Origin of the sequence: Thermus altitudinis, assembly GCF_022760835.1 — a bacterium.
Taxonomy (GTDB): Bacteria; Deinococcota; Deinococci; order Deinococcales; family Thermaceae; genus Thermus; species Thermus altitudinis.
Genome location: NZ_JAKTNQ010000001.1, coordinates 566 through 111,110, shown reverse-complemented (window position 1 = coordinate 111,110; position 110,545 = coordinate 566). Strand labels below are relative to the sequence as shown.

The following is a 110,545-nucleotide window of genomic DNA, read 5'->3' as shown; positions in this document are numbered from 1 at the left end:
CCGTGCGCACCTACACCCTTCTCCCCCCCAGCTTCTACCGGGCCTTTCACCACCACAACCGGCTCCACCCGGAACGGCCCCTGTACCTGTTCCAGGGAGTATGGACGGAGCTTCCCGAGGAAGAAGGATACGGGGACTGGGAGGGGCCTTTCCTGGAAAAGTTTCTCCTGGAGGGGCGGGAGGTCCTGGATGCCCTCCACGGTAACCTAAGCCGCCCACCTCGCCCGGGCCACGCCCACGGGGAGTACACCGCCGACGTCTCCCCTTGGGTGCTGGGGCTCCTGGTGGGGCGGGAGTTTGAGCCCTACTCCGTGGAGGCCTACCACGGACGCCATCCCGGGCGCACGTACCGGGGAAGGTTCCTGGAGGCCGCGGCAAACGCCAGCCCCTTTGAGGCCTACTTGGCCGAGGTGCTGGACCGCCTGGCCACCTACGAGTGGGAGGCCTACGGCACCCTGAGGCCCCTGGGCTTCGTCAACTGGCCCACCCTGGACCCCCTGCGCTGGGAAAGCGAGGCCAGCCACCAGGAGGAATACGCCATCCGGCGCGCCCGGGGCGAGAAGGTGGAGCCTCCCAAACCGGGCTTCCTCCATGAGGAGGATACCGTCACCCTGGACCCCACCCACCTAAGGCCCACCCCCGGTAGCCCCGTAAGCCTTTTTGCCGCCTACCACGTCTACCCCTACTACCCCGATTTCCTGGTGAACGAACGGGACCTGGCCCCCAACCGCTACCGCAACTACCTGGCCCGCCTGAAAGCCCACCACGGGGAAATGCCCCTCCTCATCGCCGAGTTCGGCCTGCCCAGCAGCCGGGGCATCGCCCACTTCCACCCCGAGGGCCTCCACCACGGAGGGTTTTCCGAAGAAGGCCAAGGGGAAAAGGTGGCGGGCCTCTGGCAGGAGATCGCTGCCCTGGACCTGGCTGGGGGGATGGTCTTCGCCCTCATGGACGAGTGGTTTAAGCGAAACTGGCTCTTCATGGAGTGGGAAACCCCTAGCCGCAACCCCTTCTGGCACAACATCCTGGACCCCGAGGAAAACTATGGCCTCCTGGCGGCCACCGCCAAAGGGGCCTTCCGGTTGGACGGCAAGGCGGAGGAATGGGAGGGCGTGCCCTTCCTCCTTAGGGAAGAGGGGCGGTTTCTCAAAGCCTATGCTGATCCCGAGTATCTCTGGCTCCTCTACCGGGGGCCTTGGCCCCTGAGGCTCTACCTGGACACCGTGCCCGGCGGGGTCCCAAGGGCGGAGGGGTTTGGGGCGGAGTTCCTTCTGGAGGTCAGCGCCCAAGGGGGAAGGCTCCTTGTGGAACAGGGCTACTATCCCTTTCAGGAGCTGGACCGCGGCCTACCGGGGACGGAATACCTCCACTTCCGGGGCACCACGCGGCCGGGGAACGGACCTTTTGTGCCCTTTATCCTCGAGCCCAACCGCCGCCGCACCGGCCGGGACGGCACCGACTACCCCCGTATCCTTTACGAGCTGGGCAGCCTGAAGCCCGGCCAAGACCCGGAAGGGGCCCGGGACCCCACGGCGGACTACGCCCTGGGGGAGGGGGGCCTTTTGGAAATCCGCATCCCCTGGGGCCTGCTCCTCATTGCCGACCCCAGCAGGCGCCTGGCCTGGTACGCCCCCGAACCCATCCCCATAGAGGGCCTTCGCTTCCTCCTTCCCGGGGCCCCACCCCTCACCTTCACATGGCCCACCTGGGAGGAGCCCGCTTTCGCCCTGAGGCTCAAACCCCTCTATTTCCGCTTGCGGGAAGTCTGGCGAGGAGCTCCCTAAGGGGCAGGCGCAGGGCCCAGGCCGCCAAGAGGAAAAGCGCCAGGCCCAGCCCTCCGCCCAGGATAAGGGGGAGTAAGGCCTCCATGGCCCTCTGCACGGGAAGCATCTTAGCCAGCACCACCCCTGGCAAGGCGGCCACGCTTCCCGCCAGCAGGGCCTTATAGAGGAAGGGAGGGAAGGCCTCCAACCCCACCCCTTCCCGTTGCAAAAGGCGGAGGTAGAGGAAGAGCCCTAGATACCCCGCCAGGGCCGTGGCCAGGTTGAGGGCGAAGAGGCCCGCATCCTTAAGGAGCCAGTACCCCAAGGTATTGGCCAAGAAAACCAGGGCGCTGGCAAAAACCGCTTCCCTGACCCGCCCCAGGGCGTAAAGGCCCCTCAGGAGAAGGGTGTTCACCCCCCACGGGAGAACCGCAAACCCCAAGGCGGCCAGGACCGAGGCGCTATAGGCGCGGTTTTCCGGGGTAAGGGGGCCGAAGAGCCCGAAAAGGAAGACCACCACAAAAAGCGCCTGGCCGCTCAGGAACCCCCCAAGGAGGGCCAGGAGGAGGGTTAACCTCCGCAAAGGACCCAGGAGAAACCGGGCCAGGGCCTCCCCTTTTAGGGCGCTCATCCGGGGAAAAAGGGCGATGGCCGGCGAGGTGGCGAAAAGCCCCAGCACCATCTGGAACACCACCTCGGCATTGTAAAAGCCCGTGACCGCGGCCGGGGGGTAGCGGGTGAGGATATGGGTCAGGACCAGGTTTAAAAACTGGCGCAAGGAGGTGGTAAAGGCAAAGGGGCCCATGCGCATAAGCGCGGGAGCAAAGGCCTTATGCCAGCGCCACTCCAGCGCATAGCCCCTAAGAAAGGGAAGCTGCACCAAGGCCTGGACCAGACCCCCCAGGGCCACGGAAAGCCCTAAGAAGGTGGGGTCTCCCGGGAAAAGGGCCATCAGGCCGATGGCCACCAGGTTGAAGGCCACGGGACCTAAGGCGTAGGGCAGAAAGCGCTCCTCCGCCTGGAGGAGGGCGGAGAAGAGGGCCGCCATGGAGATGCCCAGGAGAAAGGGCAAAAGGAGCCGGGTGAGGTAGACCACCTGCGCCAGGCCCTGGTCCTCCCGCAGATGGCTCTCCCCGGCCACCAAAAGCTCCACCACCCAGGGAGCCACCAGGTACCCAAGGCCCAAGACCAGGAGGTTTACCCCCAAAAGGAACGCCCCAAAGCGACGGGCAAAGGCCTTGGCCTCCTCCGGGGGCAAGCCCTTCAGGAGGGGGATGAGGGCGTTCTGCACCGCCCCTTCCGCCAAAAGTTCCCGCAGGAGGTTGGGCACCCGGTAGGCCACGTTGAAGGCGTCCTTAAGGGCATCGGGGTAAAGGGCGTTGAACACCGCCTGGCGCACCAGGCCCAGGACCCTCGAGGCCAGGGTACCCCCCATGACCAGGAGGACCTTACGCAGCATTGCTCTCCAAAACCTCCTGGAAAATATCTAGGAAGTTCGCCTGGTTGACCACCGTAAGCCCGTGGAGGGCGGAAAGCTCCTTGGCCCGGGCCTTATCCATACCCAAGAGCACCAGGAAGCTCTCCTTGGCCGAAAGCCCCAGGACCTTTTTCAGGCCCCCATACTTGGCGATATGGGCTTGGAAGTCCCCGGTCTTGGCCTCAAACCAGTACACCCGCTCCCCTACCCTTAGCAACACGTCCAGCTCCATGGCCTCCCCATTGGGCAGGACCACCTGGTAGCCCATGGCCACCTCATGGGGAAGGTTTTTGGAGCGCAAAAACTTGCGCAGTTTTTCCGCCACATACCGTTCCAACCAGCCCCCGGTGAGAAAGTTTTGCACCCAGCCCTCCGTGCTGGCCTTGGCCCGGATGCGGCGGTCCTCGCTTTTGTAGTGGTAGGAGGTGAGAAGGGCATACTGCTTGAGCATGGTGCAGAACTGGGTGGAGTTGGCAATCTCCTCCTGGGTGGCCTCGGAGAGGGAGAGCTCAAACTGGCGCTTCGTGGAAAGGCTCTGTTTTAGGCGCTCGTACAGCTTATCCAAACTGGCGTACCGGTCCCCCAAGAAAAGGGCCAGGCGGGTCAGGACCTTCTCCTTCTCCTCGTCCTCCTGGGGTTTTTTCACCACCTGGATGCCCAGGCCCTTAAGCCAATCCTCCAAGGAGGCCTTGGCCGGGGCTGGCCTTGGGGGCTCCTTGGCCTTTTGCCCCTCCGCCATGCGCCCCGAGGCCCTTCCCCCAGCGTCTGCCGCCTGAGAACCCTCCTGCACAAGGCGCCACATCTCCCCGGCCAAGGAGAAGAAGCGGGCCCGCAGAGGGTCCTCCCCCTCGAGGCCCGGGGGAGTAATACCGGCCCGCAAGGCATCCAAAAGCCAAGCCTCCAAGGCCTCCTGAAGCCCCTTACGGGCCGCTTCCAGATGCTCCGCCTCCACCTTTAGCCCAAGCTCGGGCAACTCCGCCACAAACCTTCCCGGGCCCACGAGATCATAGCGGGCCTGGGCCATGGCCTTTTCCAAGTAGCGGGTAAGAATCCCCACGGGACTTAGCATAACAAGGGGAAAAAACCAGGCCCCGGAAAATCCGGGGCTTCCTGGTGCCGGGGACGGGACTCGAACCCGTACGGGGGTAACCCCCCAGCGGATTTTAAGTCCGCAGCGTCTACCGTTCCGCCACCCCGGCAGACGCCTTTTATCCTACAAAAAGGGCGCCTCCTCGCCAAGGCGCAAGGTGAGGTCCGCCCCCAAGACCGCCTCCCCCGAGATGCGGTACGGGACCCCCAGCGCCTCCCCTAGGCTCCTGGCCAAGACCCCAGGGCCGTTTTCCAGCACCTCGGTGCGCCCGGGCTTCAGGTCCACAGGGTGCAGGATGACCCGAAGGCCCAGGGCACGGAGCCTTTCCCTGGCCCTTTCCGCCAAGGCCTCCTGGCCTGGGCCGTAAACCAAGGCCACCAACTTCCCGGAGACTTCCGCGGCCTGCGCCAACCCTTCCCCGGCGAAATACACGGCGAGAAGGGTATCCAAGGCCTGGCGGTCCACCGTCCAGCCCCCCCCGCCAAAGCCCCCGGGAAGAAGCAGGCTCACCAGTTCCGGCCCCTTCAGGGCGAACCCCAAGATGGCCCCCCTTTCCTCACGGGTGAGGTCGGTTTGGAAGTAGGGCTCCACCGCCGCCACCGCCCTAGGCAGGCGAAGAAGCCCGGAAGGGGAAAGCACCTGTTCCTTAAGGGCATGGAAGAAAGCCTGCTGGCGCTGGATGCGGCCGATGTCCCCTAGGGCGTCCTTACGGAAGCGCAGGTACCCTTCCGCCTTCTCCCCGTCCAGCACCTGGCAGCCGGGTTCCAGGTTGATCTCTAGCCCGGCGGCGGTATCCCGGTAGCGCATGGGCTTTTCCACGCACACCCTAACCCCCCCTAGGGCATCCACCCCGCGCCGCAAGGCCTCTGTGCTCACCACCACATACCGGTCCGGTCGCACCCCGGTGATGCGGGCCACCGCCTCCTTCATGAGCTGTGGGCCCCCCAAGGGGCTGGCCGCATTCACCTTGTGCCAACCGTAGCCGGGAAGGTTTACCCAAACATCCCGGGGTATGGAAAGCACCACCACCCGCTTGGCCGCAGGGTCTAGGCGCACCAGGAGGATGGTGTCCGCCAGGCCCCGGAAGCGTTCGGGGGCCCGTTTGTGATAGCCCGCATACTCTGGGCTAGAACCATAGACCAGCACCGTCAAGGGGGCCTTAAGCCCCTCCGGGGCCGGAAGGGCCCCCTGCCGTAACAAAGGACCCAAAAGGGGATAGGCCCAAAGGCCTAGCCCCACCAGAAGGAGGGCAAGGAAGAGGGGGAAAAACCGCCGCACAAAAGCCCAGTTTACGCCTTAGGAGGTGAGGCGGATTAGGGGAAGCAGTAGGTGGTGTCGGTCATGACCCGGTCGGCGCGCACCAGGCCGAAGCCGTATTGGTCGTCGTGGCCCGGGGCTCCGAGGTCCTCCGCGGTCCCGGTTAGGCACTGGTAGACCTGGTCCGGGGTTGGCCAGTCTCGGCGTTCGCTGGCGTACTTGCTCATGTACAGGGCCACCACCCCAGCCACCACCGGGCTGGCCAAGGAGGTTCCACTACCCAGGTCATAACCTCCAACTAGATTGGCCACCAGTACATCCTTTCCTGGGGCCACCAGGTCCAGCTCGGGACCATAGGTGGAAAAACTGGCCCGATTTTTGTTGGAATCCACCGCTCCTACGGCAATGACCGTGGGTAAGTTCCCTGGGAAAAGCACCCCAGAGCCGCCATCGTTCCCCGAGGCCGCCACCAGCACAGCCCCGCTGGCTCGCGCTTGGGCGATTGCGTTTTCTAGGGTTTGGTCCACAACGCCCCTGGCACCTAAGGATAGATTGATCACCCTGGCCCCCCACCTCCTGGCCAGGTCTACCCCTTTCGCAATGTCTGCCGTGGAGGCAGTATCCACCCCATCTTTGAATACTTTTATGGGGACCAGATACCCGCCCCACGTAACCCCAGCCATGCCTTTGCCGTTATGGGTAGCCGCACCCAGGACGCTGGCTACCATGAGGCCATGCCCACGCCTATCCGTTCGGTCCGTGGGGTCTGGGTCATCATCGGCTACGTCTAGCTTCACCCCTTGGGGAAGGTAGAGGCTAGCCTGAACATCCCCATGGGAGGAAATGCCTGTGTCCAAGACCGCAATCAGGGGTGGGCAACCTCGGCCCGTGCCCTGATTCCAGGCCGCCTCGAGGTGCACCAAACCGTTCAGGTAGGCTTCCTGATAAACCGGATACAAAGGATCGTTAGGCGCCCGCAAGGCATGATAGACAAAGTTCGGTTGCACATACTGGGCTCCCGCCCGAAGGAGGGCCACCGCCCGAGCTTTCTCCTGGCCAGGAGGCACTTTTACCCGTAGAAGCCCCCAAGGCAAGGCATCCTGGGGCTCCACCCCCTGGTCCCTGAGCATCTGGACGCTAAGCCCCGCTCTTGGCAAGACCAATAGTTCTCCTGGGACATACTCCCCCTCAAAACGACCCAAACCCTGAAGCCTTAGGGGCTCCTCCGCTTGCACCTCAAGAGGGCCTACAGGGCACTCCTTAGGGTTCACCGGAGGCGCTGGCGTCTGGGGACAGGCGGTGAGGAGTAGGGCCGTGGCAAAAAGTAGCGGAAAAAAGAAAGCCCGGTTCATGCTCCCTACTTTACCCGGAAAAAACCAGGCCCTTCTTAACCTTCGCCTAAGGTTTGCCCCACCCGCTCCGCCAGCTTCTCCAAGAAACCAAAGAACAGGGGTCCATAGTGGGCCAGCTCGTCCCCGTCCGTGGCCACCACGGGAAGGTGCCACCCCCTTTCCGCAGCCAGTGCCCGGGCCTTTTCCTGGGGGTTCCGGCCCCAGGGCTTGGGCTCGTAGAGGAAAAGGTCGGGCTTGCGGCGCTCCACCTCCCTTAGGTCCGGCGGGAAATAGGCCTGGGGCACGTCCAGGAAGATGGGCTTAAGCCCCAGGTGCAACAGGGCCTGGGCGATATAACTCCCCCGGCCCACGGTGATGGGCCCGCCCAGGTCCATCTCAAAGTAAACCCTGAGGTCAAACCGCCCCTTAAGGCGGCCATAGCGCTCGGCAAGCCCGTGGGCCAGGGCGGTAGCCCTTTCCTCCAGGTCCAAAAGGTGCCCCAAGGTGGAGAGGTTTTCCAGGATGCCGTAGGGGCTCAAGGGCAAGGGCAGGGCGTAGACGGGAAACCCCTCCTCCTTTAGCCTGAAGGCCTGCTCCCGTTGCACCCCGGTGGAGAGGAGCACCAGGTCGGGCTTTAGGCTACGGAGAAGCTCCGTGCGGGTTTTGGTGTAGGAGGCCAAGACCGGCAGGGAAAGCACCTCCGCTGGCCGGTGGCAGAAGGCGCTTCGCCCCACGAGCCGCTCCCCCACCCCCAGGGCGAAGAGGGCATCGGTCACGTTGGGGGCCAGGCTTACGATGCGTTCCAGGCGATCGGGCAGCTCTAAAGGGCCAAGAAGCTCGTGAAAAAGCCTCATTTCCTAAGGTCCAGGGAACGGGCATGGGCCTCCAAGCCCTCGGCCCGGGCCAAAAGGGCCCCCTTGACGGAGAGCTCCTTCACCGCCCCCTCGGCAAGCCCCATCACCGGGATCACCTTCAAGAAGTCCCGCACCGCCAAGCCCCCTTGGAAACGGGCGGTGCCCGAGGTGGGCATCACGTGGCTGGGCCCGGCGATATAGTCCCCCAGGGCCTCGGGGCTACCCTCCCCCAGGAAGACACCCCCGGCGTTTTGCACCTTCCCCAGCCAGGGCAAGGGGTCGGCCAGGGCCAGGCAGAGGTGCTCGGGAGCGTAGAGGTTGGCCAGGGTGAAGGCCTCCTCGAGGTCCTGGGTGAGCACCAGCCCCCCCCGCTCCAGGGCCTTTTTGGCGATCTCCGCCCGAGGGAGGTCCTGAACCTGCCGGAAAAGCTCCGCCTCCACCCGTTCCAAAAGGGCCCGGTCCGGGGAGAGGAGCCAGGGTTCGGAGTCGGGGCCGTGCTCCGCCTGGGCCAGAAGGTCGGCGGCCAGAAGCCTGGGCGAGGCGGAACCATCGGCGATGATGAGGGTTTCCGTGGGACCCGCCAGGCCATCTATGCCCACGGTGCCATAGACCTGCCGCTTAGCCGCCACCACGTAGGCGTTCCCCGGGCCCACGACCTTATCCACCCGGGGCACCCGCTCCGTCCCGTAGGCCAAAGCGCCCACAGCCTGGGCCCCGCCCATGGCGAAAAGCCGGTCGGCCCCCGCCACCCAGGCCGCGGCCAGCACACCGGGGTGAACCCTAGGGGGACTGGCCACGATGACCTCCTCCACCCCGGCCACCTTGGCCGGCACCACGCTCATGAGCAGGCTGGAAAGGAGGGGCGCACTCCCCCCAGGGACATACACCCCCACCCGGGCCAGGGGCCGGACCAGCTGGCCTAACACCCCGCTCCCATCCGCCTTTAAAAAGCCTCCCCGGGCCTCCTCCCGGTAAAAGGCCTCTATACGCTCCTTGGCGGTTTCCAGGGCATCCCTGAGCTCCTCGTCCAGGTCCTCGTAGGCCTGGCGCCAGGCCTTTTTGGGGATCTCCTCCACCGGATGACCGTCCAGGTCCAGGCTGAAGCGGTCCAAGGCCGCATCCCCTTCCTCCCGCACCGCGGCCAGGATGCCCCGCACGATCTCCTCCACCGTGGGATCAAAGGCCAGGCCCCGGCGGGCAAAGCGCTCCTTAACCTCCTCCGCGCGGTAGATCATGCCTCCACTATACCCAGCGCCGGCGCCTTCTGGGCTCCTCCACCCCCTCCAGGACTCCCTCAAACACGTGGTCGCCCACCTGCTGGGCTATCCTCACGGGAAGCCCCTCCTCCAGCTGGACCAGGGTGAGGCCCGGGCGCAGGCGGTAGTGGCGGCGCCGGCGTCCTTCCACCTCGAGGTCCGAAAGCCTTTCCACATATACCCTCCCCCCGGGCATGGGAAACCGCGCCACGTCCCCGGGCTCTAGGGCCAAACCGGGCAGGGCCAGGAGGAGGGAAAGGGGGTCATGGTAGGGGGCCACAAAGGGGAAGGCCAGGCTCTCCTTGCCCTGGCTGACCAACACCACCCCGTCCTCCTCCAACCTCTCCACGGTGAAGACCCGGCTCTCCCGTCCTTCCACCCGCTCGGCAAAGTACCGGGAAAAGCCTTCCGCATCGGTTTCCGTTTGCCAGCGCTGGCGGGTCTTGGGCAAGGGCAGGTTCACCTCGGCGGTGAGGGTGGCCTTCACGCCCCCTTCCAGAGGGCGCACCTCCAGCCTGCCCTCCCCCGCCTCCTCCCCGGCGAAGAAGTACCGGTACACGTAGATGGCGGGGCGCTCGGTCATGGCCTTAGCGTACCTTGATGACCAGGGGTGGCCCCGGCACCTCCAAGAGGTAGTCCACGGGATCGCGGCCCGCCACCCGGATACGCAACCGGTACACGCCCTTCTGGTCAAACTCCGCCCGTCCCGGGGCGGTGAGGAGGAGCTGGCCGGGAGCCATCCGGGAACCCTCCGGCACCTCGAGGAGGAACACCTCCGCCCGCTCCGTAGGGGGATCGGTGCGGAACTCCATCACGTAGCCCCCCGGGGAAGAGGAAGGGGGACGAAGGAAGAATAGGGCCAGGCCCAGAAGAAACAGCAAACCGAGAAGCCCCAAAAGCAGGGGGCGCCTTCTCGGGCGCGGCGGCTCCACCACGGCAAAGGAAGGCTCCTCAGGCTCCTCTATGCGGACGACCCGGGGGCGGCTTGGGGTTATGCCCTCGGATAGCGAGGCCTCCGAGGTCTTGGGGGAAACCCCGTGGTCATCCGCCATCCCGGGCACGGGATCCACGCTCAGCACCTTCCGCCCGGAAGAAGGAGGCCTGATGGGTTCCTCCTCAGGCCTGGCCGAGGGTTCCTCGAGGGGGCGGGCATCCTGCGCCGTGTCCCCCGGCCCTGGGCTACCCGGAACCTGGGGCGAGGCCTCAGAAAAAAGGACCTCCAGAGGCTCCTTCCCGGCCTCTATCCCCTCCAAAAGCTCCTTAAGGCCAAACTCGGGGTAGCGCTCCCCAGCCAGGGCCCGGGCCAGGGCCACCAGGGCCTTTTCCGGCTCTCCGGAAAGCTCCTTCAGCCCCACCCCAGCCAGCCACACCCGCTTGCCCTTCACCAGGCAGAGTTCCGGGATGGGCGCATGGGACACCCCCTGGGCTTTTAAGGCCGCCAAGATCCGGGCCATCCCCCTCAGCCACTGCTCCAGCCGCTCCAGGTCCGCTACCCCCAGGTACTGGCTCAAGGGCACCGCCCCGATGGGCCACTCCAGTACCCAGGCCTCCGGGGTCTCTTCCAAAAGGGGAAGCACCCCCTCCGCCGCCACCGGTACCCCTTGGGCACCCTTTAGCACCATCACCGGCATCCCGGTGCGGGTGTCCTGACCCTCAAAGGCAATGGTGGAAGCAATACGGGCAAGAATGCGCCGCAACCAATAGTTACCCAAAACCTCCATCCCCCCAAGTATAGCCACCTGAACCCCCCAACTGGCTGGCCCCGGAACCAAACCCCCTCTATTCTGATGTGTGTACCGCATCGGCCAGCTGGCTAGGCATGTTGGGGCGAGCCCCGACACGTTGCGCTTCTATGAGCGCAAAGGCTTGGTCCACCCCGTGGCCCGTAGCGAGGGAGGCCACCGCCTTTACGGGGAGGAGGCCCTCCGCCGCCTCAACTTCATCAATCAGGCCCAGGCCTTGGGCCTGACCTTGGAGGAGATCCGTGCGATGCTGAGGGTCATGGAGGAAGGTCGCCCTCCTTGCGCCGACGTGCGCCGGGTGTTGCGCCAAAAGGTGTCCCTGCTGGAAAGGCGCATCGCCGAGCTTACCGCTTTGCGCGCTGCCTTGACCGAGCGGCTAAGGTGGGCCGAGGCCCACCCCGACCCTCTCTGCGAAGGCCACGACCACTGCGTTTACCTGGACTCTACCCCCACGTGACCATGTTTAGGCTGGCCCAGCGTTCGAGAAGGTAACGAGGATATACCCTTCTTGCAGGAGGATTCTCAGGCTGGGGTGATCCCTGTACGGTATTCGCCAAGAAAGGGAATCCCGAGGGCCTTTAGGGCCTCCTTCATCCCAAAGGCTTGAGCGCAGTAGGCGCAGGCACCTTGGATACAGCTCCGCACCGATAGAAAGAGGGCGTGGGCCTTATGACTAGGACTAGCCAAGGCGGCAAGCTCTTGGGTACCCGCCCCGTCAAAGAGGAGGCGCACCTCATCCCCGGCTTACTTAAGCTCCTGGGCCAGCATGAGGGTGTTCACAAGTCGCCCCAGGCCCTCGTGGGTTTCCGTGCCTGCCAGAACCAGGATGGCTACCTTGCGCATACCCATCACCTGTAGGTTAGCCTGAGCTAGGAGCAGCGCACTGGCTGTAAAAGGTTTTACAAGCCGGATTTCAGGCTATACTGACCGTAAGCGGATGGACTGGCTACGAGCCCTTTTCCGCCCCAGGGGAGGCCCTCCCCAACACTTCTTTCTTCCCGAAGCCTCCTGGCACCGGCGTATATCACCGGAAGCCATGGCCGAGATGGAGGCTATATGCCCTCCCAGACGCTATCGCAAGGGGGAGGCTATTTTCCTCCTAGGGGACCCTGCCCAGGGCTTTTTCATCCTGATGGAGGGGCGGGTGCGCCTCATCCTGCCCACGACCAAAGGAGAACGAACCTTGGCTCTGCTCGGCGAGGGGGATATCTTCGGTGAATCCTTTCTAACCGGAAAGCCCGCACAGACCACCACCGCCCTGGTCCAGAGCCCCCAGGCGGTGGTCTGTCCTGTTTCCCGGGAGCAGTTTCTGGAAATCGCCCGCACCCTGCCTGAGGTGGCCTTGGCCTTTGCCTCCCTTCTTGCGGAAAGGATCGGACAGCTCACGGAGGAAATAGCTCGAGGGGCCCTGCCTGCCCCCGTACGGGTGGGCAGGCTTCTCCTGAACCTGGGGCGCCGCTTTGGCCACTTGGGGAAAAACGGGAGCATCCTGCTGGATCTGGACCTTTCCCAGGAGGAGCTGGGCACCTTCTGCGGAGTCACCCGGGTCACCGTAGCCCAGGCCTTCCGCCTCTTTCGCGCGGAAGGCGTTTTGGAAAGACAGGGGTCTGGGTACGTGCTGTACCCAGACCGCCTAGAAAGCCTTCTGGAAACGTGGGAGGGCCTTTAGCGAATGGCTGTGCTGAACACGTAATCCTGGCCTCGGGCCCGGGCATGGCAGGAGGAGCACATCGGAACTTTTCCTGCCACTTCCACCTCCCCTTTGGGAGTGTACTTGGCCCAGAACCAGTCCCCGTGATCGGGATCGTACCCTTTGCCCCGCTTGACCATAACGGTAATCCCATCCAATGTCCCATCCGGCATGTGGTTGTCCTTGACGATGACCGAGCCTACCGGGTACTGCCCAACCTTGGCTTTTATGGCATCGAAGGCGATGCTGTTCACGAAGGTGCGGAGTAAGGCTCCATGGGGCTCAGTGCCCTGGTAGAAGCCCATGGGCTTCCCCGGGATGTAGTGCCAGCTAAGCCGGTAATCCTCCCCAGAAGCCCCGGCCAGAAGCCGCCAAAGCCTTTGGGCAAAGGCTGCATCCTGGTCTACAGCCTGGGACAGGGCTAGGATGGACCAGCCGATCGCCATTATCCCCAGTATGGCCTTGTACCTTTTCCTCATTGGCCACCTCCAGGCCTCCAACCTAGGCCAGGGGAAGAACAACCGCTATAAACTCCTTTACACCCCTTAACTTCCTTTGGGGCTTGACTTTGGAGCTAACTCCAAGGTTTACCCTGGCAGTATGAAGGTCGTGCGCCGTTACCCGCTCAAGGTTTCCCAGATGCAGGGCGCCCATTGTCACCGAGCGGTGGAGGGTGCCCTCATAGGGGCTGGCCCAAGGCCTGCCAAGTATGTGTCCGGAAGGGAAGAAGTAAGGGTGACCTACCTGCGCAAGGAGGCTAAAGGGGTGAAGGAAGCCTTCCCCGAGGGAAGGCTAAAGGCCCTGGGGGTTGTGGGTTACCCCGCACGGGTCCTTGGGGAGGAGAAGCTATGAAGTACGATCTAATCATCGTCGGCTCGGGCTCGGCCGGGGTGGCCGCAGCCTTGGAGGCTGCCGCGAGGGGGGCCAAGGCGGCGGTGGTTGAGGGCGGGACCCTGGGCGGGACCTGCGTCAACGTGGGATGCGTGCCCTCCAAAGCCCTGTTGCGTGCCGCCGAGGCCTTCCACAAGGCCAAGCATCATCCCTTCCAGGGCATCCACACCCAGGCGGTGCGGGCGGAGCTCCCCGCGATTATCCGACAAAAGGATCGGCTTGTGGAGGAGCTTCGCCAGGAAAAGTATGCGGACGTTTTGCAGGCCGCAGGGGTATCCCTGATCCAGGGCCAGGCCAGGTTCCAAGATGAGGAAACCCTGGAGGTGAACGGCGGGGCCTACAAGGCCGAGGGCTATGTGTTGGCCACCGGCGCGAGTCCAACCCTACCTCCCATCCCCGGCCTGGCCGAAAGCCAACCCTGGACGTACCTGGAAGCCCTCTTCCCAGATATCCATCCCGAAAGCCTGGTGGTCATCGGTGGAGGCCCTATCGGGCTAGAGATCGCCCAGATCTACGCCCGGCTTTGTACCCGGGTAACGGTGCTGGAGGCCACCCCCTACCTCCTCCCCGCCGAGGATCCCGAGCTCAGCCGCCTGCTCCGGGGCTATCTGGAGGACGAGGGGATGGAAATCCAAACCGGGATCAAGGTGCTGGGGGTAGAACGCCAGGGCGATGGGTTCTCAGTCCACACCCAGGGGCGAACATACCAGGCCCAGCGCCTCTTGGCGGCCACTGGGCGCAAGCCCCGCACCCAGGGGCTCAACCTCGAGGCCGCCGGGGTGGGGCTAGGCTCCCGGGGAGAGGTCCTGGTGGACGAGTACCTTAGAAGCACCAACCCCCGCATCTTTGCCGCCGGCGACGTGGCGGGCCTACCCCAGTTCGTCTACGTGGCGGCCCAGTACGGGCGCGTGGCCGCACGGAATGCCCTTGGGGGAAGGGAGGCCCTCGAGCTTAAGGCCGTGCCCCGGGTCACCTTCACGGACCCTGCCCTGGCCACTGTGGGGCTCACTGAGATGGAGGCCCGCCACCTCCACGGCCAGGACGTCCGAGTATCCCGGCTTCCCCTGGACCTCCTTCCCAAAGCCCTGGTACAGCACGATCCCCGCGGTCTCTTCAAGCTGGTGGTGGACGCCGAGGGGACGGTGCTGGGGCTTTCCGTCCTGGCTCCCGAGGCTGGCGATGCCCTGCAGGAAGCGGTACTGGCGGTCAGGTTCGGCCTCCACTACCGCGACTTGATCGACACCTTCCACCCCTACCTGACCCTGGCGGAAGGCATCCGCCTGGTAGCCCAGGCCCTGGACACCGAGGTGGGGATGCTTTCCTGCTGTGCCTAATGCCATGACCCCAGCCTCGGTTAAAACCCACCCCCCTTCCCTGCGCTGCGCCCTTTGCGGAGCAAAGACCCAGGGCCCTTCCCTCTGGGTGACCATCGAAAGCGAGCCCTATCCGGTGGAGGATGCCACCTGCGCCCGCCTCCTGGAAGAGAACCCTGTGGCCGCCGTAGGCCCCCGGGCTGAACTCTCCTATCGGCCTGGCTGCCCGCGCTGCCTAGCCAAGGTAGCCCTGTGGCGGGAAGTCCAGCAACGACGTCCCCTGAGGCTTAACCTAAGGCCTACATCCACGGATGCGCCTTGCCCCCGCCTTTTCCTAGAGGGCCAGGAGGACCATATTACCTTGGCAATAGACGATTTGGAGGAGCTTCTCCTTTGGCTTTGGATCCGCTACCCCGGCTTTGCGGGGTGCTGCTAGGAGGTAGATCATGGCCCAGTTTGTGAGGGATCCCGTATGCGGCCGTACCATCAACGCTGAACGCTCGCAGGTATACACTGAGTACCAAGGAAAAACCTACCACTTCTGCTGCAAGCAATATCGGGAAAGTTTCCTAAAGGAGCCCGAGCGGTATGCCAAGGAGGAGCGGCGTGAACCCCCTGAGCGCTAAGTGGGCTACTTTAGGCATTTTAGCTTCCCTGGCACTAGCCTTTGTTTTCCCCGCCGCTTCGCCTCTCCAAGCGGATCGCACCTGCTGCCCCCCATCCGGCGGAGGGGCGACCCTAGCTCCAGGTATCCAGGGCATGGCCAGCGCCTTTGATCCCGCTCAGTACAGAGGTAAGGTCTTAATCGTGAACTTCATGGCAGAGTGGTGCCCGGGTTGCTGGTCCGAGCTACCGGGCCTCGTACGGCTGTCCTGGAAATACAAGGACCGAGGGCTGGCCGTCGTGGGCATCTCGGTGGGGTCCTTGAGGGAGGGAACCCTTAAGCTTATCCAGCAGTTCGGCATTGCCTACCCCGTCTACCTGGACCCTGAAGGCCGCGTCGCTGTAGAACGCTTCCGTCTTACCGGAATGCCCTCAACCTTCATCTACGACAAAAACGGCAAGCTGGTGAGGAGCCTGCGCGGAGGGGTATCCGAGCCGGTGCTGAAGACCATCGTGGCGGCGCTCCTATGAGCCTGTGGCTCTACGCGTTTGTCGCTGGGGCCTTGGCCACGCTTAACCCCTGTGGCTTCGCCCTGTTGCCCGCGGTACTAGGGCGCTTCATGGCCCAAAATCGGGGGGGAGCCAAGGCCGGGTTAAGGCTGGGGCTATCCCTCGCGCTAGGGACCCTAACCGCGTTCGGTACCCTAGGCCTAGCCTTCACATGGGTGGGCGGACTCGTGGGGCGCTACCTTCCCTACCTGAACCTCGGGCTAGGCCTAGGGCTACTGGCAATGGGGTTTCTGGCGCTCCTCGGCAAGGGAGCTCGGCCAAGCCTGGCGCTGCGAGCCTCTAAGGGGGAAAGGTTCGTGCAGTTCTATGGCTTTGGATTGGCCTATGGCTTGGCCAGCCTGGGATGCGCTTTGCCAGTGTTTCTTTCCGTGGTGGGTTTCGCCCTTACCCAAGGTCCGGTGGACGGAGCCCTGGCCTTGCTGGCCTACGGACTGGGGATGGGTGCGGTGCTCACCACGGCAAGCCTGCTGGTAGGGCTAGGCCAAGAGAGGGTGCTCCGGCACCTAGGTCAAGGAGGCAGGTACCTAGGGACCTTAGGGACTTTGCTCCTGCTCCTGGCCGGGGGTTATTTGGTCGGCTATCAGCTGGCCTTCCTCTCCCAGGCCCCTACCGGGGCCCGCTGGATGGGTATCGGGCTAGGACTACTGGCGGCAGCCACAGGCTACGGGTTTTACAGACAAATCCTAATCCGCACCCGCTAGGTGCTCCGCCTATGCCTTCGCCACCCAAAACCCCCAGGACTAGGGTTTCACGTTGGCAACCCCAGCGGCCATCCTCAGGGTTATTCTTTTCCGGTTCTTACCCCTTCCTCCGGCTATATAATCTGCCAAAGGTAGGGCCCTTGGGCCGGAAAGGAGCGGGGATGGAGTTCAAGATCACGCTGACCACGGAGGAGATCGTTCGGGGCTTGAAGCATTACCGCCGCATCGCCAAACAGGACGTTCTCCGGGCGCCGGAGACGCCGAACCCGGAGGTCTTCCGCCGCCATGCGGAGGCCCGGCGCGAGGTCTACGCCAAGCTGGCGGAGGTGGCGGAGGCCGAGGGGCCGGAGGCCGTGGTGCAGTACGCCTTGGAGCTCTACAAGTCCCTGCCCTTCGTCACCGGCACCCCGGAGGACCAGTACCCAGAGATCAAAGGCCAGGAGAACGCCCTGGAGAACTTCTTCCTCATGATCGGCCTGGATCCCAAAACCCGACGGGAAGCCCGCAAGGCCCGGAAACCCTTGCAATGACCCTGGAACTTCTACACGCTCAGGCCAAGGCCTGTACCGCCTGCCGCCTGGCGGAAGGCCGCACCCAGGTGGTCTTCGGGGAAGGGGACCCCGACGCCCAGCTCATGATCGTGGGGGAAGGCCCCGGGGAGGAGGAGGACAAGCAGGGCCGCCCCTTCGTGGGGAAGGCCGGGCAGCTGCTTAACCGGATCCTCGAGGCCGCCGGCATCCCCCGGGAATCGGTCTACATCACCAACATCGTCAAGTGCCGTCCCCCAAATAACCGCGCCCCCTTGCCCGATGAGGCCAAGATCTGCACCGACAAATGGCTCTTGAAGCAGATTGAGCTCATCGCCCCCCAGATCATCATCCCCTTGGGGGCAGTGGCGGCGGAGTTTTTCCTGGGGGAGAAGGTCTCCATCACCAAGGTGCGGGGGCAGTGGTTCAGCTGGCACGGCATCCGGGTCTTCCCCATGTTCCACCCCGCCTACCTCCTCCGCAACCCCAGCCGGGCCCCGGGAAGCCCCAAGCACCTCACCTGGCTGGACATCCAGGAGGTGAAGCGGGCTTTGGACGCCCTACCCCCCAAGGAGCGCCGACAGGTGAAGGCGGTGAGCCAAGAACCCCTCTTTTAGGCCCGGCTCCAAGGGGTGTAGAGGACGGGCAAGGGGCTTACGAAAGGCTCCGCATAGTCCACGCCCAGGTAGTTGCCGAAGTAGCGGCGCATGGCCTTACGGGCTTCCAGGCCCTTAGGGCCCACGGTTTCGCTCACCGCCTCCCCGGAAAACTGGCTCCTGTAGGCCAGCACCGCCTGCTCCCACTGGTCTATGAAGGCGGATATCTTCACCAGGAAGCTGGGGGTGAAGGGATGGTTCCCCGGGTAGAAGAAAAGCCGTTCCACCCGGTGCGGCTCGCCTTCTACCGGGGCCTTCCCCAAGCCCGCCAGGTGCACCGCCGCCACCGCCAAGCGGCTTGCCGCCGTGTGGTCGGGGTGGCGGTCGGCCTCGAAGGGGGCCAACACAATGCGGGGCCTAAGCCGCCTCAGGGCCTCGGCCAGCGTAAGGCGCTGCTCGGGTACGTCCAGAAGCCCCCCGTCGGGCAACCCCAGGTTGCCCCTAAAGTCCAAGCCCAGGATGCGGCTGGCCTCCGCCACCTCTTTCGCCCTTTCCTCCGGGGTGCCTTTGGAGCCCATCTCCCCGCGGGTGAGGTCCAGAATCCCGGTGCTCAGTCCCTCCGCCTTGGCCCGGGCCAGGGTGCCGCCACACCCCAGCTCCCCATCGTCGGGATGAGGAGCCAGGACCAGAAGGTCAAGCACGGCCTCCCTCCTTCTCCCCAAGGCGCCTTTCCGTACCCGCCTGCAGGCGCTTTAGATTCTCCCGGTGGGTCCAGAAGATGAGAAGGGCCATGAGGGCCACGGTGGCCACCTCCCAAAAGGGGCGGGCCAAGGCCAGGGCCAGGACCGTGGCCGCCACCCCCCCGGTCATGCTCCCCGCCGACACGTAACGGGTAAGGAGCATCACCGTGATCCCTATGGGAAACGTCCAAAACGCCAAGACAGGGTCCAGAAAGAGCAGGGTGCCAAAGCTGGTGGCCACCCCCTTCCCTCCCTTAAACCCCAGGAAGAGGGAGTAGTTGTGGCCCAACACCGCCGCCAAGGCCACCCCGCCCAAAAGCGGGCCCTCTATTCCCACCGCCCGGGCGATGAGCACGGCAAGCCCCCCCTTGAAGACGTCAAAAAGGGCCACCACCAAGGCCGGCCCCGGGCCCAAAGCCCTAAGGACATTGGTGGCCCCTATGTTCCCCGAGCCCACCTTGCGGATATCCACCCGGTAGGTGCGGGCCACCAAAACCCCTGCGGGGATGGACCCAAAGAGATAGGCCAGCAAAAGGACCAAAAGCCCCGACACCATAGGGAAGATTCTAACTGCTAGCCGAGGTGTAGCTCCTTAAGGCCACACGAAAGAAAGCCCGGGACAAGAGGAACAAAAAGAAGGCCAGACCCCAAGCCCAGAGGGAAACCGCCCCCCGCCCCAAAGCCACCTCCGCCGGCACGGTGGTGAGGAAGGCCACCGGCACCACGAAGGTAAAAAAGACCCGGTATAAAGCCGGGTAGGCCCCCACGGGGAAACGTCCCGCCTCCAGAAGCCCCCGCAAAACCTCGGTGACGTTGTAGATCTTCACGAACCAGATGCTGGTGGTGGCCAGCAAGAACCACAGGCTATAGAGCATCACGGCCCCCAGAAACCAGTACCCGGCGAAGGCCAGGTAGCCCAAGCCCCCTAGCCCCAGGCGCACCCCCGCATATACCAGAAGGCCCATCCCCAGGAGGAAATCCCCCAAGCCCCAAGGGGAAAACACCCGGAAGGAAAGCCAAAACTGGGGGTCTAGGGGCTTTAGGAGCACGAAGTCCAAGGTGCCTTGTTGTACATGTTCCACGATCTTGTTGAGGTTGGGGGCCAAGAGGGTGCTCCCTAGGCCCTGAAGGAGGGTAAAGGCCGCCAGGACCAAAAGGGCCTCCTCCCAGGACCAGCCCCCGGGCCGGTACCCCCCTTGGTAGAGGAGAAAGAGGCCGAAAAGGGCCCCAAGAAGGGTGAGGGCTGAGGAAAGGAGGCCCAGGAGGAAGTTCAGGCGGTACTCCATCTCCGCCGCCAGGCTCAGGCGCAGGAAGAGGAGGAAAACCCTCAGGTAACGCACTTCCCCATTACACCACGGGTAGACTTAAAGGGTGTCAAGGACGCCTGTGGTTCTAGCCCAGGACCTCACCAAGCACTACCGGGTGGCCCTGAAGGAGGACAGCCTTCTCGCCACCTGGCGCCACTTCCTTTTCCGCCAGTACCGCACGGTGCAGGCGGTGGAAGGGGTGAGCTTCCGCATAGAACGAGGGGAGGTGGTGGGCTTCCTGGGGCCCAATGGCGCCGGCAAGACCACCACCTTGAAGATGCTCACCGGGCTCATCCACCCCACCCGGGGCCAGGCCGTGGTGGCGGGGCACGTACCCTGGCGGCGGGAAAAGGCCTTCCTGAAGAAGATCACCTTGGTGATGGGCAACAAGCAACAGCTCATCTGGGACCTCCCCGCCTGGGACACCTTCCGCCTCAACGCCGCCATCTACGAGATCCCCGAGGAGGAGTTCAAAAAGAGGGTCCGGGAGCTTTCCGATATGCTTTCCCTCACCGAAAAGCTACACCAGCCGGTGCGCAAGCTCTCCTTGGGGGAAAGGATGAAGGCCGAGCTCCTGGCGGCCCTTCTCCACCGCCCGGAGGTCCTCTTCCTGGACGAGCCCACCTTGGGCCTGGACATCAACGCCCAGGTGGCGGTGCGGGAGTTCATCCGGGAGTACAACCGGCGCTACGGGGCCACGGTGCTCCTCACCAGCCACTACATGGCGGATATCGCCGCTTTGGCGGAAAGGGTCTTGGTGATCCATCAAGGAAAGCTCCTCTACGATGGCGCCCTGGAAGGGCTCTTGGAGCGCTTTGCCCCCTACCGGGAGGTGGGGCTCGTCCTGGCCCAACCCTTGCCTAAGGAGGCCCTCCTTCCCTTCGGGGAGGTGAGGGTTCTCGAGGGCCTAAAAGCCCGCCTTTTGGTTCCCCGGGAACGGCTCACGGAAAGGGTGGCCGAGATCCTCAAAAGGCTTCCCGTGGAGGACCTGGAGGTGCGGGAGCCCCCGCTGGAGGAGGTCATCGCCCGGGTCTACAAGATAGCCCCTTTGGCGCACACCCTGGAGGAGGTATGAGGAAGGCCCGGGTTTTGCTCTCCGTTTACCTGGCCTACATGCTGGAGTACCGGGCCGAGCTCTTCCTCTGGGCCTTGGCGGGAGCCCTTCCCCTCATCCTCCTTGGGGTGTGGACGGAGGCGGCCAGGGGCGGGGACTTCCCCTTAAGCCCCGGTGAGTTTGCCCGCTACTTCCTAATGGTGTTCCTGGTTCGCCAGGCCACGGTGGTCTGGGTGGTGTGGGAGTTTGAGCGGGATGTGGTGGAGGGCCGGCTCTCCTTCCGGCTCCTTAGACCCCTGGACCCCTTTTGGGAACACCTGGCCGCCCACGTGGCCGAACGGTTGGCCCGGTTCCCCTTTGTGGTGCTCCTCGTCCTTCTCTTCTTTTGGATCTTCCCCGAGGCCCGCTTTGTGCCTGAACCCCTTCCCCTTTTGCTGGGGCTTCTCTTCACCTTTTTGGCCTTCTTGCTGCGCTACCTGATGCAGTACACCATTGCCATGCTCACCTTCTTCAGCGAGCGGGCGGTTTCCGTGGAGGAGGTCTTCTTCCTCCTCTACCTGTTCCTTTCCGGGACCATCGCGCCCCTCGAGGTCTTCCCCGAACCCCTAAGGACCCTGGCCCTCCTCACCCCCTTTCCCTACCTGGTCTACCTGCCCGCCGCCCTCCTGGCTGGGCAGGAAGTGGACCTCCTCCCGGGGATCTGGATCATGCTCTTCTGGGGTGGAGCCCTCCTTCTCCTTTGGCGGCTCCTTTGGCGGCTTGGGCTTAGGCACTACTCCGGCCAGGGAGCCTAATAGGGGCATGGCCACCCGCTACCGCCTCCGCGGGTGGAGCTCCTTCGGGGAAAGGGATAGAGCCCCATGGGACCCAAACAGGCCTTCATGGTGGCCCGGCTGGACAACCCCTTGCATGAGGCCCCACGGGGTGAGGCTGGGGTCATGGGGCCAAACCCCTGGCGTCTTCCTCCCGACTCGGAACCCGAACCCGACCCGCCCGTCCTTGCCCCACCCTTGGACCGCCCTCGGGACCGCCACCCAGAGGTCCTTCTCCCTATAGAGGTGGCGGACCTCTCCTTGGAGTTGGACCGGGAGGCGGAGCTTCCCCCTTCCGCAGAGGCCGGCATCCCCCAGGTGTGGCCGGTGAAGCTAAAGGAGGGACGCTACCGCCCGAGCCGCCTTCTCTCCCCTTCCGAGCCTGCAAGCCCCTTGGCCTTCCCCGAGGTCAGCCTGGCGTGGGCGCGGTCACCTTGAGGCTGGGGTGGAGGAGGGCGTAGGCGTAGCCGTCGGTGAGGGCCTTAAGGGAGGCCTCGAGGATGTTCTCGCTGGCCCCCACGGTGCTAAAGCGCTCCTCTCCCCGCTTCATCTCAATCATCACCCGCACCCCGGAGTTGGTGCCCGACTCCTGGCCGGCGAGGATGCGCACCTTGTAGTCGGTTAGCTCCACGTCGGAAAGCTCCGGGTAAAACTGGAGCACGGCCTTGCGGAAGGCCCTATCCAGGGCGGAAACCGGCCCCGAGGGGCTTTCCGCGGCGGTGTGCTGGAGGCTTTCCCCCACCCTCACCCGCACCGTGGCCTCGGCCCAAGCGGTGTCCAGGCCGCTTCCGTGCACGAAGACGGAAAACCCCTCCACGCTGAAGGGCAGGCTCCCGCCCTTCAGGCGGTGGGCCAGGAGGTAAAAGCTGGCCTCCGCCCCCTCAAAGGCATAGCCCTCGTACTCCAGGGCCTTGACCTCGTCCAGTAGGCGCTTGGCCTCCTCCTTGGAAAGGTCCACCCCCAGCTCCTGGAGCTTGGCCAGCAGGTTGGACCGGCCCGAGACGTCGGAGACCAAGAACCGGCGGCTATTCCCCACCCACTCGGGAGGAATGTGCTCGTAGGTGCGGGGGTTCTTCAAGACGGCAGAAACGTGCACCCCCGCCTTATGGGCGAAGGCCGACTCCCCCACGTAGGGGGCGCGGCGGTTGGGGGATTGGTTGGCCCTCTCGTCCACGAAGTGGGAGAGCTCCTTCAGGCCCTTAAGCCTTTCTTGGGGGATGGCGGGAATGCCGTACTTAAAGACCAGGGTGGGGAGGAAGCTGGTCAGGTTCAGGTTGCCGCACCGCTCCCCGTAGCCGTTGATGGTGCCCTGGGCGTGGGTGGCCCCGGCCCGCACCGCCGCCAAGGCGTTGGCCACCGCCAGCTCGGCGTCGTTGTGGGGATGGATGCCGATCCTCAGGCCGGGAAAGCGCTCCACCACCACCTTGGTGATGGCGTAGACCTCCTCCGGCAAGGTCCCCCCGTTGGTGTCGCAAAGGACCAGGGTGTCCGCACCCCCTTGGGCCGCGGCCTCCAGGGTGGCCAGGGCATAGCCCGGGTCCTCCTTGTACCCGTCAAAGAAGTGCTCGGCGTCGTAGACCACCCGCCTTCCCCGCCCGGCCAGGTAGGCCACGGTGTCCTGGATCATGCGCAGGTTCTCCTCCAGGGTGGTCTCCAAGGCCTCCAAAACGTGCAGGGTCCAGCTCTTGCCAAAGAGGACCACCACCGGGGTTTCCGCCTGCAAAAGGGCCAGGACCGAAGGGTCCTCCTCCGGCAAAAGCCCTTTTCGCCTGGTGGCCCCAAAGGCGGCCAGCCTGGCCTCCCCCAGGTCCACCCCCTTCATGCGGGCAAAGAACTCGGCGTCCTTGGGATTGGACCCGGGCCAGCCCCCCTCAATCAGGTGCACCCCGAAGGCGGAAAGGCGCTTGGCGATGGCCACCTTGTCGTCCACGGAAAGGCTGATGCCCTCCCCTTGCGTTCCATCCCGTAGGGTGGTGTCTAGGATCTCCACCATCTCCTCACCCCTGGAAGCCCCCCTTGGCCAAGCCCGGCAAGGGTGGCCCTACACACCCCGCTGGACCTCCTCAATGGAGGGCGGGTGCCGGGTGGCCCGGCCGCTGGCCAGCTTGCCGGCGGCATCCAGGAAGGCCAAGGCGCTGGCCTCAATGATGTCCGGGGATACCCCCACCCCCACCGCCTGAAGCTCCCCCAGGCGCAGGCGTACCGTCACCTGGCCCAAGGCCTCGGTGGAGCCGGTGATGGCCTCCACCCGGTAAAGCTCCAGCTCAGGCCTAAGGCCGATGGCCTCCTGGATGGCCTTGTACACGGCATCCACCGGCCCATCCCCGGTGTGGGTGGCCAGGCGTTCCCCGTCTGGGGTTTTCACCTTGACCGTGGCCGTGGGCAGGAGGCCGGAGCCGGAGAAGAACTGGACATGTTCCAGGGTGAAGAACTGGGATGCCGGCTCCCGTTCGCTTTCCACCAGGGCCTGAAGCTCCTCGGCCGACAAGGGCCCCTTCTTCTCGGCGATCTCCTTGAAGCGGGAGAAGAGCACCTTGAGCTGCTCCTCGGGGAGGTCCTTGTAGCCCAGGTCCTCGAGGGCCTTCTTGAAGGCCGCCCGCCCAGAGTGCTTGCCCAAGACGATCACCGCAGGCCGCCTGCCGATGAGCTCGGCGTCCATGATCTCGTAGGTGGAGCGGTGCTTCAACACCCCATCCTGGTGGATCCCCGACTCGTGGGCAAAAGCATTGTCCCCCACGATGGCCTTGTTGGGGGGCACGGGCATGCCAGTGTAGCGCTCCACCAGGCGGGAAACCCGGTAGATCTCCCGGGTGTTGATCTGGGTCTTGGCCTTGTACCAGTCCCGGCGCACATAAAGGGCCATGACCACCTCCTCCAAGGCGGTGTTGCCCGCCCGCTCGCCAATGCCGTTAATGGTGCACTCCACCTGGCCCGCCCCGTTCTCTATGCCCGCCAGGGCGTTGGCGGTGGCCAGGCCCAGGTCGTCGTGGGTATGGGTGGAGATGATCACGTCCCGGCCCCGCACCACCTCGTCCCGGATGCGGCGGATCAGGGCCCCGTACTCATTGGGTGTACCGTAGCCGGTGGTGTCGGGAATGTTGATGGTGGTGGCCCCAGCCTCAATGGCCACCTCGTAGAGGCGCTTCACGAACTCCCACTCCGCCCGCATCACATCCTGGGCGGAAAACTCCACGTCGTCCACGTACCCTCGGGCATAGCGGACCATCTGGTCCGCCATCTCCAGGACCTCCTCCTCGGTTTTCTTCAGCATGTACTGGAGATGGACCTTGGAGGCCGAGGTGAAGACGTGGATCCGAGGCTTTTCCGCCTTCTCCAAGGCCTTGGCCGCCTGGTCAATGTCCAGGGTGTGGGTGCGGGCCAAGGCGGCGATGATGGGCCCCTTTACCTCGGCGGCGATCCGCCTTACCGCCTCAAACTCCAAAGGCCCGGATACGGGAAAGCCCGCCTCAATGATGTCCACGTTGAGCCGGGCCAAGGCGTGGGCGATCTCCAGCTTCTGGTCCAGGGAAAGGGCCACCCCTGGGCTCTGCTCCCCATCCCGCAGCGTGGTGTCAAAGATCCGGATGTGCCGTTCCATCTTCTCCCTCCCCAAAAACGCACCAGGCCCCCCAGGTGGGGGGCCTTTGGAACCCACCTAGCCTACCTCTTCCAATACCCTTGCCCGCAGGAAGGGCATCATGGCCCTGAGCCTTGCCCCCACCTCCTCAATGGGGTGCTCCTTCCAGCGCTTGCGGTTGGCCTCCAGGACCGGCTGGCCCACCTGGTTCTCCAGCATCCACTCCCGGGCAAACTCCCCGGCCTGGATCTGGCGGAGGATCTCCCGCATGCGCCTTTTGGTCTCCTCCACCGGAACCGCCACCTCCCCCCGGGTGTAGTCCCCGTATTCGGCGGTGTTGGAGATGGAGTAGCGCATGCCGGCGAAACCCGCCTCGTAGATGAGGTCCACGATGAGCTTGACCTCGTGCACGGTCTCAAAGTAGGCCATCTCCGGCGGATACCCGGCCTCCACCAGGGTTTCAAACCCCGCCTGGATCAGCCGGGTAAGCCCCCCGCAGAGCACCGCCTGCTCCCCAAAGAGGTCGGTTTCCGTTTCGTCCTTGAAGGTGGTGGGAATGACCCCGGCCCGCGCCGACCCGATGGCCTTGGCGTAGGCCAAGGCGGTGGGAAAGGCCGAGCCCGAGGCGTCCTGGTGCACGGCCACCAGGGCTGGCACCCCGCTTCCCTTGGTGTACTCGCTCCGCACCAGGTGGCCGGGACCCTTGGGGGCCACCATCCAGACGTCCAGGTCCCGCCTGGGCTTGATCTGGCCAAAGTGGATGTTGAACCCGTGGGCAAAGGCCAGACTAGCCCCCTCCTTCAAGTTAGGCTCAATCTCCTCCCGGTAGACCCGGCCCTGGGTTTCGTCGGGTAGGAGCACCATCACGACATCCGCCTCCCGCACCGCCTCGGCCACCGGGAGGACCCTAAGCCCCATGGCCTCCGCCTTGGCGGCGCTACGGGACCCGGGCCTAAGCCCCACCCGCACGTCCACCCCCGAGTCCTTGAGGTTCAGGGCATGGGCGTGCCCCTGGGAGCCGAAGCCCAGTACCGCCACCTTCTTGCCTTGGATGAAACCTAGGTCTGCGTCGTGTTCGTAGTAGATCTTCATACCGCCTCCCGTCTTTCCTTGACCTTAAGGGTGCGCTCCCCTCGGCTCATGGCCACCGCCCCGGTGCGCATGACCTCGAGGATCCCATAAGGCCTAAGGGCCTCAAGGAAAGAGTCTATCTTCTTGGAGTCCCCGGTGAGCTCCAGGATCAGGCTCTTCTGGGCCACGTCCACCACCCGGGCCCGGAAGGCCTCCTGGATGTCCTTCACCGCCAAGCGCTCCTCCACCCCCGCCACGTGCACCTTGACCAAGGCCAGCTCCCGCTCCACGTGGGGCTCGGAGTGGTCGGTAACCTTCAGCACCTCAATCAGCCGGTTAAGTTGCTTTTCCACCTGTTCCAGGGTGCGGTCGTCCCCCGAGACCACCAGGCTGATGCGGGATAGGCCGGGCACATGGGTGGTACCCACCGCCAGGCTTTCCAGGTTGAAGCCCCGGCGGGCGAAAAGCCCGGTGATGCGGTTTAGCACCCGGGGGTGGTCCTGCACCAAGACCGAGATCACGTGCCTCACGCCTCCACCTCCTGCCTTTCCTCGGGGTGCTCCAGGATCATGTCCTCCGCCGCCCCCCCTGCGGGAATCATGGGGAAGACCCCTTCCTCGTGGTAGACCTTAAACTCCGCCACCACGGGGCCATCGGCGGAAAGGACCGCCTCCACCCCCTTCATGAGGTCCTCCTTGCGCTCCACCCTCACCCCCTTGATGCCGTAGGCCTCCGCCAGGCGGGCGAAGTCGGGGTTGGAGTCCGCCAGGTACACCTCCGAGTAGCGCTTGGCGTGGAAGAGGTCCTGCCATTGCCGCACCATGCCCAAGTAGCCGTTATTGAGGATCACCACCTTCACGTCCAGACCGTACTTCACCACCGTGGCCAGCTCCTGCAGGGTCATCTGGAAGGAACCGTCCCCGTCAAAGTCAATGACCAGCTCGTCCGGGCGGGCCACCTTGGCCCCAATGGCAAAGGGCAAACCCACCCCCATGGTGCCCAGGCCCCCGCTGGTGATAAAGCTTCTGGGCCGGGTAACGGGGAAGTACTGGGCGGCGAACATCTGGTGCTGCCCCACCCCCGTGGTCACAATGGCGTGCCCCCCCGTGGCCTCGGCAAAGGCCCGGATCACCTCCGGGGCCTGCAGATGGGGCCGCGGCTTCCAGCGCAAAGGGTAGCGGGTGCGCCAATCCTCCAGCTCCCGCCACCAGGAGGCCAGCCTAAGGGGCTTGGCCCCTTTCAGCATCTCCCTAAGGACCAGGCGGGCATCCCCCACGATGGGCACGTGGGTGCGCACCAGCTTGCCGATCTCTGCGGGGTCAATGTCCACGTGGATGATGGTGTGGGCGTGGGGGGCGAAGCGGGAAACCTTCCCCGTGACCCGGTCGTCAAAGCGCAGGCCGATGGCCAGGATGAGGTCGGCGTGGTGGATGGCCCGGTTGGCGGCCACCGTGCCGTGCATCCCGGGCATGCCCAGCCAAAGGGGGTGATGGCCAGGGAAGGCCCCCAGGCCCATGAGGGTGGTGATCACCGGGATTCCCGTTTTCTCCGCAAAGGCCAGAAGCTCCCCGTGGGCGTGCTGCGCCCCACCCCCCACCATGAGGATGGGCTTCTCCGCTTTCTCCAGGGCCTCCAAGGCCCGCTCTATCTGCTTGGGGTGGCCCTTGGTGGTGGGCTTGTAGCCGGGAAGGTCCAGTTCCACGTCAAAGGTGCCGGTGAACTCCGCAAGCTGCACGTCCTTGGGCAGGTCAATGAGGACCGGCCCGGGCCTCCCCGTGGAGGCGATGTGGAAGGCTTCCCGCACCACCCGGGGGATGTCGTTCACCTCCTGCACCAGGTAGTTGTGCTTGGTGATGGGCATGGTGACCCCGGTGACGTCCGCCTCCTGGAAGGCGTCGCTGCCGATCAGGGCCCGGGGCACGTTCCCGGTGATGGCCACCACCGGGGTGGAGTCCATATAGGCATCCGCCAGACCCGTGACCAGGTTCAAGGCCCCGGGGCCGCTGGTGGCCATCACCACCCCCACCCGGCCCGAAGCCCGGGCATAGGCGGTGGCGGCATGCACACCCCCTTGCTCGTGCCGCACCAGGATGTGGCGGATGGGACTGTCATAGAGGGCATCGTAGACCGGCATGATGGCCCCACCTGGGTGGCCGAAGATGACCTCCACCCCCTCCCGCTCCAGCGCCTTTAGAAGTGCCTCCGATCCCTTCATCTCCCCCTCCTAAACCAAAACCCCCCGGTTCTCCGGGGGGTTTTGGATGCGCCCTACACTGCTACACCCTACCCCCCACCGGTCCTACGATTAGGACCAGGCCTAGGGATAGGGCGAGGCCGAAGCGCATCTTGTGGCCCATGCTAGCCTAGCCCCCCCAGGATGTCAAGGGTCCTTTTCGCAAGAGGAACCTGGCTCAAGCAGGCGAAGGGCCACGGGGATGGCCTCAGACACCGCCTCGAGGCAGGTGCGGATGGCCTTGGGGCTGCCCGGTAGGCTCACGATCAGGGCCTCCCCCCGCACCCCGGCCACCTGGCGGGAGAGGATGGCCAAGGGCGTCTCCCGTAAGGAGGCCAAGCGCATGGCCTCGCCGAAGCCGGGGAGGGGCTTCTCCAAAAGGGGCAAGAGGGCCTCCGGGGTCACATCCCGGGGGGCAGGACCGGTGCCCCCCGTGGTGAGCACCAGCCGGCACCCCATGCCTAAAAGCTCCAGCACCGCTTCCCGTATGGCCTCCACCTCGTCGGGCACCAGCCGGGGCACCACCTCCGCCTCCGGCCAGCGCTCCCGGACAAAGGCCGCCACCGCCGGGCCGGAGCGGTCCTCGTAAACCCCCTGGCTTGCCCGGTCGGAAACCGTAAGCACCCCTACCCGCACCCTCATGCCCCCAGCTTAAGGCAAGGCCCCTGGCCACCGCCAAGGCACTGCCCAAACCGGCAAGAAACGGCATCCGCTCTAAAGGCCATGTGGGTTGGTTTGGTATTAAGATTGATTACCATTTGTATCTTAAGTAATCCGATCGGAATACTTGACTTTTCACGCCATGCCTGCTAGCCTCATCCCGGAAAGGAGGTGCCCAGATGTACGTGACCATGAACCGCATACCCGTCAAACCCGAGTTCGCCCACAGGTTTGAAGAGGCCTTCCGCACGCGTGCCAGGCTGGTGGACCGGATGCCAGGATTTATCCGCAACCTGGTTCTACGCCCCCAGAACCCTGAGGACCCCTACATCGTCATGACCTTTTGGGAGAGTGAGGCCGCCTTCCGGGCCTGGACGGAAAGCCCTGAGTTCCGGGAGGGGCATGCCCGCAGCGGCACCCTGCCCAAGGAAGCCTTCCGGGGTCCTAACCGCCTGGAAAGCTTCGTGGCCTTCCTGGACTCGGAATCCCCCGGCCAGGACCCTACCCCTTAGGAGGAGAGGAGGATGAGGACCGCCATAACCCTATTCTGCACGGGCGCCTTGACCCTTGCCGGCCTAGCCTGGGCCCAGCCCTTTAGGGCAGGGGATACCCCCGCCAAGGGCAGGCAGGGTACCGCCTCGGCGGAGCGCATAGTGAGCCTGGACGGGATCAGCACCGAGATCCTCTTTGCCCTCGGGATGGGGGATAGGCTAGTGGGCCGGGATGACTCCAGCCTCTACCCGCCCCAGGCCCTGAGGCTTCCCAGCGTGGGCTATCAGTTTCGCCTGTCCGCGGAAGGCATCCTCTCCCTAAGACCCACCCTAGTGGTAGGCCGGGACGACGTCCGCCCACCCCAGGTGCTGGAGCAGCTTAAAGCCGCGGGGGTGAAGGTCATCCTCTACCAAAACGAACCCACCGCGGAAGGAGCCAAGCGCAAGATCCGCCTCATAGCCCAGGCCGTGGGGCGTACCCAGGAGGGGGAGTTCCTGGTCCGGGCACTGGAACGGGACCTACTAGCCCTTAAAGCCTTTAAAGCCCAAAACGCCCCCAAAGGGAAGCTGCGAGGTCTCTTCATCTACGCAAGGGGCACCCAAACCACCTTCGTGTGTGGCGAAGGAGCCACCCCCGTGGGCATGATGGAACTGGCGGGGCTGGAAAACGCGGCCCAGGGTATCCAGGAGTGTAAGCCCATGACCGCTGAAAGCGTGGTGGCGGCCAGGCCCGACGTAATCGTCGTGTTCAAGAGGGGACTAGACAGCCTGGGCGGGCTAGAGGGCCTTCTCCGCCTCCCCGGGGTGGCCCAGACCCCCGCGGGGCAACGGAGAAAGGTGGTGGCCATGGACGACAATTATCTGGGCTCCTTTGGTCCCCGGGCAGGTCGAGCTGCCCTGGACCTCTTCCGCGCCGCCTATCTTCAGGAAGGGTTTGTGGAGGTGGCGCCCCGATGAAGCACCCAAGCCCTTGGTGGGCCCTTGGGAAAACCCTTTCCCTACTGGCTGGGCCACGCTTGCCTTTGGGCGAAGGGAAGAGGTTCTGCATCGGGGGTGAACCATGGTGAACCAGCCCCAGTTTTCCTTCCCCTGGACCCGACGCTACCGCCTAGCTCTTCTAGTTCTGGCGATCCTATTGCCCACCACCCTCCTACTGGGAGCAGGGATCGGGGCCTATAAGATAGCTCCCCTGGAGATTCCCGCGATTCTCCTAAAGGGCGAGGGGGTAGAATACCAGGTCCTCACCGCCTTGCGTTTTCCCCGGGTGCTGGGTGCGGCCTTGGTGGGCGCCCTGCTGGCCATGGCGGGTGCCGTCCTTCAAGGGCTTTTCCGCAATCCCTTGGTGGACCCCGGCCTCATTGGGGTTTCCTCAGGAGCAGCCCTAGGGGCCGCCCTTTTCATCGTATTGGTGCCCGGTTCAGCCTCCTTAGAGGCCTATGCCCTACCCGTATGGGCCTTTCTAGGTGGTCTCCTGGCCACCCAGGCCCTGTGGTGGATCGCCCGCACCCCTTTCGGCACCCAGGTGGCCATACTTCTGCTTGCGGGCATTGCGCTCAACTCCCTGGTGGGAGCGGCCATCGGCCTCCTCATCTCCGCGTCCACAGACCAGCAGCTCCGCAGCCTCACCTTCTGGACCTTGGGCGGTTTTTCCGGAGTCACCTGGAGGCTGCTCCTAGCCGGGCTGCCCTTCGCCCTCTTGGCCCTTTGCCTCCTCCTCCCCCTGGCCCGCGGGCTTAATGCCCTCACCTTAGGGGAACGGGAAGCCTTCCACCTGGGAGTGGATGCGAACGCCCTCAAGCGCCAAGCGGTCCTCGGCTCGGCTTTAGGTGTGGGAACCGCGGTGGCCATGGCAGGAGGAGTGGGCTTTATCGGCCTGGTGGCCCCGCATCTGTTCCGCCTGGTGGCGGGGCCAGACCACCGGTACCTCCTGCCCGGCTCTGCCCTCCTGGGGAGTGTTTTGGCCGTGCTGGCCGACCTCCTGGCCCGTACCCTTGTGGCCCCTGCCGAACTTCCCGTTGGGATACTCACAGCCCTTTTGGGAGGCCCCTTTTTTCTGTACTTGGTGATGCGCTTTAAGAAGGAGGTGTACCGTGCTTGAGGCCCACAACCTGGGCTACCGGGTAGGTGGACGCTGGCTTCTTAAAGGCCTTCACCTCTCCATTGCTCCTGGCGAGGTCTTAGGCATCCTGGGTCCCAACGGCAGCGGAAAGACCACCCTCCTGCGCCTTCTTGCTGGAGAAATCCCCCTCAGCGAGGGGGAGATCCTCCTGGAGGGCAGGCCCTTGGCAGTTTATAGGCCTTCGGCCCTGGCCCGGACGCGGGCGGTCCTCTCCCAGCTGCAGGAGATGGGCTTTCCCTTTACCGCCTACGAGGTGGCCTTCCTCGGCCGGCTCCCCCACCTGGAGGGGCGGCGAGAAAAGACCGAAGACCACGCCAAAACCCTACGTTACTTGGAACGAGTACAAGCACTGCCCCTCAAGGAGCGCCTTCTCCCCACCCTTTCCGGAGGGGAAAGGATGCGGGTAGAAATGGCGCGCCTTCTTAACCAGGAAGCGAAGCTATACCTCCTGGACGAACCCACCAACCACCTGGATCCCCGCTATGCTATGGACTTACTCCAGCTTTTTCGCTCCCTGGCCCAAGAGGGGGCTGGGGTGGTGGCCGTACTCCATGACCTAAACCTGGCATGCCGGTTTGCGGATCGGCTCCTTCTCCTAAAGGGGGGCCGTATGGTGGCCCAGGGCAGGCCTGAGGAGGTGCTCCAACCTAACCTCTTACAAGAGGCGTATGAAGTTGCCTTCCAGGCCTGGGAAGACCCCAGCGGGACCCGGGTCATCCTACCCCTAACCGCCACTCGGGGGTAGAGGACACCCTCACATAGACCCCAGGCGGCCTGCCACGGCCAAAAGGGCCACCTCCGCGTGCCTGCGGCCATTTTCAATGAAGACCGAGCGGGTATCGGGGCCAAAGGCCGCAGAGCCGATGGCGAAAAGCCCCTTACGGGAGGTTTCCCACTCCGGGGAAACCCAGGGCTTCCCCCCTTCGTAGCGCACCCCCGCTTCCCGCAAAAGCCGGTCCTCCGCCCGGTAGCCGATCTGGACCAGGACAAAATCCGCTGCCAAAAACCCCTCCCCTTGGGGCCCTTCCAGGTGGAGGCCCTCCGGGGTGATGGCCTTGACCCGGGTTGCCATCACCGCCCTTATGCTTCCCTCCTTCACCCGGTTCTCAAAATCAGGGAGGAGCCAGTACTTCACGCTGGGGCGCACCCACTTCCCCCGGTGGACCAAGGCCACCTCCGCCCCACCCCGAAAGAGGTCCAGGGCCACCTCCACCGCGGAGTTGCTTCCCCCCACCACCGCCACCCGCCGCCGGAAAAAGGGCGCCGCCTCCTCGTAGCGGTGGAGGACGTGGGGCAGGTCCTCCCCCGGCACCCCCAGGCGGTTGGGGTTGCCGAAGTACCCCGTGGCCACCACCACATAGCGGCTTTGCCAAACCCTCTCCCCCAGCCGGTCCCGGGCCCGGACGCGGAAGGCCCCCTCCTCCCCCTCAATGGCCGTGGCCTCCGTGTAGGTGAGAACGTTCAGCCCTTCCCTTTCCGCCACCTTCTGGTAGTAGAGGAGGGCCTCGAGGCGGGTAGGCTTGGGCCCTTGGGAGACCAGGGGGTGGCCGCCGATCTCCAGGTTCTTGGCCTCGGAAAAGAAAACCATCTGCCGGGGAAACCGGTAGATGGTGTCGGCCACGGTCCCCCTTTCCAGGACCAGGTGGGATAGACCCAGGCGCTTGGCCATGAGGGCCGCCGCCAAGCCCACCGGACCGGCACCCACAATGAGGACGTCCACCATGCCCCCTAGTCTACGCCCCCCTGTAAACTCCTTCCCATGGACTGGCTCACCAACCCTGAGGTCTGGATCGCCCTCGTAACCCTCACCGTGCTGGAAGTGGTCCTGGGCATAGACAACGTGATCTTCATCAGCATCCTGGCCTCCAAACTGCCCAAAGAACAGCAGGACCGGGCCCGGGTCATGGGCCTTTCCCTGGCCGCCCTCACCCGCATCCTGTTCCTCCTTTCCATCGCCTGGATCATGGCCTTAAAGGAGCCCCTCTTCGCCCTCCTGGGCCACGAGGTCACGGGCAAGGACCTGGTCCTGATTGCGGGAGGGCTCTTCCTCATCTACAAAGCCGTGAAGGAGATCCACGAAAAGCTCGAGGGCGAGCCCGGCGAGGCCATAAAAAGGGTGGCCCCCTCCTTGGCCTCGGTCATGGGCCAAGTGCTCCTCCTGGACATCGTGTTTTCCATAGACTCCGTCATCACCGCCGTGGGCCTCACCCGCTTCGTGCCGGTGATGGTGGCGGCCATCCTGCTTTCCGTGGCCATCATGCTCCTGGCTTCCAAGGGCATCTACGCCTTCGTCAACCGGCACCCCACGGTGAAGATGCTGGCCCTCTCCTTCCTCCTTTTGGTGGGCTTCACCCTGGTGGCCGAGGGCACGGGCGTGCACATCCCCAAGGGCTACGTCTACTTCGCCATGGGCTTCGCCGTGCTGGTGGAGTGGCTGAACCTCCGGGCCGGGCTCCGGGGCCAACCCGTGAGGCTACGCCAGCCCTATGAGGAGGAATAGAATCGGGCTGGAGGTGGCGTATGGAATACCGGCTTGAACAGGACACCATGGGCGAGGTAAGGGTACCAGCGGACCGTTACTGGGGGGCACAAACCCAACGCTCCCTGGAGCACTTCCGTATAGGAGCCTGGCGCTTCCCCATGCCCCTGGAGGTCATCCGCGCCTACGGCATGCTGAAGAAAGCCGCGGCCAGAGCCAACCTGGAGCTGGGAGAGCTTCCCGAGGAAATCGCCAAGGCCATCATCCAGGCGGCGGAAGAGGTCATCGCCGGAAAGCTGGACGACCACTTTCCCCTGGTGGTCTTCCAAACGGGTAGCGGCACCCAGACCAACATGAACGTGAACGAGGTCATCGCCAACCGGGCCTCGGAGCTTTTGGGGAAGCCCCTGGGTTCCAAGTACGTGCACCCCAACGACCACGTAAACCGGGGCCAAAGCAGCAACGACACCTTCCCCACCGCCATGTACGTGGCCACGGCCCTAGCCCTCCACCAGAGGCTGTACCCGGCGGCGGAAGCCCTGATCCAGACCTTTGCGGAGAAGGCCCGGGCCTTTGACGGCATCGTGAAGATAGGGCGCACCCACCTCATGGACGCGGTCCCCATCACCCTGGGGCAGGAGGTGGGAAGCTGGGCGGCCCAGCTCAGGAACACCCTGGCCATGGTGAAGGAAGCAGAAAAAGGCCTCTACAACCTGGCCATCGGGGGCACGGCGGTGGGTACGGGTCTAAACGCCCATCCCCAGTTTGGGCAACGGGTGGCCCAGTACCTGGCCGAGGAAACCGGGCTTCCCTTTAGGGTGGCGGAAAACCGCTTCAGCGCCCTGGCCGCCCACGACGAGCTGGTGCAGGTGATGGGGTCCTTGCGCACCCTGGCCGGGGCCCTGATGAAAATCGGCAACGATATCCGCTGGCTGGCCTCGGGGCCTTACGGGGGTATTGGGGAGATCTTCATCCCCGCCAACGAGCCCGGGTCCTCCATCATGCCTGGCAAGGTGAACCCCACCCAGGTGGAGGCCCTCACCATGGTGGTGGTGCGGGTCTTTGGCAACGACCACGCCGTGGCCTTCGCTGGGAGCCAAGGGAACTTCCAGCTCAACGTCTACAAACCCGTGATGGTGGACGCCACCCTCGAGTCCATCAAGCTCCTGGCGGACGCCATGGAATCCTTCAACGAGCACCTGGCCAAGGGCATAGAGCCCAACCGGGAGCGGATAGAAGAGCACCTGCAGAAAAACCCCATGCTGGCCACCGCCCTGAACAAGGCCATCGGCTACGACAAGGCGGCGGAGATCGTGAAGAAGGCCATCAAGGAGAAGAAGACCCTGAAGCAAGCCGCCCTGGAGCTGGGCTACCTCACGGAGGAGGAGTTTGACCGCATCGTGGTGCCCATAAGGCTGGCCAAGCCCCATGAGGCCTGAGGGCCATTTGTGAGAACGCCCACCCCCAAGCGGGGTGGGCACTACTATAGTAACGGTCGCTGCGCACCACGGAACTGGCCGCACCATGGGTTCGCCACCGGGCGCCGCTTGCCTTCCCGGGTCGCGGCGCGCACCAGCGGTTCGGCGCCCTCGCTCACGCCTGCGCGACGGCGAGCAGCCGCCGGCTGTCGAGCGTGAGTGGTCCGCCCTCGTCGCCCAGCAGCTCGACGCGGGCGAACCCGGCCCGCAGCAGCTCGTCCCGCAGCTCCACCGGCGTATACAGCCGCAGCCCGTACGCGAACCGGCGCACACGCCCGTCCCGGACGATGGTGCGGTCGGTCTGCACGCGCCCGGTGAGCGGTTCGTACCCGGTGCGGTCGATCATCAGGTCGTCGCCCCGGCGGACCACGTCGAAGCGCACCGGCTCGCCGGGCGGCAGGCTGCGCAGGATCCGGTCGCGGTGGACCGTCTCGATCAGCAGCCGGCCGCCGGGCCGCAGCACGCGCCGGAACTCCGCCAGCACGCGGCGGTTCTCCTCGTCGTCGAAGTAGCCGAAGGAGGTGAACCAGTTGACCACGGCGTCGAAGTCTCGCCCGAACGGCAGGGCCCGCATGTCGCCGTGGACCCACTCGACGCCGACGCCCGCGGCCGCCGCGGCCTGGCGGGCCCGCTCCAGGAACAGCGGGCTGGCGTCGAGGCCGGTCACGCGGCAGCCTCGGCGCGCCAGGCGCACGGCGATGCGGCCGTGCCCGCAAGGCACATCCAGCACATCCGCCCCCGGACCGAGGTCGAGGAGCCGGGCGATGAGCTCGGCCTCCTTCTCGTTGCGCTCGTCGTGCAAGAAGGTCTCGTAGAAGTACAGGTAATCCTCGTCGAACACGGCGTCCCAGTGTGCACCCGTCATCGGCCATCCCCCCGCGGCGCGGCACCGGCCCCGGTGCCGGAGCTTTGGCCAAATTATAGTGCACCGCCCGCCGTCCGGGAAGGACCGCCAGATGGATCGCTGGACAGCGGGCGCCCGCCGTGCTATGTTAACCCAAGTTGCTACCTATCCCGAGGCCTGAAAAAATAGTGGCCGCTATGCTGTCGCGCATCATAGCGGCCTTTTGCATTATAGACGATGCCCTCCAGGCCCTGGGCTACAAGGACGACCCCCAAGCCAAGACCCCAGCCTCCGCCATCCTGACCCTCGCCATCCTGGCCGCCATGGAACTGGGCGGCAAGCACAACAAGGCCCTGGCCCTCGCCAAAGACCTGCGCCTCTTTACCTACGTCCCCTCCCCAAGTCGCTTCAACCGCAGACTCCACGCCCTATACCCCTTCTTCCTCCCCCTTCTCCACCTCCTAGCCCAGGCCTGGAAAAACCTCCACCAGGCCCAGGCCTACGCCTTGGACACCTTCCCCCTCCCCGCCTGCGAGAATATCCGCGCCCCCCGCTCCCGCCTTTTCCCAGACAAGGCCTACCGCGGCTTCATCCCCAGCAAACGGGTCTACTTCCACGGCCCCAAGCTCCACCTCCTGGTGGACGACGGGAAGTTTATCCATGAAGTGAGCCTGACCCCGGGAAGCCTACATGATCTGAGCTCTTTGCTCCTTCTTCCCCTGGACCTTCCCGAGGGGGCGGAGCTCTACCTGGACCGGGGGTACGAAAGCCACTTCTATGAAGACCTCCTCCGGGAGGCGGGGGGGATTGTGCCCATGGTCATCCGTAGAAGGAACAGCCGGCGGTATGTGCCTTGGTTGCAGTACCTGGCCATTGTGGGGCGGCTGCTTTCCCGTGAGGGAAACACCTAGGGGGTGGTGGAGACGGTGGGCAGTATGCTCCATGCCCTCTTCCCGCGGCGCATCCATGCGGTGACCCAGGAGGGTTTTGTGATCAAGGTGCTCTCCTTCATCTTGGCCCACAACCTAAATCTCTTGGCTCAACAAATGCTTGGGTAGCAACTTGGGTTATAGTAAGGTTTGGGAGGTGAGGTATGCCGTATCCGTTTACGCTACCGGAACTGGGTTACCCGTACGAGGCCCTCGAGCCCCACATCGACGCCAAGACCATGGAGATCCACCACCAGAAGCACCACGGGGCCTACGTGAACAACCTGAACGCCGCCCTGGAGAAGTACCCCTACCTGCACGGGGCGGAGGTGGAGGTGCTCCTGCGCCACCTGGCCGCCCTGCCCGCGGACATCCAGACCGCGGTGCGCAACAACGGGGGTGGGCACCTGAACCATAGCCTCTTCTGGGAGCTCCTAACCCCCGGGGGAGCCAAGGAGCCGGTGGGGGAACTTAAGAAGGCCATCGACGAGCAGCTTGGGGGCTTCGCCGCCCTGAAGGAGAAGCTCACCCAGGCGGCCATGGCCCGCTTCGGCTCCGGCTGGGCTTGGCTGGTCAAGGATCCCTTCGGCAAGCTCCACGTCATCTCCACCCCCAACCAGGACAACCCCGTCATGGAGGGGTTCACCCCCATCGTGGGCATCGACGTGTGGGAGCACGCCTACTACCTCAAGTACCAAAACCGCCGGGCCGACTACCTCCAGGCCATCTGGAACGTGCTGAACTGGGACAAGGCGGAGGCCTTCTTCCAGAAGGGCTAAACCCACCCCCATGCCCCCCACCCCGGCGGCCGGGGTGGGGGGTTACCCTGGGGGCCTAGGCCGAAAGGTTCCCCCAAGGAGGGCGGCCAGGGTCCGCTCCAGGGCCTCTAGGGCCAGGGGGATCCTCCACGCCCCCTTGCCCCGCACCCCTGCGGGGTTGGAGATGGCCCGCATCTCCACCCCCGGGATGCCCAAGGCCAGGCAGACCCGGGCAAAGGCGGCTCCCTCCATGCTTTCCACCTGGGCTCCCCAACGCGCGGCAAGGGCCTTCGCCTCCACCAGGCTTTCGGAAACCCGGTCCTGGGTGAGGCCCACCACCACCTCCAGGCCCAGGGCCCGGGCCAGGCCCTCCGTAAGCCCTCTATCCAGGGGAAAACGGTTGTAGTAGGCCTCCTCCCCCACCTCCAGGGCGGGAAACCCCAGGGGTTCCAAGCCCTCCCGGGTGCCCAGGTCCGCCTCCACCTCCTCCCCCACCAGGACCAGATCCCCAGGGAGAAGCCCCGAGCCCGGATAGGCCCCCGCGATGCCAAAGAGCAGGGCCTTCTCCACGGGGTTACGGCTGGCCCAGGAGGCCAGGGTCAGGGCGGTGTTCACCTTGCCGATGCCGGTTTCCAGGTGGACAAACCCTTCCCCTTTTAACCCCCTTCTTCCCAAAAAGGTGAAGGGCTCTCCCCGGAGAAAGGAGGCCTCGAGGGCCGTGGGGGAAAGGAGAAGCCACATCACTCCACCACCTTGAACCCCAAAGCCTCCGCCCGCTCCACGAAGAACTGGATGTTCTCCGCCTTCACCTCTCCCCCGAGGCTTTTCCGGTCAAAGGCCTCCTCCGCCGCCAGGATCATGGTCTCCGCCAAGCAGGCGGGCACCTGGTCGGGGGCACCGAAGTGCAGGTCCAAGGTGGCCCGGGCCCGCCCCGGAAGCCGCACCACCCCCCCGGGGATGACCCGTACCCCCGGCACCTCCCTCACCGAGGGGTGCACGTCGGGGGGCACCCCCTCGTCGTAGATCCAAGCTCCCGGCTTCACGTGCTGGGGATAGATGACGGGATTGGGGTCGCTGGTGGCGGTGAAGACCAGGTCCGCTTCCCTTATGGCCGCCACCTGGGTGGTCACCTCTATCTCGGGGGCCTGCCCTTTGCGCTCTAGGTTCTTGCGCAGGCTTTCCGCCGCCTTCTCCAGCCTTTCCTTGTCCCTGCCCACCAGGATGAGCCGCCCCACCAGGGGAGCGATCTGCCGGGCGATGCCGAAGGCCACCACCCCGTTGGCCCCCACCACCGCCGCCGTGGTCTCCTTTAGGTTCCTTCCGCTTTGGGCAAAGTGGGCCAGGATATTGGGGATGGCGACCTTCACGGTGCCGGCGGTGAAGGCCCCGCCGTTGGTCACCTCTATATCCGGGACCGCCTCCTGCACCTCCCTCCCCTTATCCCCCACCACGCTCCAGAAGGCCCCCAGGCCCACCACCGTGGCCCCAAGCTCCTTGGCCAGCCTGGCCCCTTGGATGGCCCGCTTCACCGCCAGTTCCGGCCGGGCCTTGATCTGGTGGGGCAAAAGGGGAGCGGAGATGAGGTGGCAAAGGACCTCCCTCCCGTCCGCGGTCCTTACCCCCCGGACCTCCCCCACCTTCATGGGCCGGAAAAGCTCGGCCAGGCGCTCAATCCAGGCCTGCTTTAGGAGCCCCAGGCGCACCAGGGGCCGGGCCCAGCGGAAACGGGGGCTTTGCCAAAAATCCTCCACCGTGAGGGGGTGGATGAGGAAGGCGCAGACCACTTGCCTTTGCGAAGGCAGGGGCAAGGGGCTACCCAGCCTGGGCTCGGTTCCCTCCAGGATACGGCCCAGGTTCTCCTTGTAGCGCCAAAGGGCCAGGAGGAAAAGGAGGCCGGAAAGAGCCTTAGCCCAAGGGCCAAATCCCGCCCAAAAGGCCACCCCCAAAAGCCCCAGGGGAATCCCCAAAGCCCCCAAGGAGGCGTAGCCCGTGAGGGCATAGAGGGCCAGGCCTAAGGCCACGGGAACCATGCCCCAGGCGGGCTCCAGGGGAAGCCCCGCCAAGACCCCCAGGAGCACCCCCGCCCCCTTGGCCCGAAGGGGCCAGGGGTCGCGGAAGAAAAGGGGGTAAAGGTGGCCCAGGTAGACGGCCAGCCCTAGGGTAAGAAGGCCCTCGAGGCCAAGCCCCAAGGCCCTCCCGAAGGCCAGGGGCAGGTAGCCCTTGGCAAAGTCCAGAAGGAAGGTCCAAAGGACGAAGCCCAGCCCAAGCCGCCTCAGGGCGGTTTCCAGCCCCAGGGTGTAGGGGCTTGCCGTGCGCAGGTCCACCCCCCGCCGCCGGGCCAGCCAGTGGCCTAGGGGCAAAGCGCCCACCGCATAGGCCAGGGGCACGAGAAGGAGCATCATCGCAGGTAGTTTAGCCCGGCCACGGCCCCACCGGTGAGGAGGAGGACGATGAGCCCCGCGGCCAGTACCCCTAAGGAGATGGCCAGAAGGGCGTAGCGCCGCTTAAGGCCCAAGACCACCGCCAGCACGGCCCCACTCCAGGCCCCGGTTCCCGGCAAGGGTACCGCCACGAAGAGGAAAAGGCCCAAGGCTCCCAGGCGCTGCACCTGCTCCTCCCCCTTTAGGCGCACCCGGGCCTCGAGGGCCGCCCACACCCGGGCCGGAAGGGGCAGGCGGGTTACGAGATCCACCGCCCAAGGCAGGAGGAGAAGGGCCACCGGGGCCACCAGGAGATTGCCCAGGAGGGCCAGGAAAAAGGCTTCTCCCGGGGAAAGCCCCAAGGCCACCCCCAGGGGAATAGCCCCCCGAAGCTCCACCACCGGCAAGGCGGCCACCAGGACCACGTAAAGCTCAGGCGGCATAGGCTACGCGGAAAAGCCGGCCCGCCGCCAGACCTGGAGGGGATCCGGACGGCGGGCCACGGAAAGCAAGGGGCTAGGCGCGGGCCGCCTTGGCCTTGGCCACCAGCTCGGCGAAGGCCTGGGGCTCCCGCACCGCCAAATCGGCCAGAACCTTGCGGTCCAGCTCCACCCCCGCCTTCTTCAGGCCGTGGATAAAGCTGGAGTAGTTTAGGCCATGCTGGCGGCAGGCCGCGTTGATGCGCACGATCCAGAGCTTGCGGAAGTCCCGCTTCTTGCGCTTACGGTGAGCATAGGCATAGTTGCCTGCGGCAAAGAGGGTTTCCCGGGCCTTGCGCACGCTCTTGGAACGGAGGCCCCAATACCCCTTGGCCAGCTTGAGGATCTTCTTGTGCTTCCTACGGCGAACCACACCGGTCTTGGCGCGCGGCATCCTCTACCTCCTACTCGTAGGGCAACAGGAGCTTGATCCGCTCCGCCTCGGCCTGGGCCAGGGTGAACTTCCGCCCCTTCTGGCGGATGGTCTTGCCCGACTTGTGCCAGTTGAGGTGCCGCTTACCGGTCTTCATGGCCACCACCTTGCCCGAAGCGGTCACCTTCACCCGCTTCTTGGCGCCCTTGTGGGTCTTCATCTTCGGCATGCTTTCCTCCCCTTTGGGAAGCGCCCCGTACCGGGGACTTGCAGGCTCCCCAAAGCCCTCACACTATACCAGAGGCGGGCCAAAAGGTCCAGACAGGGGGCTTCTAGGCGGAGACCTTGGCTGGGGCCAGGAGCATGTTCATGTCCCGGCCTAGGAGCTCGGGCTTCATCTCCACCACCGCCAGGCCCTTTAGGTCCTCGGCCACCCGTTCCAGAAGCCTTTCGCCCAGTTCGGGATGGCTCATCTCCCGCCCGCGGAACATGATGGTGACCTTGACCTTGTGGCCTTCGGCCAGGAAACGCTTGATATGGTTCAGCTTGGTCTGATAATCGTGGTCGTCGATCTTGACCCGGAACTTGATGGACTTGACCTCGGTGCGCTTGGCCTTTTTCCGGGCCTCCTTCTCCGCCACCTGCTGCTCGTAGCGCCACTTGGAGTAGTCCATGATGCGGGCCACGGGAGGGTCGGCGGTGGGACCCACCAGCACCAGGTCCAGGTCCTGCTCCTGGGCCAGGCGCAAGGCCTCCCGGGTGTCCATGATGCCCAACTGCTGCCCATCGGCTCCGATCACCCGCACCTGCCGTGCACGGATACGTTCGTTAACCAAGTACTCCTTTATCTACACCACCTCCTAGCCCGCGAGGCTTTTCCTTCGGCTTGCGGGCTAAGGGGAGTGTAGCAGGAAAACCACCGCCACTACAATGGGGGCATGGTCCAGGTGGAGCGAGACCCCATCTTCCAGGTCTTTCTCAACGACCCCGAGCGCCGCAACCCCCTTTCCCCGGGGATGGTGGAAGGCCTTTTGCAGGCCCTCGAGGAGGCGGAAAACGACCCCACCGTCCGGGTCCTGGTCCTTTCCGGCCGGGGAAGCGCCTTCAGCGCCGGGGCCGACCTGGCCTTTCTGGAGAAGGTAACGGAGCTTGGCGCCGAGGAAAACTACCGCCACTCCCTCTCCCTCATGCGCCTCTTCCACCGCCTCTACACCTTCCCCAAGCCCACGGTGGCGGCGGTGAACGGCCCGGCGGTGGCGGGTGGGGCCGGGTTGGCCACCGCCTGTGACCTTGTGGTCATGGACCAGGAGGCCAAACTGGGCTACACCGAGGTGAAAATCGGGTTTGTGGCCGCTTTGGTCTCGGTGATCCTGGTGCGGGCCGTGGGGGAGAAGGTGGCCAAGGACCTCCTCCTCACGGGCCGGATGGTGGGGGCGGAGGAGGCCAGGGCCCTGGGCCTGGCGAACCGCATCGCCAAACCGGGCAAGGCCCTGGAGGAGGCCCTAAACCTGGCCCAAGGGCTTGCCCAAAACGCCCCCACCTCCTTGCGCCTCACCAAGGAGCTTCTCCTGGCCTTGCCGGGAATGGGCCTCGAGGACGGCTTCCGCCTGGCGGCCCTGGCCAACGCCTGGATCCGGGAAACCGGGGACCTGAAGGAAGGCATCCGCGCCTTCTTTGAGAAGCGCCCCCCCAGGTTCTGAAGGGGCCCGACGGGGGCAGGGGGGAGGGGTTAGGCACCCGGCAAAGGCTATACTCCCCTTATGGGCCTCGTTCCCCCCTGCTTTATCACCGAGATTGTGGAAAGGGACCTGCGGGAAGGCCACTACCCTAGGCTGCTCACCCGTTTTCCCCCCGAGCCCAACGGCTACCTCCACATCGGCCATGCCCGGAGCATCGTGCTGAACTTCGGCCTGGCCCTGGACTATGGCGGGGAGTGCAACCTGCGCTACGACGACACCAACCCGGAAACGGAAAAGGAGGAGTATGCCCGGGCCATTGAGGAGGATGTGCGTTGGCTGGGCTTCACTCCGGACAGGGTCCTCTACGCCTCCGACTACTTTGAAACCATGTACCGGTGCGCCTTGGTCCTCATCCAGGAGGGCAAGGCCTACGTGGACGACCTTTCGGAAGAGGAAATGAGCGAGCTTAGGGCCCAGGGAAAGCCCAGTCCCTACCGGGACCGCAGCGTGGAGGAAAACCTGGAGCTTTTTGAAAGGATGCGCCAAGGGGAGTTCCCCACGGGTAGCCGGGTGCTAAGGGCCAAGATCCAGCCCGACCACCCCAACTTCAAACTCCGGGACCCCGTGCTTTACCGCATCGTCCACGCCCCCCACTACCACGCAGGGAACCGCTGGGTCATCTACCCCATGTACGACTATGCCCATCCCCTCGAGGACTTCATTGAGGGGGTGACCCACTCCCTTTGCACCCTGGAGTTTGAGAACAACCGGGCCGTCTACGACTGGGTGATCGAAAACCTCAAGGGGAAGTGCGGCCTACCCCTCTCCCCCAGGCCCTACCAGTACGAGTTCGCCCGCCTGGACCTCACCTACACGGTGCTTTCCAAGCGGAAGCTCATCAGGCTGGTGGAGGGGGGCTACGTTTCGGGCTGGGACGACCCCCGGCTTCCCACCCTCAGGGCCCTGAGGCGCCGGGGGGTGCGGCCCGAGGCCATAAGGGAGTTCGTGCGGCGCACGGGGATCTCCCGCCACGAGGCCCGCATAGAGATGGAGCTCTTTGAGGAGGTGGTGCGGGACGACCTGAACCCCATCGCCCCCAGGGTCTTGGGGGTTTTGGAACCCTTAAGGGTGGTCCTCACCAACTACCAGGGGGAGGAGTGGTTAGAAGCCCCCTACTGGCCCCGGGACATCGGCAAGGAAGGGGCCAGACCCCTGCCCTTTTCCCAGGAACTCTACATTGAGCGCTCCGACTTCAGCCTCAACCCCCCCAAGGGCTGGAAGCGCTTGGCCCCGGGGCAACGGGTGCGCCTAAGGCACGCGTACGTCATTGAGCTGGAGGACGTGGTGGAGGAGGGAGGCGAGGTGAAGCTCCTCAAGGCCCGCATGGTCCCCGGCACCCTGGGGGCCAACCCCGAAGACGGCATCAAACCCAAGGGGGTCATCCACTGGGTTTCCGCCCGGCACGCCCTGCCCGTGGAGTACCGGCTTTACAACCGGCTTTTCCTCACCCAAGACCCGGAGGAAGGAGGGGATTTCCTCAAGAACCTAAACCCCTTGGCCCTGGAGGTCAAGAAGGGCTTCGTTGAGCCCAGCGTGGCCCAGGACCCCCCGGAAACCCGCTACCAGCTGGAACGCCTGGGCTACTTCTGGCAGGACCCCGGGGACTCCAGGCCCGGAAGGCTGGTGATGAACCGCATCGTGCCCCTCAAGGAGGGCTACCGGCCTCAGTAGAGGGGCCTAAAGCCCCACGCTCACCCCCACCGCTCCCCCGATCCCGAAGCCCGTGTTTGGCGTCAGGAAAAGGGTGGGGTGCACCTCCACATACACCCCAACGAGGGGCAAGGGCAGGTTGAGCCAGGTGCCCAAAACCCCCCTCAAGCCCCCCTGGCCCCGGGCGTCCTGGGGCAGGGTGAGGGCCGGGCCCGTCCCGTAGAACCCCCCTAGGCCCAGGTAAAGGTCGGTGAGGGGCACCTTCAGGAGGAGGTCCACCCCACCCCCCAGGGCCTCCAGGCCCACCCCTCCGTACACCCTCCCCTCCAGGAGAAGGGGCACCAGGGGGAAACGCAAACCCCCCTGCACGCCAAAGGGGCTACCCACGCTCACCTCGGCCCGCTGGGCCAGGCCCAGGGCCAAGGCCACCGCCAAAACCGCCCATACCTTACGCATGCTCCACCTCCTGCCATAGGGTTGCCAACCCGGCCATCCTGGCCCGGTGGGCCCCCGGCTCATAGTCCACCAGCACCCCCTCCACCCCCAGCATCCCCAAGGCCCTTAGGAAGGCTTCCTTCAGGGCCCGGCTGGCCAAAGGGCTCACCCGCATGCCCAGGTGCGGGTGCCGCTCCAAGAAGGCCTGGGCCAGGGCCTCGGAGGTCCAGATGCCGGAAAGCCGTTTTCCCAAAGCCTCCAGCACCAGGTGCTCCCCCGGTTCCCCTTCCAGGACGTACCAGGTGCCGGATAGCTCCATCCCCGGAGGCATAATACCCCTCGTGAGGCTGGACCGCTACCTGGTGGAACGGGGCCTGGCGGAAACCCGGGAAAAGGCCCAAAGGCTCATCCGCTCCGGCCAGGTGCGGGTGGAAGGGGTGGTGGTGACCAAACCCGCCCACCAGGTGGCCGAAGGAGCCCAGGTGGAGGTCCTGGCCCCCGAGCGGTACGTGAGCCGGGGCGCCTACAAGCTCCTTGGGGCTCTGGAGGCCTTCCCCATAGAGGTGAGGGACCGGGTGGCCGCCGACATCGGGGCCAGCACCGGGGGGTTTACCCAGGTCCTCCTGGAAAGAGGAGCCCGGCGGGTCTACGCGGTGGACGTGGGCAAGGGCCAGCTGCACCCCCGCCTCCGGGAAGACCCCAGGGTGGTGGGCCTCGAGGAGCAGGACGCCCGCACCCTAACCCTGCCGGAGCCCGTGGACCTGGTGGTGATGGACGTCTCCTTCATCTCCTCCACCCTCCTCCTGCCAAAGGTGAAGGAAATCCTAAAGCCGGGAGGGGAGGCCCTCATCCTGGTGAAGCCCCAGTTTGAACTGGGCCCCGGGGTGCACAAGGGGGTGGTGCGGGAGGAGGGTTTGCGGCAAAAGGCCTTGGCCCGGGTGCGGGAAAGAGCCCTGGAGCTGGGCTTCCATGTGCTGGGGGAAGGGGAAAGCCCCCTGCCCGGCAAGGAGGGCAACCGGGAGTTTTGGCTTTGGCTTATAATGTACCCAGAAACGGACGGGGTTGAAAGCTCGGATGGAGGATGTGGTCGCTAACGGTGAGGAGGAGGTGTTTCCGCTGCAACAACTCAAGTCAAGGCGCTCCTTCGGGAAGCAGAAGGAAGCCGAGCCGATGCTGGGAGAACCTTGGCCGTGATTTTGAGCCTTCTCAGGCTAAGACAGCGGTCTTTATGGGGTCCATATGATGTAACCATGGCTTTGCCGGATTATCAAACCTTGATGAAACCCATCCTCGAGGCCCTAGCAGACGGCAACCCGCTCACAAGGCGCGAACTGCTTGGCAAACTGGAGAGTCGTTTCCAACTAACGGATGAGGAAAAGGCCCGTTTGACTCCTAGCGGGAGGGCTCCTCTTTTTACCACCCGGGTAAGTTGGGCAGTGGCCTATCTGAAAAAGGCCGGGCTCATTGCCGCGCCGCAAAGAGGTTCTTACCAGATTACCCAGAGGGGCAAGGAGGTTTTAAAGCAAAACCCCGAGCCCCTTGATGTGAATTTTCTCATGCAGTTTGAAGAGTTCAAGGTGTTTATAGAGCAGAGCCGGGCAGGCAGCACCTCTGCCTTGCCGGAAAGAGAAACCCCAATCGCAAAGGCCACTCCCAGCGAGACCCTCGAGCAGGCCTACCAAGAGCTTCGCGCGGCCGTAATATCCGAACTCGTTGAAAAAATTCGGGAGGTTCCCCCCAAAGCTTTTGAGCGTTTGGTGGTAGACGTCTTAGTAAAGATTGGCTACGGGGGAATGAACGAGAACGCAGGGATGGTAGTGGGTGGTCCCGGAGACGAAGGGATTGACGGGATCATCCGGCTTGACCCGTTGGGTTTGGAACAGATCTACCTTCAGGTCAAGCAGCGGACCGACAAAGTGGGCAGGCCGCAAGTGAGCGAGTTCGTAGGAGCATTGCAAGGCAAAGGAGCCAGCAAGGGTATCTTTGTCACCTCGTCGGAGTTCACCAAAGAAGCACAGGAATACGCGGCCCGCTTGAACGTCAAGGTTGTTCTTATTGACGGAAGGAAACTTGCAGAGCTCATGTTTGACTATGGGATAGGTATGGCTGTGGTGGCTCAGTATCAGGTCAAACGGATTGACAGCGACTACTTTGCTGAGCTTATAGGCGAACTAGGACCGTGACCACGGAAACCTACCTGCTTCCCGAAGGTTACCGCGTCACCGAACTGGGCCCCCTTCCAGAAGAGAAGCAGTTGGAGAAGTTTGCCAATACGGTCTTTGGTCTCGTGTGTGTACCTTAGCTAAAGTAGTCTGCTTGCCTTCCAATAGATCTGATACCACCTCACGTTATATCCTGCACTCTAGGCCACCAGTGGAAGAGGGTGTGGCCTCAGGTTTTATGGCTCATTTGGCCAGACCCGGCACCGCCGAGCCACGGTCTCCCTCAGAGCCTCCAGGGAAGGGGACCAGCCATTGGCCACCGCCTCGCTCGCCAAGGGCCAGGCCCGTAGCTGGGGCCCCGTCCACAGGCCCCCGTCGGGTAGGGGGCCTTGAGCAGAACCTGGCTCTCTTCCGGGCTCAGCTTGGGCTTCCGCCCGGAGTTAGGGTGCCGCCTATCCGGCAACGCCCCCGGGTCTTCCCGTTGGTGCCGGGCCAACACCAGGTGAACCCAAGGGATGCGGCGAGGGAGCTTCCGGGCAATCCCCTTGGCCTTGCTTCCTTTCGGCGCATGATGGACCGCCAGCCGGCAGAAGGCCTTCCATGGCCTCCCGGGCCTTGCGGTGGCGCTCCAGGGCCTCCTTGGGTTTGGGGTGGGGGGCTACAGGGGGCATGGGTGAAGGGGACCACAAAAAGGGTAGTAGCCCCCTACGGTCCCCTAAGCCACTCCTCCGCAATCTGCACCGCGTTCAGGGCCGCCCCCTTCAGGAGCTGGTCCCCCACCACGAAGAAGTCCAGGCCGTGGTCAAAGGCCAGGCTTTTGCGGATTCGGCCCACCTCCACATCCCACTTGCCGCTGGCGGTGAGGGGCATGGGGTAGCGCTTGGCAAGGGGCTCGTCCACCACCTCCACCCCGGGAGCCTGGGCCAGGACCTCCCGGGCGGCCTCCGGGGAGACGGGCCCGGCAAACTCCACGCTCACCGCCTCGGCATGGGCCCTAAGGGTGGGCACCCGCACCGCGGTGGCGCTGATCCTTAGGGAATCGTCCCCAAAGATCTTGTGGGTTTCCCAGACCACCTTCATCTCCTCCCGGGTGTAGCCGTTTTCCTGGAAAGCATCTATGTGGGGGATCACGTTAAAGGGCAAGGGGTGGGCGAAGACCTCGGCCACCGGGGTTTCCCCGTGAAGGTAGCGGTGGGTTTCCCGCAAAAGCTCCTCCATCCCCTTGGCCCCGGCCCCGCTGGCCGCCTGATAGGTGGCCACAATCACCCGCTTGGCCCTGAAGGCCCGGTGCAAGGGCCAAAGGGCCATAGCCAGGATGGCGGTGGTGCAGTTGGGGTTGGCGATGATGCCCTGGTGCTGGAAAATCTTTTCCCGATTCACCTCCGGCACCACCAGGGGCACCTGGGGCTCGTAGCGCCAGGCGCTGGAGTTATCGATCACCAAGGCCCCACCTTGGGCCCACAGGGGGGCCAGGGCCTTGGAAAGGGAACCCCCGGCGCTGGCCAAGACCAGGTCCACGGGCAAAGGCCCCTGGGGAAGGGGCTCCACCGGGATGGCCTCCCCCCTAAACACCAGGGTCTTGCCGGCGGAGCGGGGGGAGGCGTAAAGGCGAAGTTCATCCAAGGGGAAGTTTCGGGCCTCGAGGACCTTCAGGATCTCCTGCCCCACGGCCCCCGTGGCCCCCACCACGGCCACCCTCATCTCCGGTCCTCCTTAACCCTCATGGCTTTCCCGTCCTCCATACCCTACCCCCTTAGGGAAACACCTTGGCCCCAGGCCAGGCCTCCTGGCAGGACCTCCTCCCCCGGGCCCTTTGGGGCCCGGGCCTGCCTGGTGAGGATCCGCCAAGGCCACCATGTACCCCCAGGATAGCCCAAGGCCCCATCCCTGCCGCCCCACCCGCCTACCACTTCAGCTTCTCCCGCAAAAACCCCTCCAGCTCGTCCACGTGAAGCCTTATTTGCTCCATGGTGTCCCGGTCCCGCACCGTGACCGTGTCCTTGAGCTTGGTGGTCCCGTCCTTGCTCTGGCCGATGGTGTCGTAGTCCACGGTAATGGCGAAGGGGGTGCCCACCTCGTCGTGGCGGCGGTAGGCCTTGCCAATGTTGCCGGTGTCCTCGTAGAGGATGCGCCCGAGGCCCAGGGCCTGCAAGCGGGCCTTCAGGGCCTTGGCGTAGCCGGTGATCTCGGGCCGGTTCTTGGCCAGGGGGATCACCGCCGCCTTGATGGGGGCAAGCTGGGGCTTAAGTTTCAGCACGATGCGCTCTTCCCCACTGGGAAGCTCCTCCCGGGTGAAGGCCTCCGCCAAGAGGGCCAAAACCCCCCGGTCCACCCCGGCGGAGGGCTCAATCACGTAGGGCACGAACCACTTGCCGCTTTCGGGGTCCCGGTAGGCCAGGCGGGCGGTGGAGTGTTCGTTTTTCAGCACCCGGGCGGTGATGGAAAGCTCCTCCTGCTCCCGGGTATGGCTTCCCAGGTCAAAATCCGTACGGTTGGCGATGCCCTCCAGCTCCTCGAGGCCATGGGGGAAGCGGTAGAGGATGTCCACCGTGGCCTTGGCGTAGTGGGCCAGCTCCTCGGGAGGTTGCTCGTAGGGCACCAGGTTCTCCCGGCTTAGGCCCATCTCCTGCCACCACTTAAGCCTTTCCTCCACCCAGTAGCGGTGCCAGTACTCGTCCTCCCCTGGGCGGACGAAGTACTCGATCTCCATCTGCTCAAACTCCCGCACCCGGAAGATGAAGTTCCTGGGGGTGATCTCGTTGCGGAAGGCCTTGCCGATCTGGGCGATGCCAAAGGGGAGCTTGCGGCTGGTGCTGTCCAGGACGTTTTTGAAGTTGATGAAAATGCCCTGGGCGGTCTCCGGGCGCAGGTAGGCCAAGGAGGCCTCATCCTCCACCGGGCCCACGTGGGTCTTGAACATCATGTTGAAGTACCGGGGCGGGGTCCAGTCCCCCGGCTCAGCGGTGGCGGGGTCCAAGACCCCAGCCGCGGTCATGGCCCCCCCGGCCCGCTCGGGGGCTTGCATCATGGCCTGGACCAGGGCGTGGAGGTTACCCTCCTCCACCTCCATGGCCCGGGAAAGCCTCTTGAGCACCTCCTCGGGCTGGTCCTTGAGAAGGTGGTCCAGGCGGTAGCGCTTCTTGCTGATGCGGTTGTCCACCATGGGATCGGCGAAGGTGGCCTCGTGCCCCGAGTAGTGGAGGACCAGGCGGTGGGTGAGGATGCTGGCGTCCAGGCCCTCCATGTCGTCCCGCTCGTAGACGTTCCGCCGCCACCAGGCCTGCTTCAGGTTGTTCTTGAGCTCCACTCCCAAAGGGCCGTAGTCGTAGGTGCCCTGGAGGCCCCCGTAGATCTCCGAGCCTTGGAAGATAAACCCACGCCGCTTACAAAGCGCCACCAGTTCGTCAAGGCTTGTTGCCGGCATCGTTCCTCCCCAAGGGGGACCAAGCCCCCGGTTACAGGGCATCTTACCGGAAGGGGGTGCCAGGGCACCACCGGGGCCCATGGTGAGCCTGGGCGCAAACCCCTGCCCACGCCCGGCTTACGCTAGAATAGGTGACGAGGGGAGCATGAACAGGTACGACGATCGCGCCAGGCTGGTTTTCCACTACGCAAGGGAGGAGGGGAGCCGCTTAGGCCACTCCATGATCGGCCCAGAGCACCTCCTCCTGGGCCTGATGCGCGAGGGGGGTACGGCGGCCCGCATCCTCCAGGAGTACGGGGCGAGCCTCGAGGCCATGCGCCGCATGGTGGAGGAGCTGGTGGGCCGCGGCGAGGGGAGCCGCACCGGGGAACCCCCTGCCATTACGCCCAGGGCTAGGCGGGTCATGGAGCTGGCCAGCGCCGAGGCCCGCAACATGGGGGCCTCGGTGATCGGCACCGAGCACATCCTCCTGGGCATCATCCGTGAGGGCGACGGGATCGCCTACCGCATCCTCTCCCACTTCGCCAAGGACGTGGACGCCATCCGCTGGCGCATCCTCTCCATGGCCGAGGGCCGGGAGCGGGAGAAGCCGGTGAACACCCCCTTCCTGGACGAGTACGGCCGCGACCTCACCAAGGAGGCCCGGGAGGGCAAGCTGGACCCCGTCATCGGCCGGCAGGAGGAGATCAACCGGGTGATCCAGATCCTGGCCCGGCGCACCAAGAATAACCCCGTCCTCATAGGGGACCCGGGGGTGGGCAAGACGGCCATCGTGGAGGGGCTGGCCCAGGCCATCGTGGAGGGCCGGGTGCCCCCCATCCTCAAAGGGGCCCGGGTGGTGGCCCTGGACCTGGCGGGGGTGGTGGCGGGCACCAAGTACCGGGGCGAGTTTGAGGAGCGCCTGCGCCAGATCATAGAGGAGCTCAAAAACGCCAAGGTCATCGCCTTCATAGACGAGCTCCACACCCTGATCGGGGCCGGGGGAGCCGAGGGCACCTTGGATGCCGCCAACATCCTGAAGCCCGCCTTGGCCCGCGGCGAGATCCAGGTGATCGGGGCCACCACCACCGGGGAGTACCACCGCTACATAGAGAAGGACGCCGCCCTAGAAAGGCGCTTCCAGCCGGTGATCGTCCTGGAACCCTCCCCAGAGGAGACCCTGGAGATCCTCAAGGGCCTGCGTCCCCGGTACGAGGCCCACCACGGGGTCATCATCCCCGATGAGGTCCTGGAGCTTTCCGTGAAGATCGGCATCCGCTCCCTCCCGGGGCGCAACTTCCCCGATAAGGCCATTGACCTGATTGACGAGGCGGCAAGCCGGGTGCGGCTCAATGCCTCCTTGGGCCTGCCCGTGGCCGAGGAGGAGGACGGCACCCCCATGGTGACCCGGGAGGACATTGAGGCGGTGGTGGACTCCTGGGGCGGGGTCTACGTGGACGACAAGGACGACCAGAAGCTCATGCACCTCGAGGAGGAGCTAAGGAAGCGGGTGGTGGGCCAGGAGGAGGCCATCCGCGCCCTGGCCAGCGCCCTGAGGAGGGCCCGGGTGGGCCTGGGAGGCCGCACCCGGGTGGCCGCCAGCTTCCTCTTCGTGGGGCAAAGCGGCGTGGGCAAGACCCAGCTGGCCAAGGCCCTGGCGGAGGTGCTCTTCGGTTCGGAGCGGGCCCTCATCCGCTTTGACATGTCCGAGTTCCAGGAGCCCCATTCCATCTCCAAACTGATCGGGGCTCCTCCCGGCTACGTGGGCTACGAGCAGGGGGGTCGGCTCACGGAGGCAGTGCGCCGCCAACCCTTCAGCGTGGTCCTCCTGGACGAGATTGAAAAGGCCCACCCGGATGTGTACAACACCTTCCTGCAGGTGCTGGACGAGGGCCGCCTCACCGACGGCATGGGGCGCACCGTGGACTTCCGCCGGGTGATCCTCATCATGACCTCCAACACCGGCTACAACGTGGGCCCGGCCATCGGCTTCACCAGCAAGGAGGTGGACACCGAGTCCCCCCTCAAGGCCCTCTTCACCCCGGAGTTCCTGGACCGGCTGGACGAGGTGATCCGCTTCCGCCCCCTCACGGAGGAGGAGCTGGTGCAGGTGGCCCGGATGATGCTGGAAGAGATCCAAAAAGAGCTCCAGTCCCGGGACATCGCCGTGCGCTTCGCCCCCGAGGTGGCCCGCTTCGTGGTGGAACAGGCCCCCAAGACGGGAAGCGCCCGGGCCATCCGGGGCATCATCCGCGAACGCATTGAGGACCCCCTTTCCCTAGCCCTCCTCAAAAAGCCCACCGGCCACCTCTACGTGAACGTGGAGGACGGCCACCTGGCCTTCCACGAGGTGGAGGGCGAGGAGCTTTTGGTCTAGATGCCCCCGGGAACCGTTGGGCCCAGCCTCCTCCTTCCGAGGGGGCGGCTTTTTCTTGGGTGCCTCGAGGCCTAAACCCATGGCCAAGACCTCCTACACCTGCGTGGAATGCGGTTACCGTACCCCCAAACCCTTGGGGCGGTGCCCGGCCTGCGGTTCCTGGGAAAGTTTCCGCGAAGGGACCGCCTCCCCTTCCCCAAAAGGCCAGGGGGCCGAACCGGCAACCCCCAGCCCGGTGGCCCTTTCCCAGGTGGACGAGGCCCAGGAAAGCCGCTTTTCCTCAGGGCTTGCCGAGGTGGACCGGGTCCTGGGGGGAGGGTTCGTACCGGGGGAGGTGGTCCTCCTGGGGGGCGAACCGGGGGTGGGCAAGAGCACCCTCCTCCTGGAACTGGCCAAGCGCCTGGAAAGGCGGGTGTACTACCTGGCGGGGGAGGAATCCCCCGCCCAGATCAAGCTGCGGGCCAGAAGGCTGGGGGTAAAGGAGCTGCTTCTCCTCAAGGAAACCCACCTGGAGCCCCTGGTAACCCTTTTGGAGAGGGAGCCCCCCGAGGTGCTCTTTGTGGATTCCATCCAGACCATTGAGGCCGGGGGAAGTCCGGGTAGCCTGGTGGCGGTGCGGGAGGCCACCCACGCCTTCGTACGCCTGGCCAAGGAGGAAGGCATCACCACCGTTTTGGTGGGCCACGTGACCAAGGAGGGGGTGGTGGCGGGGCCCAAGAGCATGGAGCATGCGGTGGACGCCACCCTGTACCTGGAAACCGCCGGGGTTTACCGGGTCCTAAGGAGCGCCAAGAACCGTTTTGGCCCGGTGGGGGAACTGGGGGTTTTCCGCATGGAGGAGGAAGGCCTTAAGGAGGTGCCCAACCCCTCCGAGGCCTTCCTGTGGGAAAGGCCCTTGGGGGTTCCGGGAAGCGCCGTGGCCCTGGCCCTGGCCGGAGAAAGGGCCTTGGCCCTGGAGGTCCAGGCCCTGGCCGCCAAAACCCCCTTCCCCGCCCCCAGGCGGGTGGTCCAGGGGTTGGACCCCAGGCGGGTGGACATGGTGCTGGCGGTTCTGGAAAGGCGGCTTGGCCTGCCCCTTGGGGCCCTGGACGTCTACGTGAACCTGGCCGGGGGCTTAAGGGTGCTGGACCCCGGTCTGGACCTGGCGGTGGCCCTGGCGGTGTATTCTGCGGTGGTGGGCAAGGCCCTGCCCCCGGACCTGGCGGTGGTGGGGGAGGTGGGCCTTCTGGGCGAGGTGCGGAGCGTGATGGGATTGGAACGGCGGCTTAGGGAAGGGGAACGGGCGGGGTTTTCCCGCATCCTGCACCCGGGCAACACCAAGGCCCTCAAGGAGGCGGTGGAGCGGTATTTGGGATGAGTTTCCCCCTTCTCCTTTACCTGTTCTTCGCCCTTTTGGGCTACCAGCTGGCGGTGGGCCTGGAGAACCTGGGGCTTCTTCCCCGGTCGGCGGGCCTGCTTTCCCTGAACCGCCTTTACCTGACCCTGGCGGGCTTCCTCACCGGGATTCTTTTGGCACCCCGCCTCGAGGCCCTTCTGCAAAAACGCCTGCAACGGTTGCGGGAGCTTCCCCCGGAGGTGCCCGTGGCCCTGACCCTGGGGGCCACGCTGGGCCTCCTCCTCACCGTCCTGCTCACCACCTTGCTTTCGCAAATCCCCGGGTTTTCCCCTTACCATAGCCTCTTCTTAGCCCTTTTCCTGGTGGGGCTTTTCGCCTACCTGGCCTTGGGCTACAAGGAGTATTTGCGCCTTCCCCAACCCCCCCACCGCCCCCAAGGGGGCAAGGTGCTGGACACCAGCGTCCTGGTGGACGGAAGGGTGGCCGAGGTGGCGGCCACGGGTTTCCTGGAAGGCCCGCTTTACGTGCCCCACTTTGTGCTGAAGGAGCTCCAGCACTTCGCCGATAGCCCCGATCCCCTCAAGCGGGCCAAGGGGAGGCGGGGTCTGGAAACCCTGGAAAGGCTGAAGGAGCTGGTATCCCTGGAGGTGCTGGAAGAGGCCCCCAGAGGGGAAAGCGTGGACGAAAAGCTCCTCTTCCTGGCCCGGGACCTTAAAGCCGCCCTGGTCAGCAACGACCTGGCCCTCCTGCAGATGGCCAGGATCTACGGGGTCAGGGCCCTTTCCGTCCAGGCCCTGGCCCAGGCCCTCCGCCCCCAGCTCAAGGTGGGGGATACCCTGAGGCTCCTCATCCTCAAGGAAGGCAAGGAGCCCCACCAGGGGGTGGGCTACCTGGAGGATGGCTCCATGGTGGTGGTGGACGGGGGGATCCGGTACCGGGGCCAGGAGGTGGAGGTGGTCATCACCCAGGCCATCCAGACCCAGGTGGGCCGCCTCTTCTTCGCCCAGCCGGCCGCCGAGGCCCAAAGCTAATGGCTGAAGGCCCAGGGGCTTATAATGCCTAACGGCCTTGGCCGGCCAAGGAGGTGGAGCTTGAACCTGCACGAGTATCAAGCCAAGGAGATTCTGGCCCGCTACGGGGTACCGGTGCCGCCGGGAAAGGTGGCCTACACCCCGGACGAGGCGAAGCGCATCGCCGAGGAGCTGGGCAAACGGGTGGTGATCAAGGCCCAGGTGCACGTGGGCGGCAGAGGCAAGGCCGGGGGCGTAAAGCTGGCGGACACCCCCCAGGAGGCCTATGAGAAAGCCCAGGCCATCCTGGGGATGAACATCAAGGGCCTCACGGTGAAGAAGGTCCTGGTGGCCGAGGCGGTGGACATCGCCAAGGAGTACTACGCCGGGCTTATCCTGGACCGTTCCCAAAAGAAGGTGGTCCTCATGCTCTCCAAGGAGGGGGGCGTGGACATTGAGGAGGTGGCGGCGGAACGCCCCGAGGCCATCCACAAGTTTTGGATTGACCCCCATAAGGGCTTCCGGGCCTTTGAGGCCCGGGAGATGGTGAAGCGGGCGGGCCTCGAGGGCCACCTCAACAAGCTGGCCCAGGTCCTGGTGGCCCTGTGGCGGGCCTACGAGGGGGTGGATGCCTCCATCGCTGAGATCAACCCCCTGGTGGTCACCACCGAGGGCCAGGTGGTGGCCGCCGATGCCAAGATCGTCCTGGACGACAACGCCCTCTTCCGGCACCCGGATCTAGCCGAGCTAAGGGAGATTGAGGCCGAGCATCCCCTGGAGGTGGAGGCCAGCAACTACGGCTTCGCCTACGTAAAGTTGCAAGGGAACATTGGCGTCATCGGGAACGGGGCCGGGTTGGTCATGTACACCCTGGACCTGGTGAACCGGGTGGGGGGCAGGCCCGCCAACTTCCTGGACATCGGGGGCGGGGCCAAGGCGGAGGTGGTCTATAACGCCCTCAAGGTGGTCCTCAAGGACCCCGAGGTCAAGGGGGTGTTCATCAACATCTTCGGCGGCATTACCCGTGCGGATGAGGTGGCCAAGGGGGTGATCCGGGCCCTGGAGGAAGGGCTTCTCAGCAAACCCGTGGTCATGCGGGTGGCGGGGACCGCCGAGGAGGAGGCCAAGAGGCTACTGGAGGGCAAGCCCATCTACATGTACCCCACGTCCATGGAGGCGGCCAAGGCCATCGTGGCCATGGTGGGAGGTGCGGCGTGATCCTGATCCATCGCGAAACCCGCGTCCTGGTCCAGGGCATCACCGGCCGGGAGGGGCAGTTTCACACCCAGCAGATGTTGGACTACGGCACCCGGGTGGTGGCCGGGGTCACCCCAGGGAAAGGGGGAACCGAGGTCCTAGGCCTTCCCGTCTACGACACGGTCAGAGAGGCCGTGGCCCAGCACCCCGTTGACGCCTCCATCATCTTCGTGCCGGCCCCGGCGGCGGCGGATGCGGCCCTCGAGGCGGCCCATGCCGGTATTCCCCTCATCGTCCTCATCACCGAGGGCATCCCCACCCTGGATATGGTGAAGGCGGTGGCGGAGATCAAGGCCTTGGGTAGCCGCCTCATCGGGGGCAACTGCCCCGGGATCATCAGCGCCGAGGAGAGCAAGATCGGCATCATGCCGGGCCACGTGTTTAAGCGGGGCAAGGTGGGGCTCATAAGCCGCTCCGGCACCCTCACCTACGAGGCCGCCGCCGCCCTCTCCCAGGCGGGCCTGGGCACCACCACCACCGTGGGCATTGGGGGCGACCCGGTGATCGGCACCACCTTCAAGGACCTCCTCCCCCTCTTCAATGAGGACCCCGAGACCGAGGCCGTGGTCCTCATTGGGGAGATCGGGGGCTCCGACGAGGAGGAGGCGGCAGCCTGGATCCGGGAGAACATGAAGAAGCCGGTGGTGGGCTTCATCGGTGGCCGAAGCGCCCCCAAGGGCAAGCGCATGGGCCATGCAGGGGCCATCATCATGGGGAACGTGGGCACCCCGGAGTCCAAGCTGAAGGCCTTCGCCGAGGCGGGGATCCCCGTGGCGGACACCATTGACGAGATCGTGGAGCTGGTGAAAAAAGCCTTGGGCTAAAGGCCTTGGGCCGTCCCCCACCCTGGCTTGGCCAGGGTGGGCGGCTCCTACACCCTATCCGTGGCCTTCGCCATCCAAAGAAGCCGCTCCCCGTGCTCCGGCCTCAGCTCCCCCGGGCGAAGCCGCCAGGCCCAGTTGCCGAAGGGCCTTCCAGGGTAGTTCATGCGGGCCTCGCTTCCCAGGGCCAAGACATCCTGCACCGGGTAGACGGCAAGCTGGGCCACCGATTTCATCCCCAGGTGCATGAGGGCCCAGGGCACCTCCTCCTCCCCATGGAAGCCGATCCCCCACTCCGCCAGATACCGTTCCAGGAAGGCCTTTTCGTGGGGGGTGGCGGTGCGGTACCAGCCTAAGGTGGTGTCGTTGTCGTGGGTACCGGTATAGACCACCACCCGGCCATGGGGGGGATAGTTGTGGGGGAGGAAAGGGTTTTCCCTCCCCCCGTCAAAGGCGAACTGCAAGACCTTCATCCCGGGCAGGCCAAACCGCTCCCTTAAGGCCACCACCTCCTCGGTGATAACCCCTAGGTCCTCCGCCAGGATGGGCACCTGCCCAAAGGTTTCCTGAATCTTCTGGAAAAGCTTCTCCCCCGGGGCCTTCACCCAGCGCCCCTCCACCGCCGTGGGGCAGGAGGCGGGGATCTCCCAGTAGGCCTCAAACCCCCGGAAGTGGTCAATGCGCACCAGGTGGAAGAGCTCCAGGGCCTTCCTTAGGCGCGCCATCCAGAAGGAGAACCCCTCCTTTTCCAGCACCTCCCAGCGGTACAGGGGATTCCCCCAGCGCTGGCCCGTTTCCGAAAAGTAATCCGGGGGCACCCCGGCCACCACCGTGGGCCTTCCCTCCTCATCCAGATGGAACCACTCGGGATGGGCCCAGACCTCCGCGGAGTCCTCGGCCACGAAGATGGGCATGTCCCCGATGAAGGCTAAGCCCAAGGCCTCTGCCTCCTCCCTTAGGGCGCCCCACTGCTGGAAAAAGAGCCACTGGGTCCAAGCGTGAAAGGCCACCGCCTGGGAAAGTTGGCCCTCGGCTTCCTTTAGCGCCTTATCCTCCCTTAGGCGAAGGGGCATGGGCCAGCGGTTCCAGGGAAGCCCCCCATGGGCCTCCTTAAGGGCCATGAAGAGGGCGTAGTCCCGAAGCCAAAAGGCCTCCTTTTCCCAAAACTCCTGGAAAGCCTCCCGTTCCCCTTGGGGAGCCCGCTCCTGAAAACCCTGGAAGGCCGCCCGGAGCACCGGCCACTTCCAGGCGTAAAGCCCGCCGTAGTCCACCCGCCCTTGGGGGAAGCCAGGGTCTTTTAGGGCCATATACCCCGCTTCCGCCAAGGGGCGGAGGTCAATGAGGTAGGGATTCCCGGCAAAGGCGCTAAAGGCCTGGTAGGGGGAGTCCCCATAGCCCGTGGGGCCTAGGGGCAAAACCTGCCAGTACCGCCCGCCAAAATCCTGGAGAAAGCGAAGAAAGCCCCGGGCCTCCTCCCCTAAAACCCCGATGCCATAAGGTCCGGGGAGGCTGGTGGGGTGCAGAAGCAAGCCATAGGCACGCGGAAGCTCCATGGGCCCAGTGTATTCCCTAGAGGAAGCCTTTCCAAGGCGTACTGCTGGCCTTACCCCTCACCGGCCCCCTTTCCCTGGAAAGGGATCAAGACCCCTTGGGGGCGGTTCCTTTCCCGGGAAGCCATGACCCATCCGCTTCCTCAGCCCACCCTGTTCCCCTGCTCGTCGTAGGTGTAAAACCCCCTTCCCGTTTTCCGGCCCAAAAGCCCCGCCTGCACCATGCGCCGAAGCAGGGGGGAGGGCCGGTACTTATCGTCGCCAAAGCCCCGGTGCAGAACCTCCATGATGGCCAAGCAGGTGTCCAGGCCGATGAGGTCGGCCAGCTCCAAAGGCCCCATGGGGTGGTTCATCCCCAGGCGCATGACCCCATCTATGGCCTCCTTGCTGGCCACCCCTTCCCTTAGGGCCTCAATGGCCTCGTTGATCATGGGCATCAGGAGGCGGTTGGAGACGAAGCCGGGGTAGTCTTGGACCTCGAGGGGGGTCTTCCCCATCCTTTTGGCCACCGCCATCACCACATCCCGCGTTTCCTCCGCGGTAAGCTCCCCCCGGATCACCTCCACCAACTGCATGAGGGGCACGGGGTTGAAGAAGTGCATGCCGATAAAGCGCTCGGGCCTTCCCGAGTAGCGGGCTAGGGCGGTGATGGGGATGGAGGAGGTGTTGCTGGCCAGAATGGCCTCGGGCTTCACCAGGCTTCCCAGGCGCTCAAAGAGGCGGCGCTTTTCCCCTTCGTCCTCCACGATGGCCTCCACCACCAGGTCGGCCTCCGCCAGGTCCCCCAGGACCACGGTGGTGCGGATCCGCCCCAAGGTGGCCTCCAGGTCCTGGGGAGCGATCCGCCCCTTCTCCAGAAACTTGCTTAGGGACCGCTGGATGGCCTTCAGGCCCCTTTCCAGGAAGCCCTCCGCCACGTCCACCAGCACCACCTCAAACCCCGCCTGGGCCGCCACCTGGGCGATGCCGCTGCCCATCTGTCCTGCGCCCACCACGCCAATCCGCTTTACCTCCATACCGGCACCTCTCGGGCTATTTTACGCCCCTGAGGTTCACCAAAAGGACGCCCACCAGCGCCAAGGCCCCGCCCAGGAGGGAAAAGGGGGAAGGGATCTCACCCAGCCACCCGTAGGCGATCAGGATGGCCAGGACCGGCGACAGGTAAAGAAAACTGGAAAGGCGGGAGGCCGGGGTGCGGGAAAGGGCATAGGTCCAGGTGAGGTAGGCCAGGGCCCCGGGGAACACGCCCAGGTACAGGGCGCTGTAAAGGGCCGGGCGGGGCGCCCGGAGCAGGGCTTCCCCCAGGCCAGGCAGAAAGACGAGAAGGGGAAGCGTGCCCAAAACCATGGTGTAAACCGTCATCTCCCGGCTGCCGTAACGGGCAAAAAGGGGCTTTTGCCAAACGAAGTACAAGGAGGTGGAAAGGGCGGAAAGCAGGATCAAGAAAGCCCCCGGGCTCAAGGACACCCCGCCTCCCTCCCCGAAGGCGATCAACAAGGAGCCCAGAAAGGCCAGGGCAAACCCCAGCACCCCTACGGGCCTAAGCCGCTCCCCCAGGAAGAAGAAGGAGAGGAGGGCGGTAAACACCGGCCCGGTAGCGATGAGCAGGCTCGCGGCCCCTGCGCTCACCGTGAGCTCCCCGTAGACCAAGGCGGTGTGGTAAACGGTGATGCCCAAAAACCCCAGGAGAAAAAGGCGGGGAAGGTCCTCCTTCCTGGGTGGGCGAAGACCGTGCAGGCGGGCGTAAAGGAGAAGCAGGGCGCTGGCCACCAGAAAACGCAGGAGGACCAGGTGCCCAGGGCTTAGGCCCTGGAGCCCCGCCCGGATGCCGGCAAAGGCGCTGGCCCAGAAGAGGATGGTGAGGAGGGCCGCCCCTAGGGCCTTAGGCTCCATGGGGTAACACCAGGTAGTAGAGGCCCCTTGGCAAAAGGCCCTTCTCCAGAAGGGCGTTTACCTCGTTAGCCCCCACCTGGAGCACCCTTTCCTTCACCTGGGCCAGGGAGAGGTACCGGCCCGTGTACAGGTACTCCATCCCCAGGTGGAAAAGCCTCCCCATGGGGGTTTCCCCGGCGAAGACCAGGCCTGTGGCCAAGGGGGTTTTGGCCTTTTCCACCTCCTCCTCCCCCACGCCCTCGAGGGTGATCCGGTCAAGCTCCTCCTTAAGGACGGCCAACACCGCTTCCTTGTTGGCCGGGTCCGCCTGGACGTAGGCGTGGAAGAAACCGGCCCTATCCGCCTCCTCGTGGCCAAAGGAGGCCGCCTCGGCGAGGCCCGTATCCACCAGGGCGAAGTGGAGCCGCCCCGAGCCCTCCTCACCTAGGAGGTGGGCCAACACCTGGGCGGCAAAACGCTCCTCTTCCTGGTAGCCCACCCCGGGGAAAAGGCCCACCAGGTAGAGGGCCCGGGCCTTCTCGTAGGGGTGCTCCTCTACCCCCTGGGCAGGGCTTAAGGGTGGATAGGTCCTTCCCGCCTCTCCTAGAGGCCAATCCTCCGTGAGCCGTTCCGCCTCGGCCACCAGGGCCTCAAAGTCCACCTTTCCCGTGGCGGCCAGCACCATGTTCCCCGGCAGGTAACGCCTCCCGTGGTAGGCGGCCATGGCCTCCCGCGTGAGCGCGGTGATGCTCTCCACCGTGCCCAGGACGCTATTCCCCAGGGGGTGTCCCTGGAAGAAGCGGGCCCGGGCCCAATCGTAGGCCATGAAGCCCGGGCGGTCCTGGTAGCGGGCGATCTCCTCCAGGATGACCTTTTTTTCGGTGGCAAAGTCCTCCGGGCGCAAGGCAGGGCGCATGAGCCGGGAGAAAAGCTCCAGCAGGGGGAAGGCGAACTCCGGCAAAACCGCCCCGTAGTAGACCGTGGCCTCCTCGGAGGTGAAGGCGTTGTACTGGGCTCCCAGGCGGTCAAAGGCCAGGTTCACCTCCCAGGCGCTCATCCCTTCCGGACCCTTGAAGACCATATGCTCCAGGAAATGGCTCACCCCGCTCTCCTCGGGGGCCTCGTCCCGGGCCCCCGTCCGGACAAAGTAGCCCAAGGCCACGCTCCGCGCCTCCGGAAGCACCTCAGCAATGACCCTCAGGCCATTTTTCAGTTCCGCCTCACGAAACATCGTCCACCTCGCCCAAAAGCCCCACCCAGGGGTTGCGGTAGGGGTGTTCCCGCAAGAAGGCGTTCACCGCCGCAAGGCCCGTACCTTCTATGGCCTCCTCGATCTCGGAAAGGGGCCGGACCCGCCCCAGCATGAAGAGGTCCCGCACCATGGAGGCGGCCCGGCTTCGGATGGACTCATCCGCCATCACCAAGGCGGTCTTGAGCCCCACCTTGGCCCGGGAAAGCTCCTCCTCCGTGACCCCTTCCGCCAGGCGCTCCACCTCCGCCAGCATGACCTCCAACGTCTCCCTGGCCCGCTCCTTGGTGGTACCCCCATAGGCCATGAGGAGGCCCTGGCCCTTGACCCCGGCGGGGAAGGCGCTCACCGCATAGACCAGGCCCCTTTTCTCCCGTACCTCGGTGAAGAGGCGGCTGCTCATGCCCCCCGAGAGCACCTCCAGGGCCAGCCGGGCCGCATAGAACCGGGGGTCCTCCGGGCCCACATCCGGGTAGGCCAGGCCGATCTGCACCTGGGCCGTGGCGCGCTTGAGGAGGAAGCGCTGGGGCTCGGAAAGCCTGGGCTTTGGGTAAAAGGCCTCCTCCCCCTCCCAGGCCATAAGGGGCTCCAGGGCCCTGAGAAGCCTTTCCCAGGAAACCCCTCCCGCCACCGCCAAGATGGCCCCTTTCGGGGTGTAGCGCCTGGCAAAGTCCTCCCGCACCGCCTTAGGTGTGGCCCTCTTCAGGCTCTCCTCCTCCCCCAGGGGATCCCTGCCATGGGGGGAGAGGAAGACCCTTTTTCGCAGCTCGGAGAAGAGCTTCCGGGCCGGCTGGTCCTCCTGGGAAAGAAGGGCCTGCAGGGCCACGCTTCTCACCGCCTCAAAGCCCTCCTCGGGAAGCTTGGGCCTAAGGAGGAGGAGGGCATAGAGCCGGAAGACCTCCTCCAAGGCTTCCGGCAAGAAGGCGGCGGAGAAGAGGGTGTACTCCAGCCCCGCCCCGCTTTGCCGCCTAACGCCCAGGGCGTCCAGGGCCTGGGCCAGCCCCCAAGCGTCCAGTTCCCCAGCCCCCTTCCAAAGCCACCCCTCCAGAAGGGTGCTGGCCCCCAGAAGCCCCTCGGGCTCGTTCACCGCCCCGGCAGGCACCAGAAGCCCGAAGGCCACCCCGGGGTAGTCCCGCTCCTCGAGGGCCAGAAGAAGCCCATTCGGTAGTCGCTCCACACGGCTCACAGGCCTAAGGGTATCATGGAGAACGTGAGGGAAGGGGAACTTCGCCAAAGGCTCCTCAGGCCCCTCCTTAGGGAGCTAAAGGACGGGGCCCGGGACCAGGTGGTGGTGGGGGGCTTGGAATCCCTCATCCAGAACCTGGCCAAGCCCTTTCCCCACCTGCAAAGGCTTTTCCTGGGGTACGGTGGGAAAACCCCGGAGGAGCGCAAGGCGGTCCTGGAGGAGGCCATCCGCTTCCTGGAGAATGGCCAAGAACCGCTGGCCGCAAGCAGGGGGGAACCCCCCGCCCGGCCCCAGCCCCCCCGCCTCACCCCCCAGGACCCCGCCCACCTCCTGGTCCCGCCCCAAAGCCGCAAGAGGCTGGCCGAGCTCTCCTTGCACACGGTGCGGGATATCCTCCACTACTACCCCCGCCGCTATGAGGACCGGCGAGCCCTTCCCGGGGTGCGCTTCCTGGAGGACGGGCAGAAGGCCACCCTCGCCGTGAGGGTCCTGGCCAAGGAGCTGGTGAAAACCCCCAAGAAGGGGATGCAGCTGGTGCAGGTGCGGGCCCAGGATGCTTGGGGCTTTCGCTTAACCTTGGTCTGGTTCAACCAAACCTGGGTTCTCTCCCAGATCCAGGAGGGGGATACCCTGATCGTCACGGGCCGGGTGCAGCGGCGCCACGGGGTGCAGCTTTACGTGGAGCACTTTGAGAACGAGGGCACCGAGTCCCTCTCCACGGGGAGGATCGTGCCCATCTACCCCGCCAAGGAGGGGATCGGGCAGGCGTTCCTGCGCCGCACCGTCCACCGGGCCCTGGAGATGGCCCTCCCCCTCCCCGACCCCCTGGAAGCCTACCGGGAGGAGCACCGTCTTCTCCCGTACGCCGAGGCCCTGCGCCAGATCCACTTCCCCGAGGATGAGGAGGCCTTGAAAAAGGCCCTCCTTCGCCTCAAGTTTGACGAGTACCTCCTCTTGGAGCTCAAGGCCCTTCTGGACGCCGGGGGCCTGGTCCTAGGCCGGAGCTTCCGGGTGGAGGAGGCTTGGACGGAAACCTTCAAGAAAGCCCTGCCCTTTCCCCTCACCCGGGCCCAGGAGCGGGTCATGGGGGAGATCGCCCAGGACATGCAAAGCCCCCGGCAGATGGCCCGCCTCCTCCAGGGGGATGTGGGCTCGGGTAAGACGGTGGTGGCCGCCTATGCCCTCTTTCTGGCGGCCATGAACGGGGCCCAAGGGGCCCTCATGGCCCCCACGGAGATCCTGGCCAAGCAGCACTACGGGAACCTGACCCAGTACCTTTTCCCCCTGGGGGTGCGGGTGGAGCTCCTTTTGGGGTCCATGACCCCCAAGGAGAAGGAAGGGGCCATCCAGAGGCTTCTTTCCGGGGAAGCCCAGGTGGCGGTGGGCACCCATGCCCTCATCCAGGAGGGGGTGGGGTTTAAGGACCTGGGGCTTGCGGTGGTGGACGAGGAGCACCGCTTTGGCGTCTTGCAGCGGCGGGCCCTCCTCAAGATGGCCCGGGTTCCTCCCGATGTCCTGGTGATGTCCGCCACCCCCATCCCCCGTTCCCTAGCCCTAACCCTCTATGGGGACCTCGAGGTCAGCCTCCTGGACGAGATGCCCCCCGGGCGAAAGCCCGTGAGGACCAAGGTCCTCCCCCACCGGCTGCGCCTGCAGGCCTACGCCTTCGCCCGGGAGGAGGTGAGGAAGGGGCACCAGGTCTTCGTGGTGGCCCCGGCCATTGAGGAGTCGGAGGAACTGGACCTGAAGGCGGCCACCGCCCTCTACCAGGAGCTGCAAGGCCTTCTCCCTGGGGTGCGCATGGCCCTCCTTCACGGAAAGATGCCCGCCCGGGAAAAGGATAGCGTCATGGAGGCCTTCCGCCAGGGCGCCTTTGACCTTTTGGTATCCACCACCGTGGTGGAGGTGGGGGTAGACATCCCCAAGGCGAGCCTCATCATCGTGGAAAACGCCGAGCGCTTCGGCCTGGCCCAGCTCCACCAGCTAAGGGGCCGGGTGGGGCGGGGGGGGCTGGAAGGCTATGCCATCCTGATCGCCGGGGAAGCCAGCCAGAAAACCCTAAGGCGCCTAAAGGTCCTCGAGGAGTCCAACGACGGCTTCTACATCGCGGAGATGGACCTGAAGCTAAGGGGACCAGGGGAGCTCAGGGGCACCCGGCAGTCGGGGTACCCGGAACTGAAGCTGGGGGATCTGGCCGAGGACACGGAGGTTATTGAAAAGGCCCGGGCCCTGGCCAAGCGCATCCTGGAAATGGACCCCGACCTCTCCTGGCCCCAGCACCAGGCCCTTAAGGAGGAGCTCCGGGCCCAAGCAGAGCGCCTGGGCTTCCGGGAGGTCATCTAGGGGATGTGGGGGCCTGGGGAAATCCGGGCAAGGGGGTGAAGGGGATGGGGATGAAGGCCCTGCCCCATCCCCATATCCCCGTCTTCGCCTCCGAGGGAGGGGTGCTGAGGGCCGAAAGCCTCCGGGACTACCTTCTGGAGCTACGGGAGGCCTATACCCCCTACGCCCCGGTGCCCCCCGTGACCCTCTACGTCCTTTCCGAGAGGGACTGGCAGACCCTGGTCCCCTACCCTTACGGCCTGGCCTTTCAGCGCAGCGAAGGGGGCAGGCTGTCCCTCTTTGCCCCCCTCACCTACCCCGAAAGGCTCCTCCACCGCTTCCGCGAAACCCTGCTTCCCCTGGGGCCCCCTCCCATGGAGATCCCCGCCTTCTTGGATCTGAACCTGGGCCACGAGTACGCCCACGCCCTTCAGGCGGCCTGGCGCCTGAGGACGGGGGCAAGGTGGTTGGACGAGTTCTTGGCCAACTACCTTTTCCTCCTGGGCCTAGCCCGCGCCAGGCCCGACCTTGCGGCATCCCTCTTGGCCTTCTGCCGCTACCTGAGCCGCCTCGAGCCGGAAAGGCGAAGCCTCTCCGCCTACGAGAGGAGGCGGGGAGACCTAAAAAGCGCCCTATGGTTCCAGGCCCAGTTCACCCTCAAGGCCCAGGAGCTTTTGGAAACGAAGGGGGACAGCCTGTTGAAGGCCTGCCTGGAGGCCGCCCCCCTGGACCGGAAAAAGGGGCACGGGCTCCTTTTGGCGCTTGACCCAGAGCTCAAGGCCTGGTTCGCCGCCTTCGGCCTTAAGGGCGCACCCTAGGAGCCCCCTTACCCTCCGCCAAGGCCCTAAGCCAATCCAGGAAGGAAACCTCCCCCACCTTCAAGGTGTACAGCTCGGGCCTCGGCAGGATGCAGTGCTGGCTCCCCGGGGCTAAAAAGAAGGTGTAGTTTTCCGCCTGGGCCGGGGCCAGGACGGCCTTCATGGCCCCTTCGGCCCACTCCCGGGCCGTGGCCTCGGAAGGGCTCCTCTCCCCTTTCATGAGGCCATAGAAGAAGATCTGGGTGCCGTCCAAAAGGGTGGTGTACTGGGCGATGCGGGCCTTGGGGAAGGCCTTCGCCAGGGCCAGGTAGATCTCCGCCACCTCCGGGTTCTGGGAAAGGCCCGAAAGCTCGGGCAGGCGCGGGTTCCAGACGCTGAAGCCCGGGAAGCCCGGGGTGCGCACCCCTACCCCAGCATCCCCGCAGACCGCCACCTGGGCGTTTTTGTAGGTGGAAAGCACCTTGTCCGCAAAGAAGACTGCCCCATAGGCTCCGGCGGAGCAACCGGTCACGAAGACCCTTTCCGGGTCCGTGTGGTTGCGGAACACGTACTCCAAGGCCGCCAGGGCGTTCCTGGCCCCCTGGTGGTGCACCCTAAAGCCCCCGTAGTCCACCGTAGCCCGGCCCACATGGAGATCCCCGGTGCAGTAGGGCACAAAGACGTGGGTCCAGCCGTGGAAGGGGTTGGCCACGCTGATGCGGTTATAGATACCTTGGGCCAGGAGAAGCTCCTGAATATCCACCCGCTTGCGGTAGGTCGGGCTTCGGGGGCCGCAGGTGGCGGCGTCCCAGCAGGCCCCGCCTCCCTGGAAATCAATGACCACCTTTTTGGGGTCCCCCGGGCTCACGTAAAACCGATAGTGGGACCCATCCGAGCAGACCCCTCCCGGCACCTCCACCGGCTTCCAGAGGGCCTCGAGGCCCTGGGCCACGGCCAAACCCAACAGCAAAAGCAGGGCTAGTAAACGCCGCATTCTGCACCTCCACCAGGAGCCTACCCAAACCCTTAGACCAAGTCAAGAAAAGGAAGCCCCCCCAAGGGGGGCCTCCTTCCCCCTTTTGCCCTCAGAAGACCGCCTTGCGCAGGATGTCCGTCACGGATACGATGCCGATCACCTCCCCCTGGATGACCGGTGCCCGGCGGATCCCGGTGTTGGCGAAGAGCCGGGCCACGTACTCCACACCCAGGTCAGGGTTTACGGTGATCACCGGCTTGGTCATGATCTCGTGCACCTGCACCGTGGCGGGATCCTTACCGTAGGCGATCACCTTGTAGACGATGTCGGTTTCCGTGACGATGCCGTAGGCGTCCTCCTCGTTGCGCCGGTCCACGATGAGGGCCCTAAGGCCGGTCTCCTTCATGAGGTTGATGGCCTCCTTCACCGTGGCCGAACCCTGGATCTTCACCACCTCGGTGGACATGATGTCCTTGGCCTTCTTCATGGCGCACCTCCATGCCCGGCGGGAAGGGAGCAAAGGGGGTTTGCGGGCATCCTTCACCCTATTCCCTCAGGTATCTCGTGGGGTAGAGACAAAAGACCCTTTCCGCCCCTTTACCCCATCCCGTCCCCAAACCCGGCCCGGCCCTAGGCCCACTCCACCCGGCTCCCCGAAGGGTGTTTGCGCACCCGAAGCCTTGCGGGAAGCCTCTCCGCCAAGGCCTCCACATGGGTGACGATCCCCACCAGCCGCCCCCGGGTGGGGAGGCCTTCCAACACCCCCGCCACCACCTCCAAGGTCTCGGGGTCCAGGGTGCCAAAGCCCTCGTCCAAAAAGAGGGCCCCAAGCCGCCCCCGGGAAAGCTCCTCGGAAAGGGCCAGGGCCAAGGAGAGGCTAGCCAGGAAGCTTTCCCCTCCGGAAAGGGTCTTCACCGGACGCACGGTCTCCGTCCAGAGGTCCAGCACCTGGTACTCGTCCTCCTTGGAGCGGAGGCGGTAGCGGCCCGCGGAAAGGGTGGCCATGAGCTCATCCGCCCGCTCCACCAGGTTCCTCTGCCTAAGGCCCAGGAGGTAGGCGGGGAAGTTGTTCTGCTGCAGGTCAAAGGCCAGCTTTTCCCATAGGTCCACCTCCCGCACCACCTCCGCCAGACGGGCCTGCAGCGCCTGGCGGTGCTTGAGCTTTCCCTCCACGGCCTCGAGCCGCTCTTGCAAAACGGCCCGTTTCCCCATCTTGCCCTGGAGGTCCTCCTGCACCTGGGAAAGCCGCGCCTCCACCTCCCGCAGCCGGGCCTCCACCTCCTCCAGGGAAGGGAGGGGACCGGGAAAACGGGCCCTGACCTCCTTTTCCACCTCCACCAGGAGGGCCTCCACCTGGGAAACCTCCTCCCGGTGGGCCCGGACCCTCTTGGCCAAGGCCTCCCGCTCCTCAGGGGAGAGGTAGAGGGCCTTGGCCTCCTCCTCAGGCATCAGGCCCAAGACCCGGCCCCTGGCCTCCTCCAGGGCCTTTTCCTGCTCCTTCTCCTGGGCCGAAAGCCCCGCCAGGGTCCGGGAAACCTCCTCCAGGGCCTGGGCCAGTTGGCGGTCCCGCCCCTCCTTTTTTTCCAGCTCCTCCAGCCTTCGGGAAAGCTGTCCGATGTGCTCCCCCACCGGCCTCCCCCCCGTCATTTCCCAAAGCAGGCGGTAAAGCCCAGCCCCCAAGGCCTCCTTCTCCCGCCGCAAGGAGGCCAAGGCTTCCCGGACCCTTTCCCAGGCCGCTTCTTGTCCGCCGAGATCCGTTAGGGGCCCCACCTCCCCCTCCAGACCGGAAAGCTCCCGGCGCCCATGCTCCAACTCCTGGGAAAGCCGCTTCACCTCCTCCTCGAGGGCCCGGGCCTCCCCCTGTTTTTCCCTGTACCGTTCCCTAAGCTCCTGAAGCCTGGCTTGCGCCCCCTGGAGCTCCTCCTCCAGGGCCTTGGGATCCCCGGGGCGGGGTGGAACCCCCAGGGCCTTTAGGGCCTCGCGCTTGGCCCTTTCCTCCTCCGCCAGGGCCCCGAGCCGGGTCAGGACCTCCCGCAAGGCCTTCTCCCCCTCCTCCCGCCTCTTCCTGAGGCCGGAGGCCCCGGGCCCCTCCGGCACCGGGGGCAGGGCGCGGACCACGCCGCCGCACAGGGGGCAGGGCTCCCCGGGGTGCAGAAGATCGCGGTAGGCAAGAAGCCCAAGCCGCTTCTCCTCCTGGGCCAGGTGGGCGAGCTCGGCCTCCAGGCGCTTTTTTTCCTCCTCCAAAAGCCCCCTTCGCCTCGCGATCTCCTCCAGCTCCAGCCAAAGCCGGTGGGCCTCGGCCCCCTTCCGGGCCTCCTCTAGGGCCTTCACCTGGGCCCGGGCCTGCTCCCCCTCCGCCACCAGGCGCTCCAGGGCCTCCTTAAGTTGCCTTAAGGCCTCCTCCTTTTCCCCAAGCCGCCTTTGCCCCTCCACCAGGCGGGCCAGCCCCCGCTCCCTCTCCGCCAAAAGGGCCTCCTCCCGAAGCAGGGACTCCAAGGCCTCCACATAGACCTCGGGGGAAAGCCCCACCCTGGGGGCGGGGTGCTCCTTCACCCCCACCCGGCGCCAAAGGGCCTCGAGGGCCCTAAGCCCTTCCGCCTCCCGGAGCGCCCTTTGCGCCGCCTTCAGCTCCCCGGGGTCAAAGGCCAGGGCCCGGCGCTCCCGTTCCAGCTTTTCCAGCTGGTCCCTTAGCCCCCGGAGCCTTCCCTGGGTGGCGGCCAAGGCCTCCTCCTTCCGCCTGAGGTCTTGCCAAAGGGGCAAGGCCTTTTCCGCCTCCTCCGCCTTCTTGAGCCTTTCCTCCACCTCCCCCATGCGGGGGGCCTCGGCCTTAAGGCGGTGTAGGCGGCCTTCCAACTCCCTTAGGCGCTTAAGAAGGGACTCCAGGTCCCTCCCCTCGGCAAGCCCTTTTTCCAGCTGCTTCTTCTCCTGAAGAAGGTGGGCGATCCCCTGGGATAGATGGGCCAGCTCCTTCTCCAGCTCCTCCTTGGCCTCGAGGCTCACCTCACGAAGCCCCAAAAGCTCCCCCTCCAGCCGGCCCTTCTCCTCCAGGAGGGCCGCCTTGTGGGAGGCCGCCTTGTCCCGGGCCCGCTCCAGCCGGGAAAGCTCAAAGAGGTCCAGGAGGATCCTCCGCCTTTCCTTGGCCTCCCCCTTAAGGAAACGGTCAAACTCCCCTTGGGGTAGAAGCAAAGCCCGGGTGAAGGCCTCGTAGCTGAGCCCCAAGAGTTCCTCCAAGGTCCGGTTCAGGGCCTCCAGGGTCTCCAGGGGGAGAAGCTTCTCCCCGGCGGGCTCCACCTGGAACAGCCGGCCCTCGCTCCTCCTTCCCCGGACCCGCTCCACCCTATAGACCCTTCCCCCCACCTGGAAGGTGAGGCGCACCCGGGCCTCGCTGGCGGCAGGGTGGACCAGGCTTCCCACGTTCCGCCCCACCCGGGGCACGAGGCCATAGAGGGCGAAGGCCATGGCGTCTAAAAGGGTGCTCTTCCCGCTTCCCGTGGGCCCGGTGATGGCGAAAAGCTCCACGTCGGAAAAGTCCACCCCCTGCCGCTCCCGGTAAGGGCCAAACCCCTCAAGCTCCAGGCGCAAGGGCCTCAAGCTCCACCTCCTTAAGCACCTGGCCAAACCGCTCCAAAAGCGCCTCCTCCTGGCGCCCCCGCTCCCTCAGATAGCGTTCGTAGGCCTCCACCAAGCCCAGTTCCGGAGCCGAGCCCATCTCCCCATCCTCCAGCCCTCCCAAGGTCTCCACCGCCAGGAGATGGGGAAGCCCCTGGAAGAGCCTCTCCTTCACCGCTGGGGAAAGCCGGCCCTCCACCACCAGCCGGAGGTAGCCGGGAAAGCGCTCCAGCTCGGGAAGCCTCCCGTCCAGCTCCTCGGGCTTCAGGCGGAAGGTCCTTAAGGGCTTGCCCCAGCGCTCCCGTAGGGGGTGGACCCGGACCGGACCCCTCTCGGGCACCTCCACCAGCAAGGCCCCCCGCTCCGCCTCCTCCCCCTCCCCGAAGTCCAGCTGGATGAGGCTTCCCGAGTACCAAGCCACCGGGGCCTCGGAAACCTGTTGCTGGCGGTGGATGTGGCCCAGGGCCAGATAGCGGGCCTCCAGGGGCAGGGCGGAAGGGGGCACGGCGTAGCTACCCGTGAGGTGGAAGGCGAACTCTCCTGCCCCCGGCCGCGCCCCCTCCAGGGCAAAATGCCCCAACATCAAGGGGCTTCGCAAGTTGTCCAGAATGCGGCGCATGGCCTCGGCGTAGGTGCGGTGGCGTTCCTCGGCCTCTTGCAGGACCTTTTTCACCAGGATGCGCTCGGAAACAAAGGGAAGGAGGGCCGCCTCGAGGTCCCCCACCCGGACCACACCCCCTTCCTCCCGGAAAAGGGGCTTCCCCCTCACCTCCGCCCCCGCCAGGGCCAAGAGGGGGGCGAGGGCCTCGAGGCGCTCCTTGGGGTCATGGTTGCCGGCGATGACCAAGGCGGGAACCCCAAGCTCCCTAAGGCGCAGGAAAAACTCCACCGCCATGGCCTCGGCCTCGGCGGATACCTGGGGGCGGTCAAAGAGGTCCCCCGAGATCACCATTAGGTCCACCCCTTCCTTGGCCACCACCTCCACAAGGGCCTTCAGGGCCTCGCCCACCTCCGGGGTCCGGTCCACGCCCTTTAATACCTTGCCCAGGTGCCAGTCCGCGGTATGGAGGAGCCGCACGCCTTCCATACTACCCCTGCCCAAGGCTCAGTGGGGGTGGCTGTGGGCCTCCGGCGGTCCCCCTTTCCCACCCTGGAAGGCCCAGGCGGCCACCAAGGTGGTGAAGGGTACCGCCAGGAGAAGCCCCAAGGAACCCAGCACCATGGAGACCATCTCGGCGGCAAAGGGCTCGGTATTGAGGAGGAAGCGCAAGGGGGTGGGGTCCTTGGTGAGGAGGAGGAAAAGGGGTAAGGAACCGGCCGCATAGGCCAAGACCAGGGTGTTCACCAGGCTACCCATGTGGTCGTAGCCCACCTCCATGCCCCTCCGGTAAAGCTCCCCCAGGCCAAAGCGGGGGTTGGCGTGGGCCAAGGCCTGGACCACCGCCGCCTGGGTCACCGTCACGTCGGTCAAAGCTCCCAAGGCCCCCACCACCACTCCCGCCAGGAAGAGGGAGACCAAGTCCACCCCACCCCATTGCCTCAGGAGGAGGGCCTCCTCCGAGGCCAGGCCCGTGAACCCCAGGGCCCGGGTGAAGAAGAGGGCCAAGAGGAGGACCAAGGCCACCGAGGCCAGGGTGCCCAATAGGGCGGCGGTGGTCTTGCGGTTTACCCCGTGGACCAGGTACACGGTGAGAAGAAGCACCCCCAGGCTTCCCAAAAAGGCGTAAAGAAGCGGGTTCCCCCCAGCCGCCACCCTGGGAACCACAAAGTAGACCACCACCAAAAGGCTCAAAAAGGTGCCCACAAGCCCCCTAACCCCCTTGCCCCGGCCCAAGAGGGCCGCCAGGAAGGCGAACAGGCCCAAAAGACCAAGAAGCCAGGGGATGCGGTCGGGCTCGGTCACATAGGTCCGGCCCCCCTCCTGGTAGAGGACCACCCGCTGGCCCAGCCGGTACTGGCCGCCATCCACGGGGAGGAGGGCCGGAAGCCTCCTGCCCCCCACCTCCACCTGGGCCACGCCCCCTTGGGGCTCGAGGGCCACCAGGCGACCCACCAGGTACCTCCCCTCGCCCTGGGCCAAGGCGGGTAGGAGGAGCAAACATAGGAGAACCCCCAAGCGCATGCCGCCACTTTACCCCGGAAGGATGAAAACTTTTTCTCAGATTGCTATTCTGGGAGCATGGAGCGCTCCACCCGGCAGCGGCGGGCCATCCGGGAAACCTTTTTAGAGGCAGGCCGGCCCCTCTCCCCCCAAGAGGTCCTGGAGCTGGCCAAGAGGAAGGTCCCCTCCTTGGGCCTGGCCACCGTGTACCGTACCCTAAAAGGCTTGGTGGAGGAGGGCTTCCTAATCCCCGTGGTCCTTCCCGGCGAACCCCCCCGGTACGAACCCGCAGGCCGGGAACACCACCACCACTTCCTTTGCCGCCTATGCGGGAAGGTGTACGAGCTTTTGGGCTGCGACCTAGCCCTGGAGGGCCACCTGCCTCCGGGCTTTTTAGCCGAAGGCCACGAGGTCACGGTCTTCGGCCGCTGCCCAGAGTGCACCTAGTCCCAGGCGGGGTAGGCTTCCTTGGGCTTAGTCCAGCGCACCTCCTCTAAGGCCCCGTCAAAGCGCAGGATGGCGGCCAAACGGGCCCGGGAGTAGACCCGGTAGGGTTCCTTGGGGATGAAGGCGGTCACGATGTCCACGTGCCGGGGCGTGGCGTACTCCAGCACCACATGCAGGGGAAGCTTCAGGCGCGGGGGAAAGACCATGTAGCCCAAGACCAGCATCCGCTGCTCCTCGGGGTAGATGGCCAACTCCCGGCCCCATTCCAAGGCCCTGAGCACATCCAGCTCGGTGAAGCCCTCCTGTAGCATGTGCTTGGCCACGTGGGGCCCAAGGCGGTAGCGGCCTTCCCGGAGGTGGGGCAGTAGGTCTTCCAGGCGGCGGAACTTTCTCACGGAAACCCACCCCCTCTACCCTCCTAGTCTAGGAGCCCCAGGGAAGGAGAGTGTGGCCTTAGCGGTAAGGGCCCAGGGCCCCGGGGTCCCGCACCGCCAGGAAGGCCCCATAGACCTGGCTTGCCCCCGCCCGCAAAAGGGCCTCCTTGGCCCTAAGGAAGGTGGCCCCGCTGGTTAAGACATCGTCTAGCAAAAGCCAGTTTCCCTTCACGGAAAGGGACGGGGCGAAGAGGTCCTGGGGCAAGCGCCCTCGAGCCCGGCCCCGGGTGGGCTGGCTTGGGGCGTAACGGGTGCGCCTCAGAACCCTCCGGTACGGCACACCAAGCCGCCTGGCCACCTCCCGGGCCACCAGTTCCGGAGGGTTATACCCCCTCAGGAGGAGGCGGGGGAAGAGGGTGGGCACCGCGGTGATCCCCTCCAGCTCCCAACCCTGGGCCCGGATCCCCTCCGCCAGGGGCTTGGCCAGAAGGGCAGCCAGGGCGAACCGCCTCCGGTACTTCAAGGCCCGCACCACCCCTCCCACGCGGCTATAGAGGCCTAGGTAGACCACGCCTGGCCCAGCGAAAGCCCGTAGGCCCTGGCGGCAACCTTGACAAAGGAGGGGCGCATCCAACCTGCCCCCGCATCCCGGGCAGGCGTGCCCCAAAAGGGCCTCAAGCCAACCCCAAGGCACGGCGCAAGGCCTCGTCAAAGGGAGGGTAGAGCACGCCCTTTTCCGTGACGATCCCCGTGAGGTAGCGGTGGGGCGTGAGGTCAAAGGCCGGGTGGTAGGCGGGGAAACCCTCGGGGGCAAGGCGCACCCCCTTTAGCTCCAGGAGCTCCTCGGCCGGGCGCTCCTCAATGGGGATGCCCTCCCCGGTTTCCAGGCTGGGGTCCACGGAAGAGAGGGGCAAAGCGGCGTAGAAGGGAATCCCGTGGTGGTGGGCCAGGACCGCCAGGGCGTAGGTGCCGATCTTGTTGGCGAAGTCCCCATTCAAGGCCATGCGGTCCACCCCCACCATGACCGCATCCACCCGGCCCCTTGCCATGAGGAAGCCCGCCATGTTGTCCGCAATGAGGGTGGCCGGCACCCGAGCCTTTTGCAGCTCATAGGCGGTGAGCCTAGCCCCTTGCAGGTAGGGCCGGGTCTCGTCCACCCAGACGTGGGACACCCGCCCTTGGCGAAAGGCCTCCACGATGGCCCCCAAGGCGGTGCCGTACCCCCCGGTGGCCAGGGGGCCGGTGTTGCAGTGGGTGAGGACCTGGCCCCGCAGGACCCTGGCCCCATGCTGGCTGATGGCCTTTTCCGTCTCCGCCACCTCGTGCCAGATGGCCTGGGCTTCCTGCAGGCTTCCCTTCAGGTCGCCCCAGCGAGGGCGCATCCGGTCCAGGGCGTGGAAGAGGTTCACCGCCGTGGGCCGGCTCTGCCGCAAAAGCCGGTCCGCCTCCTCCAGGTCCTCGCCCCTTAGGTGGGCCAGCACCATGCCAAAGCCAGCGGCCACCCCGATGGCCGGAGCCCCCCGCACCACCATGGCCCGTATGGCCTGGGCCATCTCCTTGGCGGTGCGCACGGGAACCCAAACCTCCTCCAGGGGCAGCCTCCTCTGGTCCAGAAGCCAGAAGACCCCTTCCTTTTCCTCAAAGCGAAAGGGCAGGATCCTTTCCACCCTTAAAGCCTAACGCAGCCTCAGCACCCTGTCGTCCTTGGGGCGCACCTGGCCCCGCCCGTCCCGGTTGGAAGTGGTGACCCAAAGGGCCCCGTCCGGCCCCACCTGCACCTCCCTTAGGCGTCCGTACCCGCTCAAGGCGGTATCCACCCGCACCACCCGCCAACCTCCCCTCTCCCCCTCCAGGGAAAGCCGCAAAAGGGCCTGGCCCCTCAACCCGGCCACAAACAACTCCCCTTTCCAGAAGGCCAGGTTCCCGGGGGGAAAGCCCTCGGGCCAGAGGTAAAGGGGGTCGCGGTAACGGGGGTCGTTCCCCTGGCCCACCACCCGAGGCCAGCCGTAGTTCCCCCCAGGGACGATGACGTTCACCTCATCGTGGCCAAAGCCTTGCTCCCCACTGGGCCCATGCTCGCTGGCAAAAAGCTCCCCCGTGCCCGGGTGCCAGGCCAGGCCCTGGGGATTGCGGTGGCCGTAGCTGTAGACTTCGGGCCGGGCTCCCTGCCGGTTCCAAAAGGGATTCCCCGGTGCGGGCCTGCCCTCTGGGGTAATCCTCAGGATCTTGCCCCCCAAGGAGGAGAGGTCCTGGGCCAGCTCCCGCTCATACACCTCCCCCGTGGTCACATAGAGCATCCCGTCGGGGCCGAAGGCGATCCTCCCTCCGGAGTGCAGGCCGTGGGCCCGGGCGGGAATGCCGTCCAGGACCACCCTTTCCAGCACCCCCTTTTCCCCTTGGTGCCTTAGCCGCACCACCTGGTTCCTGAGGCCCCCTTCCTCCACCGTGCGGTAGGCGTAGAGATAGGGCTCCAGGGGAAAACGGGGATGAAGGGCTAGGCCCAAAAGCCCCGACTCCCCCCGGTGGTAAACGGGAAGCTCCGCATACAGCCTAGCCCTTCCCTCCCGCACCCATTGGATCCGCCCGGGGCGTTCAGAGACCAGGAAGCTACCGTCCGGCAAAAAGGCCAAGGCCCAGGGCACCTCCAGGCCCCCCACCACCTCCTCCACCCGAAGCCCCTGCCCCCGAATCAGGGAAAGCCCCAGAAGGCCCACCAGCACCCGCCTGCGGGAAACCATACCTAACCCCCTTGCGGGTGAGCCTAGCACACGCACCCGGGACCCGAGGGTGTCCCCCCGCACACCCCGGGCCTAGGCCTTGGGGTCCAGGATCACCTTCACCGCCTGCCCCGAGGCCAAAAGGCCGAAGGCCTCCCGGTACCGGCTCATGGGCAGGCGGTGGGTGATGAGGGGTGTAAGGTCCACCCGGCCCGAGTAGACCAAGGCCGTGCCCTGCATCCAGGTCTGCCAAAGCCTTCTTCCGGCAATGCCGTAGGCGGTGATCCCCCGCATCACCAGCTCCCCCGCCAGGTCAAAACGGATGGGATCGGAGGGAATCCCCAGGATCCTGGCCTCCCCCCCGGGGATCAGGGCCTTTAGCCCCTGGTGGATGGCGGTCTCGTTTCCGGAAAACTCCAAAAGCACCTCCACCCCGCTTCCCGTCACCTCCCGCACCACGGAAAGCAAATCCTCCTCCAAGGGATGGACGAGCCGGTCGGCATAAGGCCTGGCAAAGGAGAGGCGGTAGGGATTGGGGTCCGAGACCAGGATGGGCCCGGCTCCGCTGGCCCGGGCCACCATGGCCGCCATGAGGCCGATGGGCCCCGCCCCGGTGATGAGGACGCTTTTGCCGGACACCCCGCTTCCCGCATACACCGTGTGCACCGCATTCCCAAAGGGCTCCAGAATGGCCCCCACCTCAAAGGGCAGATCCCTCGGGTTCACCCAAGCATTCTCCGCCGGCACCACCACGTACTCGGCAAAGCCCCCGTCCCGGTCCACTCCCAGGATTTCGGTATGCAAACACACGTGGTAGTTGCCGGTGCGACAGGCGGGGCAGGCATGGCAGACGATGTGGCTCTCCAGGCTCACGTGGTCCCCCACCTGGGGCCTCTTAACCCCAGGGCCTGTGGCCTCCACCACCCCGCTGAACTCGTGGCCGGTGATAAGGGGGGGCTTAATCCGCCCCCTGGCCCAATGGTCCCACCGCCAGATGTGGAGGTCGGTGCCGCAGATGCTGGCGGCCTCCACCCGCACCAGGATCTCCCCCGGGCCCGGCTCGGGCCGGGGGCGTTCCACCAGGGTGAGGCCCTCTTCGGGGGCCAGCTTGGCTAGAGCGCGCATACCGGGGCCATGCTACCACCGGTAAAGGGCCCCCACGCTGAAACGGGTGGCGTCGGCGGCCTCGAGGCTAAAGGTCAACCCCAGGGTGGGGGTCAGGTCGTACCCCAGGGCAAAGGTGAAGCGGGAAAGCCTGCCATCCCCGGGCAGGAAGGTGGAGGCCAAGGAGAAGGTCAGCCCATCCCGACGGTACTGGGCGCTTAGGGTCTGCTCTCCCCTTAGGTCCACCTCGTAGCCCAAGAAGAGCTCCGGGCTCAGGTACTTGCCCACGGAAAACCGCACATCCCCTAGATCCCCGCCCTGCAGGATGGGCACCTGCAGCTGGAAACGGTCCAATCCCAGAGCCTTGGCCAGCTCCCGTTCCAGCTGGCCCAGGACCAGGTTCTCCAAGGCGGCCCCCAGGGCCGCCTGGGGCAGGGTTTCCGCCAGCCGGTTCACATCGGGGGTGCCCAGGGTGAGAAGGGCGTAGATCTCCGGCTCGCTGAGGGGGGGGTCGGAGGTGAAGCGGGGCTCGAGGCGCACCTTCACCCGGCCGTTTTCCCGCAGGAACTCCCCGCTGGCCGTTAGCACCACCTTGTAGCCCCGGGTCTCCGCCAGGGCCTTCAGCGCAAACTCGGGCAGGAGGCCCCGATCCGGCCGGAAGCGCAAGGCGCTTTCCCCTGGATCCAAAGCGAAGAGGGAATCCCATAGCCGAAAGCTTCCCCAAAGGCTTCGCACCTCCCCCGCCAAGAAGGGATCCCCGTAGCTACCGCCCAAGAAGACCTCCCCTTTGAGCTCCCCTTGGGCCAGGCTTTCCTGCACCAGGATGCCCCGTTCTGCATAAACCCGCACCCCATCAAACACCAAGGGCACAGGTGTGGGCTTCCCCGTGGGGGCCTGCAAGGCCACCCCCTCGCGGGAAAGCTGCCGGGTCTGGGCCTCCGGCAGGGCCAGGCGGGCCCTTAGGACCTCGGCGTTTCCCGTGAGGTGGTAGGTGCCCTTTTCCTCGTAGAGGAAGAAGCCCTTCACGTCCAAAAGCCCTTCCTGCAGGTAGTACTGGGGGTAGTAGAGGGGAAGCCGGCCATAACCGGCCAGGCGCAAGGGGAAAAGGGTCCCTTGGGCCTGGGCCTCCCCCAGCTGGATCTCCACCCCGTAGCCCGGGTAGCGGAAGGCCACCTCCGCCGGGGTTTCCTCCTTAAGCCCTGGGAGGGAAACCGCTCCCTTGGCGCTCACGCGGAAGTCCTCCAAGCGCCCCTCGAGGCCCAGCCCGGCCCTTCCCGGGAAGGGGGCGGAAAGGGTAAGCTCCCCTTCCGCTTTGGCCCCGCCGTTTAGGGAAAGAAGCCCTTGGGGCAAGTACCCGGCCACCGGCCCCAACCGGAAACGGAAATCCCTGAACTCCGCCTGGAAGCCATCCCCCCTGAGGCGAAGCAGCAGGCTCCCCGAGCCCTCAGGCCGGTAGGGTTTCAGGGCCGGGACCACCTGGAGCACAGGGGTAAAGACCGTGTCCCTAAGGCTCAGATAAAGGTCGCTTCCCTCCGGGCTCCAGTACCCCCCACCCTCCCAGCTTCCCCGGCCCGAAAGGCTAAGCCGGTCCACATGGACCCGCCCGCCCTCCAACCGCAGGACCGCCTGGCCCCTAAGCTCATCCCCCGCCCCCACAAAGCGCAGGGCCTCCCCCACCAAGACCCCCTCGCCCTTTAGGGGATCCGAGAGGGGAAGGCGCAGGCGCACCGCTCCCGTCCAGTAGGCCTCCCCCTCCAAGGGGCCCGCCACCGCCATGAGGAGGAGGTGGAGGGGGAAACCCCTAGGGGAAGCGGTAAGGTCCAGCCGCTCCCCCTTGAGGTCCACCCGGAAGGCGCTTTCCCCAAGCCGTCCCTCCCCCCTAACTCCTCCCCGCGCCAGGAGGCCCAGGAAGCGAAGGGGCAGGCGGGTGCCGGACACCCCTGCCTCCCCTTCCAACTGGGCCTGGGCTTCCAGGCCTTGTATGGCCAGCTTGCCCGAAACCCAGCCTTTCAAGTAAGGGGCATAACGGCCGGCAAAGTCTTCCAGATTGGCCCGCTCCAGGTGCACCTCCCCAGCCAGGGGAAAGAGCATGCCCTTGGCGGTGATGCGGCCCACCCCCCCTTCCAGCACCCCTTCCACCCTGTACCCCTCGCCAAAGACCCGGCCGCGGAAGCGGCTTTCCAAGGGAGGAAGGGGAAGGTCTACCCGAAGCTCCCCCGCCGCAGGGTAGGAAAGGGCACCCGCAAGGTAGGGGCCTTGGGCCTCGAGGCGGGCCTGGAGAAGCTTCCCCGAAAGTCTGAGGACCTGCTCCCCCGCCCGGTAGGTAAGCCGGTAGGCTCCGGAAAGGTCCACCTCTCCCTCCAGGCTCCCTGTCCCTGCCACCCACCAGGGGAAGGCGGGATGCTCCCCCATAAGCCGCACCCGCTCCCCCTCCCCCTCCAGGCGCAAGGGGAAGCCGTAAGGGCGCAAGGCCAAGGACCCCTCCACCCTCCCTCCGGCGTAGCGCAAGGCCCCTTCCCCTTCTGGGCTGGCAAGCAGCAGGGAAAGCTCCTTCAGGTCCAGGCTTCCCTCCAAGGGCAGGTCCACGCCAGGTACCCGGTACCCCACCTTTAGGCCCTCCCCCTCCCCCCGCACGGCCAGTCCCCCGGGAAGAAGGCCCTGCAAAACCCTTCCCTCCCCTTCCGCCCGGCGGGAGGCCAGGTCCAGGCGGATACCCCCCACCTCCAGTAGCGGCCAGGCCAGGCGCACCCTTTCCCCTAAGACCTCCCCTTGGGCCTCGGGAAGGCCCTTCCCGGATAGCTCCAGGCTGCCTTCCTTGAAGGCCAACCTCCCCCGCCAGGCCTCCTTCCAGCCCACCTCCCCCTCCAGGTCCCCCTGGAAGGCCAGAACAAGCCCCTCCTCCCCATAGCGCCCCCGGGCTTGGGCCTGGCGGCCAAAGGCCAAAAGGTCCAGGTCCAGCCCCACCTCCCGCCAAGGGCCCTCCACCCTGCCCGACAGGGTCACGGGGCCAGGGGAAAACCCCTCTAGCACCAAGGCCACCCCCTCCGGACCCAGCCTCCCCGAAACCCCCTTCCCGGAAACCTCCACCTGGAACCCGGGAAGGCCCAAAAGGGCTAGGTCCAGTTCCCCGTACCGGTACCGGCCCCTCAGCCACTCCCCGGGATAGGTCCCTTCGGCCCAGAGCTCCCCCAGGCCCTGGGGCAGGGCCCCGGCGTAGCGGTAGGCCAGGCGGAAGGGATAGAGGTCCAGCCGCCCCTTGAGGGGGAGCCCCTCCCCGAGGAGGTCCAGGCCCAGCCCCGCCCCCCGGGCCAGGACATCCCCGTAAGGGCTGGAAAGCCTGCCCTCCCCAGAAAGCGCCCCCAAGTAGCCCTCCTTCGCCCGGTAAACGTAGCCCCCGGCAAAGACGTACGCCCCGTAGGTAAGCCTACCCCTGACCTGGGCCTCCATGCCCGGACACCCACCCAAGGGGGCAGGAAGGCAAAAAGCCCCCTCCAGGTTCCCTTGCCAGGCCCCTTCCCCCTGAAGCTGGAAGGTACCCGTTCCCAGATCCACCTGCCCCCCTAGACCACCCCCGGGCAAAGGGTAGCCCAGGGTGAGGAGGCCGGAAAGCCCCCCAGGAGCTTCCCCCGAAGGCATCCGGTAGCGGGCCTCCCCCCAAAGCCTAGGCCCCCCGAACTCCCCCAAAACCTCCCCTTCCCGGTACTGGACCCCCACCCTTTCCCCCAGCACCTCCCCCGCAAGCTCCGCCCGCAGGGGCCATAGCCACGCCTTTCCGGAAAGCCGCCCTTCTGGACGCTCCAGGATGACCTCAAGGGCCTCCTGCCAAGGCCCATCCGCCTGGGCCTTTAGGCGCAAGGGAAGGCCAAAGGGGGTAAGGTCCCGGTCCAGCTCCAGAAGAAGGTGCCCCTCCGCCAGCCTCAGGCGGTAGCCCTCGGCCTCCCCCGCCAGGGAAAGGGTCTCCACCCGCAAAGGCCCTCCTTGGTACCCGTAGGCGAAGCGGAAGGGCATGGCCTCCCCCCCACCCCGCAGGGCCCCTTGGCCCCTCAGGGAAAGCTGGGGAAGATTCCCTTCCAAGCCCGCCTGGGCCTCCAACCAGGCCTGCCCTAGGCCCAGCCGGTAGCGGGCCTCCCCTTTGAGAAAGCTCCCCTCCAAGGTACCCTGGGCCCACAGGTCCCCAGGAAGCCCCTGGCCCTTGAGCTCCAGGTGCAAAGGCCCCTCCCCCTTCCCCCTTAAGGCCAGGCCCCGCCCCTCCGCCCAAACCTCCCCCAAGTACCCCTCAGGACCCCAGGTGAGGTCCGCCCGCAAGGCCATTCCCTGGACCTCCCCCTCCCCCTTGGCCCAAAGGTGCCAGGACCCGTCGTACCAGGCCCCCAAGGCCAAGGGTGCTCGCCAGGCGAGCTGCGCCCGGGTTCCTTCCCCCTCGAAGCGCAAGGGCCCTTCCTGTTCCAAAAAGCGGAGGCTCTTAAACCTCCCCTCCCCCCAGTAGCGGGCCCCTTCCCACGCCAGGGTAAGGACCCCTTCCCCGTAGGGGGAGGCGTGGCGCAAGGTGCCCTGGCCCTTGAGGGCCCAGAGGTTTACCCGGCCCAAAAGCTCCGTCCTCCCCAGCTCTTCCTGCTGGTAACGGGCCTCCAGAACCAGATCCTCCAAGGGCCCTTTGAGGCCAAGCTCCAGGTGGCCATAGCGGAAGTCGCCCTCCGCCTCCCCCTTAAGCCCAGGCCCTAGGCGGAGCCGCCCTTCCCCCAAAATCTCCCCAAGGCCCCAAAGCCGTGCCTCCCGGGGATTCCAAGCCAGGCCCACATGGCGCTCGGTCAGGAAAAGGCGAAGCACCCCTTCCCGGTAGGCCAGCGCCAAGGGTTCCGTCCCATACCGCACCTGGGCCCAGGCCTCCCCCTCTCCCTTCAGGGAAAGCCGTCCCTGGGCCCTACCCGTGAGGGGAAGGCCAAGGACCTCCGCCAAGGGGGCCACCTCCTCCAAGGAAAACCCCACCTCCTCCCCCCTAAGCTCCGCTCTTCCCCCTTCCCAACGCAGTTCTAGGAAGGGGTTTTCCGCAAAACCCCCCTGGAAGGCAAAGGGTAGGCCGGCCCAGCTTCCCCTCCCCTCCCCCAGGACCTTAAGCCCCTCCCCCTGGAACCTCCCCTCCAGCCTCCCCTCCCGGCCCAGGGCGCTAAAGGGTAAGGAGAAGCTCCCCTTGTACCCAAGCCCCTCCCCTTCCAAGGCCACGGGGCCTTGCAAGCGGTAGCGCAACCTCCCCTCCTCGGTCCAAACCCGGCCTTCCAGGGGCAAGGGCCCCAGGTACGGGAGGCGGGCCTCGCCAGAAAGGCCCAGGCTCAGGGCCTGCCAGGGCCCGCCTCCTTCCCCGGCTAGGCGGACCCCCACGCCCTCCTCCTCGTAGGCCCCCTCCACCTTCAGGAAAAGCCCTTCCGGGGAGATCCTGGCCTCGCCCCCCACAAAAGGCCCCCAAAACCTCGCCCTCGCCGTAAGAAGCTCCTCCCCCGTGAGGAGGGCCTCCCCATAGGGGCTTTCCAGCCGCAGCCTCCCTCCCCGGGTACCCCAGGTGCCGCTGGCCCTTACGGGAAGCCCCCAAGAGGAAAGGTCAAACCCTTCCGCCTGCAGCAAGAGGCTGAACCCCTTCTCATACCCCCCTAGGACGCGCAGGCCGGGGGCTTGGCCCAAAAAGCGCAAGCCTGCCCCCTGCCCCACCAGGCTCAAGGTCAAGGCAGGTTTCCCCAAGCGGGCCTGGGCCCGGTAGGAAAGCCTTAGGAGATCGGCACTCCCGGCAACCTCCACCTTGCCCAGGTGAGGGACCTCCCCCTGCCCCCTTACCCGCAGGTCCCGCCAGGCCCCCAGGGCCTCCAGGCGGCCGTAGGGAAGGGAAAGGGCCAGACGGCCTCCCTCCAGGGTGCCCACCGCCTGGAACCCTCCTGAAAGGCCCCGGTAACTCCAGGGGAGGTCCAGACGGAAGGGGAACCCTTCGGCGAAGTCCAGCCGCCCCACGCCCTCCACCTCCAGCCCTCTTCGGTCCAGGTGGAAGGGCAAGGGAGGCACCTCGAGGCCCTCCGGCCAGGGAGGGAGAAGCCGGCCCGCAATCCGTAGCTCCGGGTAGACCTCCCCTTCCCCTTGGGCGTACCCCTTCATCTCCGCCAAGACCAGCCTCCCGCCCTTCCCCTGGAGAACCCCCGCCACCCAGGGGGTTTCCACCCGGGCCTCCCCGCGAAAACCCCCGTCCCAGGCCAGGTCCGCCCAGAGGGTTAAGGGTCCAAGCTCCGCCCTTCCCTTCAGGCTTACTCCTCTCCGGTAGCGCAGGAAAAGGTCCTGGGCCCTTAGGACCAGGCCGGGCTCGGGGTCGTAGGCCCCGGCGAAGGGAAGCTCCCCCAAGGGGGTCCTGACCCTCCCCTGGACCTCCGCCCCCAAACGGCGCAAACTTCCTTCCGCCTCCAGGTAGCGGCCCCTTAGGCTAAGCCTTCCCGAAAGCCCCCCTTCCCGGTACAAGGCATGGCCGGAAAGCCGGAACTCCTCCAAGGCCCGGATGGGCAACCCCCGGAGGCTAAGGGCCAAGGCCCCGCCCCGGTACACCCCTTCCCCATAAGGGGTCTGGAAGCGGTAGGCCCCTCCTTCCTGCCACACCTCCAGGGGAAAGGCGGTGTACGGGGAGTTGTAGCGCAAGCTGGCCCTAAGCCTCCCCCCAAGAAGCCTTCCCTGCCCCTCGAGGCTCCCCACCGCCAGGGGCGTGGGGGCCAGCTGGAGGGCAAGATCGCTCCAGGTGCCCCAAAGGGTCACTGGCCCCAGCCGCCCCGATACCCGATCCCCCTCCCCCCGTACCTCCCCCGACAGGTCCAGGGCCTGGAAGAGGGCCAGGGTTACCCCGGGGCTTCGCACCTCGGCCTGCCACCGGCTTCCCTGGCTCCGGAAGGCCACCTGGGCCAAGCCATCCAAGGGCTTGGGCCAGGCCACCTGGCCCTGGGCCTCGGTGCGGTTCCCCTGGCCCCTCAGGGAAAGCCGGCTTCCAAGGGAGTCCTCGAGGCTCGCCCCATACTCCCCCCCCACCAGGCCCAAGGCCAGGCGGTAGGTGCGGTCAAAAAGCCTTCCCTCGGCCTCCGCCTGCAAGCGGAAAACCCGGTCAAAGGAAAGGGTCCCCCGGTGGCGGAAGGGCTCCCCCAAAAGCCGCCCCTCCCCCAGAAAACGCCCCTGGACCCGGATCTGGTCCCAGCCTTCCCCTTCCAGCCAAAGGGTCCCATCCCCCTCCACCGGCAAGGAGAGGCGGTAGTGCCGGGCCAGGGCGGGAAGGGTAGGCCGCCCCTCGAGGGAGAAGCGGTAGCGCTCCCCCTTAAGGTCCACCTCCGCCCGGGCGGAAAGGGGACCTTCTAGACCCCTTCCCCTTAGCTCCGCCTCCACCCGGTCCTCCCTTAGGCGGATGGGCCCCGCCACCTGGGTGAGGGTGAAGCCCACCACCTCCACCACCCCCCCTTCCACCTGGGCCTCCCCTTCCACCCCGGAGGGCATGAGGCGGAAAACCCCCGAAACCCTCCCCCCCTTAAGCCCCCCGTAGAAAAAGGAAAGCCCCCGCACCTCGCCCCTATAGCCAACCTCCCAGGCGGAAAGGTCCGGGGCTAAGGCCCTGGCCTCCCCATGGAAGCTTCCTCCCGGGAGCCGGGCCAGGAAGGTATAGGGGTTTTCCCCGCTCAGGGTAAGGCGCACGGGAGGCAGGAAAAGCCTCTTCCCCTGGGGAAGCTCCACCTGGACCTCCTCCAGCCGGAGCTGCCGAAAGACGGTCCTAATGGCCGGGGGCGGCCCCGGCTTCTCGGGAATCAGGGCCTCCCAGGTGGGCGTTATCCTCGCCCTCCTTAGGGCCAAGGAGAGGGGAAGCTCCTTGCGCAAAAGGCCCAGGAGGTCATAGCCCAGGCGCACCTCCTCCGCCTCCAAGGCCACCCCCTCCCCTTGGAGCCGCACCCCCTTCAGGCGTAGCCCCAGAAGGAGATGCCCCCCCACCTCCCGCACCTCCCCCCTAAGGCCCGCCAAGGCCATGCCCCGCTCCACCGCCATCCGGAGCAGGGGGGGCCAGGCCAGAAGGAGGATGAGGAGCAGGGCAAACCCCAGGAGGAGGGAAAGCCCCCACCGCATCCCCCTTAGCATAGGGAAGGGAGATGAAAACCTCGTGGCAACCCCCTTAGACCACGCCAACACGGTTCGCCAAGGTGGGGGACCCGGGGGCATCCCTAGGCCGCGCCCTCCGGCAGCCCCGAAGCGCCCTCCAGTGGGGGGCCACCCCCTGGCCCCGGCCAGGCCTTCCTCCCCCTCCGGGTGCGCGGACGGGATCCGGCGGGTAAACCTTGGGAGATAATGGGGGCATGCCGCGTCTGGTAGCCTTGGTGAAGGGCAGGGTACAGGGGGTGGGGTACCGGGCCTTCGCCCAGAAGAAGGCCTTGGAACTGGGCCTTTCCGGCTACGCGGAAAACCTCCCCGACGGCCGGGTGGAGGTGGTGGCGGAAGGCCCTAAGGAGGACCTCCTCGCCTTCCTCCACCACCTGAAGCAAGGCCCCCGCTTGGCCCGGGTGGAGGAGGTGGAGGTAGGGTGGGCCGAGGAAACCGGCCTTAAGGGCTTTTACGTGTACTGAGGGGCCTGGGCCCAGGCCTGGGGCCGCACGCCCACCTGCAGAAGGGCCTCGGCCAGGGCCTCTTTCAACTGCGAAAGCCCCGTGCCCTTCAGGGCGGAAACGGGAATCCCGCCCAGCCTTTCCCGCAGGTAGAAGAGGTCGTAGGGGGCTGCCCGGTCCGCCTTGGAAAGGGCCAAAACCCTAGGGGCCTCCACCCCGAGCTCCGCCAAGAGCTCCTCCACCACCCGGTACCGGCCCAAGGCCCCCTCCTCCGAGGCATCCAAGACATGGACCAGAAGGTCCGCTTCCCTTACCTCCTCGAGGGTGGCCCGGAAGGCGGCGAGCAGCTCCTTGGGCATCTGGCGGATGAAGCCCACGGTGTCGGTGAAGAGCACCTCCCCCACCCCCGGCAGGAAGCCCCTGCGGGTAAGGGGCCTAAGGGTGGCGAAGAGCTTGTCCTCCCCCGGCTCCCCGCCCCGGGCCAGGGCCTGGAGGAGGGTGGTCTTGCCGGCGTTGGTATAGCCCACCACCGCGATGAGGGGCACCCCCCGGCGCTTCCGCTGCCTCCTCGCCTCCTCCCGGCGCCGGGTGTACTCCTGGAGCTTGCGGCTCAGGTGGGTGATCCGCTCCTGGAGCCTCCTGCGGTCCACCTCCAGCTTGGTCTCCCCCGGGCCCCGGGTGCCGATCCCACCCCCCAAGCGGCTCAGCTCCTTGCCCTTCCCCACCAGGCGGGGGAGGAGGTACCTCAGCTGGGCCAGCTCCACCTGGGCCTTGGCCTCGGGGGTTTTGGCGTGCAGGGCAAAGATGTCCAGGATGAGCTGGGTACGGTCTAGGACCTTTAGGCCCGTGACCCTTTCGATCTCCCGGGCCTGGGTGGGGGTGAGCTCCTGGCCGAAGATGAGGGTGGAAGCGTTCTCGTGGTAGGCCAGGCTTTTCAGCTCCTCCAGCTTGCCCAGGCCCACCAGGTACCGGGGGTCCAGCTCCGGGCGGAAGACCAAAACCTTCTTCACCGGCACCCCCCCCGCAGTGCGGGTGAGTTCGGCGAGTTCCCCCAGATAGGCTTCGGCCTCAGGGCCCTCCCCCCGGTCTATGCCCACCAGGATGGCCCGTTCCCCGCTCCCATCCAAAAGTTCCCTCACCCGGGCCTGGCGGGCCATCTCCTCCTCCAGGGCCTCCACCTCCTTCAGATGGTCAAACTCCAGGTACTGGAAGTAGGGCCTGGGGGGCAGGATGCGCCAGTCCTCCTCCGGGGAGCGGGGCGGGGCCAGGAAGGCCAGGTGCAAGGTGGTGGGCCTGGCGTTCTCCACCTCCAAGGCCGCCAGGCTATCCAGCCGGTTCAGAAAGAGCACGGTAAGGTCCGGCCGGGAAAGCCCCCCCTTGGCCAGGTGGGTGTGGAGGAGGCGGAAGCCCGATAGCCTCCTCTCCCCCTTGGCCCCCTCGGGGATGGGCAGGTCCTTGGCATCCCCCACCCCCACCCGCACCACCCGCCCCTCCCGATCCAGGAGGAGGCTGATGGGCCTCTTGATCTCCTGGGAAAGCCCAGCCAGGGCCTGGGCCAGCTCGGGAGTGAGGACCCTCTCCTTGGGGATCCGCCTGCGGTACAGGTTGGAAAGCCTCTTAAGCTCGCTCTTCTTGAGCCCTTCCGTCTTGCCGAAGATCTTCTCCAATGCACCTTCAGTATAGCAAAGAGGAAAGGCCCCGTGTCCCCCAGGCCCAAAAACCCGGTAGCCTGAGGGAGATGCGTTGGGCCTTTCTCTTCCTCCTTGTCCTCGCCGCCTCCCTTCCGCCACCGCCAGGCCCTAGGGAAGGGGGTTACGACTGGATCGCGGTCCTGGGGGCAGCCCAGTATGGGGGAAGGCCCTCCCCCATCCTGGAAAGACGCCTCGAGGCCGCCCTTCACCTATACCGGCAGGGCCTGACCCCCAAGGTGGCGGTGGCGGGAGGCAAGGCCCCAGGGGACCGTTACAGCGAAGGGGAGGTGGGTTGCCGCTACCTGCGGGAGAGGGGCGTGCCGGCCGAGGCCCTGCTTTGCGAGGGGGAAAGCCAAAACACCTACGAGAACCTCCTTTTCCTCAAGCCCCACCTATCCGGACGCATCCTTTTGGTCACCGATGCTCCCCACCTGCCCCGGGCCCTCCTCCTGGCCCGGCTCCTGGGCCTGAGGGCCGAGGGCCACCCGGTGCCCGGGCAATACCCGCTATCCTACTGGCTCCGGGAAGCCCTCTTTCGCCTCTGGCTCTACCTGGGCCTAAGGCCCTTGCCCGGAGGACACGGCCTCAAGAGTCTTCCTCCAAGCGCTTTAGGGAATCCAGGTACCCCTGCAAAAGGGCCCTAAACTGGGCCAGGAAGAGGGACTTCTCCTGCTTGGCCCGCTCCGCCTCCGCCTTGAGGCGCTTAAGCTCCTCCGCCGCTTCCCTTAGCACCTGGTCCTTGGCCGCCAGGGCCTCCTTCCTGATGAGCTCCGCCTCCCGTTCCGCCTGGGCCTTGAGCTCGCGGGCGATGCGCTCCGCCGCCACCACCGCCCGCTTCAGCTCCCCTTCCGCCTCCTTGAGGCGGGCGTTTTCCTCTTCAAGGGCCCTTACCTGGTTTCTAAGCTCCTCCTTCTCCCGGATGAGGCCTTCCAGGACCTCGGCCACCTGGGCCAGGTAGGCCCTGACCGCCTCCTTCTGGTAGCCCCGAAGCCCGGTGGGGAACTCCTGGTAGCGAATGTCCAAGGGGGTTAGGTCCATGCGCCCTTCAGTCTACAAAAAGGGCCCGGCCCACCCTGACCAGGGTGGCCCCCTCCTCCACGGCGATGGGAAAGTCCTCGGACATGCCCATGGAGCGCTCGGGAAGGCCATAGCGGTCGGCCAGCTGGGAAAGCCGGCGGAAGATGGGGCGCACCACGGCCTCGGGGCCTATGGGGGGCACGGTCATGAGGCCGAGGACCGCAAGGTGTTCCATCTCCCCGAGCCGGGCCAGGGCCTCGGGGAGTTCCTCCTCCAAAAACCCGTGCTTCTGGGGTTCCCGGCCCAGGTTCACCTCCACCAACACCCTAAGCCTAACCCCCTCCCGCTCCCCCACCCTCTCCAAGGCCTCCGCCAGGCGCAGGGAATCCAGGGAGTGGATGAGGGCAAACCGGGGGGCGAACTTGGCCTTGTTGCGCTGCAGGGGGCCTATGAGGTGCCACTCGGCCTCGAGGGCCTCCATCTTCTTCAAGGCCTCCTGGACCCGGCTTTCCCCCAAGGGAAAGGAGCCATAGCGCAGGACCTTTTCCCTTATCTCCTCCGGGCTCCTCCCCTTGGTCACCGCCACCAGGCGCACCCCTTTAGGGTCCCGCCCGGCGCGGCGGCAGGCGGCCGCTATGCGTTCCAGCACCTGAGGAAGCCCCATGGGCTAAAGCTCGGACAGGATGCCCCGCACAAAGCGGCGGAAGACGGGGCCGGTCTTGGCGGCCACCGCCAGGACCTCCTCCTCGGTGGCGTGGTGCTCCCTTTCCGGCACCGCCATGTCGGTGATGGTGGAAAGGCCCAAGACCCTGGCCCCCAGGTGCCGGAGGGCGATGACCTCGGGCACCGTGGACATGCCGATGGCGTCGGCCCCCAGTTCCCGAAGCATCCTCAGTTCCGCCCGGCTGGCGAAGCTGGGGCCCAAAAACCAGGCATAGACCCCTTCATAGAGGTGCAGGTCCTGCCTCCTGGCCACCTTGCGGGCCAGCTCTATCAGGGCGGGGTCGTAGGCCTCAAACATCACCGGGAAACGGGGACCTAGGCGCTCGTCGTTTCTCCCCCTTAAGGGGTTTACCCCGCTGGGGTTCAGGTAGTCCAGGTGGAGCATGATCCCCCCGGCCTGGAACCTGGGGTTTAACCCTCCCGCCGCCGAGGTCAGGATAAAGGTTTGGGCCCCCAGGAAATACCCCACCCGCACGGGGAAGACCACCTCCTCAGGGCTATAGCCCTCGTAGTAGTGGACCCGCCCCTGGAAGACCAGAACCCGCTTGCCCTCAAGCCCCCCCAGGACGAGCCGGCCCGCATGCCCGGGAGCCGTGGAAAGGGGAAAATGGGGAATCTCCCCGTAGGGGATCTCCGCCTCCTTGGCCACCTCCTCCGCCAGGGGGCCAAGCCCCGAGCCCAATACGATCCCCACTTCCGGCACAAAGCCGGTCTTGGAACGAATGTAGGCCACCGCCTCCTGGATCTTCTCGTAGACCTCCATGGCGAACATTCTACTCTCACGCCCCCTTCACCGGCTTTTGGTAAGCTCTCGCCCATGAAACGGCTTCTTGCCTTGGCCCTCTTGGGCCTTATGGCCCTGGCCGCCCCCATCCGGGAGGTGGTGGTGGAAGGAGGCGATCCCGTTCTCCAGGCCCTAGCCCGGGCCGCCGTGCCCTTTGGCGTGGGGGACGAGCCCCAGGACCTCGAGGAGGCCAGGAAGGCCATCCTGGCCACCGGCTACTTCCAGCGGGTGGAGGTGCGGCTGGAAGGGGATGTCCTCAAGGTGGTCCTCACCCCCTACCCCCCCATCGGCGAGGTCAAGGTGGAGGCCAAGGCCTTCCCTCAGGAGGCCCTCCTGCGCTTTCTAGAGCAGAACTTCGCCATCGGCCCGGAGACCACCTATAACCCCATTAGGGCCGGGGAGGCGGCCAAGGCCTTGGCCGAGGCCTACCGGCAAAACGGCTTCCCCTTCACCCCCAAGGTGGCGGTGGAGGCCAAGGAGCAGGGGGGCAAGATGCTCCTCACCTTCCGGGTGGAGGAAAACCCCGAGGTGAAGGAGGTGCGCCTGGAAGGGGCAAGCCTCCTCCCCCAGGCCGAGCTCCTGAAGCCCTTGGAAGCCCTAAAGGGCCCCTTTGACTTCGCCAAGTACCAGGAGGCCCTTAGGGCCCTGGCCGCCCGCTACGAGCGGGCAGGCTATCGCTTTAGCGGCCCCGACCCCCAAAGAAGCCGCCTCGAGGAGGGCCTCCTCACCGTGGCCGTGCAGGAGCTAAAGGTGGTGCGCCTGGAGGGCGAGGGCCTGGACCTCACCGGCTTCCCCCTCAAGGAAGGGGACTACCTGCGCTACGACCTCCTCTTGGAAGGGGTGCAGGCCCTTTCCCGGAAGCTTTCCCGGGTGGTGAACTTCAGCCTGGAGCCGGAAGGGGAGGGGGTGGTGGTACGGCTCCAGGCGGGGCCTGAGGGCGGGGCCATAGAACGGGTGGAGATCACCGGCCACACCGCCTTCCCCACGGAAACCCTCTTGGGCCTCCTGCGGCTCAAGCCGGGGGAGGTCTACACCCCCGCCCTGGCCCAGGAGGATGCCAGGCGCCTGGCCGCCTATTACCAGGAAAAGGGGTACGAGGTGGCCGATGTGCGCTACGGCTTCCAGGAAGGGGTCTTCCGCCTCCAGGTGCTGGAGCTCAAGATCGGGGGCTACCGCCTGGAGTGGCAGGGGGAGCACCGCACCCAGGAGGAGGTGATCCTCAGGGAGCTGCCCAAGCCGGGAAGCCTCTTCAGCGTCCCCGCCCTGCGCCAGGCCATCGCCCGCCTCATGGCCACGGGGCTTCTTTCCGAGCCTCCCCGGGTGGGCCTGGCCCCCGGGGAAAAGGAGGACCAGGTGCTGGTGGTCCTCTCCCTGAAGGAGGCCCGCACCGGCCTCTTCCAGCCCGCCTTGGGCTGGAGCTCCTTGGAGGGCTGGTCGGGAAGCGTCTCCTTCAAGGAGACCAACCTCTTCGGCCTGGCCCACCAGGTGGCGGTGGACCTGGCCTTCGTGCAAAACGACGCCAAGGATAACCTCTCCTTCTCCACCAGCTACACCATCCCTTGGCTCTACCTGGACTACCTGGACCTCAAAGAGGTACGCACCAGCCTCTCCTTTAACCTCTTCTCCACCCCCATCGGCAACAACAAGCTCTTGGACGGGAGCACAGACACAAAATGGGAGTATACGGAAAGGCGCACCGGGGGTAGCTTCTCCCTTTCCCGCCCCTTCTCCAAGGACCTGGAGAACCTGCGCCTCTCCTTGGGGCTTTCCTTGAGGCGCTCGGCGTATGCCCTCGAGGTCTTTGACCCCAAGGCCCCCTGTGACCCCGCCATCACCAACCCCGGCGACTCCAAGTACTGCGACGGCACCAACTACAGGGATCTGGGCCAGGCCCAAAGCCTCCTCCCCACCCCCGGCTGGACCCTGAGGCTGGACACCGGCCTCACCTACACCGAGGTGGACAACCCCCGCTTCCGCACCCAGGGCTACGAGGCGGGCCTCAGCACCGGATTGGGCCTCTCCTTTCCCGACACGGGGGGACGGAGCTTCTTCGTGCCCCTGGTGGCCACGGGCAAGACCTACCTGCCCTTGGACGAGGAGCGGCGCCAGGCCCTGGCCTTCCGCCTCTCCGCGGGCACCTTGTTTGGCTTCCCCCCAGAGGGGGAACGGTTCTTCCTCTCGGGAGGTGGGGCCGAGGCCTTCCTCCTGAGGGGCTACGAGGACCGCAAGTACGGGGGGCTTTCCTTCGCCACGGGGAGCGTGGAGTACCGCTACGACTTCCGCCTCTCCCCCCAGGGGGGCACCAACCTCTACGGGATCCTCTTCACCGACATGGGCCTCGCCGACAACACCGGCGGGGTGAAGTGGGGGGCAGGCCTAGGCTTCCAGCTGGACCTGGACCTCTTCGGGGCCCTTCTCCCCTCCTTGCGCCTGGACTACGCCTTCAGCCCGGAAAGCCCCACGGGAAGGCTCCACTTCCGCATCGGTCCCATGTTCTGAAGGCCTCCACCAAGGGGAGGTCCCGGGCTTTTCCTCTAGGGGGGCGGGCCGCTACCATGGGTTGGTGTTCCCAGAGGTTTTAGGCTCCACCCTCGAGGCCCTTACCCAAGTGTGCCGCCGCTACGGTGTAAGGCGCCTTTGGGTTTTGGGCTCCTTTGCCCGGGGAGAAGCGGATGCGGCAAGCGACCTGGACCTTTTGCTGGAGTTCCAGCCCGGCAAGGTACCGGGCCTGGAGTTCCTGGCCCTGGAAAAGGAGCTTTCCCGTCTCCTGGGCAAGCGGGTAGACCTCCATACACCGCGCAGCCTAAGCCGTTACTTCCGGGAAGAGGTGCTCAAGGAGGCCAGATCCCTCTATGAGGAAACGGAACCTTTCTGACCGAACCCGCCTCCGCCCTATGCGGGATGCCGCCCAGAGCATCCAGGAGCTATCCCTCCAGGTAGACCTTGCGGCCTTAGCCCCCCAAGATATCCCGGCGCAGCATCGCTGACCTTCGCAAACCGGCCCCAACATGGGTATTTTGACGTGGGCATGGCAATCGTGGCTGCCATCGCCCACAAGGACATACCCATTCTTATCCAGCATCTGGAAGCCATTTTGGCGGAGGAGGAAAAGGGGTCATGGTTGCGTCCAGGCTCGGCCTAGGGCAAACTATCCTTGACGCCGGCGGCGTTCTTGCCATGAAAGCCTACCTGGGCCTCTACACCGCAAGGCTAGAGACGAAAGCCCGTAGCCTCAAGGAAAAGCGCGCCCTCATCAAGCCTGCCCTGGAGCGGGTCAAGGCCCGCTTTCCCGTGAGTGCCGCCCGGCTTTACGGCCTGGACGCCTGGGGGTTTGAGGTGGTGGGCCTAAGCCTCTTGGGCAACGACCCCGCCTGGGTGGAGGAAACCCTGCGGGAAGCGGCCCGCTTTCTCGCGTACCAAGGAGCCTTCCGGGTGGCCTTGGAGGAGTTCCGCCTCGAGGCCTATGACCTGGACGGCCTGGTCTAGACCAACTCCACCGCCAAGGCCGTGGACCCCCCGGTGCCGTGGCAGATGGCCGCCAGGCCCCTTTCCTCCCCCTTGGCCCTAAGGGCGTTCAGCAGGGTAACCAGAATCCTAGCCCCGCTGGCCCCGATGGGATGCCCCAGGGCCACCGCCCCCCCGAAGACGTTAAGGCGCTCATAGGGCACCCCTAGGAGCCGGTGGAAGAGGACGTTATTCAGGGCAAAGGCCTCGTTGTTCTCAAAGAGGCCGAAGTCTCCAAGGCCCATGCCCAGCCGCTCCAGAAGCCGCCGCACCGCGGGAATGGGGGCCTCGGGGAAACGCCAGGCCTCCCCCGCCGCCCAGGCCCCCCCCAGCACCCGGGCCAGGGGCTTGAGGCCATGGGCCTTCACCGCTTCCGCCGAGGCCAGAAGCAGGGCCGCCGCCCCATCGGAGATCTGGCTGGCATTCCCCGCGGTGAGGATGCCATCCTTCCTGAAGGCGGGCCTTAGGGCCGCCAGGGATTCCCGGGTGGTCTCGGGGCGGATGCCCTCGTCCCGGTCCACCACCACCAACCCCCTCTTCCCCGGTAGCTCCATGGGGGCCATCTCCTGGGCAAAAAGGCCCCTTTCCGTGGCCTCCGCCGCCCTTTGGTGGGAGAGGTAGGCGGCCTCGTCCACCTCCTCCCGGGTTACCCCGTAGTCCTGGGCCAGCCTCTCCGCCTGCTCCCCCATGGCCTCCCCGCTGAAGGGGTCGGAGAGGCCATCCCGAAGCAGGATGTCCTGTAGGCCCTCCGGTGCCCCCATGAGGAACTTGTACCCCCACCTGGCCCTATGGGAGAGGTAAAACCCCGCCTGGCTCATGGACTCCATGCCCCCCGCCAGCACCAGCTGCGCCTCCCCCGTGCGCAGGAACTGCACGGCGTTCATCACCGCCATCATCCCCGAGGCGCAGACCATGTCCACCTGGTACCCATCCACCTCCTTGGGGATGCCGGCCCTAAGGGCCGCCTGCCGGGGCAGGAGCTGCCCATGCCCGGCTCTCAGCACATTGCCGAACACATAGAGGTCCAAGGCCTTCCCCTCCACCCCCGCCCGGTCCAGGGCCGCCCGCATGGCATGGGCCCCTAGCTCCACCGGGCTCACGTCCTTAAACGCCCCCCCAAACCGGCCAATGGGGGTGCGCACCGCGGAGATGATGTAGACCTCTTGCATAGGGTCATCATACCCTGGTTTCTGTACCCGGGATAGCGCCGAGCCCGTGGTTATACTGAACCCAAATGGCCAGCCGGGGCCTTACCCTTTTGGAGCTATTGGTGGTCCTGGGAATGCTTGGGGTGCTCCTGGGCTTGGGCTTTCCCCTGCTTTCCCCAAGCCGCCTGGCCGTGGACACCGCCGCCCGCTCCCTGGCCGCCCAAGTGACCCGAGCGCGCCTAGAAGCAATCCGGCAAAACACCTTTGCAGGCCTCATGGTATTCGCCCAAGAGCCAGGAGGGTATGCGGTTTTCCTTGACCGGAATGGCAATCGGGTCTATGACCAAGGAGAGGAGGTGCAGGTCACCCGCTTTGGCCAGGGAGACTGGGCCCGGGTGCGCTTGGAGATAAACCGAAGCACCCTAGGCAACATGCCCATCCTTTTTGACCCCAGGGGCCTTCCCGCCAAACCCATCACCGCTACCCTAACCCTTAGTGCCGGTACCGCCACCCGCAAGGTGATTGTCAGCCAGCAGGGACGGGCCCGGGTGGAATAGACCCCCCCGTTTGGGGGATGCCATTCGCCGCCTCAGGCCCTAACCTTAGCTTCGTGAAGGGGCGCCATGGCCTTTCCCTTATTGAGCTCCTTGTCCTCTTGGGCATTTTGGGAGTGGTGTTGGCCATGAGTGCTGGCATCTTCAATGCCGACCGCCAAGCGGTGAACCAGGCGGCTCAGACCTTGGCCGCCCAGGTGACCCGGGCGCGGTTGGAGGCCATACGGCAAAACGCCTTCGCTGGTTTGGTCTTCTCCACCTCCGGTAATGGTGGGTACGTGGTTTTCGTAGACAGAAATGGTAACCGAACCTACGATGCGGGCGAGGAGATACAAACGGTCACCTTCGGCCAAGGGGACTGGGGGCGGGTCAAACTAGCCGGGGTTTCGGGGGGAACTTCCTTTACATTTGACACCCGGGGCGTTCCTGTTGACTTCCTTGAGATTCGGGTAACCCTCAGCAACCGGCAAGGGACCTATAGCAAAACCGTACAGATCTCACCCCAAGGGAGGGCAACGCTCCAATGAAAAGGCAAGGCTTAACCTTATTGGAAACCCTCATCGCCTTAGCTGTTTTGGGCATTGCTTTCGGGGCCCTGCTTATGAGCCAGCTATCTAGCCTCCGGGTCTCAGCCCAAAGCCGCTACGCCACCGATGCCAAAGCCGCAGCGGTAAGGGTGTTAGAGCAGCAGTCCGCCGAGGTGCTAAAGAGTGAAATCCTTACACCGCCTGACCCAAAAATCGATGACCCCGCTACAGGGCGTAGCTTTTACTTTGTGGACTATTACTATAGATGCTCCACACGGGTAAATCCTCCCCGGGCGCTAATTCGCGAGGTAACCTGCGAAGGACAGAGGCGAGAGGGCAATGTCCATGTAGACTGGAAAATCCTAGGCGAGGACGGCATCCTGGGCGAAGGGGTGGTAACCATTGTGGTTACGGCCCAGCACGACCGCGGTCCCAAGGTCACGGTAGGCCGGCGGGTAACCTGCTACGACGTCTACCCTTCTCCCACCAACGACAAACCCGCCCCCTGCCCCCCTCCCGAAGGAGGTAGGCCATGAGGCAGAAGGGTTTCACGCTTGTGGAAGCTTTGGTAGCCCTGGCCATCCTCGTGGTACTGCTAGGCCTTGCCGTCCGCTACTTTACCAACAACGCCGAACTGGCCCGGGAAACCCAGGCCCGAAGCGAGCTCCAGGACCGGGTGCGCATGGTGATGCAAGTGGTCAGCGGCGACCTTCAGATGGCTGGAGCCTCCTATTGGAACCGGAACGCTCAGAATATAGGCTTCACCTTACCTAGCGGCCACATCTTGGAAGGAACAGATGGCGGGCATAAGGACTCCCTTAAGATTTCCTACGTCACTAGCCTGCGAGACCTAAGCCAAGCCTGCCGCCGCGTGGAGTACGCTTTCCAGGACGACACCCTGCTACGGAGCGATGTCAACGCTACCCCTAGTAACGGGAGGGACTGTCAAACACCAGCCCCTTCTTTCCAGCCTTTGGCCGATGGCATATTGGCTTTGGACATTCGTTACCTATGCAGTAATGGATTGAGTAACGATACCCCTGATTGTGGCCCCGATGCCTATCCCCGCTCAGCGGTTGTGGAGGTGGTGGGGTACTCCCTAAGCCCCATGAAGTCTGCTGGACCTCAATCCATCACCACGGTTTCGGGTGAAACCGTTACCTGCCTAGCTGGACGCGGCTGCTATGCCCTTAGGCAGGAAGTGCTGTTGCCCAATCTAAAGCCTTTACCAGAGTAAGTGCCCTAGTGAGGAGGAGTGAATATGCGCACGCAAGGCATTGCCCTAGTAGCCACTTTAGCCTTAATGGTTCTGGTGGCCTTATTGGTGTTTGGGACCTTCTTCCGCACTCAGATTGAGCTTTGGGTTACCCGAAACGACACCACATCAGTCCAAGCCTTTTACGCCGCCGAAGCAGGCCTGCAAAAGTACAAGGCCGTGCTGTTCCAACATTATCTTTGGCTAGAAAGGCAAGGCAACGACACGGGGGGTCCGGGTTGTTACTCCTCGCTGGTTAACGGAATAGATCTTTACCGAGATGGAAACGTGCTTCAATTTACCGACAATCAGATTACTCTAGCCCAAGGTGAAAGTGTCCTGTACGCTGGGGAAAACCCTATCGGTTACTACGACGTAAGATTGATCCGAGATGAACGGGACGGGCAAATCTTTACCCTGGTTTCACAGGGAACCTCGAGCGGAGCCAAAGCCACAGTCCAGGCCACTTTCAGGATATCCTCCAACGAACCTGCTATTTTTTCAGGAGCGCAAGGTAACAAATGGCTCAATGGTGGAGCCACTGTTCGTGGAGGTATTTACATCGAGGGAGACGATAACAATCGGGATCAATACGTAATAGAAGCTAACGGAAACTTTAGCCTTTTGAATCACTATAATTTGAATGACGAAAGAAGCTACCCTGGCATTTCCAACCTAGTGGACCAAGCCTATCGTCGGGTTGACGACCTCTGTGCCAGCCTGCGAGTTCGGTACGGCAAAATCTCCGTCGGAGGCAGCACCCAGATCGGAGAGCCGGGCAATAAGGTCAAGGGCGTCTTTGTCGGAAGGGGCACCCAGGATATCACCGGGCAGAACGTAAACGTGTGCCAGAACAACAAGGGGGTGTGCACCGAGGCCATAGGTCCCTTTGATCTCTCCAATCCCCCGCCCCTTCCCAAGCTGGATGTAAAACTGGACTCGGACACCTGCAGCAGCTACTCCACCTGGCGCGCCTGCCTTCAGGACAAGGCAACCCTACGAATTCAACGCTTAGGTGGTGTGGTCAGCTTGGTCCAGCCTCCCCAGGCCAATCTCCAACCCTCATGCCTTAGCGCCATGCTGTCTGGAACCCTCGCCTTGGACCAGAGGACGGTAGACTGTACCTTTACCCGTCTAGACGGTACCACAGGTGGCTTCAAGTACTCGTATGCCGGCGGACGGGGGCTTTTGGAGGTATATGGGGACGTCACCTTAGAAGGGATAAACGTGGTCTTTGCAAAGCCAACGGCCTATAAGACCCTTTCGGGGAACGCAAAGAAGGCCACCTTCGTTGTGCTATCCAAGGACGGACAAGGAGGTAATCTAGATATAAAGGGCAACCTCCTCCCCGACCCATCCCACGGGCAGTTCCCCAATCATGTGCTGGGGATTGTCGCCGAGAAGGATGTTTACCAAAGCGGGCAGTACGTGATGGCCCCGGTATACGCTGGAGAAACCTTCCGGGTGGTAAAAGACAACGTCCTCTTTGGCATGGTAATCAGCAACCAGTTCTGCACCACTAGCGCCGGAAAGTCGGACTGTGGCGCCGGGCAGAAGGCCGAGGTGGTGCACATTCGCATCCCCAGAGCCAACTGGCCCAATTTTTTTCCAAGTGTACGAATGCCCACCTTCCAGGTGCTCTCCTATGAGCGACGCTAGCTTTCACACCCCTTTCACACCCCTACCCCACCCTAAAGCTGTACCCCCCCAAAAGGGGGGGTTGACAGCGGGGCCAAAAAGGGCACATGATGGCCCCAGAAAGGAGGTGAGAGGGAGGTTAAAGAGGCGGCAAGGGTTAAAGAAGGCAGGTAAACGGTAGGCCCATCGGCAACAGGCACTCATGGCCGCGCAATACATGAAAGCGCGGAAATCTCTAAGGAGGTAAAAAGGTATGCGTAACGCAAAAGGCTTTACCCTGATTGAGCTCCTGATCGTCATCGCCATCATCGGCATCCTGGCAGCGGTGCTGGTTCCCAACCTGCTCCAGGCCCGGCGTACTGCTCAGATTCGCGCTGAGCAGGCCTATGCGCAGAACGTCTACAAGGTTGCCAATGCTGCCCTTGCGGAAGATCCCGATCTTACTCAGTTGCCGGATGACTGTAAAGGCGGTTACTCCGTTGGGGCATACTCTGCCGGAACAGCCCCCGCTACTTTGACCTCTTGTACGGTTACCTTTGATCCAGCCACGCAAGATGTGACTGTAGAATGGGAGGGTGCAGGTAAAGGGACTATTGGCAGTGGCTCTGGTGGCGGTAGCGAATAAGGGTTGCTAGGCGAATCCGTCTTCTAGTCAACCTCGGTGGCGGTTTATTACCGCCACCGTTAACTATTTGACACTCTCGTAATCTTTATCCTTACCACCAGATACTGCCCCACCTTCTTTTAGTGGTGTCAATAGCCACCCAGGAACCCATGGCCAAGCCCAGAGGGGCCTACCTCCCCTGTTCCCCCCCACCCTCTCACTAGCCATGGCTTCGGCATGTGGCCTAACCTTTCAGGTGGCGCATGGGCTTCGGGGCATACTCTTTGGCATAAGCCCACCCCCCAGTATCCCCCAGGTCTCGACCCATTTCCACCCAAAGGGGGCCAAAGTTCTCCTCCTGCTCCAGCCGCACCCGCCCCAAGCGAAAGGCCTCCAAGAGGGCGGCGAAGCCCATGGCCCGCTCCCCCCAAGTCCTTAGGGGAAGCCGGTGGAAGGGAAGGCGCCCCCGCAGGAAGGCCTGGATCCGGGCCCAGGCCTCCATGAGGCCAAAGGGCTCCCGGCCCAGGGCCAGAACGGCCCTTCTGAAGGGCTTTGCCGCCTCGGCCAAGGCCCTTGGGGGAAGGCGGAGGGCGGGCTTGGGAAGGGGGGGTGGGGAGACGGGGATGAGCCGGGAGCGCTTCTCAAGCCGTTTCTGCAAAAAGGCCACGGTCTCGGAAAGGTCCAAAAGCACCTGCACCAAGGGGGCTTCCTCCCCTTCCTCCTTAGGGACCAGGGCCTTTTGTGGGGAGAGCTTCAGCAGCAAAAGCTCCGCCAGGAGGGGAAGGAGCTCGCTCCTGGGCCTCAGGTCCTCCGGCACCTGGGCCAAGGCCTGCTCCACCACCAGGAGAAGGGGTATGGCCCTCGGGGAAAGGCGGCCCCGCCTGAGGGCCTCCCGGAGCTCCCAAGGGGTGCCGGAAAAACCGGGGAACTCCAGGCGGATCACCGGTACACCGGGCGCTTGGCGGGAAAGAGGAGGCCCACCTTTTCCCGCACCTCCTCCATGGTGGCCTGGGCCACTGCCCGGGCCCGCTTGGCCCCATCCAAGAGGGCGTCCATCACGTAGTCGGGGTCCTTCTTGAGGGCCTCGGCCCGCTCCCGGATGGGCCTGAGGACCTTCATCATCTCCTCAAAAAGGACCTTCTTTACCGTCAGGGTGCCGATCCCCGCTTTCCGGTACTCCTCCTTTAAGGCCTCCACCAGCTCCTTGGGGGCGAAGTAGGAAAGATAAGTGAAGACCACGGTCCGCCCCGGGTCACCGGGGTCGGAAAGGCGGATGCGCTGGGGGTCATCGGGAAGGTGGCGGATCTTCTCCCAGATGCTCCCCTCGTCCTCCAGAAGGCCGATGGTGTTTCCCAGGGATTTGCTCATCTTGGCCTTGCCGTCAATGCCCGGCACCCGGGGGGCCTCGGGGTTGAGGAGGGCCTCTGGCTCGGGGAAGGTCTCCCCAAAAAGGGCGTTGAAGCGGCGGGCGATCTCCCGGGTGAGCTCAATGTGCTGCACCTGGTCCTCCCCCACCGGGACGGTATCCGCCTTGTAGATGAGGATATCCGCCGCCTGGAGCACCGGGTACATGAGAAGCCCGCTCCACACCGCCTCCTGCTTGGCGGCCTTGTCCTTGAACTGGGTCATGCGGGTGAGGTCCCCCAAGGGGGTGATGGTGGTGAAGACCCAGGAGAGCTCCGTGTGCTCGGGCACGTGGGACTGGACAAAGAGGGTGACCTTCTCCGGGTTGAGGCCGGCGGCCATGTTCACCAGGGCCGCTTCAAAGGTGCGCCGGGCCAGGGTGCTGGGGTCGTAGGCCAGGGGGTTCGTGAGGGCGTGGTAGTCCACGATGCAGAAGAAGGCCTCCCGCCCTAGCCTTTCCCCCACCTCCACCCACTGCTTGATGGCCCCCAGGTAGTTGCCGATATGGATCTCCCCCGAGGGCTGGATGCCGGAAAGAACCCGCGTCATGGCCTTAAGAATAGCAAAAACCCCGCCTGAGCGGGGCCTTTTGGTGCCGGGGGCGGGACTTGAACCCGCACGTCCGTGAGGACACACGACCCTGAATCGTGCGCGTCTACCAATTCCGCCACCCCGGCAGACGCAAGGGTTATTGTACGGAAGGGCCCTATCCCCGTCAAGCCCTAGGGCAAAAGGGGACCACCGCCAGGCAGCATGAGGCGGTGTTGATGCCTGCCTTAAGCTCCTGGCGCAAGGCCACAAGTTCACCACTGATTCCCTGGCACAGGCGGTCCATGCGGGTTTCCCGGGCGGTAACCCGTCAAGATAGCCCCTTTGGGGCTGACCCCGGGAGGGTGGCCATCGCCCCTTCCACAGTCCCTTCCCGCCCGTAGGGGCGCTTCGTGGTCATCTTCCCAGGCTAGCCCAGGCCTTGACCCCTGGGCCCAAGGGGCGTAGGCTATAGGGCAATGCGGCGGGGCTTCCTGCTAGACCTAGGCCGGGCGGGCCCGGTTTAGGGAAGCCCTGTTGCCTTCCCCCGGGCCCAAGGACCCGGGGGGTTTTCATAAGGGAGGGAGCATGGGAAAAACGCTTTACGAGAAGGTTTGGGAAGCCCACGAGGTGCGTAAGCTGAAAAGCGGACAGAGCCAGCTTTTCATAGACCTCCACCTCCTCCACGAGGTGACCAGCCCCCAGGCCTTCGGGATGCTTAGGGACCTGGGCCTTAGGGTACGCTACCCCCACCGCACCTTCGCCACCGTGGACCACATCGTCCCCACCCACGACCGCACCGAGCCCTTCCAGGACCCCTTGGCCCAGAGCATGCTGGAGGCCCTTAGGGAGAACACAAAGGAGCACGGAATCACCTTCTTTGACCTGGGAAGCGGGAACCAGGGCATCGTGCACGTGATCGGCCCCCAGCTGGGCCTCACCCAGCCGGGGATGACCATCGCCTGCGGGGACTCCCACACCTCCACCCACGGGGCCTTCGGGGCCGTGGCCTTTGGCATCGGCACCAGCCAGGTGCGGGACGTCCTGGCCACCCAGACCCTGGCGGCAAGGAAGCTGAAGGTACGGCGTATCAACATAGAAGGGAAGCTTGCCCCCGGGGTCTACGCCAAGGACGTGATCCTGCACATCATCCGCCACCTGGGGGTAAAGGGGGGATTGGGCTACGCCTACGAGTATGGGGGAAGCACGGTGGAGGCCATGGACATGGAAAGCCGCATGACCCTTTGCAACATGTCCATTGAAGGTGGGGCCCGCATCGGCTACGTGAACCCCGACGAGACCACCTTCGCCTACCTCGAGGGCCGCCCCTATAGCCCCAAGGGCGCGGAGTGGGAGGAGGCCAAAAGGCGCTGGCGGGCCATGGCCTCCGACCCCGATGCCACCTATGATGACGTGGTCACCTTCCGGGCGGAGGAAATCCCCCCCACGGTGACCTGGGGCATCAACCCAGGGCAGGCCGTACCCATTGATGGCCGCATTCCCCTTCTGGAGGAGCTTTCCCCCGAGGAGCGGCCCTTGGCCGAGGAGGCCTTGGCCTACATGGGGCTTAGGCCGGGGCAGCCCATCAAAGGGGTGCCCATCCAGGTGGCCTTCATCGGCAGCTGCACCAACGCCAGGCTCTCCGACCTCCGCGAGGTGGCCCGCCACCTGAAGGGCCACAAGGTGAAGAAGGGGGTGCGGGCCCTGGTGGTGCCGGGCTCGGAGTGGGTGGCCAAAAGGGCGGAGGAGGAGGGCATCGCCGAGGTCTTCCGGGAAGCGGGGTTTGAGTGGCGCAACCCAGGGTGCTCCATGTGCTTGGCCATGAACCCGGACCGCCTGCAAGGGGACGAGCTGGCGGCCAGCTCCTCCAACCGCAACTACAAGGGAAGGATGGGAAGCCCAAGGGGGCGCACGGTGCTCATGAGCCCCCTGATGGTGGCGGCGGCGGCGGTGACGGGAGAGATCGCCGACGCCCGGGAAGTCTTTGGGATTGGGAGGTAGGCCATGCTGGAGAAGTTCACGGTGATCCGCGGCCGGGCGGTGCCCCTTAGGGGCGAGGACATTGACACGGACCGCATCATCCCCGCCCGCTTCATGAAGGTGCTCACCTTTGAGGGGCTGGGGAAGTACCTCTTCTACGACGAGCGTTTTGACGAGAAGGGGAACCCTAAGCCCCATCCCCTCAACGACCCCCGCTACCAAGGGGCCAGCATCCTCTTGGTGGAGGCGGGCTTCGGCTCCGGAAGTAGCCGGGAGCACGCTCCCCAGGCCATCAAGCGGGCGGGGTTTAGGGCCATCATCGGGGAAAGCTTTGCGGAAATCTTCTTTGGCAACGCCACGGCCATTGGTCTGCCCTGCGTGACCTTGGCCCCTGAGGACCTGGCGGTCCTCTTCCAGGCGGTGGAGGAGAACCCGGCCCTGGAGGTGGAGGTGGACCTGGTCAGCAAGGAGGTGCGCTTTGGCGGGCGTACCGCTCCCCTCTTCATCCTCGAGGAGGCCCGGGAGGCCTTGGTGGAAGGCCTCTGGGACCCCATCGGAGAGCTCCTGCAAGCCGGGGAACTTCTGGACCAGTTTGACCGCCGCCTTCCCTACCCTAGGAGGTCAGAGTGAGGATTGCGGTTTTGCCGGGGGATGGCATCGGCCCCGAGGTGACCGAGGCCGCCCTAAAGGTCCTTAAGGCCCTGGACGAGGCCCATGGGCTGGGCCTCACCTACCAGGTTTACCCCTTTGGGGGGGCCGCCATAGACCAGCTGGGCGAGCCCTTCCCCGAGCCCACGCAAAGGGGGGTGGAGGCGGCCCAGGCGGTGCTTTTGGGAAGCGTGGGGGGACCTAAATGGGACAACCTTCCCCGCAGGATCCGCCCCGAGACGGGGCTCCTGGCCCTCAGGAAAAGCCAGGACCTTTTCGCCAACCTGCGCCCCGCCAAGGTTTTCCCCGGGCTGGAGCGGCTTTCGCCCCTCAAGGAGGAGATCGCCCGCGGGGTGGACGTGCTCATCGTGCGGGAGCTCACGGGAGGGATCTACTTCGGGGAGCCCCGGGGGATGTCCGAGGCCGAGGCCTGGAACACCGAGCGCTACAGCAAGCCCGAGGTGGAACGGGTGGCCCAGGTGGCCTTTGCCGCGGCCCAGAAGCGAAGGAGGCACGTGACCAGCGTGGACAAGGCCAACGTGCTGGAGGTGGGGGAGTTCTGGCGCAAGACGGTGGAGGAGGTCCACCAGGCCTACCCGGAGGTTTCCCTGGAACACCAGTACGTGGACGCCATGGCCATGCACCTGGTGAAAAACCCGGCCCGCTTTGACGTGGTGGTGACGGGGAACATCTTCGGGGATATCCTCTCCGACCTGGCCTCGGTGCTCCCCGGCTCCTTGGGGCTTCTGCCTTCCGCCTCCTTGGGCCGGGGCACCCCGGTGTTTGAGCCGGTGCATGGCTCCGCCCCCGACATCGCCGGCAAGGGGATCGCCAACCCCACCGCCGCCATCCTCTCCGCGGCCATGATGCTGGAGCACGCCTTCGGCCTGGTGGAGCTGGCCCGTCAGGTGGAAGGGGCCTTGGCGAGGGCGCTCCTCGAGGCGCCCCCTCCGGACCTGGGGGGCCAGGCGGGCACGGAAGCCTTCACCCAGGAGGTGCTCCGCCGGCTAAAATAGGGAAAATGCTCCGCTACCGTTTCAGCGCCGAGGACTTCCACCGCATGGCGGAGACCGGCATCCTCCCCGAGGACGCCCGGGTGGAGCTGGTGGAAGGGGAGATCGTGAACCTGAGCCCCGTGGGCAAACGCCATATGGCCGCGGTGAAGCGCCTGATGAACCTTCTCTTCCCCCTGCAACAGGCCCAAAAAGCCCTCCTGCAGGTCCAAGACCCCTTGAGGCTCTCCCCGGAAAGCGAACCCCAGCCCGACCTGGTCCTCCTCGCCTACCGGGAAGACTTCTACCGGGACCGGATCCCCGAGGCCCAGGATGCCCTCCTGGTGGTGGAGGTGGCGGAGACCTCGCGTGAGTACGACTTGGGGGTAAAGGTTCCCCTCTACGCCCAGGCGGGAATCCCCGAAGTCTGGCTGGTGGACCTGCTAGGCCATCAGGTACAGGTCTTCCGCAAGCCAGGGGAAAGCACCTATGGGGAGAACATCCTGGCCGAGGGCGAGCTGGAAATCCTGGGGCTCAAGATCCCGGTAAAGGAGGTCCTACCGTGACCCGCCACCGGATCTCCCTGGAGGAGTTCCACCGCATGGTGGAGGCCGGAGTCTTCCCCGAGGACCTCAGGCTGGAACTGGTGGAAGGAGAACTGGTGGAGATGAGCCCCATTGGCCCTAAGCACGCCTTCGTGGTGCGGCGGCTCACCGCCTTGCTGGCCCCTTTGGTCCAGCTGGGCAAAGCCCTTCTTTCCGTGCAAAACCCCTTGGTGGTGGGCGGATCCGAGCTCTACCCAGACCTGGTCCTTCTCCCCCCGCAAGGGGATAGTCCCCACCGGCACCCCTTGGGCCAGGAGGTCCTTTTGCTGGTGGAGGTGGCCGAGGCCTCCTTGGATTACGACCTGAACGTGAAAACCCCCCTCTACGCCCAGGCGGGGGTGCCCGAGGTCTGGGTGGTGGACCTAGCGCACCGTAGGGTACACGTGTTCCGCAACCCCCGTGGAGGGGGGTATCAGGAACGGCACACCTTAGAAGGAGGCGAGCTGGAAATCCTGGGGCTCAAGGTCCCCGTGAGGGAGGTGCTGCCATGACCCGCCACCGGATCTCCCTGGAGGAGTTCCACCGCATGGTGGAGGCCGGGGTCTTCCCCGAGGACCTCAGGCTGGAACTGGTGGAAGGAGAGCTTTTGGAGATGAGCCCCCTTGGGAAACGCCACGCCGCCAAGGTGGCTAGGCTTACCGCCCTCTTCAGCCCCCTTGTGCCCCATAAGGCCATCCTCTTTGTGCAAAGCCCCTTAGGGGTAGGGGATTCGGTGCTCCATCCCGACCTCGCCCTCCTCCGCCCCCGGGCTGACTTTTACGAGGACCACCTGCCCCAAGGGCACGAGGCCTTTCTGGTGGTGGAGGTGGCGGAGGCCTCCCTGCCCTATGACCTAGGGGTAAAGGTCCCCCTCTACGCCAAAGCCGGCATCCCTGAGGCCTGGGTGGTGGACCTGGTAGGGGGAAGGGTCTTGGTGCATAGGGAGCCGGGAGAAGGAGGCTACATGGAGGTGAGGGCCCTGGGGCCGGGCGAGACCCTGGCCTTCATGGGAGTGGGGATCCCCGCGGAGGAACTCCTATGAGGAGGACCCTGATCCTCACCGGGGCCAGCCGCGGAATCGGCCGGGCCTTGGCCTTGGAGCTGGCCCGATCCGGCTATGACCTGGTGTTGAACGCCCGCTCGGAAGGCCCCTTGAGGCAGGTGGCCGAGGAGGTGCGGGCCCTAGGGGTAAGGGCAGAGGCGGTGGCGGGAAGCGCCGGCCAGGCCAAGGTGGCCCAAGAACTGGTGCGGAAGGCCGAGGCCCTGGGGGGGTTTTACGGCTACATCCATAACGCCGGCGTCCTTCACCCGGGGCCCTTGGTCTATGAGCTGGCCGAGCCCCTCTTCTTGGAGGTCCTCGAGGCCAACCTCATCGCCGGGTACCAGCTGGCCCGCTTTGCCTACCCCCTTCTGCGGCCACGGGGAGAGGGGGTAGCGGTCTACGTGGGCTCGGGGGCGGCGGAGTCTAACCTCCCCGGCATCGGGGCCTATGCCGTGGCCAAGGCCGCCGAGGAGCACCTGGCCAAGCAGCTGGCTGCGGAGGTGCCCGAGATCACCTGCTTCGTCTACCGGCCCGGGGTGGTGGAGACGGATATGCAACGCCAGGCCCGCGAGGCCCAGGGAAGCGCCGCCCCGGTGCTGCACCAGGTTTTCCGCGGGTACAAGGAGGAAGGCCTCCTCCTCACCCCAGAAAGGGCGGCAGAGGCCCTGGTGCGCCTTCTCCAAAGGCCGCGGCAGTACCATGGAAGGATCGTTTCCTGGAGGGACACATGAAATCGGACCGCATCAAGAAAGGCTTGCAGCAAGCCCCCGCCCGTTCCATGCTCCGGGCGGTGGGCGTGGGGGACGAGGACTTTGCTAGGCCCTTCGTGGGGGTGGTGAACACCTTCACCGACGGCATGCCCTGCAACTACCACCTTCGCCAGCTGGCCTTGGACCTTAAGGCCGGGCTTCGGGAAGCCGGGGTCTTCCCCTTTGAGTTCGGGGCCCCCGCCATCTCCGATGGCATCAGCATGGGCACTCCCGGGATGCGGGCCAGCCTGGTGAGCCGCGAGGTGATCGCCGACAGCGTGGAGCTGGTGGCCCAGGGCTACCTCTATGACGGCATGGTGGTCCTCTCCGCCTGCGACAAGACCATCCCCGGGGGGGCCATGGGGGTGATCCGCAGCGGGGTTCCGGGCATGGTCCTCTACGGGGGCACCATCGCCCCCGGGGAGTGGCAGGGGAGGAAGCTCACCATCGTTTCCGTGTTTGAGGCGGTGGGGCAAAGGGCTGCGGGAAGGATCACCGACGAGGAGCTTTTGGAGATTGAGCGCCGGGCCATCCCTGGCCCCGGGGCCTGCGGGGGCCAGTACACCGCCAACACCATGGCCATGGCCCTCGAGGCCCTGGGCCTCTCCCCCGTGGGCTACAACGCCATCCCCGCCGTGCACCCGGAAAAGCCCAGGGCCACCCGGGAAGCGGGCCGCATCCTGGCCCAGGCCCTAGAGCGGGACTGGAAGCCCAAAGACTTCCTCACCAGGAGGAGCTTCCTCAACGCCATCGCCGCTGTGGCCGCCACGGGAGGAAGCACCAACGCCGTGCTCCACCTGCTGGCCATCGCCAAGGAGGTGGGGGTGGAGCTTTCCTTGGACGACTTTGACCAGGTTTCCCGCAAGACCCCGGTGATCGCCGACCTCCTCCCCTGGGGCACCTACACCGCCTGGGAGCTCTACGAGGCTGGGGGCACCGCCTTGGTCTTCAAGAGGCTCCTGGAGGCGGGGCTTCTCTATGGGGACGAAAGGACCCTCACCGGCAACACCCTGGCCGAAGAGGTGGAGCGGACCTACCGGGAGGCGGAGGGGCAGAAGGTGGTCTTCCCCGTGGAAAAGGCCTTGAAGCCCCAAGGGGGCCTGGTGGTGCTAAGGGGCAACCTGGCACCCAGGGGTGCGGTCTTGAAGCTGGCCGGCACCGAGCGCACCTACTTTGAGGGGCCGGCCCGGGTCTTTGACTCCGAGGAGGCCGCCATGGAAAAGGTCCTGGGCAAGGAGATCCGCCCCGGGGACGTGGTGGTGATCCGTTACGTGGGGCCCAAGGGGGCTCCCGGCATGCCGGAGATGCTCTCCGTCACCAGCGCCTTGGTGGGGGAAGGCCTGGGCCCTGAGGTGGCCCTCCTCACCGATGGCCGCTTCTCCGGGGGCACAAGGGGGCTCATGATCGGCCACGTGGCCCCCGAGGCCTTTGTGGGAGGCCCCATCGCCCTGTTGCAGGAGGGGGATAGGGTACGCATTGACGTGGAAAGGCGCCTTCTGGAGGTCCTCCTTCCTGAGGAGGAGCTAAAGAAACGCCAGGAGCGCTGGCAACCCCGGCCTCCCGCCTTCACCCACGGGGTTTTCGCCCGTTATGCCGCCCTGGTGCGGCAGGCGGATGAGGGGGCGGTCCTGGAAGACCCCCTTTAAGGGCGCTTCACCTTGTCGGGAGTGAGGTTTAGGCCCCGCTCCCGGCGGATCTCCTCCACCGTAAAGGCCTCCCCCTTGGCCTGGAGAAGGGCCCTTAGGTGGTTCAAAAGGGCGGCCAGCTCCTCATCCTTGAGCTGGGCGAAGCCAGGCATGAGCCCTACCTCCCCCTTCCTGCCGTAGAGGACCACCAGGACCAGGTAGCGCCTACCCTCCGGGGTGGCGAAGAAGGGGGCTGCCCCCTGGAGGCCGGGGTAAGGCTTTACCCCTTGGGCCTTGTCCCCGTGGCAGACGGCGCAGGTTTTGGCCCATAGCCCTTCCGCCCCTTGGGCCCAGGCCAGGCCTGGGCCCAAAAGGAGAAGGAGGAGAAGTTTCCTCATAAGGGCAGTATAGCCCACGGGAAGACGGGCCGTCTTTAGAGAAAAAGGCGGTGTAGGGGGCTATAATCCCCGGTTTTGAAACCGGGGATACATGGACCCCCCACCGCGTGCTACATTACAAGTGAAATGGTCCGGCGGTGTGAGGACCACCCCGGACCCGGCACCACCTGAATGGGAGGTGAAGCACATTCAGGATAGCCCCTACAAGAAGGCCTTCAAGTACCGCCTCTACCCCACTAAACCCCAAAAGCGAGACCTAGAAAAGATACTCTCCTTGTGTCGTCACCTTTACAATGCCGCCCTACAAGAAAGGAGGGATTCTTACCGAAAGGCCAAGAAGTCTATCACCCTCTATGAGCAAAAGAGGTGCCTTCCAGAGATACGAGCTGCCCTTCCAGAGTACAAACTTGTCCATTCCCAGGTCCTACAGGATGTGATACAGAAGGTAGATAGGGCTTTCCAGGGCTTCTTCCGGAGGGTCAAGAAAGGACAAAAACCCGGTTATCCTAGGTTCAAAGGGAAGGGAAGGTACGACTCCTTCACCTTCCCCCAAGCTGGGACTACCGGGGTCAAACTTCAT

At 65.3% G+C, this 110,545-nt stretch carries 108 protein-coding genes, 2 tRNA genes and 1 pseudogene (1 of these 111 only partly in view); 54 read left to right on the top strand and 57 right to left on the bottom strand.

The genetic code is table 11. The annotated features are described in order from the left end of the window. Window positions 1-1,784: the 3' portion of a tetratricopeptide repeat protein gene (locus L0D16_RS00565; RefSeq protein WP_243029397.1), read on the top strand. It extends 580 nt beyond the left edge of the window; only the last 1,784 of its 2,364 coding nucleotides appear in the window; its start codon lies off the left edge, out of view; it ends in the stop codon at window positions 1,782-1,784. Here L0D16_RS00565 and murJ read toward each other — a convergent pair. The 9 genes from murJ to L0D16_RS00520 all read right to left on the bottom strand — a co-directional run bounded on the left by murJ (window position 1,735) and on the right by L0D16_RS00520 (window position 10,749). After that, on the bottom strand, window positions 1,735-3,222 hold the full coding sequence (murJ, locus tag L0D16_RS00560; RefSeq protein WP_243029396.1) for a murein biosynthesis integral membrane protein MurJ: 1,488 nt from the start codon (window positions 3,220-3,222) through the stop codon (window positions 1,735-1,737). The two genes, L0D16_RS00565 and murJ, sit on opposite strands and share 50 nt — an antisense overlap. Further along, window positions 3,212-4,309, bottom strand: a complete 1,098-nt coding sequence (locus tag L0D16_RS00555) for a PDDEXK family nuclease (protein WP_243029395.1) — start codon at window positions 4,307-4,309, stop codon at window positions 3,212-3,214. Before L0D16_RS00555 ends, murJ begins: the two co-directional genes overlap by 11 nt. 42 nt (window positions 4,310-4,351) lie before the next feature. After that, window positions 4,352-4,439: transfer RNA gene (locus tag L0D16_RS00550), tRNA-Leu, on the bottom strand. A 14-nt stretch (window positions 4,440-4,453) separates the two neighbouring features. Continuing rightward, window positions 4,454-5,608, bottom strand: coding sequence for an LCP family protein (locus tag L0D16_RS00545; protein ID WP_243029394.1), 1,155 nt, complete (start codon window positions 5,606-5,608; stop codon window positions 4,454-4,456). A 35-nt stretch (window positions 5,609-5,643) separates the two neighbouring features. Beyond that, on the bottom strand, window positions 5,644-6,939 hold the full coding sequence (locus L0D16_RS00540) for a S8 family peptidase (RefSeq protein WP_243029393.1): 1,296 nt from the start codon (window positions 6,937-6,939) through the stop codon (window positions 5,644-5,646). A gap of 35 nt (window positions 6,940-6,974) precedes the next feature. Then, window positions 6,975-7,772, bottom strand: a complete 798-nt coding sequence (locus tag L0D16_RS00535) for an ABC transporter substrate-binding protein (protein WP_243029392.1) — start codon at window positions 7,770-7,772, stop codon at window positions 6,975-6,977. Further along, window positions 7,769-9,007, bottom strand: coding sequence for a histidinol dehydrogenase (gene hisD / locus L0D16_RS00530; RefSeq protein ID WP_243029391.1), 1,239 nt, complete (start codon window positions 9,005-9,007; stop codon window positions 7,769-7,771). Before hisD ends, L0D16_RS00535 begins: the two co-directional genes overlap by 4 nt. Window positions 9,008-9,014: 7 nt before the next feature. Continuing rightward, on the bottom strand, window positions 9,015-9,611 hold the full coding sequence (locus L0D16_RS00525; protein ID WP_243029390.1) for a hypothetical protein: 597 nt from the start codon (window positions 9,609-9,611) through the stop codon (window positions 9,015-9,017). Window positions 9,612-9,615: 4 nt separating this feature from the next. Continuing rightward, window positions 9,616-10,749 carry a hypothetical protein gene (locus tag L0D16_RS00520; protein WP_243029389.1) on the bottom strand — a complete coding sequence of 378 codons (1,134 nt, stop codon included), beginning with the start codon at window positions 10,747-10,749 and terminating at the stop codon, window positions 9,616-9,618. A gap of 70 nt (window positions 10,750-10,819) precedes the next feature. On the opposite strand from L0D16_RS00520, the gene L0D16_RS00515 reads away from it, so the two are divergent. Beyond that, the gene (locus L0D16_RS00515; protein WP_243029388.1) at window positions 10,820-11,227 is read left to right on the top strand and encodes a heavy metal-responsive transcriptional regulator; all 408 of its coding nucleotides are present in this window, start codon (window positions 10,820-10,822) and stop codon (window positions 11,225-11,227) included. Window positions 11,228-11,292: 65 nt separating this feature from the next. Here L0D16_RS00515 and L0D16_RS00510 read toward each other — a convergent pair whose 3' ends face one another. After that, entirely contained in the window at window positions 11,293-11,502 is a 210-nt protein-coding gene (locus L0D16_RS00510) for a hypothetical protein (RefSeq protein WP_243029387.1), read from the bottom strand. 205 nt (window positions 11,503-11,707) lie between these two features. Between L0D16_RS00510 and L0D16_RS00505 the strand changes: the two genes are divergently transcribed. Beyond that, window positions 11,708-12,439 carry a Crp/Fnr family transcriptional regulator gene (locus L0D16_RS00505; RefSeq protein WP_243029386.1) on the top strand — a complete coding sequence of 244 codons (732 nt, stop codon included), beginning with the start codon at window positions 11,708-11,710 and terminating at the stop codon, window positions 12,437-12,439. Here the strand turns inward: L0D16_RS00505 and L0D16_RS00500 are convergent. Further along, on the bottom strand, window positions 12,436-12,906 hold the full coding sequence (locus tag L0D16_RS00500; protein WP_243029385.1) for a cytochrome P460 family protein: 471 nt from the start codon (window positions 12,904-12,906) through the stop codon (window positions 12,436-12,438). The two genes, L0D16_RS00505 and L0D16_RS00500, sit on opposite strands and share 4 nt — an antisense overlap. Window positions 12,907-13,060: 154 nt before the next feature. On the opposite strand from L0D16_RS00500, the gene L0D16_RS00495 reads away from it, so the two are divergent. From L0D16_RS00495 to L0D16_RS00460, 8 genes are all read left to right on the top strand, one after another. Continuing rightward, window positions 13,061-13,312: a hypothetical protein gene (locus L0D16_RS00495; protein ID WP_243029384.1), complete on the top strand. Its 252-nt coding sequence runs from the start codon at window positions 13,061-13,063 to the stop codon at window positions 13,310-13,312. Then, window positions 13,309-14,685 (top strand): mercury(II) reductase, encoded by a 1,377-nt coding sequence (gene merA, locus L0D16_RS00490; RefSeq protein ID WP_243029383.1) that lies wholly within the window; start codon window positions 13,309-13,311, stop codon window positions 14,683-14,685. The genes L0D16_RS00495 and merA overlap by 4 nt, the downstream gene beginning before the upstream one ends. An 88-nt stretch (window positions 14,686-14,773) precedes the next feature. Beyond that, on the top strand, window positions 14,774-15,100 hold the full coding sequence (locus L0D16_RS00485) for a hypothetical protein (RefSeq protein WP_243029382.1): 327 nt from the start codon (window positions 14,774-14,776) through the stop codon (window positions 15,098-15,100). A 10-nt stretch (window positions 15,101-15,110) separates the two neighbouring features. Beyond that, window positions 15,111-15,290 carry a YHS domain-containing protein gene (locus L0D16_RS00480; RefSeq protein WP_243029381.1) on the top strand — a complete coding sequence of 60 codons (180 nt, stop codon included), beginning with the start codon at window positions 15,111-15,113 and terminating at the stop codon, window positions 15,288-15,290. Beyond that, a complete protein-coding gene (locus L0D16_RS00475; RefSeq protein WP_341474609.1) occupies window positions 15,253-15,798 on the top strand; it encodes a TlpA family protein disulfide reductase in 546 nt (181 codons plus the stop codon). Before L0D16_RS00480 ends, L0D16_RS00475 begins: the two co-directional genes overlap by 38 nt. Before the next feature lie 194 nt (window positions 15,799-15,992). Continuing rightward, complete coding sequence (locus L0D16_RS00470) at window positions 15,993-16,538, top strand: hypothetical protein (RefSeq protein WP_479725465.1); 546 nt, start codon at window positions 15,993-15,995, stop codon at window positions 16,536-16,538. 161 nt (window positions 16,539-16,699) lie between these two features. After that, a complete protein-coding gene (locus L0D16_RS00465) occupies window positions 16,700-17,068 on the top strand; it encodes a hypothetical protein (RefSeq protein WP_003044617.1) in 369 nt (122 codons plus the stop codon). After that, the gene (locus L0D16_RS00460; protein WP_243029379.1) at window positions 17,065-17,682 is read left to right on the top strand and encodes a uracil-DNA glycosylase; all 618 of its coding nucleotides are present in this window, start codon (window positions 17,065-17,067) and stop codon (window positions 17,680-17,682) included. The genes L0D16_RS00465 and L0D16_RS00460 overlap by 4 nt, the downstream gene beginning before the upstream one ends. Here the strand turns inward: L0D16_RS00460 and bshB1 are convergent. From bshB1 to L0D16_RS00445, 3 genes are read right to left on the bottom strand one after another with little or no spacing between them, the layout of a single operon-like run. After that, window positions 17,679-18,362: a bacillithiol biosynthesis deacetylase BshB1 gene (gene bshB1 / locus L0D16_RS00455; RefSeq protein ID WP_243029378.1), complete on the bottom strand. Its 684-nt coding sequence runs from the start codon at window positions 18,360-18,362 to the stop codon at window positions 17,679-17,681. The genes L0D16_RS00460 and bshB1 overlap by 4 nt on opposite strands. Further along, window positions 18,355-18,957 (bottom strand): glycerol-3-phosphate 1-O-acyltransferase PlsY, encoded by a 603-nt coding sequence (plsY, locus tag L0D16_RS00450; protein ID WP_243029377.1) that lies wholly within the window; start codon window positions 18,955-18,957, stop codon window positions 18,355-18,357. The genes bshB1 and plsY overlap by 8 nt, the downstream gene beginning before the upstream one ends. Before the next feature lie 10 nt (window positions 18,958-18,967). Further along, entirely contained in the window at window positions 18,968-19,741 is a 774-nt protein-coding gene (locus tag L0D16_RS00445; protein ID WP_243029376.1) for an ABC transporter permease, read from the bottom strand. Window positions 19,742-19,772: 31 nt separating this feature from the next. On the opposite strand from L0D16_RS00445, the gene L0D16_RS00440 reads away from it, so the two are divergent. From L0D16_RS00440 to L0D16_RS00430, 3 genes are all read left to right on the top strand, one after another. Continuing rightward, on the top strand, window positions 19,773-20,783 hold the full coding sequence (locus L0D16_RS00440) for an ABC transporter ATP-binding protein (protein ID WP_243029375.1): 1,011 nt from the start codon (window positions 19,773-19,775) through the stop codon (window positions 20,781-20,783). Beyond that, window positions 20,780-21,556, top strand: a complete 777-nt coding sequence (locus L0D16_RS00435; RefSeq protein WP_243029374.1) for an ABC transporter permease — start codon at window positions 20,780-20,782, stop codon at window positions 21,554-21,556. Before L0D16_RS00440 ends, L0D16_RS00435 begins: the two co-directional genes overlap by 4 nt. 66 nt (window positions 21,557-21,622) lie before the next feature. Further along, complete coding sequence (locus L0D16_RS00430; protein WP_243029373.1) at window positions 21,623-22,012, top strand: Uma2 family endonuclease; 390 nt, start codon at window positions 21,623-21,625, stop codon at window positions 22,010-22,012. On the opposite strand, the gene cimA is transcribed toward L0D16_RS00430, so the two are convergent. The 6 genes from cimA to mog all read right to left on the bottom strand — a co-directional run bounded on the left by cimA (window position 21,984) and on the right by mog (window position 29,097). Further along, window positions 21,984-23,567 (bottom strand): citramalate synthase, encoded by a 1,584-nt coding sequence (gene cimA, locus L0D16_RS00425; protein WP_243029372.1) that lies wholly within the window; start codon window positions 23,565-23,567, stop codon window positions 21,984-21,986. The two genes, L0D16_RS00430 and cimA, sit on opposite strands and share 29 nt — an antisense overlap. Window positions 23,568-23,615: 48 nt before the next feature. Further along, on the bottom strand, window positions 23,616-25,172 hold the full coding sequence (locus L0D16_RS00420) for a 2-isopropylmalate synthase (protein ID WP_243029371.1): 1,557 nt from the start codon (window positions 25,170-25,172) through the stop codon (window positions 23,616-23,618). Between the two features lie 57 nt (window positions 25,173-25,229). Then, window positions 25,230-26,243: a ketol-acid reductoisomerase gene (ilvC, locus tag L0D16_RS00415; protein ID WP_243029370.1), complete on the bottom strand. Its 1,014-nt coding sequence runs from the start codon at window positions 26,241-26,243 to the stop codon at window positions 25,230-25,232. After that, complete coding sequence (ilvN, locus tag L0D16_RS00410; protein ID WP_243029369.1) at window positions 26,240-26,752, bottom strand: acetolactate synthase small subunit; 513 nt, start codon at window positions 26,750-26,752, stop codon at window positions 26,240-26,242. Before ilvN ends, ilvC begins: the two co-directional genes overlap by 4 nt. Continuing rightward, window positions 26,749-28,437: a biosynthetic-type acetolactate synthase large subunit gene (gene ilvB, locus L0D16_RS00405; protein WP_243029368.1), complete on the bottom strand. Its 1,689-nt coding sequence runs from the start codon at window positions 28,435-28,437 to the stop codon at window positions 26,749-26,751. The genes ilvN and ilvB overlap by 4 nt, the downstream gene beginning before the upstream one ends. 165 nt (window positions 28,438-28,602) lie before the next feature. Continuing rightward, window positions 28,603-29,097 carry a molybdopterin adenylyltransferase gene (mog, locus tag L0D16_RS00400; RefSeq protein WP_243027248.1) on the bottom strand — a complete coding sequence of 165 codons (495 nt, stop codon included), beginning with the start codon at window positions 29,095-29,097 and terminating at the stop codon, window positions 28,603-28,605. A 197-nt stretch (window positions 29,098-29,294) separates the two neighbouring features. Between mog and L0D16_RS00395 the strand changes: the two genes are divergently transcribed. The 4 genes from L0D16_RS00395 (at window position 29,295) to L0D16_RS00380 (ending at window position 32,470) form a co-directional block, all read left to right on the top strand. Then, window positions 29,295-29,627 (top strand): antibiotic biosynthesis monooxygenase family protein, encoded by a 333-nt coding sequence (locus L0D16_RS00395; RefSeq protein WP_243029367.1) that lies wholly within the window; start codon window positions 29,295-29,297, stop codon window positions 29,625-29,627. A 12-nt stretch (window positions 29,628-29,639) separates the two neighbouring features. Continuing rightward, a complete protein-coding gene (locus L0D16_RS00390) occupies window positions 29,640-30,563 on the top strand; it encodes a heme/hemin ABC transporter substrate-binding protein (protein ID WP_243029366.1) in 924 nt (307 codons plus the stop codon). Between the two features lie 103 nt (window positions 30,564-30,666). Beyond that, entirely contained in the window at window positions 30,667-31,704 is a 1,038-nt protein-coding gene (locus L0D16_RS00385) for a FecCD family ABC transporter permease (protein WP_243029365.1), read from the top strand. Next, window positions 31,697-32,470, top strand: coding sequence for an ABC transporter ATP-binding protein (locus L0D16_RS00380; RefSeq protein WP_243029364.1), 774 nt, complete (start codon window positions 31,697-31,699; stop codon window positions 32,468-32,470). Before L0D16_RS00385 ends, L0D16_RS00380 begins: the two co-directional genes overlap by 8 nt. Window positions 32,471-32,479: 9 nt before the next feature. Here L0D16_RS00380 and L0D16_RS00375 read toward each other — a convergent pair whose 3' ends face one another. Beyond that, complete coding sequence (locus L0D16_RS00375; RefSeq protein ID WP_243029363.1) at window positions 32,480-33,448, bottom strand: YpdA family putative bacillithiol disulfide reductase; 969 nt, start codon at window positions 33,446-33,448, stop codon at window positions 32,480-32,482. A gap of 36 nt (window positions 33,449-33,484) precedes the next feature. On the opposite strand from L0D16_RS00375, the gene L0D16_RS00370 reads away from it, so the two are divergent. Together L0D16_RS00370 and fumC are read left to right on the top strand one after the other, a co-directional pair. Then, window positions 33,485-34,225 carry a TerC family protein gene (locus L0D16_RS00370; RefSeq protein WP_243029362.1) on the top strand — a complete coding sequence of 247 codons (741 nt, stop codon included), beginning with the start codon at window positions 33,485-33,487 and terminating at the stop codon, window positions 34,223-34,225. Window positions 34,226-34,245: 20 nt separating this feature from the next. Then, window positions 34,246-35,643 carry a class II fumarate hydratase gene (gene fumC / locus L0D16_RS00365; RefSeq protein ID WP_243029361.1) on the top strand — a complete coding sequence of 466 codons (1,398 nt, stop codon included), beginning with the start codon at window positions 34,246-34,248 and terminating at the stop codon, window positions 35,641-35,643. Window positions 35,644-35,797: 154 nt separating this feature from the next. On the opposite strand, the gene L0D16_RS00360 is transcribed toward fumC, so the two are convergent. After that, window positions 35,798-36,523 carry a class I SAM-dependent methyltransferase gene (locus L0D16_RS00360; RefSeq protein WP_169335130.1) on the bottom strand — a complete coding sequence of 242 codons (726 nt, stop codon included), beginning with the start codon at window positions 36,521-36,523 and terminating at the stop codon, window positions 35,798-35,800. Between the two features lie 200 nt (window positions 36,524-36,723). Between L0D16_RS00360 and L0D16_RS00355 the strand changes: the two are divergent. Both L0D16_RS00355 and L0D16_RS00345 read left to right on the top strand, forming a co-directional pair. Next, window positions 36,724-37,584 (top strand): annotated as a pseudogene (locus L0D16_RS00355) (transposase). Window positions 37,585-37,619: 35 nt separating this feature from the next. Then, entirely contained in the window at window positions 37,620-38,234 is a 615-nt protein-coding gene (locus L0D16_RS00345; protein ID WP_243029359.1) for a superoxide dismutase, read from the top strand. 42 nt (window positions 38,235-38,276) lie between these two features. On the opposite strand, the gene mqnB is transcribed toward L0D16_RS00345, so the two are convergent. The 6 genes from mqnB to infC form a co-directional block, all read right to left on the bottom strand. Next, entirely contained in the window at window positions 38,277-38,954 is a 678-nt protein-coding gene (mqnB, locus tag L0D16_RS00340) for a futalosine hydrolase (RefSeq protein ID WP_243029358.1), read from the bottom strand. Further along, window positions 38,954-40,615: a glycerol-3-phosphate acyltransferase gene (locus tag L0D16_RS00335; protein ID WP_243029357.1), complete on the bottom strand. Its 1,662-nt coding sequence runs from the start codon at window positions 40,613-40,615 to the stop codon at window positions 38,954-38,956. The genes mqnB and L0D16_RS00335 overlap by 1 nt, the downstream gene beginning before the upstream one ends. Further along, complete coding sequence (locus L0D16_RS00330; RefSeq protein WP_243029356.1) at window positions 40,612-41,076, bottom strand: COG2426 family protein; 465 nt, start codon at window positions 41,074-41,076, stop codon at window positions 40,612-40,614. The genes L0D16_RS00335 and L0D16_RS00330 overlap by 4 nt, the downstream gene beginning before the upstream one ends. A gap of 73 nt (window positions 41,077-41,149) precedes the next feature. After that, window positions 41,150-41,506 (bottom strand): 50S ribosomal protein L20, encoded by a 357-nt coding sequence (gene rplT, locus L0D16_RS00325; RefSeq protein WP_054392050.1) that lies wholly within the window; start codon window positions 41,504-41,506, stop codon window positions 41,150-41,152. A gap of 10 nt (window positions 41,507-41,516) precedes the next feature. Further along, window positions 41,517-41,714 carry a 50S ribosomal protein L35 gene (gene rpmI, locus L0D16_RS00320; RefSeq protein WP_243029355.1) on the bottom strand — a complete coding sequence of 66 codons (198 nt, stop codon included), beginning with the start codon at window positions 41,712-41,714 and terminating at the stop codon, window positions 41,517-41,519. A gap of 103 nt (window positions 41,715-41,817) precedes the next feature. Continuing rightward, window positions 41,818-42,333, bottom strand: coding sequence for a translation initiation factor IF-3 (infC, locus tag L0D16_RS00315; RefSeq protein WP_081454909.1), 516 nt, complete (start codon window positions 42,331-42,333; stop codon window positions 41,818-41,820). A gap of 90 nt (window positions 42,334-42,423) precedes the next feature. On the opposite strand from infC, the gene L0D16_RS00310 reads away from it, so the two are divergent. Together L0D16_RS00310 and L0D16_RS00305 are read left to right on the top strand one after the other, a co-directional pair. Further along, window positions 42,424-43,185 (top strand): enoyl-CoA hydratase/isomerase family protein, encoded by a 762-nt coding sequence (locus tag L0D16_RS00310; RefSeq protein WP_243029354.1) that lies wholly within the window; start codon window positions 42,424-42,426, stop codon window positions 43,183-43,185. 60 nt (window positions 43,186-43,245) lie between these two features. Beyond that, window positions 43,246-44,895 carry a glutamine--tRNA ligase/YqeY domain fusion protein gene (locus tag L0D16_RS00305; RefSeq protein ID WP_243029353.1) on the top strand — a complete coding sequence of 550 codons (1,650 nt, stop codon included), beginning with the start codon at window positions 43,246-43,248 and terminating at the stop codon, window positions 44,893-44,895. 6 nt (window positions 44,896-44,901) lie between these two features. On the opposite strand, the gene L0D16_RS00300 is transcribed toward L0D16_RS00305, so the two are convergent. Both L0D16_RS00300 and L0D16_RS00295 read right to left on the bottom strand, forming a co-directional pair. Then, window positions 44,902-45,330 carry a hypothetical protein gene (locus tag L0D16_RS00300; protein WP_243029352.1) on the bottom strand — a complete coding sequence of 143 codons (429 nt, stop codon included), beginning with the start codon at window positions 45,328-45,330 and terminating at the stop codon, window positions 44,902-44,904. Then, window positions 45,323-45,640 carry a DUF3234 domain-containing protein gene (locus L0D16_RS00295; RefSeq protein WP_243029351.1) on the bottom strand — a complete coding sequence of 106 codons (318 nt, stop codon included), beginning with the start codon at window positions 45,638-45,640 and terminating at the stop codon, window positions 45,323-45,325. The genes L0D16_RS00300 and L0D16_RS00295 overlap by 8 nt, the downstream gene beginning before the upstream one ends. 10 nt (window positions 45,641-45,650) lie before the next feature. Here L0D16_RS00295 and L0D16_RS00290 point away from each other — a divergent pair, with 10 nt between their 5' ends. Further along, a complete protein-coding gene (locus tag L0D16_RS00290) occupies window positions 45,651-46,403 on the top strand; it encodes a TlyA family RNA methyltransferase (RefSeq protein WP_243029350.1) in 753 nt (250 codons plus the stop codon). Window positions 46,404-46,586: 183 nt separating this feature from the next. After that, on the top strand, window positions 46,587-47,492 hold the full coding sequence (locus tag L0D16_RS00285; RefSeq protein ID WP_243029349.1) for a restriction endonuclease: 906 nt from the start codon (window positions 46,587-46,589) through the stop codon (window positions 47,490-47,492). Between the two features lie 684 nt (window positions 47,493-48,176). Here the strand turns inward: L0D16_RS00285 and L0D16_RS00280 are convergent. Both L0D16_RS00280 and L0D16_RS00275 read right to left on the bottom strand, forming a co-directional pair. Further along, window positions 48,177-49,172: an aspartate-semialdehyde dehydrogenase gene (locus L0D16_RS00280; RefSeq protein ID WP_243029348.1), complete on the bottom strand. Its 996-nt coding sequence runs from the start codon at window positions 49,170-49,172 to the stop codon at window positions 48,177-48,179. A gap of 202 nt (window positions 49,173-49,374) precedes the next feature. Beyond that, window positions 49,375-50,895 (bottom strand): glycine--tRNA ligase, encoded by a 1,521-nt coding sequence (locus tag L0D16_RS00275; protein WP_243029347.1) that lies wholly within the window; start codon window positions 50,893-50,895, stop codon window positions 49,375-49,377. A gap of 145 nt (window positions 50,896-51,040) precedes the next feature. Between L0D16_RS00275 and L0D16_RS00270 the strand changes: the two genes are divergently transcribed. The 5 genes from L0D16_RS00270 to sucD all read left to right on the top strand — a co-directional run bounded on the left by L0D16_RS00270 (window position 51,041) and on the right by sucD (window position 57,678). Further along, the gene (locus tag L0D16_RS00270) at window positions 51,041-53,251 is read left to right on the top strand and encodes an ATP-dependent Clp protease ATP-binding subunit (RefSeq protein ID WP_243029346.1); all 2,211 of its coding nucleotides are present in this window, start codon (window positions 51,041-51,043) and stop codon (window positions 53,249-53,251) included. Window positions 53,252-53,330: 79 nt separating this feature from the next. Next, window positions 53,331-54,608 carry a DNA repair protein RadA gene (gene radA / locus L0D16_RS00265; protein WP_243029345.1) on the top strand — a complete coding sequence of 426 codons (1,278 nt, stop codon included), beginning with the start codon at window positions 53,331-53,333 and terminating at the stop codon, window positions 54,606-54,608. After that, complete coding sequence (locus L0D16_RS00260; protein WP_243029344.1) at window positions 54,605-55,618, top strand: PIN/TRAM domain-containing protein; 1,014 nt, start codon at window positions 54,605-54,607, stop codon at window positions 55,616-55,618. The genes radA and L0D16_RS00260 overlap by 4 nt, the downstream gene beginning before the upstream one ends. Window positions 55,619-55,678: 60 nt before the next feature. Further along, on the top strand, window positions 55,679-56,815 hold the full coding sequence (sucC, locus tag L0D16_RS00255; protein WP_423247851.1) for an ADP-forming succinate--CoA ligase subunit beta: 1,137 nt from the start codon (window positions 55,679-55,681) through the stop codon (window positions 56,813-56,815). After that, window positions 56,812-57,678, top strand: a complete 867-nt coding sequence (gene sucD, locus L0D16_RS00250) for a succinate--CoA ligase subunit alpha (protein WP_243029342.1) — start codon at window positions 56,812-56,814, stop codon at window positions 57,676-57,678. The genes sucC and sucD overlap by 4 nt, the downstream gene beginning before the upstream one ends. Window positions 57,679-57,725: 47 nt before the next feature. Here sucD and malQ read toward each other — a convergent pair whose 3' ends face one another. The 5 genes from malQ to L0D16_RS00225 form a co-directional block, all read right to left on the bottom strand. Then, window positions 57,726-59,228, bottom strand: a complete 1,503-nt coding sequence (malQ, locus tag L0D16_RS00245) for a 4-alpha-glucanotransferase (RefSeq protein ID WP_243029341.1) — start codon at window positions 59,226-59,228, stop codon at window positions 57,726-57,728. Window positions 59,229-59,368: 140 nt separating this feature from the next. Further along, on the bottom strand, window positions 59,369-60,241 hold the full coding sequence (locus L0D16_RS00240) for a 3-hydroxybutyryl-CoA dehydrogenase (RefSeq protein WP_243029340.1): 873 nt from the start codon (window positions 60,239-60,241) through the stop codon (window positions 59,369-59,371). A 16-nt stretch (window positions 60,242-60,257) separates the two neighbouring features. Next, the gene (locus L0D16_RS00235) at window positions 60,258-61,118 is read right to left on the bottom strand and encodes a DMT family transporter (protein WP_243029339.1); all 861 of its coding nucleotides are present in this window, start codon (window positions 61,116-61,118) and stop codon (window positions 60,258-60,260) included. Next, on the bottom strand, window positions 61,108-62,328 hold the full coding sequence (locus tag L0D16_RS00230) for a M16 family metallopeptidase (protein ID WP_243029338.1): 1,221 nt from the start codon (window positions 62,326-62,328) through the stop codon (window positions 61,108-61,110). The genes L0D16_RS00235 and L0D16_RS00230 overlap by 11 nt, the downstream gene beginning before the upstream one ends. Continuing rightward, entirely contained in the window at window positions 62,318-63,532 is a 1,215-nt protein-coding gene (locus tag L0D16_RS00225) for a M16 family metallopeptidase (RefSeq protein ID WP_243029337.1), read from the bottom strand. The genes L0D16_RS00230 and L0D16_RS00225 overlap by 11 nt, the downstream gene beginning before the upstream one ends. A 15-nt stretch (window positions 63,533-63,547) precedes the next feature. On the opposite strand from L0D16_RS00225, the gene recG reads away from it, so the two are divergent. Further along, the gene (gene recG / locus L0D16_RS00220) at window positions 63,548-65,875 is read left to right on the top strand and encodes an ATP-dependent DNA helicase RecG (protein ID WP_243029336.1); all 2,328 of its coding nucleotides are present in this window, start codon (window positions 63,548-63,550) and stop codon (window positions 65,873-65,875) included. A gap of 50 nt (window positions 65,876-65,925) precedes the next feature. After that, entirely contained in the window at window positions 65,926-66,672 is a 747-nt protein-coding gene (locus tag L0D16_RS00215; RefSeq protein WP_243029335.1) for a hypothetical protein, read from the top strand. On the opposite strand, the gene L0D16_RS00210 is transcribed toward L0D16_RS00215, so the two are convergent. From L0D16_RS00210 to L0D16_RS00190, 5 genes are all read right to left on the bottom strand, one after another. Continuing rightward, entirely contained in the window at window positions 66,656-67,645 is a 990-nt protein-coding gene (locus L0D16_RS00210) for a pectin acetylesterase-family hydrolase (protein WP_243029334.1), read from the bottom strand. The two genes, L0D16_RS00215 and L0D16_RS00210, sit on opposite strands and share 17 nt — an antisense overlap. Before the next feature lie 91 nt (window positions 67,646-67,736). Next, window positions 67,737-68,114, bottom strand: coding sequence for a CBS domain-containing protein (locus tag L0D16_RS00205; RefSeq protein WP_114312617.1), 378 nt, complete (start codon window positions 68,112-68,114; stop codon window positions 67,737-67,739). A gap of 143 nt (window positions 68,115-68,257) precedes the next feature. Continuing rightward, complete coding sequence (locus L0D16_RS00200; RefSeq protein WP_243029333.1) at window positions 68,258-71,218, bottom strand: AAA family ATPase; 2,961 nt, start codon at window positions 71,216-71,218, stop codon at window positions 68,258-68,260. After that, on the bottom strand, window positions 71,193-72,314 hold the full coding sequence (locus tag L0D16_RS00195) for a metallophosphoesterase family protein (RefSeq protein WP_243029332.1): 1,122 nt from the start codon (window positions 72,312-72,314) through the stop codon (window positions 71,193-71,195). Before L0D16_RS00195 ends, L0D16_RS00200 begins: the two co-directional genes overlap by 26 nt. 27 nt (window positions 72,315-72,341) lie before the next feature. Beyond that, entirely contained in the window at window positions 72,342-73,358 is a 1,017-nt protein-coding gene (locus L0D16_RS00190; RefSeq protein ID WP_243029331.1) for a YibE/F family protein, read from the bottom strand. Window positions 73,359-73,415: 57 nt separating this feature from the next. On the opposite strand from L0D16_RS00190, the gene L0D16_RS00185 reads away from it, so the two are divergent. Beyond that, window positions 73,416-73,784, top strand: a complete 369-nt coding sequence (locus L0D16_RS00185; RefSeq protein WP_243029330.1) for a Fur family transcriptional regulator — start codon at window positions 73,416-73,418, stop codon at window positions 73,782-73,784. Here L0D16_RS00185 and L0D16_RS00180 read toward each other — a convergent pair. From L0D16_RS00180 to L0D16_RS00155, 6 genes are all read right to left on the bottom strand, one after another. After that, window positions 73,781-74,179, bottom strand: coding sequence for a DUF4258 domain-containing protein (locus L0D16_RS00180; protein WP_243029329.1), 399 nt, complete (start codon window positions 74,177-74,179; stop codon window positions 73,781-73,783). The genes L0D16_RS00185 and L0D16_RS00180 overlap by 4 nt on opposite strands. A 58-nt stretch (window positions 74,180-74,237) precedes the next feature. Next, window positions 74,238-74,852 carry a ComF family protein gene (locus tag L0D16_RS00175; protein ID WP_243029328.1) on the bottom strand — a complete coding sequence of 205 codons (615 nt, stop codon included), beginning with the start codon at window positions 74,850-74,852 and terminating at the stop codon, window positions 74,238-74,240. After that, window positions 74,833-75,825, bottom strand: coding sequence for an S-methyl-5-thioribose-1-phosphate isomerase (mtnA, locus tag L0D16_RS00170; protein WP_243029327.1), 993 nt, complete (start codon window positions 75,823-75,825; stop codon window positions 74,833-74,835). Before mtnA ends, L0D16_RS00175 begins: the two co-directional genes overlap by 20 nt. A 9-nt stretch (window positions 75,826-75,834) precedes the next feature. Continuing rightward, on the bottom strand, window positions 75,835-76,896 hold the full coding sequence (locus L0D16_RS00165) for a PQQ-dependent sugar dehydrogenase (RefSeq protein WP_243029326.1): 1,062 nt from the start codon (window positions 76,894-76,896) through the stop codon (window positions 75,835-75,837). A 72-nt stretch (window positions 76,897-76,968) separates the two neighbouring features. Further along, on the bottom strand, window positions 76,969-78,000 hold the full coding sequence (gene tdh, locus L0D16_RS00160; protein ID WP_243029325.1) for an L-threonine 3-dehydrogenase: 1,032 nt from the start codon (window positions 77,998-78,000) through the stop codon (window positions 76,969-76,971). A 12-nt stretch (window positions 78,001-78,012) separates the two neighbouring features. Further along, the gene (locus L0D16_RS00155) at window positions 78,013-86,097 is read right to left on the bottom strand and encodes a translocation/assembly module TamB domain-containing protein (RefSeq protein WP_243029324.1); all 8,085 of its coding nucleotides are present in this window, start codon (window positions 86,095-86,097) and stop codon (window positions 78,013-78,015) included. A gap of 227 nt (window positions 86,098-86,324) precedes the next feature. Here L0D16_RS00155 and L0D16_RS00150 point away from each other — a divergent pair, with 227 nt between their 5' ends. After that, the gene (locus tag L0D16_RS00150) at window positions 86,325-86,591 is read left to right on the top strand and encodes an acylphosphatase (RefSeq protein ID WP_114312626.1); all 267 of its coding nucleotides are present in this window, start codon (window positions 86,325-86,327) and stop codon (window positions 86,589-86,591) included. Here L0D16_RS00150 and hflX read toward each other — a convergent pair. Beyond that, window positions 86,579-88,237: a GTPase HflX gene (gene hflX, locus L0D16_RS00145; protein WP_243029323.1), complete on the bottom strand. Its 1,659-nt coding sequence runs from the start codon at window positions 88,235-88,237 to the stop codon at window positions 86,579-86,581. The genes L0D16_RS00150 and hflX overlap by 13 nt on opposite strands. A 71-nt stretch (window positions 88,238-88,308) precedes the next feature. Between hflX and L0D16_RS00140 the strand changes: the two genes are divergently transcribed. Continuing rightward, entirely contained in the window at window positions 88,309-88,905 is a 597-nt protein-coding gene (locus L0D16_RS00140) for a YdcF family protein (protein WP_243029322.1), read from the top strand. On the opposite strand, the gene L0D16_RS00135 is transcribed toward L0D16_RS00140, so the two are convergent. The 3 genes from L0D16_RS00135 to L0D16_RS00125 are packed head-to-tail and all read right to left on the bottom strand — an operon-like array spanning window position 88,847 to window position 90,773. Then, on the bottom strand, window positions 88,847-89,299 hold the full coding sequence (locus L0D16_RS00135; protein WP_243029321.1) for a DivIVA domain-containing protein: 453 nt from the start codon (window positions 89,297-89,299) through the stop codon (window positions 88,847-88,849). The genes L0D16_RS00140 and L0D16_RS00135 overlap by 59 nt on opposite strands. A 7-nt stretch (window positions 89,300-89,306) precedes the next feature. Next, on the bottom strand, window positions 89,307-89,942 hold the full coding sequence (locus L0D16_RS00130; protein ID WP_243029320.1) for a YggS family pyridoxal phosphate-dependent enzyme: 636 nt from the start codon (window positions 89,940-89,942) through the stop codon (window positions 89,307-89,309). A 3-nt stretch (window positions 89,943-89,945) separates the two neighbouring features. Further along, window positions 89,946-90,773, bottom strand: a complete 828-nt coding sequence (locus L0D16_RS00125) for a purine-nucleoside phosphorylase (RefSeq protein ID WP_243029319.1) — start codon at window positions 90,771-90,773, stop codon at window positions 89,946-89,948. Between the two features lie 45 nt (window positions 90,774-90,818). Between L0D16_RS00125 and L0D16_RS00120 the strand changes: the two genes are divergently transcribed. The 3 genes from L0D16_RS00120 to L0D16_RS00110 all read left to right on the top strand — a co-directional run bounded on the left by L0D16_RS00120 (window position 90,819) and on the right by L0D16_RS00110 (window position 94,271). Further along, window positions 90,819-93,284 carry a BamA/OMP85 family outer membrane protein gene (locus tag L0D16_RS00120; RefSeq protein WP_243029318.1) on the top strand — a complete coding sequence of 822 codons (2,466 nt, stop codon included), beginning with the start codon at window positions 90,819-90,821 and terminating at the stop codon, window positions 93,282-93,284. A 64-nt stretch (window positions 93,285-93,348) separates the two neighbouring features. Further along, window positions 93,349-93,660, top strand: coding sequence for a nucleotidyltransferase family protein (locus L0D16_RS00115; RefSeq protein WP_243029317.1), 312 nt, complete (start codon window positions 93,349-93,351; stop codon window positions 93,658-93,660). Window positions 93,661-93,962: 302 nt separating this feature from the next. Next, the gene (locus L0D16_RS00110) at window positions 93,963-94,271 is read left to right on the top strand and encodes a DUF503 domain-containing protein (RefSeq protein ID WP_243029316.1); all 309 of its coding nucleotides are present in this window, start codon (window positions 93,963-93,965) and stop codon (window positions 94,269-94,271) included. Here L0D16_RS00110 and L0D16_RS00105 read toward each other — a convergent pair. Beyond that, complete coding sequence (locus tag L0D16_RS00105; RefSeq protein ID WP_243029315.1) at window positions 94,268-95,458, bottom strand: thiolase family protein; 1,191 nt, start codon at window positions 95,456-95,458, stop codon at window positions 94,268-94,270. The two genes, L0D16_RS00110 and L0D16_RS00105, sit on opposite strands and share 4 nt — an antisense overlap. A 65-nt stretch (window positions 95,459-95,523) precedes the next feature. Here L0D16_RS00105 and L0D16_RS00100 point away from each other — a divergent pair, with 65 nt between their 5' ends. From L0D16_RS00100 to L0D16_RS12615, 6 genes are all read left to right on the top strand, one after another. Then, window positions 95,524-95,994, top strand: a complete 471-nt coding sequence (locus L0D16_RS00100; RefSeq protein WP_243029314.1) for a GspH/FimT family protein — start codon at window positions 95,524-95,526, stop codon at window positions 95,992-95,994. Window positions 95,995-96,047: 53 nt separating this feature from the next. Continuing rightward, window positions 96,048-96,518, top strand: a complete 471-nt coding sequence (locus L0D16_RS00095) for a GspH/FimT family protein (RefSeq protein WP_243029313.1) — start codon at window positions 96,048-96,050, stop codon at window positions 96,516-96,518. Beyond that, window positions 96,515-97,054: a type IV pilus modification PilV family protein gene (locus L0D16_RS00090; protein ID WP_243029312.1), complete on the top strand. Its 540-nt coding sequence runs from the start codon at window positions 96,515-96,517 to the stop codon at window positions 97,052-97,054. The genes L0D16_RS00095 and L0D16_RS00090 overlap by 4 nt, the downstream gene beginning before the upstream one ends. After that, on the top strand, window positions 97,051-97,755 hold the full coding sequence (locus tag L0D16_RS00085) for a prepilin-type N-terminal cleavage/methylation domain-containing protein (RefSeq protein WP_243029311.1): 705 nt from the start codon (window positions 97,051-97,053) through the stop codon (window positions 97,753-97,755). Before L0D16_RS00090 ends, L0D16_RS00085 begins: the two co-directional genes overlap by 4 nt. A gap of 24 nt (window positions 97,756-97,779) precedes the next feature. Beyond that, the gene (locus L0D16_RS00080) at window positions 97,780-99,432 is read left to right on the top strand and encodes a competence protein ComZ (protein ID WP_243029310.1); all 1,653 of its coding nucleotides are present in this window, start codon (window positions 97,780-97,782) and stop codon (window positions 99,430-99,432) included. Between the two features lie 232 nt (window positions 99,433-99,664). Continuing rightward, window positions 99,665-100,036 carry a competence type IV pilus major pilin ComGC gene (locus L0D16_RS12615; protein WP_279231065.1) on the top strand — a complete coding sequence of 124 codons (372 nt, stop codon included), beginning with the start codon at window positions 99,665-99,667 and terminating at the stop codon, window positions 100,034-100,036. A gap of 223 nt (window positions 100,037-100,259) precedes the next feature. On the opposite strand, the gene L0D16_RS00070 is transcribed toward L0D16_RS12615, so the two are convergent. From L0D16_RS00070 to L0D16_RS00060, 3 genes are all read right to left on the bottom strand, one after another. Beyond that, complete coding sequence (locus L0D16_RS00070) at window positions 100,260-100,958, bottom strand: chromosome segregation protein ScpA (protein WP_243029309.1); 699 nt, start codon at window positions 100,956-100,958, stop codon at window positions 100,260-100,262. Beyond that, window positions 100,955-101,968 carry a tryptophan--tRNA ligase gene (gene trpS / locus L0D16_RS00065; protein ID WP_243029308.1) on the bottom strand — a complete coding sequence of 338 codons (1,014 nt, stop codon included), beginning with the start codon at window positions 101,966-101,968 and terminating at the stop codon, window positions 100,955-100,957. Before trpS ends, L0D16_RS00070 begins: the two co-directional genes overlap by 4 nt. Window positions 101,969-102,009: 41 nt before the next feature. After that, window positions 102,010-102,096: transfer RNA gene (locus L0D16_RS00060), tRNA-Leu, on the bottom strand. A gap of 439 nt (window positions 102,097-102,535) precedes the next feature. Between L0D16_RS00060 and leuC the strand changes: the two genes are divergently transcribed. The 8 genes from leuC to ilvD are packed head-to-tail and all read left to right on the top strand — an operon-like array spanning window position 102,536 to window position 109,588. Next, entirely contained in the window at window positions 102,536-103,948 is a 1,413-nt protein-coding gene (gene leuC / locus L0D16_RS00055; RefSeq protein ID WP_243029307.1) for a 3-isopropylmalate dehydratase large subunit, read from the top strand. 3 nt (window positions 103,949-103,951) lie between these two features. Then, a complete protein-coding gene (gene leuD, locus L0D16_RS00050) occupies window positions 103,952-104,557 on the top strand; it encodes a 3-isopropylmalate dehydratase small subunit (RefSeq protein ID WP_243029306.1) in 606 nt (201 codons plus the stop codon). Further along, window positions 104,554-105,591, top strand: a complete 1,038-nt coding sequence (gene leuB, locus L0D16_RS00045; protein ID WP_243029305.1) for a 3-isopropylmalate dehydrogenase — start codon at window positions 104,554-104,556, stop codon at window positions 105,589-105,591. Before leuD ends, leuB begins: the two co-directional genes overlap by 4 nt. 5 nt (window positions 105,592-105,596) lie before the next feature. Then, on the top strand, window positions 105,597-106,133 hold the full coding sequence (locus tag L0D16_RS00040; RefSeq protein ID WP_243029304.1) for a Uma2 family endonuclease: 537 nt from the start codon (window positions 105,597-105,599) through the stop codon (window positions 106,131-106,133). Further along, the gene (locus tag L0D16_RS00035; RefSeq protein ID WP_243029303.1) at window positions 106,130-106,663 is read left to right on the top strand and encodes a Uma2 family endonuclease; all 534 of its coding nucleotides are present in this window, start codon (window positions 106,130-106,132) and stop codon (window positions 106,661-106,663) included. The genes L0D16_RS00040 and L0D16_RS00035 overlap by 4 nt, the downstream gene beginning before the upstream one ends. Continuing rightward, the gene (locus tag L0D16_RS00030; protein WP_243029302.1) at window positions 106,660-107,193 is read left to right on the top strand and encodes a Uma2 family endonuclease; all 534 of its coding nucleotides are present in this window, start codon (window positions 106,660-106,662) and stop codon (window positions 107,191-107,193) included. Before L0D16_RS00035 ends, L0D16_RS00030 begins: the two co-directional genes overlap by 4 nt. After that, window positions 107,190-107,924, top strand: a complete 735-nt coding sequence (locus L0D16_RS00025; RefSeq protein WP_243029301.1) for an SDR family NAD(P)-dependent oxidoreductase — start codon at window positions 107,190-107,192, stop codon at window positions 107,922-107,924. Before L0D16_RS00030 ends, L0D16_RS00025 begins: the two co-directional genes overlap by 4 nt. Continuing rightward, window positions 107,921-109,588, top strand: coding sequence for a dihydroxy-acid dehydratase (gene ilvD / locus L0D16_RS00020; RefSeq protein WP_243029300.1), 1,668 nt, complete (start codon window positions 107,921-107,923; stop codon window positions 109,586-109,588). The genes L0D16_RS00025 and ilvD overlap by 4 nt, the downstream gene beginning before the upstream one ends. On the opposite strand, the gene L0D16_RS00015 is transcribed toward ilvD, so the two are convergent. Next, entirely contained in the window at window positions 109,585-109,965 is a 381-nt protein-coding gene (locus L0D16_RS00015) for a c-type cytochrome (RefSeq protein WP_243029299.1), read from the bottom strand. The genes ilvD and L0D16_RS00015 overlap by 4 nt on opposite strands. A gap of 178 nt (window positions 109,966-110,143) precedes the next feature. On the opposite strand from L0D16_RS00015, the gene L0D16_RS00010 reads away from it, so the two are divergent. Next, window positions 110,144-110,545 (top strand): RNA-guided endonuclease InsQ/TnpB family protein (locus L0D16_RS00010; RefSeq protein WP_243029298.1); only part of this gene is annotated, 402 nt, incomplete at its 3' end.

Excerpts from the sequence above, each read along its gene's own strand:
- L0D16_RS00085 (WP_243029311.1), top strand. The coding sequence starts at position 97,051 with ATGAGGCAGAAGGGTTTCACGCTTGTGGAAGCTTTGGTAGCCCTGGCC.
- L0D16_RS00555 (WP_243029395.1), bottom strand. The coding sequence starts at position 4,309 with ATGCTAAGTCCCGTGGGGATTCTTACCCGCTACTTGGAAAAGGCCATG.
- L0D16_RS00235 (WP_243029339.1), bottom strand. The coding sequence starts at position 61,118 with ATGGAGCCTAAGGCCCTAGGGGCGGCCCTCCTCACCATCCTCTTCTGG.
- fumC (WP_243029361.1), top strand. The coding sequence starts at position 34,246 with ATGGAATACCGGCTTGAACAGGACACCATGGGCGAGGTAAGGGTACCA.
- L0D16_RS00460 (WP_243029379.1), top strand. The coding sequence starts at position 17,065 with ATGACCCTGGAACTTCTACACGCTCAGGCCAAGGCCTGTACCGCCTGC.
- L0D16_RS00435 (WP_243029374.1), top strand. The coding sequence starts at position 20,780 with ATGAGGAAGGCCCGGGTTTTGCTCTCCGTTTACCTGGCCTACATGCTG.
- L0D16_RS00345 (WP_243029359.1), top strand. The coding sequence starts at position 37,620 with ATGCCGTATCCGTTTACGCTACCGGAACTGGGTTACCCGTACGAGGCC.
- rplT (WP_054392050.1), bottom strand. The coding sequence starts at position 41,506 with ATGCCGCGCGCCAAGACCGGTGTGGTTCGCCGTAGGAAGCACAAGAAG.
- L0D16_RS00480 (WP_243029381.1), top strand. The coding sequence starts at position 15,111 with ATGGCCCAGTTTGTGAGGGATCCCGTATGCGGCCGTACCATCAACGCT.
- L0D16_RS00375 (WP_243029363.1), bottom strand. The coding sequence starts at position 33,448 with ATGGTGGACGTCCTCATTGTGGGTGCCGGTCCGGTGGGCTTGGCGGCG.
- L0D16_RS00535 (WP_243029392.1), bottom strand. The coding sequence starts at position 7,772 with ATGAGGCTTTTTCACGAGCTTCTTGGCCCTTTAGAGCTGCCCGATCGC.
- L0D16_RS00135 (WP_243029321.1), bottom strand. The coding sequence starts at position 89,299 with ATGGACCTAACCCCCTTGGACATTCGCTACCAGGAGTTCCCCACCGGG.
- L0D16_RS00390 (WP_243029366.1), top strand. The coding sequence starts at position 29,640 with ATGAGGACCGCCATAACCCTATTCTGCACGGGCGCCTTGACCCTTGCC.
- rpmI (WP_243029355.1), bottom strand. The coding sequence starts at position 41,714 with ATGCCGAAGATGAAGACCCACAAGGGCGCCAAGAAGCGGGTGAAGGTG.
- L0D16_RS12615 (WP_279231065.1), top strand. The coding sequence starts at position 99,665 with ATGCGTAACGCAAAAGGCTTTACCCTGATTGAGCTCCTGATCGTCATC.
- L0D16_RS00215 (WP_243029335.1), top strand. The coding sequence starts at position 65,926 with ATGAAGGCCCTGCCCCATCCCCATATCCCCGTCTTCGCCTCCGAGGGA.
- ilvC (WP_243029370.1), bottom strand. The coding sequence starts at position 26,243 with ATGAAGATCTACTACGAACACGACGCAGACCTAGGTTTCATCCAAGGC.
- mog (WP_243027248.1), bottom strand. The coding sequence starts at position 29,097 with ATGAGGGTGCGGGTAGGGGTGCTTACGGTTTCCGACCGGGCAAGCCAG.
- L0D16_RS00105 (WP_243029315.1), bottom strand. The coding sequence starts at position 95,458 with ATGCAAGAGGTCTACATCATCTCCGCGGTGCGCACCCCCATTGGCCGG.
- L0D16_RS00520 (WP_243029389.1), bottom strand. The coding sequence starts at position 10,749 with ATGGAGGTTTTGGGTAACTATTGGTTGCGGCGCATTCTTGCCCGTATT.
- recG (WP_243029336.1), top strand. The coding sequence starts at position 63,548 with ATGGAGAACGTGAGGGAAGGGGAACTTCGCCAAAGGCTCCTCAGGCCC.
- L0D16_RS00540 (WP_243029393.1), bottom strand. The coding sequence starts at position 6,939 with ATGAACCGGGCTTTCTTTTTTCCGCTACTTTTTGCCACGGCCCTACTC.
- L0D16_RS00495 (WP_243029384.1), top strand. The coding sequence starts at position 13,061 with ATGAAGGTCGTGCGCCGTTACCCGCTCAAGGTTTCCCAGATGCAGGGC.
- L0D16_RS00310 (WP_243029354.1), top strand. The coding sequence starts at position 42,424 with ATGGTCCAGGTGGAGCGAGACCCCATCTTCCAGGTCTTTCTCAACGAC.
- L0D16_RS00015 (WP_243029299.1), bottom strand. The coding sequence starts at position 109,965 with ATGAGGAAACTTCTCCTCCTTCTCCTTTTGGGCCCAGGCCTGGCCTGG.
- L0D16_RS00090 (WP_243029312.1), top strand. The coding sequence starts at position 96,515 with ATGAAAAGGCAAGGCTTAACCTTATTGGAAACCCTCATCGCCTTAGCT.
- leuC (WP_243029307.1), top strand. The coding sequence starts at position 102,536 with ATGGGAAAAACGCTTTACGAGAAGGTTTGGGAAGCCCACGAGGTGCGT.
- mqnB (WP_243029358.1), bottom strand. The coding sequence starts at position 38,954 with ATGTGGCTTCTCCTTTCCCCCACGGCCCTCGAGGCCTCCTTTCTCCGG.
- murJ (WP_243029396.1), bottom strand. The coding sequence starts at position 3,222 with ATGCTGCGTAAGGTCCTCCTGGTCATGGGGGGTACCCTGGCCTCGAGG.
- L0D16_RS00505 (WP_243029386.1), top strand. The coding sequence starts at position 11,708 with ATGGACTGGCTACGAGCCCTTTTCCGCCCCAGGGGAGGCCCTCCCCAA.
- ilvD (WP_243029300.1), top strand. The coding sequence starts at position 107,921 with ATGAAATCGGACCGCATCAAGAAAGGCTTGCAGCAAGCCCCCGCCCGT.
- L0D16_RS00025 (WP_243029301.1), top strand. The coding sequence starts at position 107,190 with ATGAGGAGGACCCTGATCCTCACCGGGGCCAGCCGCGGAATCGGCCGG.
- L0D16_RS00465 (WP_003044617.1), top strand. The coding sequence starts at position 16,700 with ATGGAGTTCAAGATCACGCTGACCACGGAGGAGATCGTTCGGGGCTTG.
- L0D16_RS00475 (WP_341474609.1), top strand. The coding sequence starts at position 15,253 with ATGCCAAGGAGGAGCGGCGTGAACCCCCTGAGCGCTAAGTGGGCTACT.
- L0D16_RS00130 (WP_243029320.1), bottom strand. The coding sequence starts at position 89,942 with ATGGGGCTTCCTCAGGTGCTGGAACGCATAGCGGCCGCCTGCCGCCGC.
- L0D16_RS00260 (WP_243029344.1), top strand. The coding sequence starts at position 54,605 with ATGAGTTTCCCCCTTCTCCTTTACCTGTTCTTCGCCCTTTTGGGCTAC.
- radA (WP_243029345.1), top strand. The coding sequence starts at position 53,331 with ATGGCCAAGACCTCCTACACCTGCGTGGAATGCGGTTACCGTACCCCC.
- L0D16_RS00150 (WP_114312626.1), top strand. The coding sequence starts at position 86,325 with ATGCCGCGTCTGGTAGCCTTGGTGAAGGGCAGGGTACAGGGGGTGGGG.
- L0D16_RS00420 (WP_243029371.1), bottom strand. The coding sequence starts at position 25,172 with ATGGAACGGCACATCCGGATCTTTGACACCACGCTGCGGGATGGGGAG.
- L0D16_RS00120 (WP_243029318.1), top strand. The coding sequence starts at position 90,819 with ATGAAACGGCTTCTTGCCTTGGCCCTCTTGGGCCTTATGGCCCTGGCC.
- L0D16_RS00165 (WP_243029326.1), bottom strand. The coding sequence starts at position 76,896 with ATGGTTTCCCGCAGGCGGGTGCTGGTGGGCCTTCTGGGGCTTTCCCTG.
- ilvB (WP_243029368.1), bottom strand. The coding sequence starts at position 28,437 with ATGAAGGGATCGGAGGCACTTCTAAAGGCGCTGGAGCGGGAGGGGGTG.
- L0D16_RS00205 (WP_114312617.1), bottom strand. The coding sequence starts at position 68,114 with ATGAAGAAGGCCAAGGACATCATGTCCACCGAGGTGGTGAAGATCCAG.
- L0D16_RS00275 (WP_243029347.1), bottom strand. The coding sequence starts at position 50,895 with ATGCCGGCAACAAGCCTTGACGAACTGGTGGCGCTTTGTAAGCGGCGT.
- L0D16_RS00395 (WP_243029367.1), top strand. The coding sequence starts at position 29,295 with ATGTACGTGACCATGAACCGCATACCCGTCAAACCCGAGTTCGCCCAC.
- L0D16_RS00185 (WP_243029330.1), top strand. The coding sequence starts at position 73,416 with ATGGAGCGCTCCACCCGGCAGCGGCGGGCCATCCGGGAAACCTTTTTA.
- hisD (WP_243029391.1), bottom strand. The coding sequence starts at position 9,007 with ATGATCTACCGCGCGGAGGAGGTTAAGGAGCGCTTTGCCCGCCGGGGC.
- L0D16_RS00335 (WP_243029357.1), bottom strand. The coding sequence starts at position 40,615 with ATGATGCTCCTTCTCGTGCCCCTGGCCTATGCGGTGGGCGCTTTGCCC.
- L0D16_RS00100 (WP_243029314.1), top strand. The coding sequence starts at position 95,524 with ATGGCCAGCCGGGGCCTTACCCTTTTGGAGCTATTGGTGGTCCTGGGA.
- L0D16_RS00370 (WP_243029362.1), top strand. The coding sequence starts at position 33,485 with ATGGACTGGCTCACCAACCCTGAGGTCTGGATCGCCCTCGTAACCCTC.
- L0D16_RS00080 (WP_243029310.1), top strand. The coding sequence starts at position 97,780 with ATGCGCACGCAAGGCATTGCCCTAGTAGCCACTTTAGCCTTAATGGTT.
- L0D16_RS00190 (WP_243029331.1), bottom strand. The coding sequence starts at position 73,358 with ATGCGCTTGGGGGTTCTCCTATGTTTGCTCCTCCTACCCGCCTTGGCC.
- L0D16_RS00240 (WP_243029340.1), bottom strand. The coding sequence starts at position 60,241 with ATGGAGGTAAAGCGGATTGGCGTGGTGGGCGCAGGACAGATGGGCAGC.
- tdh (WP_243029325.1), bottom strand. The coding sequence starts at position 78,000 with ATGCGCGCTCTAGCCAAGCTGGCCCCCGAAGAGGGCCTCACCCTGGTG.
- plsY (WP_243029377.1), bottom strand. The coding sequence starts at position 18,957 with ATGGTGTCGGGGCTTTTGGTCCTTTTGCTGGCCTATCTCTTTGGGTCC.
- L0D16_RS00305 (WP_243029353.1), top strand. The coding sequence starts at position 43,246 with ATGGGCCTCGTTCCCCCCTGCTTTATCACCGAGATTGTGGAAAGGGAC.
- L0D16_RS00030 (WP_243029302.1), top strand. The coding sequence starts at position 106,660 with ATGACCCGCCACCGGATCTCCCTGGAGGAGTTCCACCGCATGGTGGAG.
- trpS (WP_243029308.1), bottom strand. The coding sequence starts at position 101,968 with ATGACGCGGGTTCTTTCCGGCATCCAGCCCTCGGGGGAGATCCATATC.
- L0D16_RS00230 (WP_243029338.1), bottom strand. The coding sequence starts at position 62,328 with ATGTTTCGTGAGGCGGAACTGAAAAATGGCCTGAGGGTCATTGCTGAG.
- L0D16_RS00110 (WP_243029316.1), top strand. The coding sequence starts at position 93,963 with ATGAAAGCCTACCTGGGCCTCTACACCGCAAGGCTAGAGACGAAAGCC.
- L0D16_RS00300 (WP_243029352.1), bottom strand. The coding sequence starts at position 45,330 with ATGCGTAAGGTATGGGCGGTTTTGGCGGTGGCCTTGGCCCTGGGCCTG.
- malQ (WP_243029341.1), bottom strand. The coding sequence starts at position 59,228 with ATGGAGCTTCCGCGTGCCTATGGCTTGCTTCTGCACCCCACCAGCCTC.
- L0D16_RS00500 (WP_243029385.1), bottom strand. The coding sequence starts at position 12,906 with ATGGCGATCGGCTGGTCCATCCTAGCCCTGTCCCAGGCTGTAGACCAG.
- L0D16_RS00125 (WP_243029319.1), bottom strand. The coding sequence starts at position 90,773 with ATGTTCGCCATGGAGGTCTACGAGAAGATCCAGGAGGCGGTGGCCTAC.
- L0D16_RS00285 (WP_243029349.1), top strand. The coding sequence starts at position 46,587 with ATGAAACCCATCCTCGAGGCCCTAGCAGACGGCAACCCGCTCACAAGG.
- L0D16_RS00525 (WP_243029390.1), bottom strand. The coding sequence starts at position 9,611 with ATGACCGAGCGCCCCGCCATCTACGTGTACCGGTACTTCTTCGCCGGG.
- L0D16_RS00330 (WP_243029356.1), bottom strand. The coding sequence starts at position 41,076 with ATGCCGCCTGAGCTTTACGTGGTCCTGGTGGCCGCCTTGCCGGTGGTG.
- cimA (WP_243029372.1), bottom strand. The coding sequence starts at position 23,567 with ATGGTGGAGATCCTAGACACCACCCTACGGGATGGAACGCAAGGGGAG.
- L0D16_RS00295 (WP_243029351.1), bottom strand. The coding sequence starts at position 45,640 with ATGCCTCCGGGGATGGAGCTATCCGGCACCTGGTACGTCCTGGAAGGG.
- L0D16_RS00270 (WP_243029346.1), top strand. The coding sequence starts at position 51,041 with ATGAACAGGTACGACGATCGCGCCAGGCTGGTTTTCCACTACGCAAGG.
- L0D16_RS00140 (WP_243029322.1), top strand. The coding sequence starts at position 88,309 with ATGCGTTGGGCCTTTCTCTTCCTCCTTGTCCTCGCCGCCTCCCTTCCG.
- L0D16_RS00280 (WP_243029348.1), bottom strand. The coding sequence starts at position 49,172 with ATGAGGGTGGCCGTGGTGGGGGCCACGGGGGCCGTGGGGCAGGAGATC.
- L0D16_RS00430 (WP_243029373.1), top strand. The coding sequence starts at position 21,623 with ATGGGACCCAAACAGGCCTTCATGGTGGCCCGGCTGGACAACCCCTTG.
- L0D16_RS00385 (WP_243029365.1), top strand. The coding sequence starts at position 30,667 with ATGGTGAACCAGCCCCAGTTTTCCTTCCCCTGGACCCGACGCTACCGC.
- leuD (WP_243029306.1), top strand. The coding sequence starts at position 103,952 with ATGCTGGAGAAGTTCACGGTGATCCGCGGCCGGGCGGTGCCCCTTAGG.
- L0D16_RS00155 (WP_243029324.1), bottom strand. The coding sequence starts at position 86,097 with ATGCGGTGGGGGCTTTCCCTCCTCCTGGGGTTTGCCCTGCTCCTCATC.
- L0D16_RS00040 (WP_243029304.1), top strand. The coding sequence starts at position 105,597 with ATGCTCCGCTACCGTTTCAGCGCCGAGGACTTCCACCGCATGGCGGAG.
- merA (WP_243029383.1), top strand. The coding sequence starts at position 13,309 with ATGAAGTACGATCTAATCATCGTCGGCTCGGGCTCGGCCGGGGTGGCC.
- L0D16_RS00210 (WP_243029334.1), bottom strand. The coding sequence starts at position 67,645 with ATGCGGCGTTTACTAGCCCTGCTTTTGCTGTTGGGTTTGGCCGTGGCC.